The sequence below is a fragment of the Cohnella xylanilytica genome (assembly GCF_014212175.1).
Lineage (GTDB): Bacteria > Bacillota > Bacilli > Paenibacillales > Paenibacillaceae > Cohnella > Cohnella xylanilytica.
Genome location: NZ_JACJVR010000059.1, coordinates 1 through 107,953 on the forward strand (window position 1 = coordinate 1; position 107,953 = coordinate 107,953).

At 59.7% G+C, this 107,953-nt stretch carries 91 protein-coding genes and 2 riboswitches; of the genes, 73 read left to right on the plus strand and 18 right to left on the minus strand.

Annotation, left to right across the window (positions count from 1 at the left end; all coding sequences use genetic code 11):
* Positions 1-201 precede the first annotated feature (201 nt).
* Complete coding sequence (gene guaD / locus H7B90_RS15130; protein ID WP_185136730.1) at positions 202-1,569, minus strand: guanine deaminase; 1,368 nt, start codon at positions 1,567-1,569, stop codon at positions 202-204.
* A 372-nt stretch (positions 1,570-1,941) separates the two neighbouring features.
* Here guaD and H7B90_RS15135 point away from each other — a divergent pair, with 372 nt between their 5' ends.
* Together H7B90_RS15135 and H7B90_RS15140 are read left to right on the plus strand one after the other, a co-directional pair.
* Positions 1,942-3,420: an Lsa family ABC-F type ribosomal protection protein gene (locus tag H7B90_RS15135; RefSeq protein ID WP_185136731.1), complete on the plus strand. Its 1,479-nt coding sequence runs from the start codon at positions 1,942-1,944 to the stop codon at positions 3,418-3,420.
* An 84-nt stretch (positions 3,421-3,504) separates the two neighbouring features.
* The gene (locus H7B90_RS15140; protein WP_185136732.1) at positions 3,505-4,083 is read left to right on the plus strand and encodes a spore coat protein; all 579 of its coding nucleotides are present in this window, start codon (positions 3,505-3,507) and stop codon (positions 4,081-4,083) included.
* Between the two features lie 198 nt (positions 4,084-4,281).
* On the opposite strand, the gene H7B90_RS15145 is transcribed toward H7B90_RS15140, so the two are convergent.
* The gene (locus H7B90_RS15145; protein ID WP_185136733.1) at positions 4,282-6,531 is read right to left on the minus strand and encodes an FAD-dependent oxidoreductase; all 2,250 of its coding nucleotides are present in this window, start codon (positions 6,529-6,531) and stop codon (positions 4,282-4,284) included.
* A 125-nt stretch (positions 6,532-6,656) separates the two neighbouring features.
* Here H7B90_RS15145 and H7B90_RS15150 point away from each other — a divergent pair, with 125 nt between their 5' ends.
* The 8 genes from H7B90_RS15150 to H7B90_RS15185 all read left to right on the plus strand — a co-directional run bounded on the left by H7B90_RS15150 (position 6,657) and on the right by H7B90_RS15185 (position 11,716).
* Positions 6,657-7,475 carry a helix-turn-helix domain-containing protein gene (locus H7B90_RS15150; protein WP_185136734.1) on the plus strand — a complete coding sequence of 273 codons (819 nt, stop codon included), beginning with the start codon at positions 6,657-6,659 and terminating at the stop codon, positions 7,473-7,475.
* 118 nt (positions 7,476-7,593) lie between these two features.
* Complete coding sequence (locus H7B90_RS15155) at positions 7,594-7,845, plus strand: spore gernimation protein GerQ (RefSeq protein ID WP_185136735.1); 252 nt, start codon at positions 7,594-7,596, stop codon at positions 7,843-7,845.
* A 10-nt stretch (positions 7,846-7,855) separates the two neighbouring features.
* A complete protein-coding gene (locus tag H7B90_RS15160) occupies positions 7,856-8,266 on the plus strand; it encodes a spore coat protein (protein WP_185136736.1) in 411 nt (136 codons plus the stop codon).
* Positions 8,263-9,399: a zinc-dependent alcohol dehydrogenase gene (locus tag H7B90_RS15165; protein WP_185136737.1), complete on the plus strand. Its 1,137-nt coding sequence runs from the start codon at positions 8,263-8,265 to the stop codon at positions 9,397-9,399. Before H7B90_RS15160 ends, H7B90_RS15165 begins: the two co-directional genes overlap by 4 nt.
* 27 nt (positions 9,400-9,426) lie before the next feature.
* On the plus strand, positions 9,427-9,636 hold the full coding sequence (locus tag H7B90_RS15170; protein WP_185136738.1) for a hypothetical protein: 210 nt from the start codon (positions 9,427-9,429) through the stop codon (positions 9,634-9,636).
* Positions 9,633-9,932, plus strand: a complete 300-nt coding sequence (locus tag H7B90_RS15175) for a spore coat protein (RefSeq protein ID WP_185136739.1) — start codon at positions 9,633-9,635, stop codon at positions 9,930-9,932. The genes H7B90_RS15170 and H7B90_RS15175 overlap by 4 nt, the downstream gene beginning before the upstream one ends.
* 207 nt (positions 9,933-10,139) lie before the next feature.
* Positions 10,140-11,003: a cation diffusion facilitator family transporter gene (locus H7B90_RS15180; protein ID WP_246578558.1), complete on the plus strand. Its 864-nt coding sequence runs from the start codon at positions 10,140-10,142 to the stop codon at positions 11,001-11,003.
* An 83-nt stretch (positions 11,004-11,086) separates the two neighbouring features.
* A complete protein-coding gene (locus H7B90_RS15185; protein ID WP_185136741.1) occupies positions 11,087-11,716 on the plus strand; it encodes a copper resistance CopC family protein in 630 nt (209 codons plus the stop codon).
* 90 nt (positions 11,717-11,806) lie between these two features.
* On the opposite strand, the gene H7B90_RS15190 is transcribed toward H7B90_RS15185, so the two are convergent.
* Together H7B90_RS15190 and H7B90_RS15195 are read right to left on the minus strand one after the other, a co-directional pair.
* The gene (locus H7B90_RS15190) at positions 11,807-12,517 is read right to left on the minus strand and encodes a response regulator (RefSeq protein WP_185136742.1); all 711 of its coding nucleotides are present in this window, start codon (positions 12,515-12,517) and stop codon (positions 11,807-11,809) included.
* On the minus strand, positions 12,504-14,084 hold the full coding sequence (locus H7B90_RS15195) for an ATP-binding protein (protein WP_185136743.1): 1,581 nt from the start codon (positions 14,082-14,084) through the stop codon (positions 12,504-12,506). Before H7B90_RS15195 ends, H7B90_RS15190 begins: the two co-directional genes overlap by 14 nt.
* 463 nt (positions 14,085-14,547) lie before the next feature.
* A riboswitch (cyclic di-AMP (ydaO/yuaA leader) is annotated at positions 14,548-14,713 on the plus strand.
* Between the two features lie 343 nt (positions 14,714-15,056).
* Between H7B90_RS15195 and kdpA the strand changes: the two genes are divergently transcribed.
* The 5 genes from kdpA to kimA all read left to right on the plus strand — a co-directional run bounded on the left by kdpA (position 15,057) and on the right by kimA (position 24,147).
* On the plus strand, positions 15,057-16,736 hold the full coding sequence (gene kdpA / locus H7B90_RS15205) for a potassium-transporting ATPase subunit KdpA (protein ID WP_221482057.1): 1,680 nt from the start codon (positions 15,057-15,059) through the stop codon (positions 16,734-16,736).
* A gap of 31 nt (positions 16,737-16,767) precedes the next feature.
* On the plus strand, positions 16,768-18,798 hold the full coding sequence (gene kdpB, locus H7B90_RS15210) for a potassium-transporting ATPase subunit KdpB (protein ID WP_185136745.1): 2,031 nt from the start codon (positions 16,768-16,770) through the stop codon (positions 18,796-18,798).
* 43 nt (positions 18,799-18,841) lie between these two features.
* On the plus strand, positions 18,842-19,450 hold the full coding sequence (kdpC, locus tag H7B90_RS15215) for a potassium-transporting ATPase subunit KdpC (RefSeq protein ID WP_185136746.1): 609 nt from the start codon (positions 18,842-18,844) through the stop codon (positions 19,448-19,450).
* Between the two features lie 81 nt (positions 19,451-19,531).
* Positions 19,532-21,853, plus strand: coding sequence for a universal stress protein (locus tag H7B90_RS15220; RefSeq protein ID WP_185136747.1), 2,322 nt, complete (start codon positions 19,532-19,534; stop codon positions 21,851-21,853).
* A gap of 151 nt (positions 21,854-22,004) precedes the next feature.
* Positions 22,005-22,167, plus strand: a riboswitch (cyclic di-AMP (ydaO/yuaA leader).
* Between the two features lie 153 nt (positions 22,168-22,320).
* The gene (kimA, locus tag H7B90_RS15225; RefSeq protein WP_185136748.1) at positions 22,321-24,147 is read left to right on the plus strand and encodes a potassium transporter KimA; all 1,827 of its coding nucleotides are present in this window, start codon (positions 22,321-22,323) and stop codon (positions 24,145-24,147) included.
* Between the two features lie 80 nt (positions 24,148-24,227).
* Here the strand turns inward: kimA and H7B90_RS15230 are convergent, their stop codons facing one another.
* Positions 24,228-26,165, minus strand: coding sequence for a copper amine oxidase N-terminal domain-containing protein (locus H7B90_RS15230; protein WP_260411059.1), 1,938 nt, complete (start codon positions 26,163-26,165; stop codon positions 24,228-24,230).
* A 274-nt stretch (positions 26,166-26,439) separates the two neighbouring features.
* Here H7B90_RS15230 and H7B90_RS15235 point away from each other — a divergent pair, with 274 nt between their 5' ends.
* From H7B90_RS15235 to H7B90_RS15275, 9 genes are all read left to right on the plus strand, one after another.
* Positions 26,440-27,573, plus strand: coding sequence for a serine hydrolase domain-containing protein (locus H7B90_RS15235; protein ID WP_185136750.1), 1,134 nt, complete (start codon positions 26,440-26,442; stop codon positions 27,571-27,573).
* A gap of 154 nt (positions 27,574-27,727) precedes the next feature.
* The gene (locus H7B90_RS15240) at positions 27,728-28,381 is read left to right on the plus strand and encodes an ATP-binding cassette domain-containing protein (protein ID WP_185136751.1); all 654 of its coding nucleotides are present in this window, start codon (positions 27,728-27,730) and stop codon (positions 28,379-28,381) included.
* Positions 28,382-28,445: 64 nt separating this feature from the next.
* Positions 28,446-29,573: an AAA family ATPase gene (locus H7B90_RS15245; RefSeq protein WP_185136752.1), complete on the plus strand. Its 1,128-nt coding sequence runs from the start codon at positions 28,446-28,448 to the stop codon at positions 29,571-29,573.
* Entirely contained in the window at positions 29,566-30,603 is a 1,038-nt protein-coding gene (locus tag H7B90_RS15250) for a hypothetical protein (RefSeq protein ID WP_185136753.1), read from the plus strand. Before H7B90_RS15245 ends, H7B90_RS15250 begins: the two co-directional genes overlap by 8 nt.
* Positions 30,604-30,669: 66 nt before the next feature.
* Positions 30,670-30,972, plus strand: coding sequence for an ArsR/SmtB family transcription factor (locus tag H7B90_RS15255; RefSeq protein ID WP_185136754.1), 303 nt, complete (start codon positions 30,670-30,672; stop codon positions 30,970-30,972).
* A gap of 183 nt (positions 30,973-31,155) precedes the next feature.
* Positions 31,156-32,328, plus strand: a complete 1,173-nt coding sequence (locus H7B90_RS15260) for an MFS transporter (RefSeq protein ID WP_185136755.1) — start codon at positions 31,156-31,158, stop codon at positions 32,326-32,328.
* A gap of 126 nt (positions 32,329-32,454) precedes the next feature.
* On the plus strand, positions 32,455-32,823 hold the full coding sequence (locus H7B90_RS15265; protein ID WP_185136756.1) for a hypothetical protein: 369 nt from the start codon (positions 32,455-32,457) through the stop codon (positions 32,821-32,823).
* An 8-nt stretch (positions 32,824-32,831) separates the two neighbouring features.
* Positions 32,832-33,536, plus strand: a complete 705-nt coding sequence (locus H7B90_RS15270; RefSeq protein ID WP_260411056.1) for a 1-acyl-sn-glycerol-3-phosphate acyltransferase — start codon at positions 32,832-32,834, stop codon at positions 33,534-33,536.
* Entirely contained in the window at positions 33,529-34,236 is a 708-nt protein-coding gene (locus H7B90_RS15275) for an HAD family hydrolase (protein ID WP_185136758.1), read from the plus strand. The genes H7B90_RS15270 and H7B90_RS15275 overlap by 8 nt, the downstream gene beginning before the upstream one ends.
* A gap of 92 nt (positions 34,237-34,328) precedes the next feature.
* Here the strand turns inward: H7B90_RS15275 and H7B90_RS15280 are convergent, their stop codons facing one another.
* Positions 34,329-35,033: a FadR/GntR family transcriptional regulator gene (locus H7B90_RS15280; RefSeq protein WP_185136759.1), complete on the minus strand. Its 705-nt coding sequence runs from the start codon at positions 35,031-35,033 to the stop codon at positions 34,329-34,331.
* Between the two features lie 129 nt (positions 35,034-35,162).
* On the opposite strand from H7B90_RS15280, the gene H7B90_RS15285 reads away from it, so the two are divergent.
* The 14 genes from H7B90_RS15285 (at position 35,163) to H7B90_RS15350 (ending at position 52,144) form a co-directional block, all read left to right on the plus strand.
* Positions 35,163-36,578, plus strand: coding sequence for an FAD-binding oxidoreductase (locus tag H7B90_RS15285; RefSeq protein ID WP_185136812.1), 1,416 nt, complete (start codon positions 35,163-35,165; stop codon positions 36,576-36,578).
* Positions 36,579-36,696: 118 nt separating this feature from the next.
* Positions 36,697-38,013: a (Fe-S)-binding protein gene (locus H7B90_RS15290; RefSeq protein WP_260411060.1), complete on the plus strand. Its 1,317-nt coding sequence runs from the start codon at positions 36,697-36,699 to the stop codon at positions 38,011-38,013.
* A gap of 177 nt (positions 38,014-38,190) precedes the next feature.
* Positions 38,191-39,855 carry a glycerol-3-phosphate dehydrogenase/oxidase gene (locus tag H7B90_RS15295; protein WP_185136814.1) on the plus strand — a complete coding sequence of 555 codons (1,665 nt, stop codon included), beginning with the start codon at positions 38,191-38,193 and terminating at the stop codon, positions 39,853-39,855.
* A 178-nt stretch (positions 39,856-40,033) separates the two neighbouring features.
* The gene (locus tag H7B90_RS15300) at positions 40,034-40,177 is read left to right on the plus strand and encodes a DOMON domain-containing protein (protein WP_185136760.1); all 144 of its coding nucleotides are present in this window, start codon (positions 40,034-40,036) and stop codon (positions 40,175-40,177) included.
* A gap of 747 nt (positions 40,178-40,924) precedes the next feature.
* On the plus strand, positions 40,925-41,818 hold the full coding sequence (locus H7B90_RS15305; RefSeq protein ID WP_185136761.1) for an ABC transporter permease: 894 nt from the start codon (positions 40,925-40,927) through the stop codon (positions 41,816-41,818).
* 4 nt (positions 41,819-41,822) lie between these two features.
* Positions 41,823-42,716 (plus strand): carbohydrate ABC transporter permease, encoded by an 894-nt coding sequence (locus H7B90_RS15310; protein WP_185136762.1) that lies wholly within the window; start codon positions 41,823-41,825, stop codon positions 42,714-42,716.
* Positions 42,717-42,814: 98 nt separating this feature from the next.
* Complete coding sequence (locus tag H7B90_RS15315) at positions 42,815-44,539, plus strand: type 2 periplasmic-binding domain-containing protein (RefSeq protein ID WP_185136763.1); 1,725 nt, start codon at positions 42,815-42,817, stop codon at positions 44,537-44,539.
* A gap of 84 nt (positions 44,540-44,623) precedes the next feature.
* Positions 44,624-46,417 (plus strand): cache domain-containing sensor histidine kinase, encoded by a 1,794-nt coding sequence (locus tag H7B90_RS15320; protein ID WP_185136764.1) that lies wholly within the window; start codon positions 44,624-44,626, stop codon positions 46,415-46,417.
* Positions 46,414-48,027 (plus strand): response regulator, encoded by a 1,614-nt coding sequence (locus tag H7B90_RS15325; protein WP_246578560.1) that lies wholly within the window; start codon positions 46,414-46,416, stop codon positions 48,025-48,027. Before H7B90_RS15320 ends, H7B90_RS15325 begins: the two co-directional genes overlap by 4 nt.
* 161 nt (positions 48,028-48,188) lie before the next feature.
* Positions 48,189-48,572: an ArsR/SmtB family transcription factor gene (locus tag H7B90_RS15330; RefSeq protein WP_246578571.1), complete on the plus strand. Its 384-nt coding sequence runs from the start codon at positions 48,189-48,191 to the stop codon at positions 48,570-48,572.
* A 1-nt stretch (position 48,573) separates the two neighbouring features.
* Positions 48,574-49,089 (plus strand): SRPBCC domain-containing protein, encoded by a 516-nt coding sequence (locus H7B90_RS15335; RefSeq protein WP_185136765.1) that lies wholly within the window; start codon positions 48,574-48,576, stop codon positions 49,087-49,089.
* Between the two features lie 152 nt (positions 49,090-49,241).
* Positions 49,242-50,003: an SDR family oxidoreductase gene (locus tag H7B90_RS15340; protein ID WP_185136766.1), complete on the plus strand. Its 762-nt coding sequence runs from the start codon at positions 49,242-49,244 to the stop codon at positions 50,001-50,003.
* A 163-nt stretch (positions 50,004-50,166) separates the two neighbouring features.
* Entirely contained in the window at positions 50,167-50,739 is a 573-nt protein-coding gene (locus tag H7B90_RS15345) for a TetR/AcrR family transcriptional regulator (RefSeq protein WP_185136767.1), read from the plus strand.
* Positions 50,740-50,878: 139 nt separating this feature from the next.
* Complete coding sequence (locus H7B90_RS15350; protein WP_185136768.1) at positions 50,879-52,144, plus strand: copper amine oxidase N-terminal domain-containing protein; 1,266 nt, start codon at positions 50,879-50,881, stop codon at positions 52,142-52,144.
* A gap of 69 nt (positions 52,145-52,213) precedes the next feature.
* Here H7B90_RS15350 and H7B90_RS15355 read toward each other — a convergent pair whose 3' ends face one another.
* Positions 52,214-52,708 (minus strand): spore coat protein, encoded by a 495-nt coding sequence (locus tag H7B90_RS15355; protein WP_246578561.1) that lies wholly within the window; start codon positions 52,706-52,708, stop codon positions 52,214-52,216.
* A 75-nt stretch (positions 52,709-52,783) separates the two neighbouring features.
* Complete coding sequence (locus tag H7B90_RS15360; protein WP_185136769.1) at positions 52,784-53,455, minus strand: nitroreductase family protein; 672 nt, start codon at positions 53,453-53,455, stop codon at positions 52,784-52,786.
* Between the two features lie 149 nt (positions 53,456-53,604).
* On the opposite strand from H7B90_RS15360, the gene H7B90_RS15365 reads away from it, so the two are divergent.
* The 6 genes from H7B90_RS15365 (at position 53,605) to H7B90_RS15390 (ending at position 61,781) form a co-directional block, all read left to right on the plus strand.
* Entirely contained in the window at positions 53,605-54,957 is a 1,353-nt protein-coding gene (locus tag H7B90_RS15365; RefSeq protein WP_185136770.1) for an aminotransferase-like domain-containing protein, read from the plus strand.
* A gap of 290 nt (positions 54,958-55,247) precedes the next feature.
* Positions 55,248-56,153, plus strand: coding sequence for an NAD(P)/FAD-dependent oxidoreductase (locus H7B90_RS15370; RefSeq protein WP_185136771.1), 906 nt, complete (start codon positions 55,248-55,250; stop codon positions 56,151-56,153).
* 170 nt (positions 56,154-56,323) lie between these two features.
* The gene (locus tag H7B90_RS15375) at positions 56,324-58,483 is read left to right on the plus strand and encodes a GMC family oxidoreductase (RefSeq protein WP_185136772.1); all 2,160 of its coding nucleotides are present in this window, start codon (positions 56,324-56,326) and stop codon (positions 58,481-58,483) included.
* Positions 58,484-58,701: 218 nt separating this feature from the next.
* Positions 58,702-60,222 (plus strand): malate:quinone oxidoreductase, encoded by a 1,521-nt coding sequence (locus H7B90_RS15380; protein ID WP_185136773.1) that lies wholly within the window; start codon positions 58,702-58,704, stop codon positions 60,220-60,222.
* A gap of 172 nt (positions 60,223-60,394) precedes the next feature.
* Positions 60,395-61,162 (plus strand): alpha/beta fold hydrolase, encoded by a 768-nt coding sequence (locus H7B90_RS15385; protein ID WP_185136774.1) that lies wholly within the window; start codon positions 60,395-60,397, stop codon positions 61,160-61,162.
* 25 nt (positions 61,163-61,187) lie between these two features.
* On the plus strand, positions 61,188-61,781 hold the full coding sequence (locus H7B90_RS15390) for a TetR/AcrR family transcriptional regulator (RefSeq protein WP_185136775.1): 594 nt from the start codon (positions 61,188-61,190) through the stop codon (positions 61,779-61,781).
* A 305-nt stretch (positions 61,782-62,086) separates the two neighbouring features.
* Here the strand turns inward: H7B90_RS15390 and H7B90_RS15395 are convergent, their stop codons facing one another.
* A complete protein-coding gene (locus tag H7B90_RS15395; protein WP_185136776.1) occupies positions 62,087-63,001 on the minus strand; it encodes an AraC family transcriptional regulator in 915 nt (304 codons plus the stop codon).
* A 167-nt stretch (positions 63,002-63,168) separates the two neighbouring features.
* On the opposite strand from H7B90_RS15395, the gene H7B90_RS15400 reads away from it, so the two are divergent.
* The 4 genes from H7B90_RS15400 to H7B90_RS15415 all read left to right on the plus strand — a co-directional run bounded on the left by H7B90_RS15400 (position 63,169) and on the right by H7B90_RS15415 (position 67,785).
* Positions 63,169-63,906 (plus strand): SDR family oxidoreductase, encoded by a 738-nt coding sequence (locus H7B90_RS15400; RefSeq protein WP_185136777.1) that lies wholly within the window; start codon positions 63,169-63,171, stop codon positions 63,904-63,906.
* A 319-nt stretch (positions 63,907-64,225) separates the two neighbouring features.
* Positions 64,226-65,572 (plus strand): arsenic transporter, encoded by a 1,347-nt coding sequence (locus H7B90_RS15405; RefSeq protein WP_185136778.1) that lies wholly within the window; start codon positions 64,226-64,228, stop codon positions 65,570-65,572.
* A gap of 299 nt (positions 65,573-65,871) precedes the next feature.
* Entirely contained in the window at positions 65,872-66,810 is a 939-nt protein-coding gene (locus H7B90_RS15410; RefSeq protein ID WP_185136779.1) for an MBL fold metallo-hydrolase, read from the plus strand.
* A gap of 471 nt (positions 66,811-67,281) precedes the next feature.
* Entirely contained in the window at positions 67,282-67,785 is a 504-nt protein-coding gene (locus tag H7B90_RS15415; protein ID WP_185136780.1) for a M48 family metalloprotease, read from the plus strand.
* Between the two features lie 68 nt (positions 67,786-67,853).
* On the opposite strand, the gene H7B90_RS15420 is transcribed toward H7B90_RS15415, so the two are convergent.
* On the minus strand, positions 67,854-68,516 hold the full coding sequence (locus tag H7B90_RS15420) for a type 1 glutamine amidotransferase domain-containing protein (protein ID WP_185136781.1): 663 nt from the start codon (positions 68,514-68,516) through the stop codon (positions 67,854-67,856).
* Positions 68,517-68,689: 173 nt separating this feature from the next.
* Here H7B90_RS15420 and H7B90_RS15425 point away from each other — a divergent pair, with 173 nt between their 5' ends.
* The 5 genes from H7B90_RS15425 to H7B90_RS15445 all read left to right on the plus strand — a co-directional run bounded on the left by H7B90_RS15425 (position 68,690) and on the right by H7B90_RS15445 (position 73,412).
* Complete coding sequence (locus H7B90_RS15425; RefSeq protein ID WP_185136782.1) at positions 68,690-69,559, plus strand: LysR family transcriptional regulator; 870 nt, start codon at positions 68,690-68,692, stop codon at positions 69,557-69,559.
* Positions 69,560-69,664: 105 nt separating this feature from the next.
* Positions 69,665-70,936, plus strand: a complete 1,272-nt coding sequence (locus H7B90_RS15430; protein WP_185136783.1) for a prolyl oligopeptidase family serine peptidase — start codon at positions 69,665-69,667, stop codon at positions 70,934-70,936.
* Positions 70,937-71,254: 318 nt separating this feature from the next.
* A complete protein-coding gene (locus tag H7B90_RS15435; RefSeq protein ID WP_185136784.1) occupies positions 71,255-71,800 on the plus strand; it encodes a DUF3888 domain-containing protein in 546 nt (181 codons plus the stop codon).
* A gap of 211 nt (positions 71,801-72,011) precedes the next feature.
* Positions 72,012-72,395: a MerR family transcriptional regulator gene (locus H7B90_RS15440; RefSeq protein WP_185136818.1), complete on the plus strand. Its 384-nt coding sequence runs from the start codon at positions 72,012-72,014 to the stop codon at positions 72,393-72,395.
* A gap of 36 nt (positions 72,396-72,431) precedes the next feature.
* A complete protein-coding gene (locus H7B90_RS15445) occupies positions 72,432-73,412 on the plus strand; it encodes an aldo/keto reductase (RefSeq protein ID WP_185136785.1) in 981 nt (326 codons plus the stop codon).
* Here the strand turns inward: H7B90_RS15445 and H7B90_RS15450 are convergent.
* The 3 genes from H7B90_RS15450 to H7B90_RS15460 all read right to left on the minus strand — a co-directional run bounded on the left by H7B90_RS15450 (position 73,388) and on the right by H7B90_RS15460 (position 77,261).
* A complete protein-coding gene (locus tag H7B90_RS15450; protein WP_185136786.1) occupies positions 73,388-74,575 on the minus strand; it encodes an MFS transporter in 1,188 nt (395 codons plus the stop codon). The genes H7B90_RS15445 and H7B90_RS15450 overlap by 25 nt on opposite strands.
* Before the next feature lie 82 nt (positions 74,576-74,657).
* Positions 74,658-75,467: a MerR family transcriptional regulator gene (locus H7B90_RS15455; protein WP_185136787.1), complete on the minus strand. Its 810-nt coding sequence runs from the start codon at positions 75,465-75,467 to the stop codon at positions 74,658-74,660.
* A gap of 957 nt (positions 75,468-76,424) precedes the next feature.
* Positions 76,425-77,261, minus strand: a complete 837-nt coding sequence (locus H7B90_RS15460) for a DUF92 domain-containing protein (protein WP_185136788.1) — start codon at positions 77,259-77,261, stop codon at positions 76,425-76,427.
* Between the two features lie 143 nt (positions 77,262-77,404).
* Here H7B90_RS15460 and H7B90_RS15465 point away from each other — a divergent pair, with 143 nt between their 5' ends.
* From H7B90_RS15465 to H7B90_RS33425, 12 genes are all read left to right on the plus strand, one after another.
* Positions 77,405-78,295, plus strand: a complete 891-nt coding sequence (locus tag H7B90_RS15465) for a hypothetical protein (protein WP_185136789.1) — start codon at positions 77,405-77,407, stop codon at positions 78,293-78,295.
* A gap of 100 nt (positions 78,296-78,395) precedes the next feature.
* Positions 78,396-79,679 carry a hemolysin family protein gene (locus H7B90_RS15470; RefSeq protein ID WP_185136790.1) on the plus strand — a complete coding sequence of 428 codons (1,284 nt, stop codon included), beginning with the start codon at positions 78,396-78,398 and terminating at the stop codon, positions 79,677-79,679.
* A gap of 13 nt (positions 79,680-79,692) precedes the next feature.
* Positions 79,693-80,736 (plus strand): AraC family transcriptional regulator, encoded by a 1,044-nt coding sequence (locus H7B90_RS15475; RefSeq protein WP_185136791.1) that lies wholly within the window; start codon positions 79,693-79,695, stop codon positions 80,734-80,736.
* A gap of 70 nt (positions 80,737-80,806) precedes the next feature.
* Entirely contained in the window at positions 80,807-81,601 is a 795-nt protein-coding gene (locus H7B90_RS15480; RefSeq protein WP_185136792.1) for an SDR family NAD(P)-dependent oxidoreductase, read from the plus strand.
* Positions 81,602-81,751: 150 nt separating this feature from the next.
* Positions 81,752-83,134, plus strand: coding sequence for a sensor histidine kinase (locus tag H7B90_RS15485; protein ID WP_185136793.1), 1,383 nt, complete (start codon positions 81,752-81,754; stop codon positions 83,132-83,134).
* Entirely contained in the window at positions 83,094-83,738 is a 645-nt protein-coding gene (locus H7B90_RS15490; RefSeq protein WP_185136794.1) for a response regulator transcription factor, read from the plus strand. The genes H7B90_RS15485 and H7B90_RS15490 overlap by 41 nt, the downstream gene beginning before the upstream one ends.
* 126 nt (positions 83,739-83,864) lie before the next feature.
* Positions 83,865-84,320, plus strand: coding sequence for a thiol-disulfide oxidoreductase DCC family protein (locus H7B90_RS15495; RefSeq protein WP_185136795.1), 456 nt, complete (start codon positions 83,865-83,867; stop codon positions 84,318-84,320).
* Entirely contained in the window at positions 84,317-85,285 is a 969-nt protein-coding gene (locus H7B90_RS15500; RefSeq protein ID WP_185136796.1) for a DoxX-like family protein, read from the plus strand. The genes H7B90_RS15495 and H7B90_RS15500 overlap by 4 nt, the downstream gene beginning before the upstream one ends.
* On the plus strand, positions 85,251-85,928 hold the full coding sequence (locus H7B90_RS15505) for a DUF4166 domain-containing protein (RefSeq protein WP_185136797.1): 678 nt from the start codon (positions 85,251-85,253) through the stop codon (positions 85,926-85,928). Before H7B90_RS15500 ends, H7B90_RS15505 begins: the two co-directional genes overlap by 35 nt.
* Before the next feature lie 96 nt (positions 85,929-86,024).
* Positions 86,025-88,217, plus strand: a complete 2,193-nt coding sequence (nirB, locus tag H7B90_RS15510) for a nitrite reductase large subunit NirB (RefSeq protein ID WP_185136798.1) — start codon at positions 86,025-86,027, stop codon at positions 88,215-88,217.
* Positions 88,135-88,365, plus strand: a complete 231-nt coding sequence (locus H7B90_RS32980) for a hypothetical protein (protein ID WP_376701735.1) — start codon at positions 88,135-88,137, stop codon at positions 88,363-88,365. Before nirB ends, H7B90_RS32980 begins: the two co-directional genes overlap by 83 nt.
* Before the next feature lie 25 nt (positions 88,366-88,390).
* Positions 88,391-90,157, plus strand: coding sequence for an asparaginase domain-containing protein (locus tag H7B90_RS33425; RefSeq protein ID WP_185136800.1), 1,767 nt, complete (start codon positions 88,391-88,393; stop codon positions 90,155-90,157).
* Positions 90,158-90,223: 66 nt separating this feature from the next.
* On the opposite strand, the gene H7B90_RS15525 is transcribed toward H7B90_RS33425, so the two are convergent.
* Positions 90,224-90,538: a carbohydrate-binding protein gene (locus tag H7B90_RS15525; protein ID WP_185136801.1), complete on the minus strand. Its 315-nt coding sequence runs from the start codon at positions 90,536-90,538 to the stop codon at positions 90,224-90,226.
* A gap of 207 nt (positions 90,539-90,745) precedes the next feature.
* Here H7B90_RS15525 and H7B90_RS15530 point away from each other — a divergent pair, with 207 nt between their 5' ends.
* The 7 genes from H7B90_RS15530 to H7B90_RS15560 all read left to right on the plus strand — a co-directional run bounded on the left by H7B90_RS15530 (position 90,746) and on the right by H7B90_RS15560 (position 99,731).
* Positions 90,746-91,336 carry a TetR/AcrR family transcriptional regulator gene (locus tag H7B90_RS15530; protein ID WP_185136802.1) on the plus strand — a complete coding sequence of 197 codons (591 nt, stop codon included), beginning with the start codon at positions 90,746-90,748 and terminating at the stop codon, positions 91,334-91,336.
* A gap of 717 nt (positions 91,337-92,053) precedes the next feature.
* The gene (locus tag H7B90_RS15535) at positions 92,054-93,094 is read left to right on the plus strand and encodes an NADH:flavin oxidoreductase (RefSeq protein ID WP_185136803.1); all 1,041 of its coding nucleotides are present in this window, start codon (positions 92,054-92,056) and stop codon (positions 93,092-93,094) included.
* Positions 93,095-93,563: 469 nt separating this feature from the next.
* A complete protein-coding gene (locus H7B90_RS15540) occupies positions 93,564-95,669 on the plus strand; it encodes a serine hydrolase domain-containing protein (protein WP_185136804.1) in 2,106 nt (701 codons plus the stop codon).
* Positions 95,670-95,923: 254 nt separating this feature from the next.
* Complete coding sequence (locus H7B90_RS15545) at positions 95,924-96,388, plus strand: EVE domain-containing protein (protein ID WP_185136805.1); 465 nt, start codon at positions 95,924-95,926, stop codon at positions 96,386-96,388.
* A gap of 125 nt (positions 96,389-96,513) precedes the next feature.
* The gene (locus tag H7B90_RS15550; protein WP_185136819.1) at positions 96,514-98,148 is read left to right on the plus strand and encodes a GMC family oxidoreductase; all 1,635 of its coding nucleotides are present in this window, start codon (positions 96,514-96,516) and stop codon (positions 98,146-98,148) included.
* Positions 98,149-98,210: 62 nt separating this feature from the next.
* Positions 98,211-99,248 (plus strand): DUF3231 family protein, encoded by a 1,038-nt coding sequence (locus H7B90_RS15555; protein ID WP_185136806.1) that lies wholly within the window; start codon positions 98,211-98,213, stop codon positions 99,246-99,248.
* An 18-nt stretch (positions 99,249-99,266) separates the two neighbouring features.
* Positions 99,267-99,731 (plus strand): hypothetical protein, encoded by a 465-nt coding sequence (locus tag H7B90_RS15560; protein WP_185136807.1) that lies wholly within the window; start codon positions 99,267-99,269, stop codon positions 99,729-99,731.
* Positions 99,732-99,765: 34 nt separating this feature from the next.
* On the opposite strand, the gene H7B90_RS15565 is transcribed toward H7B90_RS15560, so the two are convergent.
* The 4 genes from H7B90_RS15565 to H7B90_RS15580 all read right to left on the minus strand — a co-directional run bounded on the left by H7B90_RS15565 (position 99,766) and on the right by H7B90_RS15580 (position 104,821).
* Positions 99,766-100,875: a GerAB/ArcD/ProY family transporter gene (locus H7B90_RS15565; RefSeq protein WP_260411057.1), complete on the minus strand. Its 1,110-nt coding sequence runs from the start codon at positions 100,873-100,875 to the stop codon at positions 99,766-99,768.
* 34 nt (positions 100,876-100,909) lie between these two features.
* Positions 100,910-102,142 carry a Ger(x)C family spore germination protein gene (locus tag H7B90_RS15570; protein WP_185136808.1) on the minus strand — a complete coding sequence of 411 codons (1,233 nt, stop codon included), beginning with the start codon at positions 102,140-102,142 and terminating at the stop codon, positions 100,910-100,912.
* Between the two features lie 3 nt (positions 102,143-102,145).
* Complete coding sequence (locus H7B90_RS15575; protein WP_311772734.1) at positions 102,146-103,642, minus strand: spore germination protein; 1,497 nt, start codon at positions 103,640-103,642, stop codon at positions 102,146-102,148.
* 105 nt (positions 103,643-103,747) lie between these two features.
* Positions 103,748-104,821 (minus strand): LacI family DNA-binding transcriptional regulator, encoded by a 1,074-nt coding sequence (locus H7B90_RS15580; RefSeq protein ID WP_185136809.1) that lies wholly within the window; start codon positions 104,819-104,821, stop codon positions 103,748-103,750.
* Between the two features lie 235 nt (positions 104,822-105,056).
* Here H7B90_RS15580 and H7B90_RS15585 point away from each other — a divergent pair, with 235 nt between their 5' ends.
* Entirely contained in the window at positions 105,057-107,693 is a 2,637-nt protein-coding gene (locus H7B90_RS15585) for a glycoside hydrolase family 78 protein (protein ID WP_185136810.1), read from the plus strand.
* Positions 107,694-107,953 lie beyond the last annotated feature (260 nt).

The window sequence follows — 107,953 nt, forward strand, 5'->3', positions numbered from 1 at the left end:
ATCGAGTATCTCGGCCGGAAGAGGGGGGATCGAAGGCGAGTTGTTCTAGAAAATCGAGTATCTCGGCCGGAAGAAGGGGGTACGAAGGCGGGATGTACGAAGAAATCGATGATCTCGCTCTGAAGAGGGCAGTCAGCGCGCCAAAAAGGCCAAGCCGGCGAAATCGGCTTGGCCCGCAATAACGTCATCCCAATCCCGCCGCTACGAGCGGGAGTGGACTTTCTCGCCTTGAACCCAGACTTCGCGGATGTTTTCCGGGCGGCTCAAATACAGGATTTTCTGGAACACGTCATGAAGCGGCTCTTCCTCGCCGAAGATCGGAAGCTTCGCTCCCGGTACGGTCACGTCGACGATCTGCGCGTCCCAGGCGTAGCCTTCGGCCAGCCTGCCAACCGGCAAGCTCAGGCTCTCGCCGCCGCCGGCCGTCGCCAGATAGAACGCCTCGTCGATCGTAAGCCGCGACTCCGGCACGCCGCGCTCCGAAGCGGGCAGCGCCGGATTGACGCCGTCCTCCAGCATCCTCGACGACATGACGGCTTGGCGGGCGTTGTCGAACAGGCTGGGGGAGAAGCCGCCCGACAGATCGGAGCCGAGGCCGACTTCCACGCCTCGGTCCAGCCATCGCGCGATCGGAATGACGCTGTTCGCGAAGTACGCGTTCGAGATCGGGCAATGGCCGATCGCCGTCCCCGTGCGGGCGAAGAGGGCCGCGTCGTCTTCGTCCAGGAAGTTGCAGTGGGCCATGACGGACTTGTCCGTCAGCAGGCCGAAGTCGTGCAGGGCGAAGGCGTCGTGCTTGCCGAACCGGTCCTTCACATAGCCGTGCGCCCAATCGCTCTCGCTGCAATGGGATTGGATATGCGTATCGTGCTTGGCCGCCAATTCGCCCAACCCCTTGAGCGCTTCGTCCGTGCAGCTCGGAATGAACCGAGGCGTGACGACGGGGTAGACGCCCTGCTTGGCCGATTCCGCGAGACGCTTGACGGCGAGAATGAACGCTTCGGTATCCTCGAGCGCGGTCTTCGTATCGGCATCCCGGTAATAGTCGGGGTTCTGCTCGGGATCGTCCATGACGACCTTGCCGATGAGGCCGCGCTGCCCCTTGGCCGCGCAGATCTCGGCGAGCAGCAGGCTGGATTCCTTGTGGATCGTCGCGAAGTAGAGAGCGGTGGTCGTCCCGTTGGCGAGCAGGGCGCTCACCAGATCCTCGTAGACGGTCCGGGCGAAGCCGAGGTCCGCGAAGCGCGCTTCGAGCGGGAACGTGTACGTATTCAGCCAGTCGTACAACGGAATATCGAGAGCGGTGCCGGACTGGGCCCATTGCGGCGCGTGAACGTGCAGGTCGACGAAGCCCGGGAGCAGGTATTGTCCCGGAGCCAGCCGCCGGAAGCGCCCGCTCGCCTCCTGCTCGGCGCGAATCCGCTCGTAATCGGCCGCGCCGGGAGCGATGACTCGCTCGATGACTCCGGCGTCGTTCACGCAGAACAGATGATCCCGGAGAATATCGATCTCCCGACGCGACTTGCTCGTGAAGGCCGTACCTTGGAAAACGCTAGCGTATTTGTCCATTCGTCTCACCGTGCCGTTTCGTGGGAATAAATAATGACTCATTATAGGGAATCCGCGGCGGGAAGTCCACGAGAAGCCTGTCAGGGTTGTTGAAATGAACAAAAGGGCATGATATGATCGTACTAATCTGACGATGGGGGTTGAAAAGGATAATGGACATTTCTTGCTAATGCCTAAGGTAGAACAGGATACGCGGAGCCTGGCTTCGCCTGTTTTATTGCGGTTAAGCAAGAAAGTTACTTATTCTTTTCGACTCGAATAACGGAATCCTCCTCTAACCCCTGCGGGTTGGATTCGACGTCTTTATTTGAGCTGCGAGAGAGGTAACTTTCTTGCGGCTCTTTTAATTTTCTCGAACGGGAGGATTGCTTTATGTCATTAATTAACGTGACGAACCTGACGTTTGCCTACGAGGGCAGCTACGATAACATCTTCGAGAACGTCAGCTTCCAGATCGACACCGATTGGAAGTTGGGCTTCACCGGGCGGAACGGAAGAGGGAAGACCACCTTCCTGCGGCTGCTGCTCGGCGAATTCGAATACAGCGGCAAAATAGCCGCAAGCGTCGACTTCGAATATTTCCCTTACCGCGTGAAGGACAAAGACATCAACACGATCGATGTCATTAACGACATTAACTATGACTACGAGTATTGGGAGCTGCTGCGGGAGCTGTCCTTGCTCAAGGTGTCGGAGGACGTGCTGTACCGGCCGTTCGGTACGCTGTCCAACGGAGAGCAGACGAAGGTGCTGTTGGCGACGCTGTTCCTGAAAGAAAACAGCTTCCTGCTCATCGACGAACCGACCAACCATCTGGATAGGCAAGCGCGGCGGCTGGTCAGCGAGTATTTGAAGTCGAAGCGCGGGTTCATTCTCGTGTCCCACGATCGGGCGTTCCTCGACAACTGCATCGATCACGTGCTGTCCATCAACAAGACGAATATCGAGATCCAGAAGGGGAACTTCTCCGATTGGCGGGAGAACAAGGAACGGCAGGACCGCTTCGAGCTGGCCGAGAACGAGAAGCTGCGCAAGGACATCAAGCGCTTGTCGGAGTCCGCGAGGCGCACGAGCGATTGGTCGGACGCCGTCGAGAAGACGAAGAACGGCACGAGGAACGGCGGGCTCCGGCCCGACAAGGGGTATATCGGCCACAAGGCCGCCAAGATGATGAAGCGGTCCAAATCGCTGGAGAACCGGCAGGAAGCCGCGATCGAGGAGAAGTCCAAGCTGCTCAAAAACATCGAGAGCGCGGAGAGCTTGAAGATCTCTCAGCTCAACTACCACAAGAGTCTCCTCGCCGAGCTGGAGGACGTCTCGATCTTCTACGGCGAGAAGAAGGTATGCGAAGGCGTCGCCTTCTCGATCGGGCAAGGGGAGAGGATCGCGCTGCAGGGGCGCAACGGCTCGGGCAAATCGAGCCTGATCAAGCTCCTCTGCGGGGAGGACATCGCCTACACCGGAACGTTCCGGAAGGGCAGTCAGCTCAAGATCTCCTACGTATCCCAGGATACGTCGCATCTGCAGGGCAGCTTGACGGAGTATGCCCGCGAGCACGAGATCGACGAGAGCCTGTTCAAAGCGATCCTGCGCAAGCTCGACTTCGCGCGGGTTCAATTCGAGAAGGACATCTCGTCCTACAGCGGCGGCCAGAAGAAGAAGGTGCTGATCGCCCGGAGCCTCTGCGAGCGCGCACATCTGCACGTCTGGGACGAACCGCTCAACTTCATCGACGTGCTCTCCCGGATGCAGATCGAGGAGCTGATTCTCGAGCACTCGCCGACCCTGCTGTTCGTCGAGCACGACAGCGAATTCTGCGACAACATCGCGACGAAAATCGTGGAGCTGTAATCGTTAACGGCATTAACGAATAGGAGGGCGGGCGAAAGGCAACCGTAATCGGGATCACTTCAATTTTCCGGAAGGAGATTCACGATGCCCCTCGGTTCCCACGAAGCCCACGAGCTTAACGAGCTGCTGATGAGCTGCACGAACAGCATTCAGTCGATGGCGCTGTTCCTGGAACAAGCTCAAGATCCGGAGCTTCGCGACATGATCGCCCGCCACTATTCGGTGCACGTACAGGACTACAACATGAAGGTAGAATTCGCCCGACAATCCATCTCCCGCGACCAGCTGAACGTTCCTTCGCTGACGATGACGGCGACGATGCCGCTCCCTTCGTCGCAAGCGTTCGTTCAGCCGGTTCAGCCCCAGGTGAAGCTCGCGAGATTGGACGACCGCGCCATCGCGACCTCGTACCTGCTCACCCTGAAGCGGTCGGGCAGGGAATACGCCTGGTCGGCGTTCGAAACTTCCACTCCCCAACTGCGCGTGTTCCTCGAGGACGCGTTCCGCATGTGCTCGCACCAGTCGTTCGAGGTGTGGCAGTACATGGCTCGCAGAGGCTGGTACGGAGTCAGCTACGCGACGCAAGGCGAGATGCAGACGATGCAGAGCATGTACAAGGAAGTGCCGTACCAGCAGCCGATGAACGCCTATCCTTCGCAATAATTCCGGAGCGAAGCCGTTGGCAAAATATAATGGGAGAGCAGGCAGACTGTCGGAATATCCGGCAGTCTTTCTTTTTGCTTTTTTCGCAGCCATGGTTGCGGATCTCCCTAGATTCGCTGCTCGGCTAAAGGCGTCATTGGACAGGCTCCCTTTCCTGCAGCAGGTTTGATCTGCCGAAAAGGGAGCCTGGCACGCTAGCTAGCCGTAGACGCGAACTTCCACGATCTCGGCGCGAGGGCAGCCGTTCGTCGCCTCGACGACGATGCGCAGACGCTTCGTCTCGATCCGCGCGTCCAAGACATGAACGAGCTTGCGCTTGCGATTGTCCCGGCGCTCGGCCACGGTCGTCCATCCGCCGTCCTGCCAGGCCTCGACGCGGTAATCCTTGACGAGCTCCGGAATCGCTTCGAACGGCGTCCGGTGGTGGTGAAGATTGATCAGGTCCTCGTTGACGTCGTCGTTAAACGTCACGTGGACGGAACCGACCGGGACCGGCTCCGGCCAGATCAATTCCAGCCATTGCGGCGCCGCGGCCGGGTCGGCCTCCGACGCCCACAGATGCGGCCCGCCGTACGGGCGATGGTAGCCGTCCGTCGCCTTCGACGGCAGGAAGGCGTCCGTCTCGCCGGCGAGCCGGAAACAGACGGTCTTCCGCTCGAACGGATGAGCGCGCCAGCGGACGAGCGGCTGATCGACCCGCTTCTCCTCGAGCGAAGCGGGAACCGAAGGTTCGCCGCCGTCCTTGAACGTCAGGACGCCCGTGAGCGGACGATGGGACAGATGGACGGACAGGCGGTCGTTCGCTTTGACGACGATAAACGCGTTCTGCGCATCGTCCGGGGTCCAGACGAGCGGGAGCGCGATCCACTGGCGCAGACCTCCTTGCACGAACGCGCTTGCGGAGTGGACCAGCCGGGCGGGGACATAGTTTTCCATACGTCCGGTGCTCCACGCCTCGACTTGCAGCTCGGCATCCTCCGCCGCGTCGACGAGCAGCTCGACGCCGTCCAGCTTCGGGTCGACCGGGACGATGAAGCCGATGTTCGAAGATAGCGGATAGACCTCGTCGGACGACTCGGCGGCGAGTCGGCGAAGCGTGCCGGAGGCGGAGACGCTCGCGCGGCGCGCCTGGTCGTCGGGGTCGTCGCCGCGGATGCCGATGATCGACGCGTCCTGGCGCAGCAGCGTCTGCTGCAGCTCCCGGAGATGCTCGCGATGCAGCTCGCGCGGCGTCACGCCCTTGATCGCGCAGAGCGCCGCGCCCGTGCCGGCCGCTTCGCCCATGACGGCGCAGGTCGCCATGACCCGGGTCGTCCCGAAGGCGACGTGGGTGGCGCTAATATCCCGGCCGGCCATGAGCAGGTTGTTGACGTTGACCGAGTAGAGGGACCGGAACGGGATGTGGTAGACGCCGTCCGAGTACAGATGCTTCGAGCCGCTCTCCGTCGCGTAGACGCCTTGCGGCGGATGAAGGTCGATCGACCAGCCGCCGAAGGCGACGCGGTCGTCGAAGGGCCGCTGCTCCAGAATGTCGTTCTGGTTCAGCACGTAATCCCCGACGAAGCGGCGGTATTCCCGCTTGCCGGGAATCGAGCCGACCCACTCGAGCGTCATGCGGTCCGCGTCGAATTTGCCGGAGTTTTTGATATAATCCCAAATTCCGTAGATGACCGCCCACAGCTCGTCGCGGATGCGCTCGTTGTCGTGGACGGTGTCGAGCTCGCCGCCCCATTCGATCCACCAGTAGGCGCACCCGTTGTCGCCGCTGCGGATGATCCGGCGCTCCGGAATCGTCGTCTTCGCGACGTCGATCGCGAAGGAGGGAGGAACGAACCGGACGGGCCGGCCCGCGTCCTTCGTATAGAACAGCAGCGTGCTGCCGAGCGTGATGTCGTCGGGCACCTCCGGCGCCCAGCTCTCGCCGAATTCGGAACGCGCCTCGCGTCCGATCCGGTGCTTCGCCCCGGCGAGGAAGCCGATCAAGCCGTCTCCGGTGCAGTCGAGATAGATGAGGCTCTCGAACCGGATTCGCCTCTCCGAGCCCATCATCCATCCCGTCGCCGATCGGATCGTGCGGTCTTGTTCGTCTCCGTCGGCCTCCGCTTCGTGAACGTCGGTGTTCAGGAACAATCGGATGTTCGGCTCCGCCCGCACCGCTTCGAGCAGCGTCAGATCCCACAGGTACGGGTTGCCGTCGATGTTGCGGAATTGATTCTCCAGGAACAGCTCGCCCATGATGCCGGTCTCCCGGGCGTATCGCTGCGTGCCGTGCGCCGTCGCGCCGCACACCCAGACCCGGACTTCGCTGCTGGAGTTCCCCCCGAGCACGGGGCGGTTCTGCACCAGGGCCACTGTCCGCCCGAGCCGGGCCGCCGCGATCGCGGCGCAGACGCCCGCGAGTCCGCCTCCGACGACGGTCAAATCCGTTTGCACGATTTCCTGCCTCATTTTTCGACACCTCGTTTGAACAATAATATCTTTGATTTCATCATAAGATATCGTAATATCGAAGAACATGCACCTCGTTTCATGAATTCATATCCAACATTTCATCTCGCCAAGGAGGAAGCGCCATGCTCGGAGATTCGGAGGCGAGACTGGAATCCCACGTCTACTGGCATCGCAAGGAGCGATTCGCCTTGGATCGCGACCTGTATGCGAGCTGGACGATGTTCGCGGTCGAGACGGGGAGGTTCCGCTACAAGATCGGCCGCTCCGAAGGAGAGGCGGGTCCGGGAGAGCTCGTCTTATGCCCGCCGGGGACTTGGTTCCATCGAGAGACATTGGCTCCTTTGTCGTTCCATTTTTTCAAGTTCCGGACGGAAGAAGAGGAGGGAGCGGCTTCCGAGACCGACGAGGATAAGGCGGATGCCGATGGCAACGGGGAAGAGCGGGCCGGCAAATTCTCGCCCTCCGATAAGGAGCGCCTGGCGTCGACTTACCGCTACTTGCGCAGGCTGGGGGCCGAATCGGACGCGACCGGCATGCGGCTTAAGCAGCACCTGCTCAACGATCTGCTCCGGATGCTCGAGCTGGATCGCGCCCAATCGACGCAATCGCAGGATACCGACGACGAGCTGATGCGGGAGGCGAAGCGCCTCTTGATCGAGGCCGGCTTGGAGCCGTTCCCCATGTCCCTCGCGGCCAAGCGATTGGGCTTGACTCCGGTGCAGCTGACGCGGAGATTCCGCGCCGCGTTCGGGACGACCCCGTCCTCCTTCGTCACGGAGCGACGCCTGTCTCAGGCATGCCGGCTGCTGGAGGAGACGGACCTCGGGCTGGACGAGATCGCCCGGCAATGCGGCTACGAGAACGGCTTCTATCTAAGCCGCGTGTTCCTGAAGAACCGGGGGGTTCGCCCGTCCGTATATCGCCGGACGCACCGGGTCTAACGCGGGAGCCTTCCGGCCCGTTCTCCGAATCCGCCATGCTCCCGGCCAGGTCGAATAAGTTCCCATCGCGGGGACAAGATAACGAAGCTTATACCGAGGAGATAAAAAGGAGACTGCCATGCTTGCGCAAAAGCCGACGTTAGCCGCTCACGAGTCTCTGGAAATCCACGAGGCGATCAACTTCAAAACGCTGTGCTTGGCCAAGTCCAAGCTGATGCAGGGGCTTGTTTTCGACCAGGAGCTGAAGGACTTGATGCAGAAGGACGTGCGGCAGTACATGCAAGCGATCGCCGACCTGCAAGCGTTGTACGGCAAAGCCGAGTTCGAAGCGCCCGTGCCGGAATTCCGGCCGACTCCCATCCTGAATTGAGGCGAGGACGATGACAATACGGCAAGAGGATCCCGTCAAGATGGATGCGCTCGACCCCGCCAACGGACTGAACATGCCCGAGATGGCGGATATGACGTTCGCCGCCGACTTCCTGATTCGCGTCAAGGAAGGGGTTCGCAGCACGGCCGCGGCGCTGACCGAAGCGGCATCGCCGGACGTTCGGGCCCTTCTGCGCGCGCAGCTTCATCAAGGGCTGGCGCTGCATCAGGAGCTGACGGAGCTCATGATGCGCAAGAAGTGGTTCCATCCTTACGAGCTGTCCGAACAATATCAGCTGGACCGGCTCTCGGCGGACCATACGGTAGCGATCGCGAAGCAGAAGCTGTTCCCGGACGACACGAGACGCCAAGGCTTGTTCGATCGAACGCCGGACGAAGGCTTGGAGGGCTCCCGGGCATGAAGGCGGTCACTTATCAAGGCATCAAGAACGTGGCGGTCAAGGAGGTTCCGGACCCGAGGATCGAGAAGCCGGACGACGCGATCGTCAGGCTGACGACGACCGCGATCTGCGGGTCGGACCTGCATCTTCTCCACGGGATGATTCCGAACCTGGGAGAAGACTACGTCATCGGCCACGAGCCGATGGGCATCGTCGAGGAGGTCGGTCCCGGCGTCGAGGGTCTGAAGAAGGGCGACCGCGTCATCCTTCCCTTCAATATCGCCTGCGGGGAATGCTTCTATTGCAAGAACCATCTGGAGAGCCAATGCGACCGTTCCAACGAGAACGGGGAGATGGGAGCCTTCTTCGGCTATTCCGGAACGACGGGCGGGTACCCCGGCGGACAAGCCGAGTATTTGCGCGTGCCGTTCGCGAACTTCACTCGCTTCAAGATCCCGGAGGACAGCGAGATTCCCGACGAGAAGCTGATCCTGATCGCCGACGCGATGACGACGGCGTTCTGGAGCGTCGATAACGCCGGCGTGAAGGACGGGGACACGGTTGTCGTCGTCGGCTGCGGGCCCGTGGGGCTGCTGGCGCAGAAGTTCGCTTGGTTCAAGGGCGCGAAGAGAGTGATCGCGGTCGACGTGCTCGATTACCGGCTGGACCATGCCAAGAAGACGAACAACGTGGAGATCGTCAACGCCGAATCGGACGAGAACATAGGCAACAACCTGAAGGAGATGATGCAAGGCGGGGCGGACGTCGTCATCGATTGCACGGGTATGAGCGGCAAGATGTCCCCCCTCGAATCTCTGGCATCGGGGCTGAAGCTGCACGGCGGCGCCCTCGGCGGGTTCGTGATCGCTTCGCAAGCCGTGCGCAAGGGCGGGACGATCCAGGTGACGGGCGTCTACGGAGGAAAATACAACGGGTTTCCCCTCGGGGACCTCTTCCAGCGGAACGTAAACCTGCGAACGGGACAAGCGCCGGTCATCCACTACATGCCTTACATGTACGAGTTGATCGCTACAGGGCAGATAGATCCCGGCGACGTCGTGACCCACGTTCTGCCGCTTAGCGACGCCAAGCGCGGCTACGAGATCTTCGACGCCCGGCAAGACAACTGCATCAAGGTCGTGCTTAAGCCTTAACAGGAGACGAAGGAGGAGTACGAGGCGATGGCCTACGCGCTGCACGAGACGCTGGAAGTGCACGAATTGGCGGCGTTCAAAACGGTCTGCATGACCAAATCGAAGACGATGCGGGCGCTCGTGTCGGATCCGGCGTTAAAAGCGATCATGCTGCTGGACGTCGAGACTTCGGCCCGTCAGCTTCAAGAGCTCTGCTCGATTCTGGAGCGAGCCGCCGGAGAGGAGGTCCGCCTATGAATTCGCTTATCGAACGATTGACCGGCATGCATACGCTGACCGACCAGGTCGTCGCGACGGATCTGCTCATCGCCGCCAAAAGCGGCGTGCGCAACTACGCGATGGCGGCTACGGAAGTCGCGACGCCGGAGATCAAGGCGATTCTGGCGAAGCAGCTGGACGAAGCGATCGACCTGCACGAGAGAATCGCGGATTATATGATACAGAAGGGATGGTACCATCCCTGGGACGTGAAGGAGCAGCTGCGGCTGGACCTTCAGAACGCCCGGACGGCTCTGAACGCGCCGACGCTGTAGTTCGCGGAAGGCGGCGCCAGCCCCGTAAACCTTGTTTACCGGGCTGGTCTTTTGTCGTTGTTGCGCGGGCGCCAACTCGTTGGTACGGGCCAATTCTATTGGACGCCCGGAAGACTCGTTCGATCGCGCAAGACTGTTTCTCTAGACCCACTCGGAATCGCTTCGGTATAATGACACGGAATCGAATCGAGGATGGGAGTCATTCATTTGAGCGAAGCGAAGAAGCTGCCCGCGGCCGATATCGGCGCGTGGCTGAGCATCGGGGTTTATCTCGTCTTATCGGCCGTCAAGCTCGCGGCGGGCTACGGATTCGAATCCAAGGCGCTGCAGGCGGACGGGTTCAACAATACGACCGACATTCTGGCCTCTCTGGCCGTGCTGATCGGGCTGCGGATCGCGAGGAAGCCGCCGGATTCGGATCATCGCTACGGCCACACGCGCGCCGAGACCGTCGCTTCGATGGTAGCGTCGTTCATCATGGCGGCCGTCGGCCTCGAAGTGCTGATCGACGGCATCAAGAAGCTGTGGAACGGCGAGACGACGTCGCCCGATCTCGCGGCGGCCGTCGTGGCCGCTATCGCCGCCGCCGTCATGTTCCTCCTCGCCCGATATAACCGGCGACTCGCCGACCGAACCGGCAGCCATGCGATGAAGGCCGTGGCCGCCGACAATCGGTCCGACGCTCTCGTCAGCATCGGAACGGTGGCGGGAATCCTGCTCAGCGTCCTGGGCCTCTCGTGGCTCGATGCCGCAACGGCGGTTCTCGTGGCCGTTCTTATCTGCAAGACGGCCTGGGATATCTTCGCCGAGGCGACGCACATGCTGACGGACGGCTTCGACAAGAGCGACTTGGATCGTTACAAGGTCGCGGTCTCGGCCGTGGAAGGCGTCGAGAGGGTGAAGGATATCAAGGGCCGGAACCACGGCCAACGCGTCTTCGTCGACCTGACGATCGAAGTCGATCAAGAGATGAGCGTGCTCGACAGCCATGCCATCGCCGAATCGATCGAGCGACAATTGCGCGAGAAGTATCGCGTCGATCAAGTCCACGTGCACATCGAACCTCATTGAGAGGGAGAGCGGATAGCCCGAACGAGTCATCTCCGGCTGCGGCGATTATGGTAAGCTAAGGGGATGAGAGGAGAGAGTCGCAAGTGAGAGACCGTATCGGCTTATTATCGTGTTTAGCCATTATTCTAGGCTTGTTCGTCTTCCCGGGCGGGCTGTCCGCCCATTCGACCATCGTCTCCACCGAACCGGCGCAATCGGAAGTCGTAGAGAAGCCTCTCGAGCAGGTTCGCGTCCAATTCAACGAGACGGTCGAGCCGGTTCGCTTCGAGGTCGAGAATTCGTCGGGAGAGGCGGTGGCGGCGAAGGCCGAGGCGAACGGGAAAACGCTGACGGCCGCGTTCGACGAGCCCTTGTCGGAGAACGGCTCCTACACGGCGACCTGGCACGTCATCGGTGCCGACGGCCACGCGATCAAAGGGAGCCTCTCGTTCGAGGTTCGGATTCCCGAGGCGCCGGCATCGCCGGCAGCGACCGCATCCGCATCGGCATCGTCGCCGGAGTCGACGAGCGTCGAGGGAGCGGCCTCGTCTCCGGCCGCGACGCCGGAGGCATCGCCGTCCGCATCGGCCGAACGGACGCCGCAGACGGAGGGAAGCTCGGAAGAGGATAACAAGTCTTCTTCGAGTCCGGATTTGTCGACGTGGCTGCTGGGAGCCGCGGCCGTCATTCTCGTCGGCGCCGTCGGATATACGGTTCTGAGGAAAAAGAAATAGGCTCGAAGCTTTCGGAGCCCCGCGACGTCGCGGGACTCCGAAAGCTTCTTTTTTTATCGCCGTTCACCGGGAGAATCCAAGACGATAAGCCTATTCCTCGGGCTCCGCCGCCAGAAGACGGTATCCGATTCCCGGCTCGGTCACGATGAACTTCGGCTGCGTCGTGTCTTCCTCCAGCTTCTTGCGCAGGTGACCGATATAGATCCGCAAATAATGGCTGTCGGATTCGTTGTGATGGCCGCCCCACACCTGCTGAAGCAGCTGCCTCTGGGTGACGACCTTGCCCGCGTTGGAAGCGAGAATCTTCAGCAGGTCGTATTCGGTCGGCGTCAGCTTGACCCGTTCCCCGCGCAGCTCCACGATTCGCCGGGCCAGGTCGAGGGTCAGCTCGCCGATCCGGAGGACGGGCTCGTTCGCCGACTTGGCCGCATGCCGGAGCGCGACCCGGATGCGGGCGACCAGCTCCCTCATGCCGAACGGCTTCGTCACGTAATCGTCGGCGCCGCCTTCCAGCGCCGTTATTTTGTCGTCTTCGCCGTCCTTGGCCGTGAGCACGACGATCGGCGCTTCGGACCATTCCCGGATGCGGGCGAGCACTTCCATGCCGGTCATATCCGGCAGCCCGAGGTCGAGCACGATCAGGTCCGGACGCACGAGAGAAGCTTGCTGCACGCCTTCCAACCCCGTCGACGCCTCGTGAACGGCGAATTGATGAGCCTGCAGGGACACCTTCAGCAGCTTCCGGATCTGGGGCTCGTCGTCGACGACCAGGATGCGGGCTCCCGTCTCATTGTTGTTCATGTTCGTTCGTTCCTTTGCCAGAGGGAATAGGGACTGGTTCGTTCCGACGATCCAGAGGAAGGACGACGGTCACGACGGTTCCATGGGGCACGTTCGGCTTCGCCGAGATCGTTCCCCCGTGAAGCTCCGCGATTCCTTTGCAGATGGCGAGGCCCAGTCCGGTTCCGGTCGCTTGCCCCGAGGACTCGGCCCGATAAAATTTATCGAAGATCCGAGCGTACTCCTGTTCGGGGAGTCCGGATCCTCGATCGGCGACCGAGAGGGAGACCGCGTCCTCTTCGGCCCGCACGGTCAAGACGATCTCGCTTCGGTCCGGACTGTATTTGATCGCGTTGCTCAGGACGTTAACCAGCATCTGTTCCAGCAATACCTCGTCTCCGAGCACCATCGGGACGTCTTCCGGAACATGGACGCGGATCGTTCGCTGCTGCCGGAAGTCCTGGACTTGGGCTAACGCGACCCCGATGAGGTCCTCCGCGTCGCACCAATCCTTCCTCAGCTTCAGCATTCCGCTCTCAAGCCTCGCCATGCTCAGAAGGTTGTCGGCCAGCCGGTTCATCCGCAGAGCCCCGTCCCGGATCGTCGCGAGCAATTCCATCCGATCCTCCGAAGAGAATAGACGGTCGCCCTCGATCAGGCTGGTCGCCGAACCGATCATGGCGGCGAGCGGGGTGCGCAGCTCGTGCGAGACGGAGTCGAGAATCGCCGTGCGCAGCTTCTCCGACTCCGCCGACAGCTGCGCGATCTTCGCTTCTTCCGCGAGCTTGACGCGGGCGAGAGCGCCTGCCGTCAAGTCGCGCAGGGCTTCGATCAGCCGCAGCTGCTCGGCGGGGATGGCGGATCTCCGCTCGCCGAGCCGAAGCGCCATGACCCCGAACGCGCGATCCTCGGATCGCAGCGGCATGTAATAGCCTTGGGACTCTCCCAAGACCGCGGTTCCGATGCCGGCCGGTTCTCCGTTCTCGTAGACCCGCTTCGCGATGACCCGCTCCGCGTCGCCTCGCCCCCAATCTGCGGCAGCCGAAGAGCCGGAGGCGGGGGAGGCATGAGCGAATGCCAGAACGCCGCGCTCGTCCGGGAGGAAGAAGGCCGCTTCGGCGCCGACGATTCGCGAGATATGCTTGGCGACATTGTCCAGCAGCGTCTTGACGTCCGAGATGGCGCTCATCTGCCGGCTCAGCTCGTAGAGCGCGGCCGTGTGCGCCTCTCTCTGTCTCGAGAGTAGAAGCTGCCGCTTCAATCGGGCCGCCAGGCTGGCCGTTAGCGCGGCGACGGACAGATAGACCCCGAACGAGACGAGGTACCGCAAGTCCGAGATGGTGAAGCTGACGACCGGGGGAACGAAGAAGAAGTCGAACGCCAGGACGCCCAGCACAGCCGCGTAGAAGGCGGGGCGAAGTCCCCAATAGACGGCGCTCAGAAGAACCGGGAACAGATAAATCAACGCGATATTGACCAGATCGAACGCGAGACCGAACGGATGCAAGAGCGCCGTCAACAGGGCGACCAACAGCGTGATAACGACGTAAGATGTCCAGACCGGCCATCCCGCCAAAATTCCGCGCACTCCCCGCACCCCCGTCTGTCCGCTTTTCCAATCCTCCCTATTATAGGCCACGCGAGCCGGATCGTGTAAAACCGTCGCTCGATATCCCGTAAAAAAGAGATAAAACCGTCCGTGCCAGGGCGTAAAAATACCGTAAAAATCGGAGAAAACGTTAGATATCCAGAGTATTCGCGAGTATAAGACACGTACGCACTCTTGTAAGCGCTGCACCCGAACCGGTTATCCGCAATCCGGGTCGCAGGCTTCCCGCGACGTTTTACAGCGGCTGCGGCAAGGATTAAGATACGGTCGTCAAGCCGAATCGCCTTCTCGGGTCCGATCGGCGACGACGAGTCGTCCGGAACCATGAAGGCGGCGCTCCGCGCCGGAGCTTGGGTGAGAGCAGGCTGCCGGCTCGGGGCCAGGCGGAAGGAAGGCGTCTCTCACCGCCCGAATGACGCCATTCGTATGAAGCAGCAAACCGTATTCGCAATCGCTGAATCCTTGAGCTCAAGGAACGGGGGAACCAACGGAAGCCGGCGGACGGCTTCCCGGGGTGAATCGCCGGACATGCCCGTCATGCCCGGCGTAGGGCGACTCTTACGCCCGAATCCGTCAGCTAACCTCGTAAGCGTGTCAAGAGAGGCAACCATTGTCGGGATCGGCGCGGCACTCTTTCCCGTGCCCGGTTCGCGGACGAAGAGGCCCTCTTCGTCCGCTTTTTGTCGTTGCCGGAAGTTATCGAATCGACTTAGGAGGGAAGCCCAGTCATGCTCGATCTGTATATGGTATTGCTGCTGGCCGTCACTTTCGCGTTATTTTACGGCTTTCTCGTTTGGTGCGACCGAACGATCGAGGAGCCGGCTGGAGGCGATCGTCCATGATCGTCGTCGGTATTTTTATTCTGTTCGTCTTTTTATATCTGGTTTATGCGCTGATCCGTCCCGATAAATTTTGAATCGCCGCCGTTAACCGCCAGAAGGAGGAAGCCCGATGGGGATTTTGCAAATCTTCGTGGTCCTAACGATCTTGATGTTGCTGGTCAAGCCGGTAGGGACCTATGTCTATCACGTTTATTCCAACGAACCGAACCGGACGGACCGGATCTTCGGATGGCTGGAGCGTCTGATTTACCTCCTCATCGGATTGAAGAACCGGGCCGGGATGACTTGGCGCAGGTATGCGCTGAGCTTCCTGCTGACGAATATCGTACTCGTCGCGATCGGCTATCTGCTGCTGAGGATCCAGAGCGCGCTGCCGATGAATCCGAACGGGATCGGCGATATGGAAGAGACGCTGTCGTTCAATACGATCGCGAGCTTCATGACAAATACGAACCTGCAGCATTACAGCGGCGAGACGGGGCTCAGCTACTTCGCCCAGATGGCGGTCATCATGATGATGATGTTCACGTCGGCGGCCACCGGCTTCTCCGTGGCGATCGCCTTCGTCCGCGGCCTCACGAGCAAAGGGAAGACGATAGGCAACTTCTTCGAGGACTTCGTCAAGAGCCATACGCGTATCTTCTTCCCGGCGGCGATCGTCGTGACGCTGCTGCTGGTGGCTCTGCAAGTGCCCCAGACGCTCGACCCGACGCTGACCGTTACGTCGCTGGAAGGCGCGGCGCAGCGGATCGCCATCGGGCCGGTCGCTTCGCTTGAAGCGATCAAGCACTTGGGCACGAATGGCGGCGGCTTCTTCGGAGCCAACTCGGCGCATCCGTTCGAGAACCCGAACGGGCTGACGAACGTCATCGAGATTTTGTCCATGTGGGTGCTGCCCGCCTCGCTGCCTTACGTCTATGGACGGTTCGCGAAAAACCGCAAGCAGGGCTGGGTCGTCTTCGGCGCGATGTTGACGCTGTTCCTCGCGTTCCTCACCATCGCTTATACCTCGGAATTGCGCGGCAATCCGGCTATCAACGCGATGGGCATCGATGCTTCTCAGGGCAGCATGGAGGGCAAGGAGGTCCGCTTCGGAATCGCCCAGTCGGCCTTGTTCACGACGGTCACCGCGGCGGCGACGACGGGAACGGTCAACAACATGCACGATACGCTGACGCCTCTCGGAGGGCTAGTCCCCTTGGCCGAGATGATGCTGAACGTCGTGTTCGGGGGCAAGGGCGTCGGGCTCGTCAACATGCTGATGTACGCCATTCTGGGCGTGTTCTTGTGCGGACTGATGGTCGGGCGCACGCCGGAATTCCTCGGCCGCAAGATCGAGCCGAAGGAGATGAAGCTGATCGCGGCGGCGATTCTCATGCACCCGCTGATTATTCTGGCGCCGACGGCGATCGCCTTCATGACCGATCTCGGCAAGGGGGCCATCAGCAATCCCGGTTATCACGGCATTACCCAGGTGCTGTACGAATATACGTCGTCCGCCGCCAACAACGGTTCCGGATTCGAGGGATTGGCCGACAATACGCCGTTCTGGAACGTCACGACGGGGCTGGTCATGCTGCTCGGACGGTACGTCTCGATGATCGCGATGCTCGCCGTCGCCGGCTCGCTCGTCCGCAAGCAATGGGTGCCCGAGACGATCGGCACGTTCCGGACGGACAACAAGCTGTTCTACGCGATTCTGATCGGAACGGTGCTGATTATCGGAGCGCTGACGTTCCTTCCGGCTATCGTTCTGGGACCGATCGCCGAGCATTTGACTCTCGGATGACGTTACGAATAACACTTGAGGTGAGATGGCCATGGGTACGCAACGCAAATCGATGCTGACCTCCGGGATCGTCCGAAGCGCGATCCGGGACAGCTTCGTCAAATTGAATCCGGCGACAATGATGAAAAATCCGGTTCTGTTCGTCGTCGAGGTCGGAACCTTCATCGTGCTGCTGATGACGATTTTCCCCGTCTACTTCGATACGAAGGACGACATCGGCTTTAACGCGACGGTGTTCCTGATTCTGCTGTTCACGTTGCTGTTCGCGAACTTCGCGGAAGCGCTGGCCGAAGGCCGAGGCAAGGCGCAGGCAAATACGCTGAAAAAGACGAAGAAAGAGGTTCTGGCGAACAAGGTCGTCGGTAACGGGACGAAGACCGTCCCGTCCGTCGAGCTTCGCAAGGGCGACATCGTCGTCGTCTCCCAGGGCGAGATGATTCCCGGGGACGGCGAAGTCGTCGAAGGGATCGCATCGGTGGACGAATCGGCGATCACCGGCGAGTCGGCGCCCGTCATTAAGGAATCGGGCGGGGACTTCAGCTCCGTCACCGGCGGGACGCGCGTCGTCAGCGACCGCATTCTCGTTCGCATCACGGCCGATCCCGGCGAATCGTTCATCGACCGGATGATCTCGCTCGTGGAGGGGGCGAAGCGCCAGAAGACGCCGAACGAACTGGCGCTGAACACGCTGCTAGCCAGCTTGACGCTTATTTTCCTTATCGTCGTCGTGACGCTCGCTCCGATCGCCGATTATTTGAATATCGAGCTTCAAGTGCCGGTGCTGATCTCCTTGCTTGTCTGTCTGATTCCGACGACGATCGGGGGCCTCTTGTCCGCCATCGGCATCGCCGGAATGGATCGGGTCACCCAATTCAACGTGCTGGCGATGTCCGGCAAGGCGGTCGAAGCGGCGGGCGACATCAATACGATGATTCTCGACAAGACCGGCACGATCACGTACGGGAACCGGATGGCCAGCGAGTTCATTCCCGTCGGCGGGGCGACCCGCGAGCGGGTCGCCGAATGGGCGGCCGTCGGGTCCGTCAAGGACGATACGCCGGAAGGCCGATCGGTGCTGGAGTTGATGCGAACGGGCTCGTTCCGTTACGACGATATGGTCGCCGAAGGCGGAGAATTCATCGAATTCAAGGCGGAGACGCGCATGAGCGGCATCGACCTGAAGGACGGGCGGAAGGTGCGCAAGGGCGCGGTCGACGCGGTGAAGAGATGGGTCGCTTCGCAAGGAGGCTCGATTCCAGCCGATCTGGACGCCCGCGGAGAGAGCATCGCCCGCGAAGGAGGAACGCCTCTCGCGGTCGCCGTCGACGCCCGGATCCTTGGGCTGATCTATCTGAAGGATACCGTCAAGCCCGGCATGCGAGAGCGGTTCGAGCAATTGCGCCGGATGGGGATCAAGACGATCATGTGCACCGGCGACAACCCGCTCACCGCGGCCACGATCGCTCTCGAGGCGGGCGTCGACGACTTCATCGCGGAGAGCAAGCCGGAGGACAAGATCGCGGTCATTCGCCGCGAGCAAGCCGAAGGGAAGCTCGTCGCCATGACCGGCGACGGCACGAACGACGCGCCGGCGCTCGCCCAAGCCGACGTCGGGCTGGCGATGAACAGCGGCACGGCCGCCGCGAAGGAAGCGGCCAACATGGTCGATCTGGACTCCGATCCGTCCAAGATCATCGAAGTCGTCGCCATCGGCAAGCAGCTGCTCATGACGAGAGGAGCGCTGACCACGTTCAGCATCGCCAACGACGTCGCCAAGTATTTCGCCATCATCCCGGCGATGTTCACTCTTGCCATCCCCGAGATGCGCGTTCTGAACGTGATGGGGCTCGGAACGCCGATGTCGGCGATCCTGTCGGCGTTGATCTTCAACGCCATCATCATCCCGCTGCTCATCCCGCTCGCGATGAAGGGCGTATCCTACAAGCCGCTCCGCGCATCGAAGCTGCTCGGGCGCAATATCGCCATCTACGGGCTCGGCGGAATGATCGTCCCGTTCGTCGGCATCAAGCTGATCGATCTGGTCGTTCATTTGTGGGTATAACGAACCCGACCTAACTTTAATCCGAAGAAAGAAGGCTATCGCAATGAATCAGACCACCGAACATCCGGGTCCGTCGGCCGGTTCTTCCGCCTGGATCGCCTTGCGGGCCGGCTTCGTCTTCATCGTGCTGTGCGGCATCGCTTACCCGCTGCTGTGTACCGGCCTGGCGCAATGGTTCATGCCCGGCCAAGCGAACGGCAGCTTGATCCGGGACGCGTCCGGCCAGACGGTCGGCTCGGAGCTGATCGGCCAGTCGTTCGCGGACCCTCGCTACTTCCAGGGCCGCGTATCCAGCATCGATTACAAAGCGGAAGCGTCGGGCTCGAACAACTACGGGCCGTCCAATCCGGACCTGCTGAAGCGGACGCAAGACTCGATCGAAGCCTGGAAGCAGGCGAACCCCGGCGTCCCCATCTCCGAACTGCCGATCGACCTCATCACCAACTCCGGCTCCGGTCTGGATCCGCATATTTCGCCGGAATCGGCCGCCGTGCAAGTGCCGCGGATCGCCAGGCTGACGGGCATCGCCGAGGACGATCTGCGGAAGCTGGTCGACAAGCATACGGAAGGGCGGGACCTCGGGCTCTTCGGCGAGCCGAGGGTCAACGTGCTGAAGCTGAACCTGGACTTGAAGTCGCTCCTGACGGAATAGAACTTGCGAACATGCACGGACCCAATCTTGCCTCGCTCGCGGGATGGGGTTCCGCGCGCGCCAGGGAGGAGGGTCGACGCGATGACGGAATTCCGCCGCAAGACGCCGGAAGAGCTGCTGTACTCGATAAGGAAGGCGAGAATGGGAAGGTTGAAAATCGTGATCGGCTCCGCAAGCGGCGCGGGGAAGACGTACCATATGCTGCAGGAAGGCCATACGTTGAAGGCGAAAGGCATCGACGTCGTCGTCTGCGCCGCGTCCGCCGCGCTGCGGCCGGAGACGGATCGACAGATCGGCGATCTGGAACGGATGGCGGGCATTCCCTGGACGCGGGACGGCGTTCCGCAGGAGGATCTGGACCTCGAAGCGTTGGTCGCCCGCGACCCGGAAGTCGCGCTCGTGGACGGATTAGCCCACCGCAATCGGGAAGGGGCCCGGTTCCCCGCGCGGCTGGACGACATTCAATATTTGCTCAGCCGCGGAATAAGCGTTATTACGACGATCAACGTCTACGAGCTGGACGGGGTCGACGACGTTGCGTATAAACTGACGGGCATCAAAGTCCGGGATACGGCGCCTTCCCACACGCTGGAGCTGGCGGACGAAGTTCGCCTCATCGACGTGACGCCAGAGACGATTCTGGAACGGCTGTCCGGCGAACCGATCGAACGGGGGAAATCCAGGCTGCTGATGCGCGGCAATCTCGCCAAGCTGCGGGAGCTGTCGCTTCGCCTCGTCGCGAGCGGAGTCAACGACTCGCTCGAGAAGCATCGCGAGGAGCTCGGCCTGCAGGGGCCTTCGGGCGCGTCGGAGCGCATTCTCGTCGCGACGCAATACCACTGGAACGGGTCCATCTACGTCCGACGCGGGCAGCAGATCGCCAAGCGGCTGGGCGGCGATCTGCGCATCGTCTCGTTCGTCCGGCCGAAGAGCCCGTTGACGAAGGAAGCCGCGGCGTTCAAGCGTTCGATCCTGCAGCTGGCAGACAAGGTGGAAGGAACGTTCGAGGAAGTGGGCGTTCCTTCCCGTAGAGCGATTCCTCGAGCGTTAGCGAACTACGCGGTCGAACACAAGATTACGAGGATCGTCCTGGGGCATTCCAGGGAGAGCCGCTGGCAGGAGCTGCGGAAGGGCTCCGTCGCAGGCGGACTCGTCAAGCGCATCCGCAATACGGACCTCTTCTTCGTGGCCGACCGCGCGCGGACGGAGGGCGAGCGGATTCTTCCGACCCGGACCCGAAGCGGGGACAGACCCGAGCCGTACAGGAGACTTAGCGAGACCGAGCTGGAAGCTGCGATCGAACGAATCCGGCGGGGCAAATTCAAGCTGTACGTCGGGGCGGCTCCGGGCGTCGGCAAGACGTACGCGATGCTTCGGGAAGGCAACGAACTGCTGAAGCGAGGCATCGACGTCATGATCGGCTTGCTGGAGACGCATGGCCGGGCAGAGACGCTCGCTCAGGCTGGCGAGCTGCGGACGATCCCCCGTCTCCAGACCGTCTACATGGGAAGCAAGCTCGAAGAGATGGATACCGATGCGATTATCAAGCGCAACCCGGAAGTCGTGCTGATCGACGAACTGGCACACGCGAACGTCCCGGGAAGCTCTCGCCGGAAGCGGTACGAAGACGTGCTGGCCATCCTGAACGCCGGCATCTCCGTCATCTCGACGTTGAACGTGCAGCATCTGGAGAGCCTCAACGACTCCGTCGAACAGATCACCGGCATCCGCGTCCGGGAGACGGTCCCGGACAGCCTGATCCGCTTGGCCGACGAGGTGCAGCTGATCGACGTCGCGCCGGAAGCCCTCCAGCAGCGAATGAAGGAGGGCAAAATCTACGACCGAAGCAAGATCGACCAAGCGCTGAGCCGCTTCTTCAAGCTGGGGAACCTGATCGCGCTGCGGGAGCTGGCGCTTCGGGAGATCGCCGACGACGTCGACGAACGTCTGGAAGCGTGGGATCGAAGCGAATCCCTTCGCGGACCTTGGAGGAGGGAAGAGGTCATCTTCGTGGCGGTGACGACAAGCGGCAATGCGGAGCGTCTCATCCGCCGCGGCTTCCGGATCGCGAACCGGCTGAAGGCGGCTTGGCGCGTCTCATACGTGCACGCGGAGCGGTCGCTTCCGGAAGCTCTGGCAGGGCGCCTGGAGAAGCTGAAGGAACTGACCGTTCGACTTGGCGGCGCGTTCGAGGTCGAATGCGCCGGGCATCGGAGGCAGATCGCTGTCCGGTTGATCCGCCAAGCCGACGAAGCGAAGGCGACCCAGATGATCGTCGGCCAATCGGCCCGCGGATGGCTATCTACGCTATGGAGAGGATCTGTCGTAGGCGGAATATTGCGCCATGCCCGACACATGGACGTTCTGATCGTCGCGGATTTCGATTCCATTGTCAGACAATAAGGCTAAGCGAGAGATTGCTTATAATAGTCGAATCCACGGGCAAGAAAACGCCCCTGTATTCGCTTACACTCATTCAAAACTTCTCAGGCGAGGCGAAATCGGCGGAAATGCGGTTTTACAGGAACGGCACGGCGGCGTTATGATCGTCTCATCCCATCCATCGCTTAATTTTCCATAGGAAAAACGGGGGAACCAACGGAACGCCAAGACCGGCGTTCAGGGGTGAATCGGCGTTAGAACCATCTGTCGCCGTAGGGCTACTCGCGCGGCCCGAATCCGTCAGCTAACCTCGTAAGCGTCGCATGAGAGGTGAGATCGCTTGGGTTGATTTTCGGACCGCAAGGGTTTCCTTGCGGTTTTTTGCTGCGCGAAGATAAGGGCGGGGGAGGCGTAGAACCTGCATAGATCGCGTATGGAAGGGTAAAGGATATGCATAATCGAATTTTGACGAAAAGCGGTGAAGGCCCTTGTTCTCCAATCTTAAACGGTTATTGATCGGCCGGCCGCTGAAGTCCGCGGAGCTCGGCGAGCAGAAGCTCACCAAGACCAAGGCGCTCGCCATTCTCTCTTCGGACGCCTTGTCCTCCGTCGCTTACGGCCCGGAACAAATTCTGATCGTGCTGATTACGGTCGGCATCGCGGCGTTCTGGTACTCGATTCCGATCGGCATCGGCGTCTTGGTTCTCTTGATCGCCCTTATTCTGTCCTACCGGCAGATCATCTACGCCTACCCGCACGGCGGAGGGGCCTACGTCGTATCCAAGGAGAACCTCGGGAAGATTCCGGGACTCGTGGCCGGCGGCTCGCTGCTGGTCGATTACATTCTGACGGTCGCCGTCAGCGTGTCGGCGGGCACGGACGCGATAACATCTGCGTTCCCAAGCTTGCACGCGTATACGGTGCCGATCGCGGTCGTCTTCGTCGTTCTGATTACGCTTCTGAATCTGCGCGGCGTAACGGAATCGGCATCCATCCTGGCTTACCCGGTCTATTTGTTCGTCCTGGCGTTGTTTATTCTGATCGGCGCCGGCCTGTACAAGATCGCGACCGGCGGAATTCCCGCCGACATGCATGCGCCGGTCGGCACGCCGGTAGCGGGCATTAGCCTGTTCCTTCTGCTGCGGGCGTTCGCTTCGGGAAGCTCGGCGCTGACCGGCGTAGAGGCCATCTCCAACGCGATCCCGAACTTCAAGGAGCCGGCGCCGCGCAACGCGGCGAAGACGCTGCTCGCGATGGGAGGCCTGCTGGCCGTTCTGTTCTCCGGAATCGTGTATCTGGCCTATTATTACGGGGTTACGCCCAAGGAAGAGGTCACCGTCGTCTCCCAAATCGCCGAGACGACGTTCGGCCGGAACTTCCTGTACTTCTTCATCCAAGGAACGACGGCGCTCATCCTGATTCTCGCCGCGAATACCGGGTATTCGGCGTTCCCTCTGCTTGCGGTCAATCTCGCCAAGGACCGGTTCATCCCGCGCATGTTCATGGTTCGCGGCGACCGGCTCGGCTATTCGAACGGAATCATCATGCTGGGCGTGCTGTCGATCGTCCTGATCGTCGCCTTCAAGGGGAAGACCGAGCATCTCATTCCGCTGTACGCCGTCGGCGTGTTCATTCCGTTCACGCTGTCGCAGACGGGCATGATTCTGAAGTGGCTGCGCGAGAAGCCGGCCGGTTGGGCCGGGAAGCTGGCGGCGAACGCGCTGGGCGCGTTGATCAGCTTGACGGTCACCGTCATGTTCTTCCTGACCAAGTTCGCCCAGGTTTGGCCGGTGCTCGTATTCCTGCCGCTCATTCTCTACCTGTTCCACCGGATCAACAAGCACTTCGTCGCGGTCGGGGAACAGCTTCGCCTGACCACCTGCGAACCGCCGGTTCCGATCGAGGGCAACGTCATCGTCCTGCCCGTGGCGGGCATCACGCACGTAGTCGAGCATTCCGTCAACTACGCCAAGTCGCTGAAGGCGGACCAGATTATCGCGGTGTACATTCCGTTCGAGAGGGAAGAGGAGGCGGTCTTCGAGGAGAAGTGGAAGAGGTGGATGCCGGACGTTCGGCTCGTCACTCTGCATTCCCCGTACCGCAGCATCATTCAGCCGCTGATGAAGTTCATCGACACGGTGGAGCGCAAGGCGCGGGAGAACCATTACCAGGTGACGGTCATTATCCCGCAGTTCATCCCGAAGAAGGGGTGGCACAACTTCCTGCACAACCAGACGAGCTTCGTCATTCGGGCCACGCTGCTGTACCGGAAGGACGTGATCGTGACGACGGTTCCGTATCATTTGAAGAAGTAGCGAATGAGGCAGAGGAAAAAGAAGAGGCGGATCCAACGTCATTCGTCTGACGCCGGATCCGCCTCTTCGATCTCGCTTCGTTAGCTGCTCGATTCCTCCGTCTCCGGAAGCCGGACCTCGAGCTCGGCCAAGTAATTGGACGTGACCGTCGTCCTCGGCTTGTTGAACTCGAATTCGGCCGATTCTCCCCAAGTGCCGACGAAGTTCAGCCGGATCTCCATCTCGTACGGATCGTGTCCTTCCGGCAGCCATCTCGCGGTCGCTTTGTACTTGCCGAGCGGAATGTCGCCGATGCCGAGACCGCCGTCGACGGGACCGATTTTCTTGACGATCGTCTCTCCGTCGCTGCCGTCCATCAGCTTGCCGATCGGAGTCAGCGTCAATTCCAGATCCTCGATCTTGAAGTCCGGACGGCCGAGCTCCCAGGTAACCCAAGAGTACACGAAGATTTGACCGGTCAAGCCTTTCATCGTGAAATTGCGGACGGCTCCGTCCTTCCCCGAGAACGCCTTGTTCGGGTTGGACTCGAGATGGAACGTGAACGTCTGGCCGTTAAAGGTGGCGGTGACGTCCGCGGTCATGTTGTAGGTCGCTCCCTCGCGCGGAAGCTCGATCCGGTAGAAGCCGTTCGCGTCGGTCACGCCGATCGTATTGCTGTCGTAATACTGCGTGTTGTCGGCGAACACTTCGGCGCCTGGCACCGGCTTGCCGTCCTTCGTGCGCACATAGCCTTTGACGACGTAGGGCTCGGCTATGTCGTTGGCGGGATTGGTCGTTCCCGAATTCGAATTGCCCGAATTGGAATTGCCGGCATTCGAGTTCCCGGAATTCGAATTGCCGGAGTTCGAGCTGCCCGGGTTGGCCGTACCCGAGCCCTCTTCGATCTTGATCGTCGTGATGCCGCCGGAAGAGGAGAACGAGACGCCGTATCCGCTGTTCTCCGCGAGGAAGCGCAGCGGAATAAGCGTGTTCCCGTTCACGATCTGGGCCGGGGTATCCAGGGCGACGTTCTGCCCGTTCACCTTCGCGGTGTTGCTATTTATGGTCAGTTCGATCGTCAAGCCTTCCTTGGTGCCGATGGCTTGCTGCTTAGCGCCGACCCACTTCACCGTGAACCCGAGCGTCTCGAAGATTTTACGGAAGGGGACCAGCGTCGTGCCGTTCTTGATAATCGGCTTGCCGCCGGAGAACGCGATTTCATTCCCCTTGAACAGAACATGGATGTTGGATTGGGTATTGCCTCCAGGAGCGGGCTTCGGATCCGTCGTCGCGACGGGGCCGTTCGATCCGGTATTCGTGCCGGAACCCGAAGATCCGTTGGAACCGTTCGACGGCGAAGGCGAAGGAGACGGTTGCGGTTCTTGAGCAGGCTGAGGCGAAGGAGTCGGCTCCGGTGTCGGGCTAGGCGTCGGCGAAGGAGTCGGCGTCGGCGAAGGAGCGGGAGATGGGGTGCCGGCGGTTCCGGACGGTTCTGTCGATCCTTCCGCCGTCCAAGGGCTCTTGTACTTGATCGGCTTGGAGACGATCGTGCCTTGCGGCGTCTCGATCTCGAGCACGTAGTACTGCGTTTCCTTGATCGTGCCGTTATTGCTGGCGTAAAGATCGAACGTGAGGTTGCCCTGGAATTCGCCGACCGGCGTGTTCAGATCCTTGGTGAATCCGGGGTTGACGACGTTCTGATCCTGTTTGATCCCGAGCAGCCAACCGGTCGTGACGCGATTCGTTCTCCAGACGCCTTGGCTGTTGTCCTTCCCGTACGAATCCGTGGAACGAAGAACGACGGATTTGATGACGGTCTTCTGCTTCAGCTGGAGCTCCAGCTTGAAATGGCCGTCCTTGTTGCCTTCCGGCGTGAAGTCGGCGGCTCCGACGACGTCGGACGCCGTATCCAGCAGGCTGAACGAGCGAATGGAGACGCCCTCGGGTTCGGTCTCGCCGAACGCCGCCGCGATGCTGCCGGCGGCCAGGCTTCCGGCCAATACCGAGCTCAAGACGGCAAATTTGATCGATTTGTGCATGTTGGACACAGGAAGAATCCTCCTCGACGCGATTGAATGTTTGACATTTTCTATGTAATCATCCGCAAGGTCATTTTAATAGTGACCTCGGTCAATGACCGGTCACCGTTCTGGTCATGAGGCGGACCCCCGATCGATAGGACTCGGTAACCCGGGGCATCCTTCCGCGGAACCGGATCGAGCAGGCGAATTTTGCCTTGTTGGCTATCCCCTCCGCGAGTAAAATGAGGTTGAACGATCGCAGGCGAACAACACTACATAAGGATGTGGAATCATGGATTTCAAGCCGTTATCCGGATTGATCGACCGCCTTACCTCGTGGCGCATTCCATGGGCGGAGGTCGTCGTCGTTCACCGCAACGAGACGGTGTTCCGCTATCGAAGCGGCTATGTCGATCTGGAGGAGAAGATTCCGATCGACGACGGGCGGATCCTCAACATTTACTCGATGACGAAGATTTTGACTTGTACGGCCGCGCTGCGGCTGGTCGAGCAGGGCAAGATGCTTCTGAACGATCCGCTCTCGGCATATCTTCCCGAATTTGCCGAGATGACGGTGCGGAAGACGCTTCCGGACGGAGGCGTCGAGATCGACCGGGCGAAGAGGGCGATCCGGGTGCGGGACCTGTTCGCGATGACGGCGGGATTCTCGTACGATATAGGTTCGCCTTCCCTGCGCGAAGCGGTCGAACGAACGCAGGGCAAGGTGCCGACCCGAGAGTTCGCCAAGGCTCTGGCGAAGGAGCCGCTGCTGTTCGAGCCGGGTACCCGTTGGGCCTACAGCTTGTGCCATGACGTGCTCGGGGCGCTCGTGGAGGCGGTGGACGGCCGGAAGTTCGGCGATTACGTGAGAGAGGAGATTACCGGGCCGCTCGGGATGAACGACACGGGCTTCGATCTGACGGACGAGCAGCGCGGCCGGCTGGCCCCTCAATACGAATACGACGACGTCCTGGGCAAGCCCGTTCGCAAGGACGTGAACGGCTTCCGGCTCGGCTCGGAATTCGAGAGCGGCGGGGCGGGACTTCTGTCGACCGTAAGCGATTACGTCCGATTCCTGAATACGCTTACGAATCGGGGGACGAGTCCGGACGGCGTCCGCATTCTGTCTCCGGCTTCCGTCGATCTGATGAGGACCGACCATCTGACCGAAGCCATGCGCGCCGATTACGGCTGGGAACAGCTGGCCGGGTACGGCTACGGGCTCGGCGTCCGGACGCACGTCTCGAAGGCGGCCAGCGGTTCGCTGAGTCCGCTCGGCGAATTCGGCTGGAGCGGCGCGGCCGGCTGTCTCGCGATTATCGATCCCGAGTCGCAGCTTACGGTTATGTACGCCCAGCACATGCTGAACAACCAGGAGCCCTACGTTCATCCGCGGGTGAGGAATACCGTCTACGGCTGCCTGTAAAATTCTCTAGTTCGTTAAGCCCTTGGACTGCCGTCCAAGGGCTATTGCTATTCAATCCATAACCGTGGAGGATTATTGACATAGTAGATCGAAAGACTAGGTAACACGAACTAGTTACTTTTAACCGTTTATGAATAGTTGGAGGGAATGAGTTTTGGAATTTTTATTTATATGGTTCAAAGAACACTTCTTGTTCGACCGGCAAGGCTTTCAGTTAAGCGGCGAATTCCGATTTGACTACGATATGGAGAATGGCACGCTTGCGGTATCGAGAAATCCGCTTTATGTCGACGGGTTCTATCGACTTGGCAACGACTCCCGTCAAGCCGTCATAACCAACATAACGGCGGTGATTGGACGCAACGGAGCCGGAAAGTCAACATTTCTCAACTTCATTAAGAAATATCTGGTTCCTGCGCAAGGGCTCGATTTTAAGGATGCACTCGTTGTATACCGGCATGGCGAAGAGCACGTCGTATTGTATGACGGCAAAGACTTAGAGGTTAACGTGGTTAAAGAAGATGCCGCGATTCCGGATTTTATGATTCGCAAAAACTCCGAACCGAAGCCTTACCGGTCCGACACATCCTTTATTTTTTTCTCTAATATCCTGGACCTTAGCGCAGAGGAGAACCTGAACGATTATTACAACCTGTCGACCAATTATCTTATCAAGGGCGACAAGAGGAATCGGGTCGAAAGGCATTTCGATCATGGGGATCAGAGCGAGATCGACGTGCATCGAATCGAAGAGATCAACCGCCAGGTCATCTTCGTCCATGATTACGAAACGAAGTTCAAAGAATAAGCTATCCATTCGTATCCCTAGCGAGCTTCAGATCGTTCCTATCGAATCGGACGATCCCAAGAATATGATGCTGGGTCCGTATGAAGAGATCTATCGTCAAATCATGTACAGGCTGATCGACAGCAAAACAAGAACTCGTCAACGACTGGATAAATCCAATGCAACGGACAACTATATTTTGAACACAATGCGTAAAAATCTGTTTTATGACCGCGTTTATACTGCCGTTGTTCAAAGCTTCTTCAAAGACTTGGCCCTTTATACGAATCATCCTGTTGTGGATCCTAAAGAACTGGCAGACGCATTCAATCAACATCCGGATGCTGACGTACTGGATTCAATCGATCATATGTTCAATATGCTTAGGCGGCGCAGCCAACGATACGAAAATGATCGTATTTATAGATGGGTATCGGCCATCCTCGACGTGTTGGAACTCATTCATAAATACGTGGAGAGTCGACCGAGTTGGACCGATCCCGTCGTAAGCATCCCGGTCCAATCGGATTCGCTCGAGAACAGCGATTCCTACGTCTTCGTTCAAAAATACAGGGATTCTTTTCACGCATATCCTTATCTCGACTTCGATTGGAACGGGTTAAGCACCGGAGAGAAATCGTTCCTGAATATGTTCTCGAGATTGTACACGAGATCGGACAGTCAAGTGTTCGGTTCCAACGAGAAGCTAGCCGATCATGTCGTTCTACTGATCGACGAAGGCGAATTGTATTTTCACCCGGAGTGGCAAAGACAGTTCGTCTATAACTTGATCCGCTTTCTCGGCGTCGCATACGGGCGGCAGCGCGGTCCGCAAAGAAAGATTCAGGTTATTCTGACGTCGCATTCCCCGTTTATCTTATCCGATATGCCAAACTATAACGTCAATTACGTCAGCGGAGGGGATGGAGGCTCGATCGTCACGACGGGGCTGGAGGAAGATCGGCAGACGTTCGCGGCGAACATTCATACGCTGTTTATGGATTCCTTCTATATGGAGAACGGAACGATAGGCGAAGTCGCTCGAATCAAAATCGACCATTTGCTTCGCGATTTATTCAAATCCAAAAATGTGAAGCCCGAGGACAGAAAGCGGATGAAAAAAACAATCGATCTGATCGGCGAAGTCGTCATCCGCCGCAAACTAATCGAAATCTACGAAGAGAAGTTCGGGAGAGAAGACGGTCATGATTAAAATTACGGTTGCGAAGAGCGCGCTTCGGAATCTCGAACGGCGACATTATGATTATTTTCGTACGCAAGGTCCTAAAGTTGTCCGTGGAGCTCCCTTTATCACTTACGAACAGCTGCTTGAAGATACGTATAACTCCTTACAGGCAGGCCATGCCTGGAAGCCCTTGTTTAAAATTCTGTACGACGAAAGAGAGACGATTTTAAAAGGAGAACCCGATCTTTTGGAAGCGGTCGTGAAGCGAATTGAGTCTTTGCCCGCTTCGGTCGTCCAGGATCTTAAGAATAGCAAACACCTGTTGCACAAGTTGGTTAACAAGATCTTTAATTATGATTCCTTCATAGGACGTTCCCCCAATGGATGGGGAGCCTACACCTTGACGCAGGAACTCAAGGTTGATGTATGCCCTTATTGCAACCGTCAGTTCATTTCGACTTACTATTCGAAAGGCGGAAAGACGAGAGCGGCGCTCGATCATTTCTGGGACAAGACAACCCACCCTTATCTGGCCATTTCGTTCTATAACCTGATTCCAAGCTGTACCGTCTGCAATTCCTCGTTCAAGGGCAAGAAGCCGTTCTCCTTAAGCGACAATATTCACCCTTATCTCGAGGGATTCGGACAAGACGTGAAGTTCAAAACCGGACTTAAACTGAATAAGGACAAATCCGGAAAGCTCATTGTTACGGATGCTCGAACTTTGATGGGTAAAAACAAACACTTCAAAATCGAGTTGGTAACATGCGGAACGCCCGACTTCAATCGGCGGGCAAAGGCCAACATCAAGGCATTTAAACTGGAGGAGCTTTACGAACTGCACAAGGATTACGTATGCGAGATGCTGACCAAAGCGCAAGCTTACCCGGACAGCCGGTTAAAAGAACTATCCTCCAAACCTTATCAAAGATTGTTTCCCAAAAAGGAAGACGTTAAAAAAATGGTGATCGGCAATTATTTAGAAGATGCGGAATTGGGGAAAAGGGTTATGGCGAAGTTCATGAGAGATCTGGCGGAAGAATACGGCATGCTCTAAGCGATACGAATTGGATTGGGAATACATCATTGACATATCGAGAATCGTCGATATATAATCGGAACCATGGAACCCATCGAAGTGTTCAAAGCGCTGTCCAACGAGTCGCGAGTCCAGATTCTGCAATGGCTGAAGGAGCCGACTCTTCATTTTAAGCCCCATGAAGGGATTGATATGACGGAAGTCGGGGTGTGCGTGAGCCAGGTGACCGACAAGCTGAACATGACGCAGTCCACGGCGTCGCAATATTTATCGTTGCTTCAGCGGGCGGGGCTGATCACGACGAAGAGGATCGGCAAGTTTACGTATTACCGGCGCGACGAAGAAGCGATCCGCAAGCTCGCGGACTTCATCAAGCTGGAGCTGTAAGGGGGCAACTGAGTTCTCGGTCACCCGGAATTCAGGTTGCTTTTCGACTCAATATATCGACAATTCTCAATATGTAAATATAAAATCGAGGCGCGGTGCGTTTCCGATGTCGAATTGCGCCCCAACATATCGTCATATTGTGAAATGTCTTTATATAAGATTATCCAAACAGGAGTGAAATTCATGTTCGCAAGTTGGAAAGTGTACGTCCTCGCAATCGTTACCTTCCTGGTGGGCACGTCGGAATATATCGTGTCCGGCATTCTCGACCGCTTGTCCGAATCGTTCGGCGTCACGTTGGCGACGGCGGGACAGCTGATCACGATCTTCTCGCTCGTCTACGGCATCTGCACCCCGGTTCTGATGGCCTTGACCGCGCGCGTCGACAGACGCCGGCTCATGGTCGGCGCGCTCGGCGTGTTCGTCCTCTCCAATCTTATGGCCTTCGTCCTGCCCGGATACGGACTCTTCGTCGTTGCCCGGGTCTTCATGGCTCTCGGGGCCGGCACCGTCGTCGTTACCGCCTTGAACATCGCCGCCAAGATCGCCCCCGAAGGGAGAAGGGCGGGAGCCATCGCGACCGTGGTCATGGGCTTCACGGCTTCGCTCATCGTCGGCGTTCCGCTGGGACGAATCATGGCCGACGCGTTCGGCTGGAAGTCCGTCTTCATCGGCATCGCGGCTCTCGGGTTGGTCGCGATGGCCGTCATCCAACGCTCCGTTCCGAAGCTGGAAGGGGATGCTCCCATTCCTCTGGCCAAGCAGCTCGCCTTGCTGCGCAAGCCGAAGGTCGCTCTGGGCTTATCGATTACGTTCTTCTGGCTCGGAGGCTATTCGATCGCCTACACGTACTTGTCGCCCTACCTGGTGAGCGTGTCGGGAATCCAGGATGCCCATGTCAGCGGCGTGCTTCTCGCATTCGGTCTAGCCAGCCTCGTCGGTTCGAAAACAGGGGGCTTCGTCACGGATCGATGGGGCGTCCGTCCGACTCTGCTGGGCGGCATGGTTCTCCATGCCGTCATGCTGCTCGCGCTGACCCTGATGACGAATTCCGTCGTCGGCGTCATCTTGGCGCTGGTTCTGTGGTCGATCTCGGCATGGTCTACCGGGCCGACCCAGCAATATCACCTGACGACGATCGAACCGGAGGCTTCCGGCGTCATGCTCGGGCTCAACCAATCGATGATGCAGCTGTCCATGGCGGCGGGAGCCGCGATCGGCGGAGCGGCCGTCGATCGAATCTCGCTGGAATCGATCACTTGGCTGGGAGCGGGGGGCGTAGCCGTCGCGATCGCAGCGGCCCTGTTGCTTTTCCGTTATGGAAGGATGCGCAGCGTATCGAACAAAGCTATGTGAGAGTCTGATCAGACGCTTAATCGGGTTTTTTGGGAGTAATTTGAGAGAACCGTTTAATAGACTCCTCTTGCAGGCCGGTTCGACCGCAATCGACCGGCACTATGGAATGCGGGGGAGAAGCCGACAGTGCATACGCAAGAGACAGGAAGATCGACGCCGAGGGCGAACGCGGAGGTCGCGCTCGGGGATCCGAGCTCGGCAGGCGCCGGGTGGGAGCGGGTCGAGAACCATTGGAGAGAGCTCGCGGGAGAGCCTTGGTTCATCGGCGATCTGTACGCCGCGCTGGCCAAGCGGTTCGTCCGAAGCGTCCGCATCGAAGACCCGGACTCCTTCTACCGGGCGACCGGCCAGGGCGGGGTTCTGTACTTGGCGAACCATCAGAATCTGTTGGAGTCGCTGTTCTTCACGACGGTGATGACGGCGCTGACGAACAACCGGATCGGCACGATGATCAAGATCTGGATCGCGAGGAGCATTGGATCGGCCGGCTTCTGACGGACGCGATGCGATATCCCGATTTTCGACCCGATGCCTTGTTCCCTTATCGATTGTTCTTCTTTAACGACGCCGAACCTCGTTCCCTCTTCCGGCTGCTCGAAGAGATGAAGGGCTTCCTGCGGGAAGGAGCCAGCTGCATGGTCCATGTGGAGGGAACGCGGGCGTTCTCGAGCAGGCATCGCGTGACCAAGATCAGCGACGGCGTCATCCGCCTGGCGATCGAAGCCGGCGTGGCCATCGTGCCGGTCCGGTTCTCGGGAGGGCTGCCGGAGAACGACGTGGAGGAGAAGCCGATCTATCCGTATCGGCTGGTCGCCCAGGATATTCACCTCGGACAAGCGATTCCGCCGGAAGCTCTGGCCGGACTGTCCATGAAGGAACGCAAGCAGGTGGTACTTAACGCCATTAACGGTACGGGTCCGGACCCGGACGACGAGCGCATGAGCCCCGTCGACTTCGAATTCGAACGGGCCGTGCGGGACTGGACGGAAGCGGCCGGCTGCGTCAAGGAGTCCGCCGTCCTGTATCAAGCGTTGAAGGCTGCCGACGATACCCGATTCGGTTCGGATACGCGAGACCTGCTGGCGGGACGGGGCGCGGCGGCTTGGCCGGACACGCCCAAGGGCAGATGGATGGCCCGGTGGGCGGAGCTGCTGCTCGGAGCAAGAGGAGAGCGACTTCTAGCGAGAGAGGAAGCTGCGAATGTCTAAGTGGAGAGCCGTTATTTTCGATCTGGGGGACACCTTGGTGTCGCATATGGGCTCCAAGACGGAGCTGTTCCGCCGGATATGCCAAGAGGCCAACGTCCCGCTGCCCGAGGATCGGCGGTTGTTGCATGCCGCGGCGGCGGCCGGCTGGCGCGACGGAATGAATCGGGTGAATCCTCTCGATTGGAAGGATCTCGGCTGGAGGGAGCACGTCTTCCGCACGGGGCTGACGGCGGCGGGAATCGAGGAGGAGAGGGAGCGGTACGTCGAGACGTTGATGCGCATGAAGCTTCCCAAGCCTGCGAACGAGGTGATGCCGCACGCGTTCGAACTGTTGCGGGACTTGCGGGAGAATGGGTACAAGCTCGCGATCGTCAGCAACTACTACGGCAACCTGACCGAAGTGCTGGAGCGGACGAAGCTGGCGCCCCTGTTCGACGCGGCGTTCGATTCGGACGTCGTCGGGCTGGCGAAGCCGGAGCCGCGAATCTTCCATCTGGCTTGCGAAGCGCTCGGCGTTACGCCCGAAGAAGCGGTGTACGTCGGCGACATGCCGCCATACGACGCGGAGGGGGCGAGCCGCGCCGGACTGCACCCGGTTCTGCTGGACCCGTGCGGAATCTGGAACGAGCATGGCGATTACACGCACGTCCGGAACATTCGTTCCCTGGAGGAGCTGCCCGGCGTTCTGCTCGAAGCCTGACGGGCGGACATGCGAGCGTAAGGCGAACGAACGAGACGACGAGACACCCTGCCTAGTCCGCAAGACGCGGATCGGACGGGGTGTCTTCGTCGTTAAGGCAAGGCGGTCCGGAGCACGTCGATTACCTTGTCCAAGTGAACGCCGACGAGCTCGGACGCCTGGCGGCCGTCTCGCTTCTCGATGGCATCGAAGATGCTTCGATGCTCCTGCAAGAGGCGGCCCGCGGTCGCGTTCTCGCGATAGAACCAGAGCTCCCGCGTCTGCTTGATCGTCGCTTCGAACCGGTCGTACAAGGAATCGATCAATTGGAGGAAAAGAGGGTTGCCCGAAGCCTCCACGATGGCCCGGTGGAAGGCGACGTCCGCCATCTCGCCGCCGGTCGTGTCGCCATGGGCGAGGCTCGTCTCCATCGACTCCAGAAGCTGCCGCAATCGGCGCAGGTGTTCGTCCGATCGATGCTGCGCGGCAAGCGAAGCGGAGCCGATCTCGAGCGCTCTCCGGACCTGCAGCAATTCGATCAAGGAGCCCGCGTTCCGGAACAGCCGGTCGGCCGCGCTCTTCGATTCGTTCGGCAGCTCCTTGCGGATGAACGTGCCGCCCCCATGGCGGACGTCCAGCCAGCCCGTCGCCTTCAGCGCGCTCACCGCTTCGCGGATCGTGGAGCGGCCGACCCCGTACGCTTCCGCGAGCTCGACGACGGAAGGGAGCCGGTCGCCGGGCCGCCATTCTCCGCTTCGGATCCGCTCGAGCAGATGTTCCGCCACCAGTTCGTGGCTCTTCGCCGTTCCGATCTTCATCTGGGCCAATCCTCCATGAATACGAGGTAAGGATACGATTTTTGGGAGCTGTACACGAACCCTAGTATAGCATATAATGGGTTCCAAAGTCATCTGATGACATGATGAGATGATGAGGAGGGGCTTCCCATTTTGGACCAATCTCTAACCGAGCGGCTTCGCCGGATCGTCGGCGAACGCCACTTCCGGGACGACCAGGAAGCGCGGGTCGCCCATTCGTACGACGGAACGCCGATGCTCCAGAGCTTGCCCGACGGCGTGATCTATCCCGAGAACACGGCGCAAGTGTCCGAGATCATGAGAGCGCTGTCCGAGTACCGGGTTCCGGTCGTCTCCCGGGGCTCCGGCTCCAACTTGAGCGGCGGCACGGTCCCCTTGCAGGGAGGCGTCGTCATGGTCATGCACCGGATGAACCGGATCTTGGAGGTCGATGCCGAGAACTTGACGGCGACCGTGCAGCCGGGCTTGATCACGGCGGAGTTCATTACGCACGTCGAGGCTATGGGCCTGTTCTATCCGCCGGATCCGAGCAGCATGCGGATCTCCACGATCGGAGGCAACATCGCGGAATGCTCCGGCGGCCTTCGGGGGCTCAAGTACGGAACGACCAAGGATTACGTGATCGGCCTGGAGGCGGTTCTGCCCGGCGGGGACGTCATCCGGACCGGAGGCAAGCTGATGAAGGACGTGGCCGGCTACGACTTGACGAAGCTGCTCGTCGGCTCGGAAGGGACTCTCGCGATTATTACGGAAGCGACGCTGAAGCTCATTCCTCCTCCGGCCGCCAAGAAGACGATGCTGGCGATGTTCAAGGACATCTACGCCGCGGCGCGGACCGTCTCCCGGATCATCGAAGCGAAGATCATCCCGGCGACGCTCGAATTCATGGACAACCCGACGATCCGCGTCGTGGACGACTTCGCGAAGCTCGGGCTGCCCCGGGATATGGAAGCGATCCTCCTCATCGAGCAGGACGGCTCTCCCGAGACGGTCGAACGGGATATCGAGCGGATCCGGAGCATCTGCGAGCTGGAGAAGGCGGACCGGGTCGAAGTCGCCGAGACGAGGGAGCACGCCGACAAGCTGCTGACGGCCCGCCGCAGCGCGTTCACGGCGCTGGCCCGCCTGCGCCCGACGACGATTCTCGAAGACGCGACCGTCCCGCGTTCGCGCATCGCCGACATGGTGCTGCGCATCAACGAGATCGCGCGCAAGCACGGGGTCACCATCGCGACGTTCGGCCACGCGGGAGACGGCAACCTGCACCCGACGGCGACGACGGACGCGAGGGACAAGGAGGAGGTGCACCGGGTCGAGCTGGCGTTCGAGGAGATCTTCGAAGCGGCCATCGAGCTCGGAGGGACGATCACCGGCGAGCACGGCGTCGGCATGGTCAAGGCTCCGTTCCTGGAATGGAAGGTGGGCCGGGCGGGCATCGACGTCATGAAGGGGATCAAGGCGGCGTTCGACCCGCACAACCTGCTCAACCCCGGGAAGCTGTTCGCCAAGGAGACGCGGAGAAGGGTGGTGATCGAGCGTGGCTAAGACGATGGAAGGCGCTTTGACGAGTGTGGCTAAGACGGCCGACAGCGCTTCGACGAACGAAGGGCTTCCGAACGGCGGCAAGCCCGACGTCGATCATTCCAACCCGTTGGCCCGGACGATGCTGGCCAAGCTGGATTACGACCAGCTGACGAATTGCATGCGCTGCGGCTTCTGCCTGCCCGCCTGCCCGACGTTCCGGGAGACGGGACTCGAGCCGGAATCGCCGCGCGGCCGCATCGCCCTCATGAAGGCGGTCGTCGACGGCGTCATGGAGCCGGACCTCTCGTTCCAGGAGCAGATGAATCACTGCCTCGGCTGCCGCGCCTGCGAGCCGGCCTGTCCGGCGGACGTCAAGTACGGGCAGCTCATCGAACAGACGCGCGACGCCATCGAGGAACACGCGACGACGCATCGCCGGTGGGTCCGCGGCTTGCGTTCGGTCGCGTTCAAAGGCCTCTTCCCGCATCAGAACCGGATGAAGAGACTCGGCGCGCTGCTGAAGGTCTACCAGAAGACGGGGTTGAACCGCGCCGTTCGTTCCGCCGGAATCATGAAGCTGTTCCCGGCCCATCTGAGGGACATGGAACGGATTCTGCCCGAGGCGTCCTCCAAGGGGGTTCGGGAGCTCATCGGGGAGAGGCATCCGGCTCGCGGCGAGAGGCGGGGGAAGGTCGCGCTGTTCCGAGGCTGCATCATGGACGCCCTGTTCGCGCAGACGAACGTGAATACGGTTCTCCTGCTGACGGAGGCCGGCTTCGAGGTCGTCATTCCGCAGACCCAGAACTGCTGCGGCGCGCTTCATGCCCATAGCGGCGAGACGGACCAGGCACGGGAGCTCGCCCGCTCCAACGTCCGCGCGTTCCTCGGGGAGGACGTCGACTTCGTCGTCACGAACGCGGGCGGCTGCGGGGCGATCCTACTGGAATACGATCATTTGCTCCAGGATGACGAAGAGTGGGCCGAGCCGGCAGCCCGGTTCTCGAAGCGGGTGATCGACGTCTCCGAGCTGCTGCTGCGCCACGGCAACCCGCTCAAGTTCGAGCCTGCCGATGCGGAGGAGCCGCTGCCGATCGTGACGTATCAGGACTCCTGCCATCTGCGCAACGTCATGAGGTCGTCGGACGCTCCCCGCCAATTGATCCGCCAGGCGGCGGGCGCGTCGTTCGTCGAGATGAAGGAAGCGGACCGCTGCTGCGGATCGGCCGGCATCTACAACCTGACGCAGCCCGAGATGGCCGGCTCCATATTGGAGAAGAAAATGGAGCACGCCAACCGCACCGATGCGAGGACGATCCTGACGAGCAACCCCGGATGCCTGCTGCAGATGAAGGCCGGCGTCGCGAAGCACGGAACGTCGCCGGAGACGACCGAGTCCGTTCACATAGTCGATTATTTATACAAGCGATTGCGCCCGTCGCCGTCCGCCCGATCCTGAATCTTCTCGGGCTGCGCGTTCTCTATTTTGCGTAACCGTTCGACGTGCTATAATCTTCACGAGTTCGACCCATGGATGCTGTTGAAGAAGAACCGCGATTTTCTACCGCAACGTTATAGGCGCAGCGGGACGATCGCGGTTCTTTTTATCGATTCGAAGGGAAGAAGGGTGGCCGACATGTCGAGAGGCTTCTCCGGAACGGATCGCCGCCGCAGGCTTGAGGAGATGGAGACGGAAAATTACGACGTTCTGATCGTCGGAGGAGGCATTACCGGAGCGGGAATCGCGCTGGACGCGCGGACGCGGGGGATGAAGACGGCTCTGATCGAGATGCAGGACTTCGCGGCGGGAACGTCCAGCCGGTCGACGAAGCTCGTTCATGGCGGTCTGCGATACTTGAAGCAGCTCGAGGTGAAGATGGTCGCGGAGGTCGGCAAGGAGCGCGCGGTAGTCTACGAGAACGGCCCCCACGTGACGACTCCGGAATGGATGCTGCTCCCTTTCTACGAGGGAGGCACGTTCGGTGCATTCACTACGTCGATCGGACTCCGGCTCTACGACTTCCTGGCCGGGGTCAAGCGGGAAGAACGGCGCCGAATGCTGAGCCGGGAAGCCGCGCTTCGGAAGGAGCCGCTGCTCAGGAAGCAAGGGCTGAAGGGCGGCGGCTACTACGTGGAGTACCGGACCGACGACGCGCGCCTCACGATCGAAGTGGCGAAGCGAGCCGCGGAAGCCGGAGCGAATGCCGTCAACTACGCTATGGCGGAGGAGCTTCTGTACGAGAACGGCAAGCTGATCGGCGCCGTCGCCAGAGACCGGATCGGCGGAGGCGCGTACCGGATTCGGGCCCGCCGAATCGTCAACGCGACGGGCCCTTGGGTCGACGGGCTTCGGGAGCTGGACCGCTCCCGGCACGGGAAGACGCTGCGCCTGACGAAGGGAGTGCACCTCGTCTTCGACGGCGCGCGCTTCCCGCTTCGGCAGGCGATCTACTTCGACACGCCCGACGGCAGGATGGTGTTCGCGATTCCCCGCGACGGCAAGACGTACGTCGGCACGACCGACACCGATTACGCGGGGGATCCGGCGCATCCGCGCATCGAGGCGGAGGACCGGGATTACATGCTGGCGGCTTGCAACGGCATGTTCCCGGAGCTGAAGCTGGCCGGGGAGGACGTCGAATCCGGCTGGGCGGGCCTCAGACCGCTCGTCTACGAGGAAGGCAAGGCCCCCTCGGAAGTGTCGAGGCGCGACGAGATCTTCGTCTCCCCGTCCGGGATGATCACGATAGCCGGAGGCAAGCTGACCGGCTACCGGAAGATGGCCGAGACCGTCGTTGACTTGCTCGATCGGGAGCTGCGGAAGGAAGGCGCCGGTCCGTTCGCTCCATGCGCGACGAGAACGCTGTCCATCTCCGGAGGCGACGTAGGCGGCTCCGCGCGGTTCTCTACGTACGCGTTCCGGAAGGCGGAGAAGGGCGTACGGCTCGGACTCGAGCCGGAGACGGCGATTCGGCTCGCGAAGCGGTACGGATCGAACGTCGAAGCGGTCTACGGCCGCCTGGAGCCGTCGGCGCGGCTCGGCAAGAAGCACGGGCTGCCCGCGGACGTCGGCGCGATGCTGCTGTACGCCATCGAGGAGGAGATGGCGGTCCACCCCGCCGATTTCCTCATTCGGCGGACGGGGGCCTTGTTTTTCGATATCGCTTGGGTTCGGAGATTCAAAGAGGGAGCGCTCGGGTTTATGGCGGAATACATGGGCTATGGCGAAGAGCGGATCCAGGAGTATGCGGCTCGGCTGGACGCGGAGCTCGAAGCGGCTTCCGGCCGCAAGATCCCGTAGGAATGCTCCTCATCCTCGATGAACGGTGCCTTATCGAGCGCCGCGCCTCCAAGGTAATATGAGGGGGACCCGATCCGAATCCGGATGGGGTCGACTTCTGGTACTGGAGGCGCGAAGAGACTAAACCGTCTACGAACTCGCGGTTCCTTGGGAGGAATTAACCGGAGATCCCGACCTCGTGCGTCAGGGCTTGAAGCTGAAGTTCTCGCTGCTCGTCAACGACAACGACGGCCGCGGCCGCGAGGGCTGGGCGGAATACAACGGAGGCATCGGAACGTCGAAGGACGTCCATGCGTTCGGCGACGTTTTCTTGCTGCCGTGAAGCTTGCGGATGCGGCAGGCCAAGACGACGCGCCGTATCGAGTCGAGCCGAACCGAGCAAAACTTGTAAGGAGAGAAGCGGGCGATCCCCGCTTCTTTTTGCTTTTTGACGCTAACAAAGTCCGACGTCGCTATTCAGCGCCCAAAATCCGATTTAGCGGGCTTCACCGCAGGCAGGCGGATTCCCTTGTGCCGATTTTTCGATTAGAGCATCGCCGGAAATAACAAGGCAGTTGAATTTTGTATGATTTTTCATACAACATCCAAGCCAGACGCCTGCTTGGAGCAGAATTTGTACGATTTTTCGTACAACATTCAAGCCAGGCGCCTACACGGAGCAGGATTTGTACGATTTTTCGTACAACATCCAAGCCAGGCGTCAACTTGGAGCAGGATTTGTACGATTTTTCGTACAACATCCAAGCCAGGCGCCTGCTTGGAGCAGAATTTGTACGATTTTTCATACAACATCCAAGCCAGGCGTCAACTTGGAGCAGGATTTGTACGATTTTTCGTACACCATTCAACAAAGACGCACAAAGACCCACAAAGACGCCTTCTTGAGGTGTCTTTACGAGGCAGAAATTAGCCCGAATCCAAATATTCCAGGACAAGCTCCGTTAGCGAATGGGTTATCCGAAGTTTTTTTGGGCCTCACCTAACGATATCGATAGAAATCCAATCGCCGTTGTATGTTCGCCGGCGCCGATCCCCGTTACGATAGAGGAACAAGAGGGGGAGGCACAGCATGTTCGCGAAACTTTACAAGCATCGTTGGCAGTATCTGATGATTTTCCCGGGTGTCCTGCTTCTGCTCCTATTCAGCTACATTCCGATGGCGGGCATCCAAGTGGCGTTCCGGGACTTCCAGATCGGCTCTTCCATCTGGAGCAGTCCGTGGGTCGGAATGGACAACTTCGCGTTCCTGGACGAGCCGCAGTTCTGGACGGTCGTGAAGAATACGCTGTATATCTCGGTGCTGAAATTCGTCTTCGGCTTCCCGGCGCCGATCCTGCTCGCCTTGATGATCAACGAAGTCGCGCATTCGGCGTTCAAGCGCTTCGTTCAATCGGTGAGCTATTTGCCCCACTTTTTCTCCTGGATCGTGGTCGCCTACATTCTGCAATCGGTCCTGACGATCGACGGCGGCCTCGTGAACGACTGGATCGCCAAGGCGGGCGGAGAGCCGATCTTCTTCCTCGGCTCCACGGAATGGTTCCGGCCGATCGTCGTCGGCAGCGGCCTGTGGAAGGAGACGGGATGGAATACGATTCTCTACCTGGCGGCCTTCACGACCATCGACCCTCAGCTGTACGAAGCGGCGAAGGTCGAAGGGGCGGGCCGGTTCGCCCGAATCCGGCACATTACGCTTCCTGGCATCGTGCCGACGATCTCGATCGTTCTGATCCTCAGCATCCCGAGCCTGATCGCGGTCGGCATGGACCAGATCTATCCGCTGATGAACTCGGCGAACATGGCCGTCGCGGACGTGCTCGACACGTACGTTCTCCGGAGCGGCCTCCAGCAGGGGTACTTCGGAATGGCGACCGCCGTCGGCCTGCTGTCCTCCGTCATCAGCCTGGCGCTGGTCTTGACGACCAACCAGCTCTCCCGAAAAATAAACGGCGAAGGATTATGGTGACCTCATGAGACAGAAAGCCGGAGAGAAACTGTTCCAAGTCGTCCTTGTCGTTCTGCTCTCGCTGCTCTGCTTGACCGTTCTGTATCCGTTCGTCTATATGCTGGCCATCTCGCTCAACGAGGGAGCGGACGCGGCCAAAGGCGGCGTCTACCTGATCCCGCGGACGTTCACGCTCATCAATTACGAGATCGTCTTAGGCAACGAAGTGATCCGGCACGCCTATCTCGTCACGATCGCCCGAACGATCGTCGGCACGGTCGCCGGACTGTCCGTCACGCTGCTCGTCGCCTTCGGCTTGTCGTACAAGGGCTTGCCGATGCGGCGGACGATTCTCGGCTACATCCTGATCACGATGCTGTTCAGCGGCGGGCTCGTCCCGTTCTACATCCAACTGAACAACCTGGGACTGCTGAACACGTTCTGGGTGTATATTCTGCCGGGCATGTTCTCGGTCTGGAACATGTTCGTCATGCTGAAATTCATCCAGGGCATTCCGGAGGCGTTGATCGAATCGGCGGAGCTGGACGGCGCGAGCCCGCCGCGCGTGCTGTGGCAGATCGTCGTCCCGCTGTCGAAGCCGATGCTGGCCGCCCTCGGGCTGTTCACGGCCGTCGGGCATTGGAACGACTGGTTCGCCGGCGCCTTCTTCGTGTCCGACCAGTCGCTCATCCCGGTGCAGACGTTCCTTCAGCAGCTGCTGTCGGCTTCGGATATCTCCGCCGTGCTCGGCTCCAACACGAACCAAGAAGCGCTCGCCCGTTCGCAGATGCAGAACATCACGCTCATGTCGATCAAGATGGCCGTCGTCATGGCGAGCGCGCTGCCGATTCTGTGCGTGTACCCGTTCCTGCAGAAGTACTTCGTCAAGGGCGTGCTCGTCGGATCGGTCAAGGGGTAACAGTAAGGAACCCGGCCGGTCCCATCCATTCAACCTTCGGGTATAAGGCATTATCCATATACCAAACGCAAAATCGACAAAGACAGGGGAGTAGAGCGATGAACGCAACAAGAAAAGGCAAGCGATGGGCCGCCTTGTCGCTGGCCGTCATGCTGGCCGTGCTGGCCGGATGTTCGAAGTCGAACGACGGGGCCGATCCGGGCGGCGGCGCCGCCGGTACGGCCGGCGGGGAGTCCGCGGCCGGAAGTCCGTCCGCCGGAGCGTCGGAGGGCGGCTCGAAGGCGTTCGAGCTGTGGCTCGGATGGTCGGCGACGATCAACAACGACAGCCTGGTGCAGAAGTATTGGCGCGAGAAGGAGCCGGGCATCGACGTGAAGCTCGAAGCGACCCAAGGGGATGCGGCCACCGCTCTCAACCTGAAGCTGAACACGGGAGGCTTCAAGGACGCCGCGATCTTCAACCGGAGCGAGACGGTGAAGAGCGCGATGAACCGCTCGAATCTGCTTCAGCCGCTGGAGTCCTACTTCGATATGCCGGACAAATACCCGGGGCTGGCTTCCATCCCGAAGACGTATCTGGAGCGAATGAAGGACAAGGACGGCCATATCTGGTCCATCCCGACCTGGTTCGATCAGAATCCGGACGATCCGTGGCCGGGCTGGGCTTCGAACGGCTGGTTCGTGCGGACGGACGTCCTCGAGAAGACCGGCATGAAGAAGGAAGACTTGACGACGCTGGAAGGGATCGAGACGTTCCTGAAGAAAGCCGGCGAAGTGAAGGACGAATCCGGCAAGTCCGTCATTCCGATGTCGCTCTTGATGGACCCGAACGATACGATCAGCTGGAACGACGAGAACGCGGTTCTGAGCGCATTCGGGGTGACGACCGGCGGGGCGGCGATCGAGAAGAAGGACGGCGGGTTCGTCTTCGCCTTCGACGATCCGAATTACAAAGCCGCCTATCAATGGCTGAACAAGCTGTATCGCGAGAAGCTGATCGACCCGGAGGTCGTCACGAACAAGAAGGAGCAGTACCAAGAGAAGAACAAGGCCGGCCGCGTCGCGATGAACGTGGGCAGCTTCTGGAACATCCCCACCTCCGTCTGGGAGACGCTGGACGGACCGACCGAACCGGGCTGGTATTACGATGTCATCCCGTTCCCGAAGGTGGCCGGCGTGGAGCAGATCGGCTCGAATACCGTCATCAATCCGAATCCGGGCTTCGACGTCTACGTCAGCAAGAACACGAAAAATCTGGAAGCGATTCTGAAGTTCTTCGACTATACGCTGCAGCCGAAGCCGGAGCAGCAGCAGGTCGTCAACGAAGGACCCGCCGGCTTGTACTGGGATTGGGCCGATCAGCCTCTAGGCAAATGGCGGTTCATCGACGAGAATTATAAGAAGGACCGCAACTCCGGAGACGCGGCGCAGAAGTCCAAGGTCACGCCCGAGCTGTACATGGCGTCCTCGTACAGCAAGGAATGGTATCCTTGGTGGAACGTCGCGGACGTGGACAAGGCAGGCGCGGCCAAGACGACGCAACTGACGGAGACGATCGGGAAGATGGGAGGCGTGAGAACCGCCCACTCCTACGATCTGGTGCCGACGAAGCAAGGCGGACTGTGGGAGAAGTATGCGCCGGAGCTCGAGAACATCCGCAAGGAGTATCGGGCGAAGCTGCTGATGGCGAAGAACGAGTCGGAATTCGAATCCGCCTGGAAGTCGTTCCGGGACGCGCTGGAGAAGCGCGCTCACTGGTCCGAGCTGAAGCAGGAGTGGCAAGAGTCCTATCAAGCGGACATTCAGGCGCACGGCGAGTTCTAACGGGAGACAGGAGCAGCCCCTCGGGAGGGGTTGCTCCCTTTGCCTTTCCCGATGCTTCGCGGCCGTACGGAACGGGAGGAACGAATGAGCCTAAGACAGCTGTTGGAAAAATCGATTATCCGCATGACCCGATTCATGAACCTGAGGGGCAAAATCGTCCTTTTCTACGGCTTGATCGTGTTCATTCCGACCGCGCTGCTGGCCGTCGGAGCCGGGTATCTGGCGCTGCATCAAGTGCGGGCGAACTATATGCTGACGATCAAGGAAGCGGTTCGCCAGAGCGCGCAGAGCATCGAATTCAGGAAGCAGAGCTACGACCTGCTCGCCATCCGGACGGCCACCGACGGGGAATTGGTATCCCGGCTGTCGCGCGATTACGCGGACATGTACGAACAGTTGGAGACGGTTCAATACGTGGACCGGTCGTTCCTCGGCACTTCGAAGTATTTGCCGGGGATCGAGGATTTCCGGATCTATCACACGAACGCCACCCTGGTTCAGGACGGCGGGCTGCTGTGGAAGCCCGAGAACCGGATGCTGTCGGGAATCGGCGAGAAGGCGTGGTACGATCGGACGGCAGGCTCGGCGGACATGCTGAGCTGGTCGAACGCCGAGAGCGACAAGCGGAAGCTGGTCGTGACCCGGAAAATCATGAGCAATTACGGCGACGTCTACGGCGTCGTCTATATGCTACTGGACTATAACGCCGTATTCGCGGAGCCGTTCGAGCATCCGTTCGAAGGGGAGGGGGCCCTGTACATCGTCGACGCGAACGAACGCATCATCGCTTCCTCGGATTCCGGAGAGATCGGGCTGCGGCTGTCCGACTCTTCCCTTCGGCACTACTGGAACCTGGGGAACGCCGATGCTTCCCCGGTGGACGGCAAGCTGCTGATCGCAAGCAAGCTCGGCTCCGGCTGGACGGTCGCGGCGCTCGTTCATCTGGACCGCATGGAGGAGCAGTCGAAGCGGATCTTCGTCGCGGTCGGAATCGGAATCGCTTTCTTCCTGCTGCTGTCCGCCTTCCTGATCATGACGGTCCTCAAGAACGTCGTCTGGCGCATTCGCAAGCTGGGGACGCGGATGACCGACATCTCGGAAGGGGTGTTCGACGTGACGGTGCGCAACCGGGACCGCGACGAGCTCGGCGAGCTCGAAGTGCTGTTCAACCGGATGTCCGGCCGCCTCGGCAAGCTGGTGGAGGAGAACACGCAAGCGAGCCTGAAGGAGCGCGAGCAGTCGTTCAAGGCGCTGCAGGCCCAGATCAATCCGCACTTCATCTACAATTCGCTCAGCCTGATCCGTTGGCGCGCGATGGATCTGGGGGACGAGACGCAGATTCGCATCATCGACGCGATGACGACGTTCTACCGGCTCGCCTTGAACAACAAGGACAACGTGACGAGAATCCGCGACGAGCTCGAGCATCTGAAGGCGTACGCGGAGATCCAGCAGCACCGTTATCCGGACCGGGTCGCGGTGGAATGGCGGGTCGACCCGGAGACGCTCGATCTGTACACGATCAAGATGGTGCTCCAGCCGATCGTCGAGAATTGTTACCTTCACGGACAAATTACGAAAACGAAGAATGCGTATATCCGGATCTCGATCTCCCTGACGGAAGACTCCGTTTATCTCCGCGTGGAGGATAACGGGAAGGGCATCCCGCGGGAAGCGCTGGACAGCATTCGCGAAGGACGATATACCGGCTCGGGCAACGGCTTCGGCATGAACGGCATTCGGGACCGGCTGCGCCTCTACTTCGGTTCGGAAGCGCGCTTCGACATCGACAGCGCCGAGAACGAAGGAACGCGCGTCACGATCCGGATTCCGATCTGTCGGGAACGCCCCGAGCTCATTCGAGGAGAGAGAGCATGATCCGAGCTTTGATCGTCGACGACGAACCGATGCAAATTCAAGGGCTTCTCCGCCACATCGCTTGGGAGAAGCTGGGCTACGAGAGTCCGCTGACGGCCGAGTCCGGGGAGGAAGCGCTGGCGCTGCTGGAGACGACGCCGGTGGACGTCCTTATTACGGACGTGTCGATGCCCGGGATGACGGGAATCGAGCTGCTGGCCAAGTGCAGGTCGGACTATCCGCATCTCCAGTCTCTTCAGACCGTCATCGTCAGCGGCTTCGACGAGTTCGAATTCGTGCAGGAAGCCATTCATCTCGGAGCGAAGGCTTACGTGCTGAAGCCGGTCAAGACGGAGGAGCTGGAACAGAAGCTCGCCTCCTTCCGCTCGTCGATCGAGCAGAAGGACCGGATCGAGCGGGAGATGGAATCGCTGAAGGAGAAAATGACCGAGAGCCTGGACATGCTGCAGGACCGCTTCGCGAACGACCTGATCGAGGGGCGCGCCCAGAGCGGGGAGATGATCGATTCGTGGCGCCGCTTGCTGGAGCTTCCGGGAGGCGACTGGCGAATCCGTCTTTACGTGTTCGCCTACGACAGGCTGCAAGATTCGGCCCGCCACGACGCCGCGCGGCGCATCTGGCTGAGCGACGCGCTGCTGCGGGCGGTCAAGACCGGGCTGTCGGGCTTCGAGCATGCGTATGTCGGAAGAACGGGGGCCGACGAAGCGGCCGTTCTGCATCTGAACGCTCCGCCGAGCGAACGGGCCCGGATCGAGAAGCAGTTCCCGTTCGTCCAAGAGGTCGTTCGGGAATCGTCGGGGGAGTCCGTGACGGTCGGGGTGAGCCGGGAATGCGGAGGTCCCGGCGAGGTGCCGACTCTGTATAAGGAAGTCAAGCACATGATGACCCGCGGGAGGATGGCCGGCGCCGGGCACATCCATTACTTCGACCGGGCCGAAGCGTCCGATTACCGGGAGTTCGCCCTGAAAGAAGAGGAGATTCCGGAGATCGTCCGCTTGTTCGAGGAAGGGGACGCCGACCGGGCGAAGGCCCGCGTACATCTAGCGTTCGATTCGCTTGAGACGCGTCCCGAACTCTCCTTCTCGTACGTTCAGGCATTCGCCATGGGACTCATCAGCGAGCTGGCGCGCCGCATTCCGCGTACCGCGGACAAGGGCGGCGAGTTCAACGTCCGGAGCTGGCAGCGGCTCCTCGACTGCGCGAATCTTCGGGAAGTCCGGGAGACGACGCTCGAAGCCTTGTCCCGTTACCGCCAACTGGAAGATAAGGAGCAAGACCAACAGAGGCACCACCTTATTCATCAAGTCGCGAGCTTCCTGGAAGAGCGGCTGCGGGAACCGGTGACGGTCAAGCAGCTCGCCGAACGCTTCCAATTGAATCCGAGCTACCTGAGCGTTCTGTTCAAGAAGGAGACGGGGAAGACGATCTCGGAATTCGTTCAGGAAGCGCGGCTCGGCAAGGCGAAGCGGCTGCTGCAAGATCCGAACGTCAAGGTGTATGAAGTGGCGGAGCAGGTCGGATTCCAGACGACGGCTTACTTCTCGTTCCTGTTCAAGAAGGCGACGGGGGTGACGCCGCAGGAATTCCGGGACTACCATTACGGGGAATAAGGAAGCCGGTCACCGCTGCGAAGAGGCGGTGATCTTCTTTTGTCAAAAATATTCCTTGACGGGAATATTCCTTGTTAGATATATTAAAACCAAGGAAGAACGACAAGGCGGCGAGGGGGATGAGCGGAGACGAGAGATCGATCGATAACGAGGTGAGCGGCATGCAGGGGTACGGGCACGGCATGGACTTGGCGACGCTAAGCGCCCTCTCCGAGCCGAATCGGCTGCTGATCGTGGAACTGCTGCGGGAAGGCCCCTTAACCGTGGGGGAGATCGCGGACCGGCTGGGGCTGCGCCAGCCCCAGACCTCGAAGCATTTGAAGGTACTTAGCGACAACGGGTTCGTGGAGGCCAAAGTGGACGCCAATCGCCGGATCTATCGGCTTCGGCCGGAACCCTTCCGGGCGATGGAATCCTGGGCGAAGTCGATCCGAAGCGTCATGCAGGACCGATTCGATCAGTTGGACGCGTACTTGCGGGAACTGCAGAGCAATTCGAATTCAGACAATAATCTTAATAATCGAGATAATCGAGGAGGAAGTTGAAATGGCGAATCAAGCGATGGAGTCGAGAGTGGAGAACGAGAAGGTGTTGGTGCTGGAGCGCGTGTTCGACGCGCCGCGCGAGCTCGTGTTCAAGATGTTCAAGGAGCCGGAGCATCTGAAGCACTGGTGGGGGCCGAGAGGCTGGGAGATTCCGGTGTGCACCGTGGACTTCCGTCCGGGCGGCGTCTGGCACTACTGCATGAAGTGCGCCGATCGGAATCAGGGCGACTTCTACGGCATGGAATCTTGGGGCAAGGGCGTCTACCAGGAGATCGTCGAGCCGGAGAAGATCGTCTACGTCGACTACTTCTCGGACGCCGAAGGCAACTCCAACGAAGAGATGCCGTCCACCCTGGTCACGCTGGAGTTCATCGACCTGGGCGGCAAGACGAAGCTGGTGAACCGGGGCGAATACGCCACCGCGGAAGCGCTCAAGACCGTTATGGACATGGGCATGCTGCAAGGGATCACCGAGACTTGGGATCGCCTGGAAGAGCGCCTCAACGCAGTCCAATAAGGGAACGAACAGACAAGCCGCCGGCCAAGGGCCGGCGGCTTTTGTGCGTGCTCATCGATATTCGGGGCTCGTCCATTGACAAGCTCTCGTTATTTTCCTTATACTTTTAATGAACAACTGTACAATATCTAATCGATTCGGAGGGAATTGTCATGCGGTTGAATGGCAAAGTGGCGGTCGTAACCGGCGCGGCATCGGGGATGGGGAAGGCGATCGCGGAGCTCTACGCGAAGGAAGGGGCCAAGGTCGTCGTCTCCGACTTGAACGAGGAAGGCGCGAAGGCGGTCGCGGAGGGCATTCGGGCGAGCGGCGGACAGGCTGTCGCTATCAAGACGAACGTAGCCGAGCTTGGCGACATCAACGCAATGATCGATACGGCCGTAAGCGAGTTCGGAACTCTCGATATTCTGGTCAACAATGCCGGCATTATGGATAACATGGCCGCGGTCGGCGACGTCGAGGACGCTCGCTGGGACCTGATCTTCGACGTCAACACGAAAGCCGTCATGCGCGCGATCCGCAAGGCGCTGCCGATCTTCCTCGAGAAGGGCAAGGGCGTCATCGTCAACACCGCCTCGACGGGCGGCTTCAGCGGCGCTCACGCGGGCGCGGCTTACGTCGCTTCGAAGCATGCCGTCGTCGGCCTCACCAAGAACACGGCGTTCATGTACGCCCAGAAGGGGATTCGCTGCAATGCCATCGCTCCCGGCGGCACGGCGACGAACATTACGTCTTCGGTGACGAACTTCAACGAATTCGGCGCTTCCCGGACGGCTCTGACTCAAGCCGTCATCCCGCGCATCGGCCAACCTGATGAGATCGCGCAGGTGGCCCTGTTCCTCGCGTCCGACGAATCGAGCTTCGTGAACGGCGCGATTGTCGCGGCGGACGCGGGCTGGACCGCGGCGTTCTAATCCGAATCGATCGAGGACCGAACCCTCCCAGGCTGCAAGCAGATCGTGTGCTTGCAGTCTTTTTTCTATACTTTTCGCCATGAACTGTACTATAATACTGTCCGTATTCGAATTTATTGAACAATTCCGCGAGGAATCGTTCATTAAGGGAATGAACCGACCGATGAATGAGAACGACCAGAGGGTTATTCAGACGAAGAGATCGCTGCACGGCGCGCTCCTCGCGTTGCTCAAGAACAAACCGCTCGAATCGATCTCCGTCTCCGAGCTGTGCCGCGAGGCCGGAATCAACCGGGGCACTTTCTACTTGCACTATAAGGACGTCGGCGCCTTGTTCGACGAGCATCTTCGTTCGCTGCTTCAGGACTTGGAGGAGTCTTACTACGAACCGTATCGGCACGTATCCCGCCTGGAGCCGCAGCATCTCGACCCCACGACGATCCGGATCTTCCACCACGTGAAGAAGTACCGGCAGTTCTATGAGATCGTATTCGACCGACAATCGTCCTTGTCGTATTATTACTCCTTATTCGACAAGATCAAGAGCCTGATCCGGGAGAGCACCAAGGACTATCCTCATGGCGATAGGGACTTAGGTCTCATGATCGCATATCAGGCGAATGCCATCATGGGCATGCTCATCCAGTGGAGCGAGGAAGGCTTCGGCCGCAGTCCCGAATCGATGAATGAGTTTCTTGCGTCGATTTTTCAGCCTCCTCCAGAAGCGTCTTCTTAGGCGGAACGTCATAAAATTTTCCAACCACATTCCTATTCTTTCCATATAACATTTGCTGTAGCATAACCAATTAGTGGTTCATGTCACGTGCATATACCACATAATGGAATCTACAGCTAGGTTGATAGGGAGGAGTAAGATGGTTCGCGCCACGAACAGGACCGGCAAGCTGCTGATCGGAACTCTCGCCTTGGTTATCGGTTGGGGAACGGCCGCTTCGTACGCTTCGGCGGCGGACAGCGGCTTTATCGGCCGCATGACGAAGCAATATACGGAGTTCGAGGCCAAGCATCAGCAAGCGTACAACCGCTACTATCGAACGGAGAAAGGTCTATATGACACCTACCACAGGCAGATGACGGCGGTCTACGACAAGATGCTGAAGCAAGCCCGCGACGACCTGAACGCCATGACGGCGACGTTCCAGAGCGATATCGCGAGCCTGAAGCGAAGCTATGACGAGAACTCGGACGCCTTCCGCGAATACGAGAGGGCGACGGATAAGGACCGCGCCGGGGATCCGATGAATCTGTACGAAGACGCGATGGACCCGGACAATGCCGGCGGGCCGATGGACCGGTTCGAGGACAGCCTGGATCCCGATTCGGCGGGGGGCGCGACGGACGAGTACGCCGACGAGCTGGACCCGGATTCGGCCGGAAGCGCCATGGACGAATACGCAGACGAAGTCGATCCCGATTCGGCGGGCAGCGTCATGGACGAATTCGCGGACGAATCGTCCGTTCGCTCCTCGGGCAGCGTGATGGATCGCTACGAGGACGGCGAGCTGACCTTGAAGGAAGCGGAGAAGTTGATGGCGCAGGCGCTGGCCAAGGCGGAAGCCGGCATGGACAAGCGGATCGAAGAGACGAAGCGGGCGGTGCAGAATCGGAAGAACCAGTCGCTGAAGGACATTCGGGACGCCTGGCTGAACGCGAGGAATTCGATTCTGTCGCAGCGGGAAGCGGCGATCGCGGCTGCGTCCTCGGCTCGCGAGAAGCTGACCGGCACCGGCATCTCGTTCCCGCCCCTTGTGCTGGACGATTGGATGACGGTCGTCGTGAACGGGGATTATATGATCTTCGAACAGCCGCCGACGGTCGTCGACGGGACGACGCTGGTGCCGATGCGCGCGATCTTCGAGAAGCTCGGAGCGAGCGTCGTCTGGCGCGCGTCCGACCGGACGATTACGGCGAAGAAGGGCAAGACGGCGATCTGGCTGCAGCTCGGCAACGCGAACGCGAAGGTCGGAACGGTCGCGCGGAAGCTGGAGGCGGCTCCGCGAACGGTGAACGGCAGCACGATGGTGCCCCTGCGCTTCGTCAGCGAAGCGCTCGGAGCCGGCGTGAAGTGGGACGACCAACTTCTGACAATCACGATAACATCTTCCGCTTCCGCATCCTAGACCCAATCTAGGGCAAGACAAACTCCCGTCATGGCTCATGACGGGAGTTTGCGTTGGATAGGCGGAAGGCTACATATTCAGCGCTTCCGCGGCCGCCTTCTGGTCGTTGGCCAGCAGCCGGTTGAGGTCGTAGGCCGGATAGATCCCCTTGTTCAGCATGAACTCGAACACCTTGGAATGCAGCTGAATCGCTTGATTGAGCTGCTTCTTGAACGTCTCGCACAGGGACGGCGTCGCCGTCTCGGTAATGGCGATCGCGTAGTTGCGAACGGCCGTCTTGGAGAAGATCAGCAGATGTCCGGCATAATACGCCGTCAGGTCCTTGGGGGCGTTGTTCCTCATATCGACGGCCGGGGCGGACTTATAGTACGGCAGAAGCTCCTTCAGATTGCGTTCCAGCGATTGAATGGCTTCGGCGTACAGCTTCTTCAATTCGGGATCTTGGACTTGCGGGTAATGCATCTTGAACCCCATCAGACTGTTCGATTGGAAAATGACCGTCTCGTGCAATTCCAACGTCTCGTGCCACGCGAGATGCGAGGCCTTCTTCGATTCAGCGGACAATTCGATTCCCTCCTCGATCGGATAGGATACCTTATGCCCAGACTTATGGGTAAGCAAGTTGTCTTGGAGCGATTCTCAAGTCATCGAGCTATCCGGCTCGAAGCCGTTCCATACGATCGTCCGCTCGGCCGGGAAGCGGGAGGTCGGGCGGGCGGGTCGAGCCGCCTTGCCGATGGCGACGAGCAGGACCGGAACGTAACGGGGAGGGACATGGAACGCGCGGACGAAGGCTTCGGCGTCGAACCCGACCATCGGGCCGGAAGCCAATCCTTTGGCTTGGGCGGCGAGCATGAGCTGCATGGCGGCCAGAGAAGCGTTGCGAATCGCTTCGTCGCGCCTGTAGGTTCCGCCATCGCGCGCATAAGCTTCTTCGATCTGGGCGAACAGCGCCGCATGGGAGGAGTAGCCGGCATACGCGTCTTCGGCGCCGGCTTGGATGACGGGCCGGTACGCCGCTTCCGCGTTCCGGTTGGCCTCGAGGTCGCCGAGGACGGCGATCGTGACGGAAGCTTCGACGACCTGCCGCTGGCCGTTCGCGATGGGAAGAAGCTTCTCCTTCGCCGACGCGTCGGAGAAGACGAGGAATTTCCAATGCTGAAGATTCCAGGACGACGGGGCGCTGCCCGCGAGTTCCGCCAGTTCCGCGATCTCGGCCTCGCCGAGCCGGAACGAGGGGTCGAAGTGCCGGACGGAATGACGTTCGCGGAGAATGGTGGTAAAATCGGGTTGGGCTTGAGCGGTCGACATGGATAGATCGACTCCTTCCTAAGGCTGATTCGGGGATCGCGTTATCGAGACGGGATCCGATATAGGTCATCATAGGCCGATCCGCCGCCGGGAGCCATCGCTATTTTCAACAACTGTATCAATACAGTCGGCCGAGGGGAACGAATCCGATGCGCAGAAGATATTCCGACATTCTCTCCGATATGGAGCGCCAGATCGAAGAAGGGCGGTTCGCCGCCGGACAGAAGCTGCCCTCCGTCAGGCAGGCCGCGGAGCTGTACGGCTGCAGCGCCGGCACGATCGCGCGGGCTTACGCCGAATTGGAGAAGCGGCACGCCGTTTACTCGATTGCCCAGAGCGGCTATTACGTGGTAGAGAATCCGGAGAACCGCCGCGTCGGCCCGGAGAGCATGACGATCGATTTTGCCTCCTCGTCCCCGGACCCCGGCGCGTTCCCGTATATGGACTTCCGCCACTGCTTGAACAAGGCTCTGGATACGTATCAAGCCGAGCTGTTCACCTGCGGAGAACCGCTGGGGCTGCCGACGCTGCGCCGCGCGCTCGTCTCCCATCTGGCCGACGGCCAGGTGTTCGCTCCGGCGGATCGGATCGTCGTTACGTCCGGGGCCAATCAGGCGCTCGAGATTCTGGCGAGAATGCCGTTCCCGAACCGGAAGACGGCGATCCTGGTCGAACAGCCCAGCTACGATCTTTATCTGCGATACTTGGAAGCGGAGGGGATACCGGTCTGCGGAATCGCCCGTACCGTGTCCGGCATCGACCTGAAGGAATTGGAGGAGAGGTTCCGGAGCGGCGGAATCAAGTTCTTCTATACGATCCCGAGATACCATTGTCCGCTGGGAACCTCGTACGGCGCGGAGGAGAGGAAGGCGATCGCCCGGCTCGCGAGCAAGTACGACGTCTACGTCGTGGAAGACGATTATATGGCCGATCTGGGGGAAGAGCCGGGACGCGACCCTATCTTCGCGTATAATGAGACTTCCCATGCGATTTACGTGAAGAGCTTCTCGAAAATCGTGTTCCCGGGACTCCGGCTCGGAGTCGCCGTATTGCCGGAGAAACTGATGAAGACGTTCGCGGCATTCAAGAGGTATTCGGATACGTCGCAGTTGTCCCAGGCCGCTCTCGAATTGTATATCCAGAACGGCATGTACGAGCGGCACAAGCGCCATATCCGCGATCAATACGCGTCTCGGATCCGCGCGGTGAACGAAGCGCTGCGGCGTCACAACGACGAGGGATGGATCGAAGCGCCGGAGCTTCGCTACGGCGTGTACGTTCCGTTCAAGCTGCCGCGGACGGTCCGTCTGGAGCGGCTGATCCGGCGGCTGGCGGAGAAGAAGATCGACGTCGTCTCGGGCAAGCGTTATTATCTGGCGGAATTCCGGGACTGGGAGAAGCTGCTGCGGATCAGCGTCGCGCGGGCGAGGCCGGAGCGAATCGAAGACGGCGTGAGGGAGATCGTCGAAGAGGTGAGAAGAGAAGCGGTATCCTTCGTCTAAGCGGTTTCGCGAGAATCGCTCTTGACGGGGCGCTTCTTTTGTGGTTATTATGGATTCACGAAGTCCGCGATTCAATCGATCGCATGGCAGGATCTGCAGGCGGCGAACCGCGCGCTCCGTGCGCGTCGGCCGGGCAGGAATGAGCGCCGGGTCCGGAACGTCAAGAGGATCGATGTCGCGGATCGAGCTGCATTGTCCTGGTTGCCGCAGGGCAATGCCGAGCTGCGATTATATTATGGATATTAGAAATCCATAATATCACCAATAACGAACGAAGGGATGGGAAAACCATGAACTACGATTGCGCGATCGTCGGAGGAGGCCCGGCGGGATTAAATGCGGCGCTTGTGCTCGGAAGAGCGAGGCGGAACGTCGCGATCTTCGACGATAACCGGCCGAGAAATGCCGTGACGCACGCCTCGCACGGATTTATTACGCGCGACGGGATCAAGCCGTCCGAATTCCGCCGCATCGCCTACGAGGAGATTCTAAGCTATCCGTCCGTCCGGCATTGGCAGACCGAGGTGACCGATATTCGCCGGACGGACGAAGGGTTCGTCCTTCGTACCTCTTCAGGCGAGGAAGTGCGGGCGCGGAAAATCATTCTGTCCGCGGGGCTTCGGGACATGTTCCCGGAGATCGAAGGGTTCCGCGACTTCTACGGTCGAAGCCTGTTCGTCTGTCCGTTCTGCGACGGATGGGAGATGCGGGATCGTCCTCTGGCGATCGTCACGCATAATCCGGCCATATACCGCAAGGCGAAGATGTTCTTCAACTGGAGCCGGGATCTCGTCATCTGCACCAACGGAAGCGAATTGCTGTCCGCCGAACAGCGGCAGCGGCTAAGCGCCGAGGGCGTGCGGGTCGTGACGGCGCCGATCGCGTCCTTCTCCGGTCGCGACGGCAAGCTGGAGCGGGTGAACTTCGCCGACGGCACCTACGTGGAGCGATCCGGAGGCTTCGTCGAGCCGGAGCAGGTTCCCAGCGTCCAGTTCGAACAAGCGCTGGGCTATCGGACGTCGGAGAACGGGGGCATCGCGACCGACGCGATGGGCAAGACGACCGCACCGGGCGTCTTCGCGGCTGGGGATGGCGCCTACGTCATGCCGTCCCAGCTGATCTATGCCGCAGCCGCGGGGAGCAAGGCGGGCGCGGCCGTCTTGGCCGAGCTTACGGAAGAAGATTGGGATTGGTAAGGGAGGCGGGCCGTCCGGGTCTGATCTCGAGAGGCATTTCCTTTCCGAGACGAAGAACGGGAGCCGCGGGGCTCCCTTCTTTTTTTACGGATATGGCCTTATCGGATGGAGTCGAGTCTGTTAGGATAGGGGGAGGAACGAAATTCGGGGGATGGATGGTGACATGATCGATGAAGACTGGCGATGAGGCAAAGGCGCGCGGCGAGCTGCGCCGATTGTTGGAAGCGGTTGCGAACCGGCTGATTCCGGGGGACGACTGGCCGTCGGCATCCGAGGGGGGCGTCCTCGAGTATCTGGAACGGCGCGCGTCCGAGGATCCGGACACGTGGGCGGGTCTAATCGTCCCGGGATTGCGCGAGCTGGACGCGCGGGCCGTCGCCAGTCATGGCCGTCCATTCCCGGAATTGCCGGAGGACGAGCAGGACGAACTGCTGCGAGACTTCGAACGCGGCCGGGACGGGATCGGGAACGGAGACGAGAATGGGGGCGGGAACGGGCAAGTCTCGCCGGAACGCTTCTTCGAAGTCTTCTTGAGCCTGGTTGCCGAAGGCTATTACGGCAGCCCCGAAGCGGGAGGCAATCCCGGCGCCAAGTCGTGGGACATGCTCGGCTTCCGTCCGGGTCCGCTGGCCGGCCACCCGGCTTCCGTCCCGGAGGCGGAATGGCCGCTGCGAACGTTCGACGAGCTTCGCGATCGTTACGACGCCGTCGTCGTGGGAGCCGGAGCCGGGGGTTCGGTCGCGGCGGCCGTGTTGGCCGAGGCGGGAATGAGCGTGCTCGTCGTCGAACGCGGCAGCTGGCTCCGGTACGCGGACGTCGGCCGCGACCATCTTCGCAATCATCGTCTTAGCAAGTACGGGCACAACACGGGGCCGGAATCGGAAGGTCACCCCCGAACGATCTTGACGCCGGGCGGAGCGGAACGTATCACGCTCCCCCATGAAGGCGATTATCATAATAATGCCATGACGCTGGGCGGTGGAACGAGGGTCTACGGCGCGCAGGCGTGGCGATTCCATCCGGACGACTTCCGAATGGCGACCCGCTACGGGATTCCCGACGGAAGTTCGCTCAGCGACTGGCCGATCCGCTACGAAGACCTTGAGCCGTATTACGAGCGGGCCGAATGGGAAGTCGGCGTCTCGGGCGACGGAGGCGCGCACCCGGACGGCGGGAAGAGGGGGCGCCCGTATCCGATGCCGCCGCTGTCCGGCACGCGGGAAGCGCGGCGATTGGCCGAGGGGGCGGCGAGGTTGGGATGGCCCTTCGGCCCGGTGCCTCTGCTGATCAACTCCGTCGAACGGGACGGCCGTCCGGCTTGCGGCAGGTGCGGCCAATGCGTCGGCTTCGCTTGTCCGACGGACAGCAAGAACGGCGGCCACAATACGATGCTGCGCCGAGCTCTCGCCACCGGGAACTGCGACCTGATCTGCGACACGATCGCGGACCGGATCCTGACGGAAGGGGGGCGGCATGCGACCGGCGTTCAGCTGGCCCAATCGTTCGGCGGTACGATCCGGCGCAAGCGGATTCGGGCCGGCCATGTGGTGGTGGCCGCCGGAGCCATCGAGAGCGCCCGGCTGCTGCTGCATTCGGCGACGGACGCGGAACCGGACGGCATCGGGAATCGGTACGGGCAAGTCGGAAGGAACTTGCAGGGACACGTCTATGCGGGGGCTTACGGCTTGTTCGACGAGCCCGTGCAGGACGGTCTGGGGCCGGGAGTCGCCATCGCTACCCTTCGATTCGCCCATGGCAACGCCGGCATCGTCGGAGGAGGGCTGCTCGCCAACGAATTCACCCGGCTCCCGCTCATTCACTGGTATCGGGCGCTTGCGCCGGATGCGGCCCGGTGGGGGAGCGCGGGCAAGGAGACGATGCGCGTCAGCTATTCGCGCACGAGCCAAATCCAGGGGCCGATTCAAGAGATTCCGACGCCTGAATCCCGGGTTCGGCTCTCGCCGACGGTCAAGGACCGGTTCGGCATTCCCGCGGCTATGCTGTCCGGCAGCGTTCATCCCGAATCGGTACGGGCCGCGCGCATGCTGGCCGAGCAGGCGGAGAGATGGCTATGGGCTTCCGGAGCGGTCCAGGTATGGCGAACGTCGCCGGGAGACGGACTGAGCGCCGGACAGCATCAGGCGGGCACGCTGCGTATGGGGGAAGATCCCGCTTCGTCGGTGACGGACCCGCTGGGGCGCGTCCACGGATACGACAATCTCTGGGTAAGCGACGGTTCGGTGCATGTGACGAACGGGGGCGTCAACCCGGTGCTGACGATTCTGGCGCTAGCCTTCCGAACGGCGGAAAATCTCATCAAACAGGCTTGACGGAAGGGAGAATCGGGCGCGGTATACCTATAAATCGTGAGCCTATAACGATCCTTTATCTATCGGATAAATATTATTGTTTATCATTAGTAGCGATATACTATGCTATAATTGATCCAGATAGGTTGCGCGAATAGGTTGCTCCCTCGGTTGGACGAAGCGACTGGGCGGGAGCGCCTGCTTCTTTTTGCAAATAATAGGTTATAAGGACGGTAACTATGAGCAACGGACAAACGAAAACAGACGTGATCCTGATCGGCGCCGGCATCATGAGCGCGACTCTCGGAGCGCTGCTGAAGGAATTGGCGCCGAACTGGGAAATAACCGTATTCGAGAGACGCGCGGTCGCGGGGGAAGAGAGCTCCAACGAATGGAACAACGCGGGAACGGGCCATTCTTCCCTGTGCGAGCTCAATTATACCGTCGAGAAGCCGGACGGCTCGATCGATATCAACAAGGCGATCAAGGTCAACGAAGAGTTTCAGGTCTCGAAGCAGTTCTGGTCCTATCTGGTCGACAGCAAGCTGATTCGCAATCCGAAGGACTTCATCGTGCCGGTTCCGCACATGAGCTTCGTGCAAGGGGACAAGGACGTCAACTTCTTAAGGAAGCGGTTCGAGGCGTTGTCGCGCAATCCCCTGTTCGAAGGGATGGAATTCTCCGACGATCCGGCCAAGCTGGCGGAGTGGATTCCGCTGATGATGAAGGACCGGAGACTGAACGGACCGATCGCGGCCACGAGAAGCGAAGCCGGAACGGACGTCAACTTCGGCTCTTTGACGCGCATCTTGATCGACCACCTGAAGAGCAAGAACGTCGATATCAACTACGGGCATCAAGTGGACGATATCAAGCGCTCGGGCGACGGCTTGTGGGAATTGAAGGTGCGCAACGTGGGCAGCGGCGCCGTCGAACGCATCAAGTCCAAATTCGTCTTCATCGGCGGCGGCGGCGGAAGCCTCCATCTGCTCCAGAAGTCCGGCATCCCGGAAGGGAAGGGGATCGGCGGCTTCCCGGTCAGCGGCTTGTTCATGGTGTGCCGGAATCCGGACGTCGTCGCGCAGCATCGCGCCAAAGTGTACGGCCAGGCGCCGGTCGGCGCCCCGCCGATGTCGGTTCCGCACCTCGACACCCGATTCATCGACAATAAGGAATCGCTGCTGTTCGGACCGTTCGCCGGCTTCTCGCCGAAGTTCCTGAAGTTCGGCTCCATGTTCGATCTGATCACGTCCGTCAAGCCGCACAACCTCTTCACGATGCTGGCGGCCGGCGTCAAGAACGCTTCGTTGACGACCTACCTGATCAAGCAAGTGATGCTGTCGAAGGAGAAGCGAATGGAGGCGCTGCGCGAATTCGTTCCGAACGCCAGAAGCGAGGATTGGGATCTGCTCGTCGCCGGCCAACGCGTCCAGATCATCAAGGACACGGCTGCCGGGGGCAAAGGCACGCTTCAGTTCGGCACGGAAGTCATCAGCGCCGCCGACGGTTCGATCGCCGCTCTTCTCGGCGCTTCTCCGGGCGCGTCCACGGCCGTATCGGTCATGCTGGAGGTCATCCAGCGCTGCTTCCCGCAGCACCTCAAGACGTGGGAGCCGAAGATTCGCGAGATGATCCCGTCTTACGGATTATCCTTGATGAAGAACCCCGAGCTTATTCGCGACATCCACGCGGCGACCGCCCGGACGCTAGGGCTCGGCGGGACCAAGCCGGCAGAAGCCGTGCATCAAACCGTATCGTAATCTCGAATAAACCGTTTGGCCATCCGGAATTCAGTCTCGTTCCGGATGGCCGTTTTTTTTATTAGGATGAAACGTTGTGCCGAATTTTATGATTGACCGAACGTTCAGTCATCGAATATGATGAGGTGGAGAGTATGCACCCCGACTTCGAGAATGGGAAGGGAGACTACACATGGATTTAAATTATTCGACGTACGGAAGCGGTCCCGCGATCGTCCTGATTCACTCCGGCGGCGTGGATTCCCGGGTCTGGCTTGAGCTCGTGCCGCTGCTGGCCCGAACCCGCAAGGTCGTCCTCTACGACGTCCGCGGCATCGGCCGTTCGCCCGCGCCGCAGGTGCCGTTCGACCTGGTCGACGATTTGCTCGGGCTGCTGAACTTCTTGAAGCTGGACCGCGTCGCCCTGGTCGGACATTCCATCGGCGGGGAGACGGCGGTCAACTTCGCGCTGACCTATCCGGAGCGGGTCGATCGTCTGACCGTCATCGCGCCGTCGCTGACGGGATTCGCCTATTCCGATACTTTCATCGGTTGGATGAGCGAGGTGAATTCGCTGGCTCCCGATATCGGCAAGATGGTTCGGTTCTCCCTGGACGGTCCTATCTACCGAACCGTCATGGCGAGCGAATATAAGGATTTTCTGACGGAGATGCACACGCTATACTTCACGCGCGTCTTCACGGAGTGGCGGAGCTTCGACGTCATCTGGCCGCAGCCTCCGGCGATCGAACGGCTGGAGACGATCGCCGCGCCGACGTTGTTCGTCTACGGAACGGTCGAATGGGACGATATGGCGGCCATCGCCGACGAGTTCAAGCGAGTTCCGTCGATCGCCTTCGCCAAGCTGGACGGCGCGGATCACATGATTCCGTTGACCCATGCCAAGGAACTGGCCGGACATATCCTTTCTTTTCTTCAAGATAAAAATACAGCACAGTAAAAGCACGTACGGGAGTGAACGCGACATGCCGCGCAGCCGGGAAGAGAACGAACGTATCCGCCAATCGGCCATGGCCAATATCGGGTCGGCAGCCATGGAAGTGTTCCTCGAACGGGGCTATCATGCCGCTTCGATCGAGGACATCGCCAAGAGGGCGGGAGTGGCCAAAGGGCTGATCTACAACTATTATCGGGGCAAAGAAGGCCTGTTGGCCGAGATCGTTCGCGCTCGAACGGACGAGATCGCCGGCGTGATCGAAGAGGCCGCGGCTTCGCCCGAGCCAAGCGAGCAGTTGAGGCGGATCGTCGAAGGGGCGCTCGGCCATATCGACCGGAATCCGAAGGCGTACCGGTTCTTCCTTCATCTGCAGACCCAGCCGGAAGAAGACAAGATCCTGTCCAAGTACAGCGAGATGTTGAACAAGGAGATGTCGAGGCAATTCGAGACGCAGTGCGACATCTTCAGACGAATGGGAGCCGAGGAGCCCGTGCTTCGCTCCTTGTACTTCTCCTCCACGCTGCATGGCGTTATGCTGATGAAGTCGGTCTATCCCGGTTATCCGGTCGAGGAGATCCAAGCGCTCATCATCCGGGAGTTCTGCCCGGACCGTCCGCGATAATCGCGGGCTTTTTTCTTCGATGACCCATTTACATACAAGCTCCGTTACCCATGATGGGGTCCATACCTTCGAATGGAACCTGCCGAGAAGTAGCGCCGTGCGTAATGACCGGGCCGGTGAGCTCAATCTCGCCGACATAACGGTCTACGCCGCAAGCAATCGGATCAACTTGTGCGATTTTTCGAATAGCACCGCGGGAAAAACAAGGTAGATGATTAAGCAAGACGCCGTCTAGAAGCAGAATTTGTATGATTTTTCAACCACACCGAGGAAGAATCAGTCTAAGTCCAGAATCCCGCGACAGCTTAAGAAGAACCGAGCAGCTCCTGAACGTCCCGCATCGGCGGCCGGCCGTACATGCGGGCATATTCCCGGCTGAATTGGGACGGGCTCTCGTAGCCGACGCGGAAGGCCGCGTCGGAGGCATGCGCCGATTCCGTCAGCATCAGGCGCCGCGCCTGCTGCAGGCGAACCGTCTTCTGGTACTGCAGCGGGCTCATCGCGGTGACGCGCTTGAAGTGCTTATGGAACGCCGAAGCGCTCATGTTCACGGACCTCGCCAGCTGCTCGACCTCGATCGGACGGTCGTACTGCCGGTTAATCGTCTGGATGGCTTGGGCGATGTTATGCGCGTGGCTGCCGATGATCGCGAACGAATGGAGCAGGGAGCTTTGTTCGCCTTGAAGCACGCGATACAAAATTTCGCGGACGGCGAGCGGCGCCAGCACGGGAATGTCCTCGGGCGAATCGAGCAATCGCAAGAGCCGCACGATGGCTTCGAGCAAGGCGGGAGACGTGCGATTGACGGCGATGCCGCGGGCGGCTTCTTCGGGTACGGCGATCGGGCGGTTCGTCTCCTTGAGGATGTCCAAGATGACGTCGACTTCGAAGCTGAGCTTCAAGGCCAAATAAGGTGTCTCGGGCGAAGCTTCGACGATTCGGCCGAGGATCGGCAGTTCGACGGAAGTGACCAAGTAGGTGGAAGGATCGTACCGGTACGTATCGTCGGCCAGCGTGGCCGTCTTCGCCCCCTGCGCCACGACGCAGATGGAGGGCTTGTAGACGGACTCAAGCGGCTCCGACACCCGAACGGCATGCATCAGGGATAACGAAGGAACGGCCGTCCGATGCGTGCCGTTCGAAGGGGCATGGCGCCGAATGAGTTGCTTCATAAGTCCCAAGGCTTGTTCGGCGCGAGCCGATTCCAAGATTGCGTCCATGTTCATGGTTCCTCTCCGGATTGGGGATCGATATCTTCATCATAACGAGTCGGAAGAGGATTAGGCAAGGATCGTATAGGTATGATCTAACGGGTAAGGCCGATCCTTATCTATAATGAGATTGCAAGGTCGATCCGATAGAGAACAAGTCAAAGGAGAGAATGAACATGAGCTTAAACGGAAAAGTCGCGATCGTTACGGGGGCGTCGAGGGGCATCGGCCGGCAGACGGCCATCCATCTGGCGATGTCCGGAGCGAAAGTCGTCGTCAATTATGCTTCGAACCGGGGAAGCGCGGACGAGGTCGTCCAGGCGATCGAGCAAGCCGGCGGCGAGGCGGCCGCCATCCGGGCCGACGTGAGCAAGGTTAGCGAAGTGGAAGCTCTGTTCGCGGAGACGCTCGAGCGGTTCGGGCGCGTGGACATCCTGATCAATAACGCCGGCGTCATGGAGACGACGCTGCTCCCGGACGTCACCGAGGAGATCTTCGACCGGCAGTTCGCGATCAACGTGAAGGGGACTTACTTCGCTAGCCAGCAAGCGATGAAGCATATGGCGCCGGGCGGTACGATCGTCAACTTCTCGACCTCCGTGTCCGGAGCGATGCTCCCGGGGTACAGCGTCTATGCCGCGACGAAGGGCGCGGTCGAGCAGCTGACTCGCCAACTGGCGAAGGAATTCGGTCCGAAGGACATCGTCATCAACTGCATCGCGCCGGGGCAGGTGGCGACCGAGCTGTTCTTGAACGGCAAGTCCGAGGAGCAGGTCGATTATTACCGCCGAATGAACGCGTTCGGGCGGCTCGGCGAACCCGAGGATATCGCGAACGCGATCGATCTGCTCGTCAGCGACAAAGCCCGTTGGATGACGGGACAGACGATTCGCGTCAACGGCGGGTTCAACTAAGGTTCTTCCGAACGGGAATCCGGACACCCGGAGCGCAGGCAGCCGAGCTATCGGCTGCCTTTTTTTGGGGCGTAATAGGCCTTCGACCTCCTAAGGCGTTCAACATGCAGCGGTAATCGTATGGAATATCGATTCGTTGGATTGTGGCGCAGTAGGGAGATTGTATCGTACAGGCTATGCTCGCCTTACATACAATGCAACTGTAAGTACAAGACACTTCAAGAGGGAGGGGAAGTCGAGCAGAGGGACCTGTCACGGACAAGGAGCCGGCCGGGCTCCGAATCGAGAGAGAACGGATAGGGAAAAGAGGTTTGGCGAGATGCACGACATCACGATTTTGACAACGGTAGCCGCCTTTATTTGCACGATTGCTTTTATTTTCTGGAGACCCCAAGTCAACGAAGCGATTCCCGCGACGATCGGCGCCATCGTCGTCCTGCTCAGCGGCAGCGTGACGTTGAACGATCTCGGAACGATCGCGGAGACGATAGGAGGCGCGGCCGTCACCATCATGGCGACGATCGTCATGGCCATCGTCCTGGAGAGCTTCGGATTCTTCCACTGGGCCGCCGAGAAGGTCATGGAACGGGCGAAGGGCTCGGGGATCAAGCTGTTCTGGTATACGAATCTGCTGTGCTTCCTGATGACCCTCTTCGTGAACAATGACGGAAGCATACTCATTACGACGCCGATTCTGTTGATACTGCTCTCGAGGTTAAAGCTCAAGAACCATCAGAAAATTCCGTACCTGCTGTCGGGAGCGTTGATCGCGACGGCGTCCAGCGCCCCCATCGGAGTGAGCAATATCGTCAATCTGATCGCTCTCAAGATCGTTCATATGGATCTATACATGCATACGGCGATGATGTTCGTTCCGGCCAGCTTGGGGCTTGTCGTTCTGGCGCTTCTGCTGTTCGTCCACTTCTACCGCGTCCTTCCGCGCAGGCTGCCTACGCTGAATGCGGGCCAATGGCCCTTATCGGATCGCGATCACCCGCTGCAAGAAGAGCGTTCGCCGATCCCCAAGGAGAAGAGACCCCGCTTGATGCTGGGCATCTTGATCTTCGTGCTTGGCGTCCGCATCAGCCTGTTCGTCGCTTCGTTCCTGCACTTACCGGTATCGGCCATGGCGGTGATCGGGTCGGTGTCCTTGCTGCTATGGCGCTGGTACTACCTGAAGATCTCTCCGCGGGACATGATCAAGAAGACGCCATGGTATATTCTCGTGTTCGCCTTCTCCATGTATGTCATCGTATATGGCTTGAACCATATCGGATTGACCGATTGGCTGATCCGAACCTTCGAACCGATCGTATCCGGAGGGTTGCTCCAGGCCAGCGTCGGAATGGGAGCGCTGCTCTCCGTCTTGTCGAATCTATTCAACAATCACCCTGCGCTCATGGTCGGCACGCTGACATTGACCCAGATGGACCTGAGCCCCCTGACCGTCAAGATCTCGTACTTGGCCAGCGTCATCGGAAGCGATATCGGTTCCCTTCTTCTCCCCATCGGAACGTTGGCGACCCTGATGTGGATGCACATCGTGAAGAGAGGCCGCGTGAAAATCACTTGGAGCGAATATTTGAACGTCACGATTCGCGTCATTCCCGTTGCCTCATGCCTGACTTTGGTCATTCTCGCTTACTGGGTTCAATGGCTTTTCTAAATAGAAAAATCCAGAAAAAAAGACCTTCGGGAGGAAGGCCGATAAGGAAAAGAGGTGCGCTGAGCACACAATCAATGTATGTCGGCTTGACGGGAAAAGCGTGTGCGCCTGTACGGCATCCGATTCGGACGGTGTGCGGAAGCCGTCGCCGCGGCAGGTCGGTCGCCTTTATAGGCGATTTTTTTTGTCTTCGGGAATCTCGCGGGGAAGTCGTTCGGACCGTTATCGCATTGGGAATCCCTTCTATTGTAGAATGGAGCTATAGCTTCTACGACTTCGGAAGGGGAACAGGGTCTGATATGGGGAAGAGGTATGTCAACGCGGACGGCTCGTCCAATCTCAAATCGTTCTCGGATTTGCGCAAATGGCAGAAGGAGCGGCGCGGGAAAAAGAAGGATTTATCTTATCGCGTCGCTCGCGTCGAACCGGACGCGGAGCTGCTCGCCGCCAACCGGGAGAAGCCGACGGTGACGTTCGTCGGGCACTCGACGTTCCTCGTTCAGCTCGGCGGCCTGAACATCGTGACGGATCCGGTCTGGGCGTCGAGAATGGGATTCTCCCCGCGACTGTCGCCCCCGGGAGTCCCGATCGGCTCGCTGCCGCCGATCGACGTCGTCGTGTTATCGCATGCCCATTACGACCATCTTCACTTGGGCAGCCTGCGCCGCTTGCCGGGCGACTTCGTCGCGCTCGTCCCCGAAGGGCTCGGCCCGTGGTTCCGGCGCAAGGGGTTCCGGCAAGTCCGGGAGCTGACCTGGTGGTCCGAGACGAGGATCGGCGACGTGACGTTCGGCTTCGTGCCGGCCAAGCACTGGACGCGGCGAACGCCTTGGGACACGAACGCGTCGCATTGGGGCGGCTGGGTGATGCGGCACGGCGAGGACTGCCTGTACTTCGCCGGCGACAGCGGCTATGCCGGCGTCTTCCGCGAGATCGGCGCCAGATACGGCGATATCCGCGTGGCCTTGATCCCGATCGGGGCCTACGAGCCGGAGTGGTTCATGCGCGACTCGCACATGTCGCCGGAGGAAGCGGTGCAGACGTTCGCGGACGTCGGCGCGGACATCTTCGTGCCGATGCATTACGACGCCTTCCGTCTCGCGGACGACACGCCGAAGGAGGCGCTGGACCGGCTGCTGGCCGAGTGGGAACGCCGAGGGCTTCCGCCCGAGCGGCTGTGGGCGATGGAGCTCGGCCGGACGAAGACTTGGTCCGCGGACGAGGCGCGCTTCGAGTAATCAGGCCATCGAGAAGCGGGCCGGCTCTTCGGAACGGAAGGGTTGGCCCGTGCGGGCTTCAGCTTTTATTAACGAGATCCGTTCGATTGCAATGTCCATCTTCGCCCTGTATGATACATTATGTATCAATGAAGCTGACAGAAAGGAAAAGATGAACCCATGAATAGATGGAATCGCGTGAACCTCGCTTTAGCGGCGCTGATCCTCCTGTCGACGGCGATTTGGCTGAAGGTCGTCTTATACGTGCTGCACGACTATTTCGATTTTACGATCCTCTCGAGAATTACTCATTATTGTCCCGAGTTTCTTCATCTCTTTCGAGGCTCCAGACCTCTATTTCGCACGGGAATCAATGTCCTCCTCCTGTCTTGTTCGCTGTGGACCTTATGGCGCTTGACGCTGGAGATACGGAAATCCAACGAGTATCGTCAGATATTGAGAGCAAATTCGGACAAGCTATGGAGCTCTTACATGAAGTCGCGGTACAAGGATTGGAAGTGGGAGATCCGCGTGATCGACAGCCCGGAGCGATTCGCGTTCACTGCGGGATATCTGCGCCCCAAGACGGTCGTCTCCAAGTCGCTTCTGCTTCAGTTGGAAGAGAAGGAAGTCGACGCCGTCATGCTGAGGCAGCAGTATCAATGTTCCCGCTACAACCCGCTGCGCTCCTTGGTCGGTTGGCTGATTCAGGAGAGTTTATCCTTCATTCCCATCCATCGATCGATGTTTCGATACGCCAGGATATGGATGGAGCTGCAGGCGGATCAATATGCTTTATCCCATTCAAGGTCCAAGGATGAGAGAATCAAGATGGCTCTTCTGAAATGCGAGAGCCCCCGGGAAGCCATGGTTTACCGTCTGCGGCAATTCAGCCATCCGCATGCGTCGACCCGGGTTCCGCTGTTGACCGTAGGTTCGGGTCTGCACTCCGTGCTGATGGCCTTGTTGTTCATGCTGGGAGCGACCGCCTGCTGATCAAAAAGCCAACTCCGCTATAGACGGAGCTGGCTTTTTTTATTCCCGAAGGACGATTTAGTCCGGACTTATCGGCCCAGCCGTTCGATGACCGCTTCGGCGACGGCGACGGTCGATTGAGGATTCTGACCCGTAATCAAGTTGCCGTCGATCTCCACGTGACTCGTCCAATTCGGTGCCGCCACGTAGATCGCTCCGAGCTCCCGGATCTTGCTCTCGAGCAGGAACGGCAGGTCGGGACCGAGCGTCGTCGCTTCTTCTTCGAGATTCGTAAAGGCGTTCACCCGTCTGCCGGCGATCAGAGGTTGACCGTTCGACAGTGTCGCCCCGACGAGTCCGGCAGGGCCGTGGCAGACGGCGGCTACCGTTTTGCCGTTCTCATAGAATTGCCGAAGAAGCAGTCCGAGCTTCTCGCTGTTCGGCAGATCGTACATCGTTCCGTGCCCGCCAGGGAGGAAAATGGCGTCGAATCGGCTCTCGGATATGGCGTCAAGCGCCGCCGTGTTCTCCAGGTGCTCACGCGAATCCAAAATGCCTTGCGGCGTATTCGCGCCGACGCTGCCGGGGTCAATCGGGGCCTTGCCTCCAAGAGGACTCGCGACCGCGATTTCGTAACCATGTTTTGCAAAAGCCTCGTAAGCTTCCGCGAACTCCGACAGCCAAATTCCCGTCGCATGTCCAGGTTTAATCTCCGCGTGATTCGTTACCACCATCAAGATTTTTGCCATCATGCCGGCCTCCTTAAAATTCGAATTCGGCTTGATTGTAATCCGATCAGGTCGAAAAGAAAAATTCGAAAATAAAGGTGTATCCATAAATAAATTTATGGTTATTGACATGGCTTGCGGCATGATGTGTGCTAAAGTAAGAGGAAGAGCCGGGAGAGAGGGAAGGATGGGGTTCCATGATCGATTTTGAATGGTATCGGAGTTTTCTGGCGATCTACAAGCACAATTCGGTCACCGAAGCGGCGAAGAGCCGGATTATGACCCAGCCGGCGTTGAGCCAGCACTTGGCTTCCCTGGAAGCGGAAGTGGGGGAGCCGCTCTTCACGCGGGCCGTCCGCAAGATGATCCCGACCGAACGAGGGAAGGAGCTGTATTCGCGGCTCGCTCCCCTTATCGAAGCGTTGGAAGAGACGACCGTCGGATTGAGAACGGCTTCAATGCCCGCTCCGAAGGTTATCCGGATCGGATCGCCTTCTGAACTGTACGGGGAGATGCTGCTTCCGAACTTGAAGAAGTTCGGCTTAGGCACCGTGACCTACTTCGGCCACGCCGACCAGTGCCTGGAGGATCTCAAGGAGGATCGGGTCGATCTGATTCTGACATCCAAAAAATATCTCGAGCCCGGAATCGAGTACGTCCGGTACATGGTGGAGAACTTCGTCGCGGTCGCTCCCCGGGAGGCGGACGTTCCGAACGTTCGGACGTTGAAGGAGAGAGAGAGCTGGCTCTCCGGGCAAGATTGGATTAGCTACGGTCTCGAGCTTCCGATTATTCGCCGATATTGGAGAGAGCACTTCAAGAAGCGCCCCCAGATCCAACCCGTTCATATGATTCCCAATCTGAATTTGATTCTGAAGGCGATCGAACGAGGCTTCGGCTTAAGCCTGCTTCCGACCTATCTGCTGCAACGGAGTCCGTCATCCGCATGGAAGACGGTATTCGAAGACTTGACGGTCAGCAACGAAATCCTGATCGGCTACAAGACGATCCGCAAGCACGTCGTCCAGGAGTTCGTTAACGATCTGCTCGCGATTAGCGAGGAATGAAGTCGTAAAAACGTAAATAAACGGTCGTCATAATGAAAGCGAGCCTCCGGAAACGTTCGTTACAATGAGGGAAGGAGATGGTAATGAGAAGAGGAGGATCGATCGATGGCCAGAACTTATTACTCGATTATCGAGATTACGGATCATGGTCCTTATGTCTCGAAGCTGGTGCTGCCGATGCCGGCAACGGTGACAGCGTCTGCGGTGAAGCCCGAATGCTTCAACGTCTATGTAGAACGGAAGGACGCGAAGGGCGAGATCCTGATGCTTCCGAAGAATTGGCTGGATCGTTCCGATAAGGAACCGAGCAAGGGCTACTGCACGGTCAAGGACGCTTATCCATCCTGCCGCCAAGGCGGGCGGAGGGAGAGCGGAGAATTCGTCGCTCTGGAGCTGAAGATCGGACCGCTCGACTCCTTGACCGCCGCGATCGCCTATTGGAACGTATTCAACGAGTACGTTATTAGCGATTACCGAATTACTCAAGTTGCGGACATCCCGACGGAGGGAGAGAAGCTAACGGGAATGGCGTTCGACTTGTGCGCCGGCCGCACCATGAAGCAGGCGGAGAATTTCCTTCAGGGCATCTCATCCTACGAAGAGGAGCCGCTTCGTTACGGGTACTTCGTCCCGCAGACCGGACAAGGCAAGCGGCCTCTCATCATCTGGCTTCACGGAGCGGGAGAAGGCGGGCAGGATCCGGCCATCGCTTATACGGGCAACAAAGTGGTGAACCTGGCCGGCGATTCGATCCAGGCCAAGTTCGGCGGCGCTTACTTGTTGGTGCCGCAGACGCCGACCTTCTGGATGGACGATGGAAGCGGACAATACGGAAGGTCGGGCCGTTCAAAATACGGGAAGGCGCTGAAGGCGCTGATCGACGAGTTCATCGCCCGGAACGAGGCGGCCATCGATACGAGCCGAATCTATATCGGCGGCTGCTCCAACGGCGGGTTTATGACGATGCGGATGGTGCTGGATTATCCGGACTTCTTCGCGGCGGCGTTCCCGGTCTGCGAAGCGCTGTACGACGAAGTCGTCCGCGATGCGGATATCGAAGCGATCAAGCAGGTGCCGATTTGGTTTACTCATGCCAAGGACGACGAGGTCGTCAAGCCGGAAGAGACGGCCATCCCGACCTTCGAGCGCTTAAGGAGAGCCGGGGCGAGGAACGTGCATTTCTCTCTCTTCGACAAGGTCGTGGATATTCATGGCCTCTTCACCGACGAGCGCGAAGAGCCGTATACGTATAACGGTCATTTCTCGTGGATATACGCGCTGAACGACGACTGCCGCCTGGATTACGACGGGAAGCCGGTAGTAGCGGACGGCAAGGAAGTCTCCTTGATGGAATGGCTCTCGTTGCAGCGCATATAACGCTCCGTCTGATCTATTCGCTTTCATTGCGATGGGGGAGGCGGCGGCTAACGAATCGAGGACTGTTTTTATCCGGTCTGGAGCCGAATAAGATCGCTGGAGTTCGTTTGAGTTTCCAAACGGGCTTCTGACGCTAAATAGCGACTTCGGAGTGCGTTGGAGAACGAGGCCCATGCAGCGGAGCCATGCGATTCGGGTTGAATCTCCATAGGCTAAAAGGATTGTTAACCTCATTATTGATATGTCCATTTCACGGCTTGCGCCAAAGACGCTCGGTCCCGAGTGTCTTTCTTTTTGGCTCGGAAAAGGAGATGATCTGTGAATTTGGATAACTTTGCCTTAAAGGGGCTACCCTATTCCTCGAATGCCGACACCGTTTCGGACACGGAAAAACGTGGGAGGGGGCACGAAGCAGTGGTCAATCCAGCCTTATCACTCTTTATATCGATGGCCTTAATTTCGCCTTTTTCCTTGTCCGGCAATGCCGAACGCACTTGCGAACGCCCGCTACAAGCCGAAGACTCCAGGGAGCTGCAGGTTCATGACATGCTGATGCTATTCTTAAGCCCAGCCATTGACAAGGCCGTAGAGCAATATTACTTGCAAAATCTGAAGTACAAGCCTCTGGTGTACCCATATGAAATTAGGATCGTGCATGTCGAGCGTATAAACGGATTTCGCGGCTTTATGTTTTCGGTAACGTTGGAAGTGTCGCCCGTCGTGGGGCCTCACTTGTCCGTTGGGAAGGATCTGATCACTTTCTATGTCTCCGTAGGGCCGAAGCTGCAACTGATCCGTTATCGGCACCTTGAAGATCATAAGTTGCCGCCAAATTACGAACATCTATTACGGAGGAAGGGTTAAACAGCAATTCATATGAACTCGAGATCGATACGGGTTGATAAAATGATTTAAATCGCGCGCTCAAGCAGCCGTCTCCCATGATGTCCATGGCGGGACGATTTGGACTTGACTTGGAGTTCGCTCCAGAGAGTACACTTCAGAAGGAGCATCTTCCGGGCATCGCGAACGTTGGAGAATGGATCGCTTGGCAAGAGGAGGAAGAACCGTGGCCATGACCATTGCGGAAGTAAGCGAGAGGTTCGAATTATCTCAGGATACTCTCCGCTATTATGAACGGATCGGCTTGATTCCTCGAGTGAATCGCACGAAGAGCGGGATCCGCAGCTATACGGAGGAAGACTGCAAGTGGGTGGAATTCGTCAAGTGCATGCGAGGCGCGGGGCTGTCGATCGAAGTGCTCGTGGAATATGTGGAGTTATTCCTGAGAGGGGACGAGACGGCCGAGTCGAGGAAGGAGCTGTTGATCGAACAGCGCGATCTTCTTCAATCGAGAACGGAAGAAATGCTGCGAACGCTGCAACGGCTGAATGATAAAATTGACAGGTACGAACAAACGATCGGCCGCAAAGAAAAAACGTTGAAGCGATTGGACTGAAGATTGCCATTCGACTATCGAAAGGAAGATTCGCGCATGGAATACGTGAAGCTTGGAAATACCGGACTGGACGTCTCGCGGCTCTGTCTGGGATGCATGGGATTCGGAGTGGCCGAGAGATGGATGCACCCGTGGGTCATCGACGAAGAGCGCAGCAGGCCGATTATCAAGAAGGCTCTGGAGCTGGGGATCAACTTCTTCGATACGGCCAACGTATACTCCGACGGGACGAGCGAAGAGATCGTCGGACGAGCCTTGAAGGACTTCGCCAACCGGGACGAGGTCGTCATCGCGACCAAGGTCTACTTCCCCATGAGCCAAGGACCGAACGGAGCGGGACTGTCCCGCAAGGCGATCCTGAGCGAGATCGACAAGAGTCTGAAGCGACTGGGCACCGATTACGTGGACCTATATCAAATCCATCGATGGGATTATCGCACGCCGATCGAAGAGACGATGGAAGCTCTCCATGACGTCGTCAAAGCGGGGAAGGCGCGGTACATCGGCGCATCCGCCATGTACGCCTGGCAATTCATGAAGGCGCTGCACGTCGCGGAAAAGAACGGGTGGACCCGATTCGTATCGATGCAGAACCATCTCAACCTGATCTATCGCGAAGAGGAGCGGGAGATGCTGCCTCTGTGCAAGGAAGAGAAGATCGCCGTCATTCCCTATAGTCCGTTGGCATCCGGGAGGTTGACGCGCGATGCGTCGGAGTCCACGCATCGGTCGGAGACCGATCGGGTCCAGAAGTCGAAGTACGACGCGATGGCCGACAAGGACAGGCTGATCGTCGAGCGCGTGGCCGCCATCGCGGAGCGGCGGGGCGTTCCCCGGTCCCAGGTTGCCCTTGCCTGGGTCCTGCAAAAAGAACCGGTAACGGCCCCGATCGTCGGCGCCACGAAGCTGTCCCATCTCGAAGACTCCGCAGCCGCCCTGGAGTTGAAGCTGACGCCGGAAGAGATCGAGTCGCTGGAAGAACCGTACATCCCTCATCCGGTCGTCGGAGCCCTCTGATCCGCCCTGGCGCTGAAGATCGCAAGGCCGAGGCCGACAAGCGTGATCAGAGCGGCGCACCAGGGGACGGCCGAGAGGCCGAGCGGGCTGTCGATGACGGCCCCGCCCGCGAAGGAGCCTAACGCATTGCCCAAGTTAAACGCGGAGATGTTGAGCGTGGACGCGAGCTCTTGCGCGGACTTCGCCCGCCGCAGCACTTGGATGTTGAGCGGAGTCATGATGCTGTACGCGGCGGCGCCCCATAAGAGAGCCGTCAGGAACGCCGCGACCGTATCGCGGCTCGCCCATGCAAACAGCGCCATCGAAGCGCTTAGCGACAACAAGCCTCCCAACAAGGCGGGGTAGAGCCGCCGGTCGGCCATCCGGCCTCCGAACCAATTCCCCGCTACGGAGCCGACGCCGAATACGAGAAGAACGGCGGACACCGTCCCGCCCGATACTCCCGCATTGCGTTCCAGGATCGGCGCGATGTAAGTGAGGGCGGCGAAGGTCCCGCCGGTACCGAACACCGTCACGAGCAGCGCCAATAGGAAGGAGCGGCCGGATACGATTCGGAGTTGATCCGCCATCGGAACCGGCTCGCTTATTCGCACGGCGGGAACGCTCCTAAGGCCAAGCAACACTCCAAGCGCGAGCAGGCCCACGGCCATGAACGGGACGCGCCAGCCGAACTGTTCGCCCGCCAGCGTGCCAAGAGGCGAGCCGAGAACGACCGCTACGGTCAACCCCGAACCGACCAGGGCGATATTGCGGCCTTCCTTCCCGGGAGCCGCCAAATCCTTCGCCATCACGACGATCGCTCCGAACAGGACGCCTTGCGCGAGTGCGCTGGCGACCCGCCCGACCAGCAACCACTCGTACGATAACGCGAAGGCGCTGAGCGCGCTTCCGGCTGCGAAGACCGAGACGAAGATCGCGAGCGTCGTCTTGCGGCTCAGCGAACCGAAGACGGCGGTGAGCACGGGGCCGCCGACGACAACGGCCAGCGCGTAAGCGGTCACGAGCATGCCCGCCCTTGCGATCGATACTCCCGTATCTTCGGCGATCGGAAGCAGAAGCCCCATCGGCAGCAGCTCGGCCGAGCCGATCGCGAATATCGCAACGGTTAACAGCCACAACGTCATGTCGTTCTTCTTGTCGTTTTTAGTCTTAGTCTTGGTCATTCTGATGATCCCCTTGTCAAAGAGTGGAGACGATCCTGTCTCTTCGGAGAACCACCATTCATATATTTAATTGCATTAACAATCAATAAATTAATGGCATTAAACTCTCGGTCACGTACTGGCCTTCGCCGTCTTCGCGCGGTGATAAATACACTTCCCGGCTGGGAGTGTCCGGCCGGATCTCGTAGCCGTTCCGTTCGATCCATCGGCCCAGATCGAGGCTGACCGGAGAGTCCAGATCCGGCCTGCTGATATGGGTTACCGACGCGGCGACCATCTCCGGCAGCCGCTTGACCCGGAAGCGGCCGGTCTCGGGCATGTCTCCGTTGATCGGGCAAGCGATCTCCAGTTGGATGTTGCTCTCGCACTCCGGACAGCCGTGCCAGACGACAATGCGAGGGAACGTTCCGGACGCGCCGTTCCGCCGCATATAGGCGTCGACTTCGTCCAATAGATCCGGGATGTCGGATCGGGCCGTGACGGCTTCCAGCGTGATCGCCTTCATCGGTTCGACGCGTTTGACGACGACGTCGTACGGCGAATCGTCGGCTTCCCCGCGCTCGATCTGTTCAAGCCGCGCTTCGATGCGCCGAAGCCGTTCGAGTTCGGTTCGGATCATCGTCTGCGTCTCGGCTTGCTTCATTCGGAACATGCCTCGCACTTCAGCCGAAGAGATCCGTTCGCGGAGAAGACCTTTGATCTGATCCAGCGAGAACCCGAGATCCTTGAACGCCAGAATTCGGTGAAGGACGAGAAGCTGTTCGCTCGTATAATAGCGGTAGCCGGTCTGCGGATCGATATGCGCCGGTCTCAGCAGCCCCAGTTGATCGTAGAATCGAAGCGTCTTCGGCGGAACCTGGCTCAGCTTGGCGAATTCGCTGATTTTGAACATGTACTCATCCTCCTTCTTGGGATCAGGATCGTCTCGGGCTCACTATACACCTTCCAGAGCAGGGGAAAGTCAAGCGATTACCAAAGGAACGATGTCGGCAGCTCGAAAGGTTTTTTCTAATTATTCTAGCACAGGCAAACGTTAGGCGTAGGAGAAGGGTGAGGGAGGCTTTCCAGCGCTCTATCCGACATGCCGAGAAAATAAAAGGCGAATTGGATTACGGCTCGATGTATTTCCTCAATGTCGAAGATGGGATACGGAAGAAATTCGTGCAACTTGGCGGAGGAAGCGGGGAGAACGGCCTTGCTTGTGGATACGGCCCATCCATCGCAAGGCTATTCGATACCGAGCAAGTGTACGGATCTATTAAGGGAAGTGATTTATGGGGGAAAAGAAGCTTGACACCGCAAGGTCCATGAGATCGATCTCGGCGGCTCAGAGAGGGACCCCCGCGGTGCAAGGTCCTCCCCGAACGGCACATTCCCGCCTTGCGAGCTGCAGCGGCGAACATGAGTAACCGCTGCCGGCGCCGACCGTTAATCGGATGGAGGATCGACGCGAATCGGCGATCGAAGCTAGGGTGGTACCACGACGCATTCGTCCCTGACGAGCGCGTCTTTTAGTTTCTACGGATGACCCTTTCACTAACGGAACTGTCCTAATCGATTTTGATTTGGACCCGTCTGCGTCGAGAAGGCGCTTTGCCTGAATTTGTACGAAAAAACATACAAAACACTTCTCGAAATGGCATTTAACCCGAATGTTGTGTGAAAAATCATACAAATTCTTCTCTAATAAGGCATCTTGTTCGAAGGTTGTATGAAAAATCATACAAAAGCTCATCTGCATGGATGATTTCGGTGATTCTATTCGAAAAATCACACAAGTTAACCGCCTGCTTGCGGCTTAACCTCCAGCTTCGGCGAAATCCGTCATGCGCCAGTCTCAACTTTTCCGTCAGGCCAATCCGAAGGCCAGCGCCAGAAGGGCGGATGCCGCGCCGCCCGCGACGGAGCCGGCGACGTTGACGGCGTCGTTGTTCCAGCCGGCGCGGCCGCGGATCCGCATGGCGGGGCGGCCGCAATGGCGGGCCGCTTCGATCTCGCGTCCGCAGACTTCGCAGCGGTACATGGGCTGCCACGTCGCGCCGATCCACGAATCGGCGAGCGAACCGATAAGGCCGGCCACGCCGGCGACGGCGACCCAGACGGCCGGCCTGGCGGCCGCCGCGATCGAATCCGGCGCGGCTTGTCCGGGTACCGCGGCCAGCAGCGTCCACGCCGCGGCGCCGATGAACAGGCCGCCCGCCAGCGAAGCGCCGAGGCCGAGGCGGGAGACGCCGCCGGACGTCCCGGGAGGAACGCGCCGCCCCGTCTTGATCGATCTCGGCGGCGTCCGGCTCAGCCCGCCGATCTCGGTCGCCCACGTATCGGCGGCGACCGCCGCCATGACGCCGAGGAAGCCGTACCACCAGAGCGGATGCGGCCATACCCCATACGCCGCGCAGAGCAGAAGCCCCAGTCCTCCGTTGGCGAACACCTGACCGGCATCGCGTCTCCCGCTTTTCTCATAGCCGCTCTCGGCCGCCGTCTTCGCGCGCTTCTTCCACTTGGACCACAACGTCGACGATAGGAAGAAGGCGATGAGGGAACCGAACCAAATCGCGCTCCCGATCGCGTACATCGTCGTGCCGAGCGCCACCGCGGCCGCCAAGCCGGAACCGGACAAAGAGCGCTTGGCGTAGGCCGCCCCCGCGATCGCCGAGCTGCCGGCGAGGCCGATCAACCACTCCATCGCATGCCACCTCCTGATACTTCCCCTTATTATACCATCGCCAACTAAATATACATATTCGTTGACAAAGTAAATAAACGCATGGGAAGATAAACGGGTTCGCAAGATGATCGTCTATCCGCGAGAGGGGGCTGTTGGCGGCGATGAATCGCGAGACTTACAAGCATTGGGCATGCCAGAAAATGATCGAAGCCTCCCGGAGCAACATCTGGGACGGCCATTGGGCTTGCGCCGCATTGGCTCTCATTCGCCTTCTGGAAGACCGACTGGTTCCCGGCGAATTGGAGAGCGGAATCCGGCGCAATCTGGAGAAGATCTTGGAGGACCATCCCAACGCGGAGACGTATCGGATCGATCGGGAATATGGCGAATTCCGGCCAAGCTTGCTGGCTCGGCTGATTCGGAACGGAAGGGCCAATAACTCGCTCGGTCATGACGTCATCTACTCCTCTTACATCTTGGATCTGCTAGGCGGCCCGGGCGGCATTCCCGGTTCCGCCGAATTGTATCGGGCCATGTCGACGATAGCGGAAGGCTTCGCGGCATCCGGGCCGGGGTACGTGACCGTCAACGGGGAACCTAAGGTCGTTCATCCGGACGGCATCGAACGGACGGCGGAGCGATTCCGGCTGTCTTCCTCGTCCTTGCTGGACTTGTTCCACGGCTTCGACCGGCCGAGCCGAATGGAGAAGGGCGATATGCAGCTCGGCCATCTCCTGACCCACGGCCACGCCATCGTGGAATTGAAGCTCGCGAATCCCGGATTCGGCCTGGATATTTTGGATGAAGCTTTTTTCACAAGAGTAGACATCCTGAACCATGCGAATCGGATCGAACGCGAGACTTCCGAGCCTCCGCAAGACGCGCCGTCCAAGGAAGCGGAATGGAATCCGCTGGAGCCTTCCTATTGGGAACACGCGTTATCGGATAACCGCCACGGCCATTTTTACAAATACGCCTACAGCTATCTGAAGCTGAATCGGCTGGCCGAACGCCGCCTGGCCGATTTCCGGTCGTTCAGCCGGATCCTGTAGATGACGGACGCCGCACGAATCCGAACCGGACGGGAACCAATCGATAGGCTGGAACGTAAAAACAGATTAAACAAATGCCAATTCGAAAAGGAAGATCCAATTGACGTTAAATCTGTTTTTGGTTGCGCTTCTCATCTTATTGACGGCCTTCTTCGTCGCGACGGAATTCGCCATCGTCAAGCTTCGGTCCAGCCGGGTCGATCAGTTGGTTCTGGAAGGGAAGAAGAACGCGCTGGCGGTGCGGAAAGTCACCTCGAACCTGGACGCTTACCTATCGGCCTGCCAGCTTGGCATTACGATAACGGCGCTTGGACTCGGTTGGCTCGGAGAGCCCACGATCGAGAAGCTGCTCTATCCGGCGTTCCAGTATTTCTCCATAAGCGAGAGCGTCAGCCACATGATCTCCTTCGTGATCGCCTTCGTTATCATGACGTATTTGCACGTGGTGCTCGGAGAGCTGGCGCCGAAGACCGCGGCTATACTCAAGGCCGAGCAGGTCGCTCTGTTCACCGCGCCGATTATCATTTACATTTACAGAATCATGTATCCTTTCATCTGGGCGTTGAACGGCTCTGCCCGCTCGTTCGTCCGGTTGTTCGGCATGAAGCCGGTCAAGGAACACGAAGAAGCCCATTCGGAAGACGAGATCCGGATCATCCTGTCCGAGAGCTATCATAGCGGGAAAATCAACAAGACCGAATTCGGCTACGTAAACCGCATTTTTACCTTCGACGAGCTGCTCGCCCGCGAGATTATGGTCCCCCGTACGGATATGGTCTGTCTGTACGCGGATAAATCGTTGGAAGAGAACCTGAGCATAATCAAAAAAGAGCAATACACGCGGTTCCCCGTCGCGAAGGGGGACAAAGACAATATTATCGGGGTCGTGAATACGAAGCAGTTCTTCCTCAGCTACGACAACAATCCCGGCTTCGACTACCAATCGCTCGTTCAACCGGTTATGGCCGTGCCGGAGGTGATGCCGGTCAAGACGCTGCTCCGCAAGATGCAGCAGGAGAACGTTCATCTGGCGCTGCTTCTGGACGAATACGGCGGAACCTCCGGCATGATCACGATCGAGGATATTCTGGAGGAGATCGTCGGCGAGATTCGCGACGAATTCGATAAGGACGAAGGCCGCGAGATCGAATCGATCGGCCTTAACCGATACCTGGTGGAAGGAACGGCCCTGATCGAGGAAGTGAACCAGGTCGTCGGCTCGAGCATCGAAGACGAGGACGTGGATTCCATCGGCGGATGGCTATACAACCGCCAACCCGAATTGCAAGTCGGAGGCGAGTGGCGCTATGACGGCCTCGTCTTCACGATCCGCGAGAAAGACAAGCACCGCATTCGTAAAATCGAGATCGTCAAGAAAGCTTAAAGGAATGACCTGCATGACGCTTAAACCTTCCGAACGCATACCGATCCCGCCCGGGTTCTGGGCGAGCTTGCGGGGGCTAGGAATCGCCGCCGGCGACGTCCTTCGCCAAGCGAGTCTCCCGATCGACCCGGCTTCCGGGTCGGATGCAGCGATTGAAGTTACCGTCGACCAATATTACGCGGTCTGGCAAGCGTATTCCGATCTCGTCGGCGACGCCGCCCAGGCCGTCATTCAGCTTGCGACCGTCTTCGAGACCGCGCAATATCCGCCGACCGTCTTGGCGTCCTATCATGCCCGCGACTTCCGCGACGCTCTTCGCCGAATGGCGCGGTACAAGCAGCTGTGTCCGCCGGAGAGCTTGCGCGTCGCGGAAGAGGGCGAGACCTGCGCGCTCGAACTGGAGTGGGGGAATGCCGAGCGGCCCGGTCCCCCGATCTTGGTCGGGACTACGCTGGCCGCTCTTCTGGAGTTCGGCCGCCGGGGAACAGGTCGCCCGTTGACGGCGAAGCTCGTCGAAGTGACGCACTCCGCGAACCTGGGCGACGTACGGGCGCTGGAAGCCTACTTCGGGTGCCGGGTCCGGACGGGAGCCGAAGCCAACCGGTTGACGCTGCTTCGACGCGACTTGGACCGCCCGTTCGTCTCGCACAACGCGGAGCTGCTCGAGATTCTGACTCCCGCGTTGGACCGAATGCTGGACGAGCGGCGGCGAAGCCGGTCGTTGCCCGAGACGGTCAAAGGGCTCTTGAAGCGCAAGCTTAGCGGAAGGAAGCCCGACGTTCAATCCGTCGCCGAAGAGATGGGGATGAGCGATCGGACCTTGCAGCGCCGGCTCGCGGAAGAAGGATCGAGCTTCAAGAGCCTATTGGCGTCGGCCCGTCACGAGAAGGCTCGGGAGTACTTGGCCGACCCTTCGGTCGATATCAAAGAAGTCGCCTATCGGGTCGGCTATGAAGACCTGAATTCGTTCTACCGCGCCTTCCGTCAATGGGAAGGAGATACCCCCGCGAACTGGCGCCTCGAACATGGCGGGACGAGCAATCCTTTTGGCGCCTGAAGCCAAATACGGAACCGTCCGAATCCGGTAACATAATGCCTATCCGAAGGACATAAAGGAGACATGCATCATGGATATGGGATTATCGAATCGGACGGCGCTCGTGACGGGATCGTCGAAGGGGATCGGCAAAGCGATCGCCCTTGAACTTGCCAGAGAAGGGGTTCATGTGCTCGTGAACGGCCGTCATGCCGACGAGGTTGAACATACGGTACGAGAAATCAAAACCGCGTTCCCGGAGACTTCTCCGCAAAACGCAGCCGCCGATATCGCGGATATCCGGGAACGAGAAGCGCTGCTCGATAAATTCCCTCATATCGATATTCTCATTAACAATATGGGGATCTATGAGATGATGAAATACGAGGACGCGGACGATGAAGTATGGGAAGCGTACTTCCGTACGAACGTTCTGGCGGCGAACGCCCTGGTCAGAGCTTTTTTGCCGGGAATGCTCGATCGGAATGAAGGCCGAATTCTTTTTATCGCGAGCGAAGAAGCCGTTATGCCCTCGGGTCACATGCCCCAGTATGCGATGACCAAAACCATGCTGTTATCGTTGTCCAGAAGCTTGTCCAAACTAACGGCAGGCACGGAAGTGACCGTCAATTCGATCTTGCCGGGGCCGACTCTCTCCGAGAAGGTGCATGGAATCGTCGACGGGATGTACCCGGACGAAGCTATGGCGTTCGAGGATAAAGAGAGGCGGTTCATGGCCGCGACGCTGCCTCAGTCGGAGCTCCGCAGATTTATCAGGCCGATGGAGATCGGCCGGTTGGCCGCGTTCGTAAGCAGTCCTTACGCGTCCGCGTTCAGAGGGTCTCCGATCCGCATGGACGGGGGACTCGTTCCGACTATTTATTGAAGGGCGCCGCATCGAATACGCGATCTCCGAATCTCCGAAATCCGCGCACAACGCGCGGATTTTTATTTAGTTCCGGCAATCTTTCTTTGACAATTGCCGCAGGCTCGCGGACAATAAATTCGAGACTCTTAGGATGCGGGACGGTATTCCATGCTCTATTATTTCTTCGCCTTGCTCGCCGCCGCGATCGTCCTGCTGGCGGTCAACGCGCGGAGCCCCGCCAACCGATGGGCGGCGTTCTTCCTCGGATTCGCCTCGATCGGGGGACTCTCCGATACGATGAAGCAAGCGGGGCTGACAACCGCTGCGCAGGCGGTCGAATTTCTGAATTTGACGGCGACTCCCTGCGGCGTGCTCGTATTCGCGATCGTGTATTCCGGCCTTCTTGATCGGCGGAGGAAGCTTGTCGCGCTGCTGCAATGGCTGCTATTCCTGCCGATTCCCGTCATGGCGGCCGTCGGGTTGACCGGGCCGGAGTTCCATCTGGATGACTGGCTTCTACTGGCCTGGTGCGGGCCTTATCTTCTACTGTCTTGTTTGCTTCTGCTGGCGTCCCTGTGGCGGGAGAAGAACGCTGCCCGAAGGCGAAGCCGATTCGTCACGACCGTTATCTTCGTGCCGACGCTGCTCGCGGTGCTCGTCTTGATCTACGCGGCCCAAGCCGTCGCGCCCGACTTCCCTTTTTTTAAATACGTGTCCGTGTTCATCTTCTACTCCCTGGCGGCGGGTTTGTTGTTCGCGTTCGTCTACGGGGTGCTCGGGGTGAAGCTGCGCATCGAGCGGGATCCGTTGGAGAGCGCCATGAAGACGGCTCGTTCGGGAACGAATCTATTGAATCACACGATCAAAAACGAAATCGGAAAAATCGCCATCAGCGCGGAAAATTTACGGAAGACGCTGGCGGAAGACGGCGGCGAAGAAGCGCTCCAGCATGTGAGGATGATCGAGCGCGCTTCCGATCATATGCACGCGATGGTAAGCCGAATCCATAGCCGGACGAAGGATATCGTCCTTCGCGAGACTCCCGTGCGGCTGGACGAGCTGGCCGCGAACGTCGTTCTGGAATATCGCGAGAGGCTGCAGGGCCGAACGATAAAGATCGGCTATCATGCCGGCTGCCGGCCGACCGTCATGGCCGATCCCGTCCATCTTCGGGAAGCGCTCGGCAATGTGCTCGCCAACGCGATCGAAGCGGCGCCCGAAGGCGAAGGTCGAATCGAAGTGCGATTGGAAGCTGGGAGGCGCGGCGTCCGGCTAACGGTCGCCGACAATGGGCCGGGCATCCCGCCGGATGAGGCGGCGCAGGCGTTCGAGCCGTTCTACAGCACGAAAAACCGAGAAGGCAACTTCGGGCTCGGCCTCTCGTACGTTTATCGAGTCATGCGGGAGCTCGGAGGGTCGGCGGAGCTGGCGAGCCGGGAAGGAGCGGGGACGACGGCGGCGCTCGTATTCCCGCGCAAGAAGGTGATCCGGCTGGACAGGGGGGAGAACGATGGAGGCGGAACCGATCCGGGTGTTGATCGTGGAGGATGATCCGGACTGGATCAAAGCGATGACGTCCTATCTGAATAGCGAACCCGACATCCTCGTCGTCGGAGCCGCGACCGCGGCGGACGAAGCGCTTCGGCTGGCGGGCACGCTCGCGTTCGACGTCGCGCTCATGGATATTCAACTGACCGGGGGCGGCCGCGAAGGCATCTATGCCGCGCTCGAGCTTCACGAGAGGCATCCCGCCAAAATCATCATGCTGACGTCGGTGACCGACGAACGGGTTATGACGCAGGCCTTCACGGCCGGGGCGGTCAATTATATCGAGAAGGCTCGGTTCAAGGATCTGCCCCATGCCATTCGCACCGCCCATCGGCATCCTGCCGCGATGGACGCGCTGCTAAGAGAGTTCGCCAGGCTGAAGAGAGAGGAACAGCTTAAAGCGCTGACCCCCGCGGAACGCGAGGTGTACGAGCTGATCGAGGAAGGGTACACCCAATCCGAGATCGAGAGGAAGCTGTACAAGGCGGAGAGCACGCTCAAGAACCAGGTCAACAAGATCTTGAAGAAGCTCGGCGCGAAGAGCAGCAAGGAAGCCGTGGAGCTGGTGAGGCGCAAGGGCTTGTTCCGCAAGCGGGACAATCGATAACCTCAGGAAGAGGACGAAGGGGTACTACGCGGCGTAGTACCTCTATTCGTCGCGGACCTATGAAAGTTGGAACTGATGCTAGCCGGGAGGACCGGCTACAATGGGGGTGTGAAAGGGGGAAGCGCCATGGGAAAACGGCGGCTTGAATTGAGGCTTGAATCGAGGCTTGAACCGATCGTTCTGCTCATGGACGGCTCCTGCCTCTTATGCCGCCGAATCACGCGATTCGTGGCGGCGCGGGACAGCCGGGGCGTCTTCCGGTTCGCCTCCATCCAGTCGCCGGCCGGAACCCGGCTGCTTGAGCGGGGAGGGCTGCCGACGCGGGAACCGGATACGTTCGTCATGATCGAGAACGGCCGGTATTATACCAAATCCGAAGCGGCGCTCCGGGTGTTCCGAAGACTGGGCGGGCCGTGGCCGCTGCTGTTCGCCGGCATCGCGATCCCGGCCGCGCTGCGCGATTGGGCATACGATTATTTGGCAAGGCGCAGGTATCGCTGGTTCGGACGAAGCGAGTCCTGCTTGATGCCGACGGAAGGGTTGAAGGACCAATTGCTGAAGGACGGGGAGGCCGACGGATGAGAGCGAAGCCGATCTACGTGGAGCTGGAGATCGCAACGGATATGGAGAGTTTATGGAAGCATACGCAGGAGCCGGAGTTGCACCGCCAATGGGACCTGCGGTTCAGCGATATCGACTATCTTCCGAGGGAGCGGCCGGAACACCCGCAGCGGTTCCTGTACCGGACGAGAATCGGCTTCGGGCTCGACATCGCGGGAACCGGGGAGACTCGGTCCCGGATCTCTTCGGGTTCGGGGGAGCGGCTGTCCGCGCTTGTCTTCGGTTCCGATCAGGCGATATCGCTCATTCGCCGAGGAGGCGGCTATTGGCGCTACCGGCCGAACGGGAACGGCGTGACGTTCAGCACGAAGTTCGATTACGAGGTGCGCTTCGGCCGCATCGGCCGCCTGTTCGACCGGCTGCTGTTCCGCCCGCTGTTCGGGTTCGCCACGGCATGGAGCTTCGACGCGCTGCGGATCTGGCTGGAGCGGGGCATCGCGCCGGCCGTCAGCATTCAGCGCGCAGTCGTTCATTATATTAGCGCGTGGGCGCTCGTTCTGTTATGGCTGTACGAGGGACTGGTGCCGAAGCTGCTGTTCCCCGAAGCCGGAGAGCTTCAGCTGTTCCGCGCCGCCGGCCTGATGCCGGGAGCCGAAGACGCGGCGTTGCCCGCGTTGGGGGCGGCCGAGATCGCGCTTGGCATCGCGGCCGTCGTCGGGCACCGCCGAAGGGGAATCTATCGGCTGCAGGGCGCGTCGCTCGCAGCGCTTGCCGCCGCGGCGATTGTCGGCTCCCCGAAGCTTCTGGCCGCGCCGTTCAATCCGCTCACGCTGAGCTTGCCGATGTTGGCGATGTGTCTGGTCGCAGCCATAACGGCGACCGATGTTCCGCGCGCGGGCCGCTGCTTGAGAAGGATGCCGGCGGGCCGATCGGGGAGAGGGGGCGACAGCCGTGGCATCCATATACGAACGGGCGCTGGGGGCTGACTTCCGCAAGCTTCACCCCCGCATTCAAGAACGGTTCGGCTTCGGCAGCGACGATCGCATCGCTTCCGTCGGCTGCGGGGTCATGGAACGGATCCGCTTCTCCAGGCTGGTCTCGATTCCGCTCTATGTCGGAGCCAAGCGTCACATCATGTTCCCGCAGGGCGGCGAGAACATTCCCTTCACGGTCGAGAACTACGCGTACGTCGACCGATTCGGAAGAGAGACGGTCACCTGGGTCCGCAAGTTCAAGTTCCCGAACGCCATTCGGCGGTTCGACGCTACCATGATCTACAGCAAGCGGCGCGAGAGGATCGTCGATTACTTGGGCAACAAGCAGCATCTGGCGGTCGACCTGCAGGTATCGGCGGCACCGAACGGCGGCATCCGGATTCGCTCGGGAGAGCAGCGGTTTTACGAGGGGCTGCTGCAATTCCGATGTCCCATGAAGCTGTCCGGAATCGCCGACGTCGTCGAATGGTTCGACGACGAAGCGGATCGCTACCGGATTACGGTCGAGGTGAACAATCCGATTGTGGGGACCGTTTTTCAATATAAGGGGTCCTTTCAGGCGCGGCTTGTCGAGACGCCTCCCGGGTTTATCCCGATGGACGTCCTGCCGCTTCGGGAGGAGAAGCGCGAGTAGGGGCGGATTTATCGGCCCGTGATCGAGGTCACAGGCATGCCGCGGAGCCTCCGTTATAATGAGTCCACACGATACAAGCAAGGGGTGGAGCCTCATATGACGGATCAAGCGAACCATCGGCGCAAGCTGGCTCTGATCGGCAACGGCATGGCCGGGATCAACGCGTTGGAGCAATTGCTCAAATTAACGAATTCCTTCGACATCGCCGTCTACGGCGAGGAGCCGTACCCGAATTATAACCGGATTCAGTTGTCCTACGTACTGGAAGGCAGCAAGACGATCGACGAGATCGTCCTGAACGACCGGAAGTGGTACGAAGACAACGGCATCGAGCTTCATACGGGAACCAAGGTCGTCCGGATCGATACGGAAGCGAAACGGCTCTATACGAGCGACGGAGACAGCGCCGCGTACGACGTGCTGATCATCGCCACCGGTTCGAGGCCGTTCGTTCTTCCGGTGCCGGGAGCGCACCTTGCGGGCGTCGTCGGCTTCCGCGATATCGCGGACTGCAGCGCCATGATCGAAGCGTCGAAGCGGGCGAGGCAGGCCGCCGTCATCGGCGGCGGGCTGCTCGGACTGGAGGCGGCGAAGGGTCTCGTTCAGCTCGGGATGGAGACCACGGTCGTGCATCTGATGGACACGCTGATGGAGCGTCAGCTCGACCGCGCCGCCGCCGGTATGCTGAAGGCGGAGCTGGAGCGGCAAGGGATCCGGTTCCGGATGGAGACGAAGACGACGGAGCTGTTCGGAGACGGAGAGGTCGCCGGCTTGCGATTCGAAGACGGAACCGAGCTCGCGGCGCAATTGGTCGTGATGGCCGCCGGCATCGTGCCGAACGCCGAATGGGCCAGAGCGAGCGGAATCGAAGTCGGACGGGGCATCGTCGTAGACGATTACATGCGCACGAGCGCGCCGGACGTGTACGCGGTCGGAGAATGCTGCGAGCATCGGGGCGTCTGCTACGGCCTGGTCGCCCCCTTGTTCGAACAAGGGGCCGTCCTGGCCAAGCATTTGGCCGGAGCGCCGACGGAGCCGTACGCGGGATCGTCGGTATCGACCAAGCTCAAGATCTCCGGCGTGGACGTGTTCTCGGCGGGCGAATACGAGGAGACCGCCGATCATCGGGTGCTTCGCCGGCAGGACGAATGGCGAGGCGTATACAAGAAGGTGCTGCTGCGCGGCAACCGGATCGTCGGCGCCGTCCTGTACGGGGACGCGACGGATGCGCCGCAGTTGACCAAGCTCATTCGCGAAGGGGCGGAGATGACCGAAGAGCGGTACGGTCAGCTGTTCGGCGAAGGCGAAGGCTGCCGCGGAGGAACGGACAAGGGAATCGCCGCCGTTCAAGGCATGGCCGACGACGAGATCGTCTGCGGCTGCAACGGCGTAACGAAGGGAGCCATCATACGGGTCATCCGGGAGGACGGCCTGACGACGGTGGACGCGATCAAGGCGCGCACCGGCGCGACGAGATCTTGCGGCGGCTGCAAGCCGGTCGTGGAGCAGCTGCTGCAGCTCGTTCTCGGCGACGGCTTCCGGGAGCAGGACGCGCCGAAGCAAGGGATATGCGGCTGCACGAGCCACGACCGGGAAGAGATCGTCGCCGCGATCCGGGAGAAGCGCCTGACGAGCGTTCGCGAAGTAATGGCGGTCATGGACTGGCGGAATCCCGAAGGCTGCTCGAAATGCCGGCCCGCGGTCAACTACTATCTCGGCCTGATATGGCCGGCCGAGCATGAGGACGAGCGCGATTCGCGGTTCGTCAACGAACGCCTCCACGCCAATATCCAGAAGGACGGCACGTTCAGCGTCATTCCCCGCATGTACGGCGGGGTGACTTCGCCGGAACAGCTCCGTACGATCGCCGACGTCGCCGACAAATACAGCGTGAAGATGGTGAAGGTGACCGGCGGCCAGCGTATCGACCTGCTCGGCGTGGAGAAGAAGGACCTTCCGGCGATCTGGGAAGAGCTCGGCCTGCCCTCGGGTTACGGCTACGCCAAGGCGCTGCGCACGGTGAAGACGTGCGTCGGCTCTCGCTTCTGCCGCTTCGGCACCCAGGATTCGATCGAGATGGGAATCCGGCTCGAGAAGAAGTTCGAGAGGCTGTGGATGCCCGCGAAGTTCAAGATGGCGGTGAACGGCTGCCCCCGCAACTGCGCCGAGTCGGGAACGAAGGACCGCGGGCGGCATCTCTTCGAAGATGGCCGCGGCGCGGACGGAAGCGATCAAGCAAGGCGTCCTGTTCGTCACGACGACAAGAACGGGCTCCGGCACGATGTATGAGGGCGGCGAAGGCATCATCGCCGGCGACAGCCTTAATCCGCAGCACGCCCGCATCATGTTGCTGCTATCGCTCGCCTTCTCCGACGATCAAGCCGTCATTCAATCCTGGTTCGCCAAATACGCCGCGCAGAACGTCGCCGTCCAATGATCGAGGAGACAGGAGGCAAGAGCCCATGACATCGATAGCCACCAACAAGTTCAGCAAGAAAGTTCTTCTCTCGGCGTTAAGCGCCGCTCTGCTCGCCGTGCCTCTATCCGGCGTAGCCGTCGCGTCGGCAGCCGGAGCCCAGCCGTTCCCGATCCCGGACGTCGCGGCGATCGACAAAACCGCGAAGCCCAACGTCCTCGTCATCGCGACGGGAGGAACGATCTCCGGGCACGTGAACGACGGAGATCCTACCAACTTCCAGTCCTACAAGGCCGGTTCTTTTCTGATGAAAGACATGCTGTCCCAACTGCCGGGCAAAGAGAAGATCGCGGACGTCGCGGACTACCAATTCGGCAACAAGGGCTCCGGCGGCTACGCGATCGCGGATCTGTACGATCTGTCGCTGGCCGTCGACCAGGCGCTGAAGACGTACGACGGCGTCGTTGTAACCACGGGGACGGACACGATGGAGGAGATCGGCTACTTCCTCGACCTGACGGTGCGAAGCGAGAAGCCGGTCGTGATCACCGGCTCCATGCGCCCGTGGGACTCCGTCGGCACGGACGCGCCGGCCAATCTGTACAACGCGATCAAGCTGTCCGCCAGCGGCAAAACGAAGTGGTACGGAACGGTGCTCATGCTGAACGACGAAATTCAGGCGGCCCGCGACGTCACCAAGTCGAACGCCCACCGGCTCGATACGTTCCATTCGCCGCTGCTCGGCGATCTCGGATACATCGACCAGGATAACATTTCGATCTACCGCTTGAACGGTCGCGCCCTGAAGGCGAATACGGCAGAGTGGGCCACGCCGTTCGATCTGACCAAGATTCAGAAGGAGGACTTGCCGCTCGTCGAGATCGCGTATTCCTACCAAGAGGCGGGAGGAGGCGGGATCGAAGGCCTGGTCTCGGAAGGCGCCAAGGGAATCGTCACCGCGGGAACGGGCGCCGGCGGCATCTCTTCGAAGATGGCCGCGGCGCGGGCGGAAGCGATCAAGCAAGGCGTCGTATTCGTTACGACGACCCGAACCGGGTCCGGCACGATGTACGGAGGCGGCGAAGGCATTATCGCGGGAGACAGCCTTAATCCGCAGCACGCGCGCATCATGCTGCTTCTCTCGCTCGCCTTCTCCGACGATTTCGAGACGATCCAGGATTGGTTCGCGGAGTATGCCAGACAAGACGTCGACCAGGCGGATATCGGGAATGCGGACGCTTCCGAAGGCGTTCCGGGCGAAGGGGGCGTTCACCCGGCCGCGCTTAGCGACATTGGCGGGCACTGGGCGCAGGCTTCGATCGAGAAAGCCGTGGCTGCCGGCATCGCCGCCGGGTACGCCGACGGCACGTTTAAGCCGAATCAAAATTTGACCCGGGCGGAGTTCACGGTTATGCTCGTCAATACGCTGAAGGCGCCAAGCGCGGGCGGGGAGCTGACGTTTACCGACAGCGCGCGAATCGGCAAGTGGGCTGCCGCTCAAGTGTCTCAAGCCGTGAAGGCCGGAATCGTGGCCGGTTATGCGGACGGAACGTTCCGGCCGGACGCGCCGATCACTCGCGCGGAGCTCGCCGTCATGATCGCGAAGGCGAAGAAGTACGAGCTGTCGGCCGACGCTTCGTCCGGAGCCGGGTTCTCCGACGACGCGGACATTCCGAAGTGGGCCGCGGCCGGCATTAAAGCGGCGAAGGAGCACGGGCTTCTAGCGGGACGCAGCGACGGCCGGTTCGATTCGAACGCCCCGGCTAGCCGCTCCGAAGCGGTCGCGATTCTTGTGAAGCTGTTGCAAGACTAAAGAGCAGAAGAGGGCCATGATCTTGCGATCATGGCCCTTGCTCGTTCCCGGTACGCCGCGCGAGGATTAAGCGGCTCCGATGACGATATCGTCGATGAACGCCGTATTGTCGCCGGTCGTCGTCGTCGCCGCGAACTTGATCGTATGGCTTCCGGCCGTCGCCGCGGAGCTGTTGGTCGTATACGTCGCGAAGGTGCCGGAAGCCGGCGTGAAGGTTCCGATCGCCGCGTTGTCGAACAGGACGTTGAACGATTGGACTCCCCCGAAGCTTGCGCGCTGCGCCGCCTTGAAGCTCAATTTATACGTGCCCGCGGCAAGCGTCAGACTCTGGCTGAACTCTCCGGATACGCCGCCGTCCGTCTTCAAGTAGGCCGTCTGCAATCCTTCAGGGGCATAGTCGGAAGCGCAGAAGACGCTGCCGTTGCGCTGGATGCCCGCCCTGGAATTAAACGTCCATCCGGCGGTCGTCAGGCCGACGATCGTATTGGTTTTTTAGAAAGGGATGATAATTTTACAGATCGTGCCCGCGAACGAACGAGCCGAAAATCCATTCTTGACTTCGCGTTCAAGAACGATTATGATGCCCATATGAGCAGACCAAGAGAATTCGACGTGGACCGTGCGCTGTGCCAGGCTATGGAAGTCTTCTGGGCGAAGGGCTTCAAATCGACTTCCTACGAGGATTTGACGCGCACGACGAAGGTGAAGAAGCAGAGCTTGTACGGCGTATTCAAGGATAAGCGCGACTTGTTCTTGAAGGCGTTGGCCTTGTATCGCGAACAAAGCGTAGAGTTGCTGAACGAATTGGCCTCCCGGGAGGCGCACCCGATCCGGAAGCTCGAGGCCATTTGCGAAGCCGCGCTTTTTCCGAACGAAGAAGCCATGCGCCGAGGCTGTCTAATGGTCAATTCCGTTCTGGAATTCGGAGCCGAAGACCCGGAAGTGAACCGCGAAGCCGATCTGATGTCCGGGCACGTCCATCGGCTCCTCGAGGAGGTCATCCGCAGCGGCCAGGATCAGAGGCTCATTACGAACCGCCTGACCAGTCAAGAGCTGGCCTCGTTCCTGAACAACGCGATTAGCGGCGCGAAGATCATGGAGAAGTCGGGGGCTTCGAAGGAGCATATCGATGCGGTAATGCGCACGACCATTGCGTTGATGGCTCCGGAGAAGACTTGATGCCGGGAGAGCGACGGCCGGATTGCCGGCCTTTCGCTTCCTTGGGTTGGGGGACGATGAGAGACGAGCCCGAGCAAGGCGTCTTCTCGAGGCAGACGGGTCCAAGACAGAATCGAATAGAGCATTTTCGTTAGGGAGATAATCATCCGTCGTTTTTTTCTTGGGATGACCATTTGACTAACGGAACTTGTCCCGGAATCGTTGGATTCGGATGCCAATATCGACGTTACTATCGGAATCCATCCCACGGGTTCATCGGTACGAGCTCTAACGGATTCGGGAGTCGCTATTTAGCGCCAAAAGCCCATTTTGAAAATTTAACGGACCCAGGCGTTCTTATTTCGGCCAATCGAGGGGAAATGCGGGCATCCGGAACGAAATAACGTCTGTACGATCCGTTAGAATTCAAATTCGCCCATTTCCAACGAATTACCTTCTCCAGGGTCCGTTAGCGCACGTTAGCCCCTACCGCCCGCCTTCGGAAACCGGAATAGACAGAATCCCGTTGGATCCCGCCAATCTGTATGTGAAATTGGACATTCGTCGTATTTTTTTGCCCCTTACTTGACCACGCGTTCAAGAAAGGTGGATAGAAAGGGGTGATGCTTAGAGATAGAGAATCGAACAGGTTTTTTTTGCCGAGTAATTGACCATTCAGTCAAGTAAATTCAATTCTGAAAACCAATATTATCTATGAACTACTATGGAGGTCCTTCTATGACGAACTCGAAATCCGTGCAAGCTTTATTCCAGCCCCTGACGATCGGCAAGCTGACGCTGTCCAATCGCATCGTAATGGCGCCGATGACCCGGCAATTCGCTCCGGACGGCGTGCCGGGGCCGGATGTAGCCGCTTATTACCGGCGAAGGGCGGAGAACGGCGTCGGATTGATCATAACGGAAGGCGCGGCGATCGATCATCCGGACGCGTGCAATCAAGAGAATGTTCCTCGCCTGTACGGAGAAGCGGCGCTAGCAGGCTGGGCTAACGTGGTTGCGGAGGTGCATGAGGCGGGGGGACGAATCATCCCGCAGATTTGGCACGCGGGAGCGAGAGGGCACGTCGGCGATTATACGGAAGCGGAGATCGCGTCGATCGTCCAAGCGTTTGCGCAGGCCGCGTCCGAGGCCAAGCGAATCGGCTTCGACGGGATTGAATTGCATGGCGCACACGGCTTCTTGATCGATCAGTTCCTGTGGGAGAAAACGAATCCGCGCTCGGATCGCTACGGAGGCGATATGGAGGCGCGCACCCGCTTCGCCGCGGAAGTCATCGAAGCGTCCCGCCGCGCCGTCGGACCGGAGTTCCCTATCGTGCTGCGCTTCTCGCAATGGAAGATGGGCGACTTCGCGGCCCGATTAGCGCCAACGCCGGAATTGTTGGAACGACTCTTGGCCCCGCTGGCCGATGCGGGAGTGGACTTGTTCCACTTATCGACCCGCCGGTTCTGGGAGCCCGAATTCGAAGGCTCCGAGCTGAATTTGGCCGGATGGGCCAAGAAGCTGACGGGCAAACCGACGATCGCGGTCGGTTCGGTCGGATTGGACGGCGAAGTAATGAATCTCTTCCTGGAAGGGAAGGGAGCCGGCATTACGAAGCTCGACGGGCTGATCGACAGGCTGGAGCGCCAAGAATTCGATCTGGTGGCGGTAGGCAGGGCGTTATTGGCCGATCCCGCTTGGGCGAGCAAGATACGCGACGGCCGGTTCGACGAATTGATTCCTTTTCGACCCGAGGCCGTCCAAACGCTCTATTAAATTCCTCATGCCGGCGTTCCTGGTCTGCGATCAGGCTTACATTAACCTGATACGAAAGGGGTATCGAGAATATTCGCTTGACCTTGACACCGATGTCAGGGTTTAGAATAGAAGCAGGGTTGCCTAACCGTTAGGTTTCTATTCGACAAGGAGTTGAAGGCTCATGGAGATTACCCCGCAAGAGCAAGCCATGCTTCAGGCTCTGCGCGAGACGAACTTGCCGCCGTTATTCGTGCTCATTCGCTTGAGGAACGAGATTTCGAACGATACCGCGAATATCTCGGAGAGCCAAAGGGAGGCTATCGTCGACAGATTGGAACAATCCATCCGCCCCTTGTGGGACGACTATCACGGACGAACGGCCCCTTCGCCAACCTAAACTTTCGCTAAAGGCCTGAAAATCTTGGAATCTACTTGCACGCTCATGCGTATCTATTAGGGAACTAATAGAATGCCCAAGGAGGTTCCAATGAGGACACGATTCGCAATTCCGGCGGCGACGCTTGCCTTGACGCTGCTCGCGCCGACGGCGGCAACCGCAACGGGAACGGCTGCGGCTACGGCTACGACTCCGAACGGAAGTTCGGCCGCCTATGACGCGACGCGGAAGGCCGCGGCGGAGAAGGCCGACCTGCTCACCAAATCCTACGGCACGACCAGCGTGCAGTACGCCCTTATCGACGATGGCGACATCGTCGTCTCCGGCCAATCCGGCTTGAACGACGAGAAGGGGCAGAAGCCGCTCACGGCGGACACGCTGTACGGCATCGGCTCGACGAGCAAGATGTTTACGACGGTGGCCGTCATGCAGCTGGTCGACCAAGGGAAGATCGACCTGGACACGCCGGTCGTGCAGTACATTCCCGAATTCACGATGAAGGACGAGCGCTACAAGAAGATTACGCCGCGCATGCTGCTCAACCATTCGTCGGGACTGAACGGCTCGTCGCTGACGAACGCCTTCCTATTCGAAGACAAGGACACGTTCGCCCACGACACGCTTCTGAAGCAGCTGGCGAACCAGACTTTGAAGGCCGATCCGGGCGCCTATTCGGTCTATTGCAACGACGGCTTCACGTTGGCCGAGATTCTGGTAGAGAGAGTCAGCGGCATGGACTTCACCTCTTACATCCATCGGTTCATAACGGAGCCGCTTGGAATGTCCGATACGAAGACGCCGCTGGATTCGCCGAACGCGGCGAAGATGGCGGGACTCTACTATCCCTCCTACCAAGGCCAACTGCCGAACGAGACGGTCAACGTGATCGGGACGGGCGGCATTTATTCCACGGCGGAGGACTTGGTCCGCTTCTCGCGGATATTCACGGGGCAAGCCGAAGAGGTCCTGTCCGACAACTCGGTCGAAGCCATGGAGCAGGACGAGTATAAGACGCCTCTATGGCCGGACGAAGCGGACAACTCGATCGAGTACGGTCTCGGTTGGGACAGCGTCGATCTGTACCCGTTCGGCGAATACGGGATTCAGGCGCTGACCAAGGGCGGGGATACGATTCTGTATCACGCCTCGCTCGTCGTGCTGCCCGATCAGGACATGGCGGCCGCGGTCGTCTCCTCCGGAGGGTCCAGCGCGACCGATCAGCTTTTGGCGAACGAGATGCTGCTTCAGGCTCTGAAGGAGAAGGGGAAGATCGCCGAGTTCAAGCCCGAGAAGTCGTACGGCAAGCCGGTGAAGGCGGATATGCCGGAATCCGTCCTGCAGTACGCGGGAATCTATGGGGCGAGCAATCAGACGATGAAAGTCGAGATTAGCCCGAGCGGCGAGCTCTCCTTGTCTACGGAACAAGCTCCCGATTATCCGGCCGAGAAATACGAGTATTCGGCGGACGGCAACTTCCGCAGCGCGGACGGGAACACGATGATCCGCTTCGTGACGGAGGAGAACGGCCGTACCTACCTGTGGACTCGCCAGTACGCTTCGTTGCCGGGGCTGGGGCAGACGGCTCTCTCCCTGTACTCCGCCGAGAAGCTTCAGCCCCGCGAGCTGTCCGCGGAGACGGCCGCGGCTTGGGCGAAGCGCGAAGGCAAGAAGTACTACCTGCTGAACGAGAAGCATACGTCCCTCGCGTATCTGCTGATGCCGACGCTGCAATTGAATCTGTCGAAGCAGTTGCCGGGTTACGTGCTCGATAAGCCGATCACGGGTCCGAATACGGCCTCCTCCGAATTGCAAATTCCGGGCTTATACGGCCGGGATCTCTCGGGGTATACGTTCTATGCCGAGGACGGGGTCGAATACCTGGACGCATCGGGAAGCCTATTCGTAGCGGAAGACGCCGTGAAGCCGATTTACGTCGCGAAGAAGTCGGCCGCCACGATCCCGTCGAGCGGTTACGCCAAGTGGTACACGGTCAGCGACAAAGACGCCGGCAAGACGGTGAAGGTGAATGCGCCGGCGAACGGCTCCTTCGCCGTATACGACGAGAAGGGGACGTGCGTATACTTCAGCGTCATCGGCGGCGACTCCAAAGTCGCGCTGCCTGCGAAAGGAACCGTCGTATTCGCCGGAGAAGCCGGTTCGAGGTTCGAGATCTCGCTGCAGGAACGTTCCGCATAACCGATTGAAGGCTGGAAGGCTCCGGGCGACCGGGTCTTTTCCAGCCTTCATTCTTTTAGAAGAAGGAGCCTTCGAGAGAACGGGATCGGATAGGGAGCATTCGATTCGGTACCGGGTTCATCGGAGTTCCGGAATGGATGTGCTTCGAAAAAAAAAGATTGGCAGTGCGGTATCTTCGATCGCTACTGACAGACAGGTGTCAACAGCATTGTCGTATGCTGGAACCAACTTCATCGAAGGGGTTGGATTCGGCTATGAATACGATAGCAGCATCGCGCAAGCCGCGTTATTGGATCGGCGTCGTCTCGGCGTCGCACGTGCAACGGGGAGTTCGGGGCGGCTTCGCCCAGCTGTGCCATGGCAAAGCCGCGCCGCTGCGCAGAATGCGGCCGGGCGATTGGCTCATTTACTATTCCCCGCGCACCGACATGGGAAGCGGGGAGCCGCTGCAGGCGTTCACCGCCATCGGACGGGTAGCGGACGACCGGGTGTACGAATACGCGATGTCTTCGACGTTCGTCCCCTATCGTCGGAACATCGACTACGCTGCCTGCCGGAGTGCGAGGATCGCGGACCTGCTCGATCGGCTTCGCTTCACCCGCGGCGTGAAGAATTGGGGCTACTCGTTTCGCACGGGTCATTTCGAGATCGACCGCGAAGACTTCCTGACGATCGCGGAAGCGATGCAAGCTGACGTTTCCCAATACGGAAGTCGTTGATGAATCCCATACGGCCCCTTGACCGCGATTTACGCGGTTTTTTTATAACCGGGAGAATGCCTGCCTCATATATTGGGTTTATGCCCGGCGATCGAACGGGTTAATCTGAGGAACAAGGGGAACGCATCGTGAAGAAAACCGGTCGAAAGCTAACGTACGATTATATTGTCGTCGGAACGGGGCCAGCCGGGGCCGTCATCGCCAAGACGCTGTCCGACTCCAAGTCGGCTTCCGTATTGGTGTTGGAAGCCGGGGAGAATGAAGATCAAGACCGTCCGATTACGGATTCCACGTTCGCCCCCGAGCTCGAAGAGAGGTTCTTCCCGCAATACTTCTGGCAAGGAGAAGGCGTTCCCCAGAAGGGAGTCGACGATCGATCGTTCGAGTGGACGACGGGCCGGCTCTCCGGAGGCGGCTCTTCGATCAACGGGGAGCAGTATGTGAGGCCCACTTCAGCCGTATTCGAGGAGTGGGAAGCCCTTCTCGGCCCCCTCTGGTCGCCGGAACAAGCCATTCGAGGATTCAAGTGGTTGGAGAAATACAACGGCGCGACCGACGATCCTTCCGTGCACGGCTACAAAGGCCGGGTCGATATCCGGCAGGCTCCCGCGAATCCGACCTCGATGGCTCATAAACTCGTCGCGGCGATCGAGTCCGCTACCGGATTCGGGGAGATTCTGGATTACAACGATCCGGCGACGCCGCTCGGCCCGTTTACCAGGTGGCAATTGTACCAGCAGCCGGACGGACGAAGGGAGAGCTCGTCGACGGCGTTCCTGTCCGCCGACATCGCGGGTCCCGACGGGCGCGGGTTGAACGGAAGGAAGCTGCGCGTGTTCTACAAGTCGACCGCGCTTCGCGTTCTGTTCGAGAACAAGCGCGCGATCGGCGTCGAATTTCTGAGAGAAGGGAAATGCTTGCGCGCATTCGCGCGGAAGAAAGTCATTCTGTCCGCGGGAATTAACAGCGCCCAGCTGCTGATGCTCTCCGGAATCGGTCCGTCCAGAGAACTGCGGACCGCCGGCATCCCCGTTATTTTCCATAATCCGAACGTAGGCAAGAGATTGCGGAATCATACGCTGAACTTCGCCGTGTTCTCGACGAATCCCGACGATTCCCCGTTGCCTCGGCAGGATCCGAGCGCGCTGTACACGGGCGGAGCCTTCTTGCCCGACCCGTCGCCCGGCGCGAATCCGAACAGAAGGGGAGTCCAGCTGGTCGGGATCGGCGGTGAGGATCATACGCTGACGATTGCGATCTTATATTTGCGCCCCAAGAGCAGGGGAAGCATTCGCCTTCAAAGCGACGATCCGCTTCAGATCGTGCTGGCGGACGAAGGGTTCCTGGACAATCCCGAGGACCTCGAGGCGGTGAAGCGAATATACCGGGTCTATATCAAGAATATCGCTTCGGAGTTGGCGGCCATCGATCCGTCTTACACGTTGATCTCGCCGTCGCCGGACGTCATCGATAACGATAGCGAATTGGAGAGCTTTATCAAGGACAACTTCGACCATAATCATCACCAGCAGGGCTCTCTTCGCATGGCGCCTCTGCGAAGGGGCGGCGTCGTCGATTCGAGAGGACGGGTGCACGGCGTCAGAGACTTGATCGTCGCCGACGATTCCATTATTCCGTTCACCGTCGACGGCAACACTTCCGCGCCGGCCTTCCTGATCGGATGGACGATCGCGCAGCAATTGCGGACACGCGGGAGAAGATTAAGGCGCGCGTCGGGTCCGGCCGGCTTCGAGGAGTAACTTGGAATAAAAAATCGGCAAAGTCAAAAAGCTATGATCAACCATCAGGAGGTGCAGCTTCGATGATCAAGCTTGAGACCTTGCGCGATAACCATCCCCAAGAAGCCATGACCCAGAAATTAACCTCGGCCGAGATAGGGAAATTATGGGCGACTTATATGGGGAACAGCATGGCTACCCGCGTCTTGGCTTATTTCATTCGCAACGTAGACGACAGCGAGATCAAGGCTGCCCTGGAAGAGGGCCTTCGATTAGCCGAACGATTCGTGCGAACCGTCACCGACATGTTCAACCGCGAAGGCCATCCGCTTCCGCTCGGCTTCACCGATCAAGACGTGAATCTCGGAGCGCCCCGGCTGTACGACGACGAGTTTTATCTTCACTACTTGAAATATACCAGCAAAGCGGGGATCAGCATCTACGGAATCGCCGTTCCGTTGGTGACGCGCCCCGATGTTCGCGAATTTTTTACCGATTGCCTCGTATCGACGATCAATTTGGTTAACATCGTTAATAATTTGTTGGATGCGAAAGGATTTCTGATTAAGCCGCCCGTCATCCCGACGCCTCAAAAAATCGAATTCATCAAAAAGCAGTCGTTCCTGAACGGATTCTTCGGGGACGTCCGGCCGCTGCAGGCCCTGGAGATCACCCATCTATACGACAACGTCGAAAACAACGCGATCAGCAGCGCCGTACTGACCGGCTTCTGCCAATCCGCCTCAACCGAACAGGTCCGCAACTACTTCCTTAGGGGGAAGGGGATTGCCTCCAAGCACATCGAGATCTTAAACAAGCTGCTGCAGAAGGAAGACCTGCCCACGCATCCGCGCCTGGATCACCTGGTCACGGATTCCAACTTCTCCCCGTTCTCCGATAAAATCATGTTATTCCACAAAGTGGACATGTTCGCGGTGCGCATCCGAACGTACGGCAACGCGTTGGCGTCCAGCACCCGGCACGACTTGGCGATGACGTTCGCGCGGTTTATCGCGGAGGTCGGGAATTACGTCGAAGACGGCGGGAACATCTTGATCGATATGGGCTGGCTGGAGCAACCCCCGCTGGCGGCGGATCGCGATGCCTTGGCTTCCAAGTAACCCTTCCGAAGGTATCCCATGGACAAACCTTCCCGCGTCGCCGATGCCTTGTTGTGGAGCATTGCTCTCCCCGGATTCGGCCAATTCCGCAACGGCAAATACCTCAAGGGGATCGTGCTTATCCTCTTGGAATTCGTCATCAACGTTCAATCTCATTTGAACCAGATCCTGATCTCCAGCTTCCACGGCGACATCCGGCTCACGATCGCCCAGACGGATTATCAGTGGCTCATGTTCTATCCCTGCGTCTATATGTTCGGGATCTGGGACGCTTATAAGGACGCAGGAGGCGGCGCGAAGCCTTATGCCGTATTTCCGTTCGCGTTCGGGGCCTTCTTCGCGACGATCGGGGTTATTTATTCGCGGGACTTTCTCGGGGCGATGTGGATGGGGCTGGCCGGTTTGGCCGTCGGGATCGCGGTCGGACTCGGGCTTCAGCGCTCGTTCCGAGCTCGCGCGGCAGCCAGACAGGATACGGATTGAACGAGCAGCCGCGATTCGGACGCGCGCTGCTTTTTTATTCGCTTTTTTTAAGAACGGATGCCTTCTTAGAATGTCGGGCCCATATAACGATAAGCAGTATCGCCGGCAACGCGATCTGGAAGAGGGGATCCCAATACGTCACGACTTTCCCCAGCCATATATGGTGGACGTAATTGGGGGAAGAGAACGATAAGGCGTAAACGGCGCCCCCGATCAAGGGAACGCACTTCTTGTAACCGATCCCCGTAACCTTGTGCAGGCCCGTCGTCGCCCCGATCAAGAAGGCGGCCATCTTGATTCCCAGTCCGAGGAAGAGCACGAGGACGAAAAAGATATCCATTCGCTCGAAAACGTTGGCGAACTCGATTAACTGAACGCTCTCCAGCAGCGGAACCATGCTATTCTTGGCGATCCCCGTACCGAGAACCAGAATGTTCACTTGGTTGAGGAAGATCAACACGACGGCGATCACGGCATAGGAGACGTAGACGGCGCTGCGAAGCCGGCTGAACGAGGCCTTCGCAAGCGGGAAGAAGACGAGGAAGAGCACCGATTGTCCGAACGGGAAGGAGACGATGCGGGGGACGGCGGCCTGCCAGATCGGACCCCATCCATTCTCGAGCACGGGCAGCATGTTCTGGAACCGGATGAGATTCATGCTGACGAACATGATGTTCAGGAACAGATAACTGACCGCCATCATCGGAAGCAGCACCAAGCAGGTATAAAACAGCACTTTGGCTCCATAGCGCGCGGTGTTCGCGACGACGAGAACGGTTATGGTCAACAGGACGAATAGCGGAGTCCGGTTCAGCAGGATAAGCATCGTGAGCTCGGCCAGATCGCGCAGGTTTCGGGACGCCTCGTAGGCGAAATAGGCGGCGAACGAGAACCCGAACGCGTTCCCGAGCCAACGCCCCAGATAGAATCTGCATAAGGCGAATAGATCGCGGTGGGGGTCCGCGCGATAGATGGCCATATACAGCATAAGCAAGACAAAGCCGATCGCGGCGGCCAAGGACATCGCGATCCAGGCATCCTGATTGGCTTCCGCTCCGATGAGGAACAGCGTCGTGCTGCCGACTTCGAACAGGGCAAACGCGATCGCGAGCGAGGACACGGTAACGGTCTGGCGCTCCATCATCTCCGTCCTTTCCGGCTATTCAAGTCTGACCGGCTTAGGGATGCCGGCCGTCGCTCCTTATCGGCTGTTGCGACAGGCCGATATTGCGAATCGAGGCGTACGCCTTAACGTCCAGCTGAATTCGCCGCAGCCGTTCATCCCAATCGTTCTTCCACCTTCTCCAATCCTTCGGATACTTGCGGTGAACCCGGTCGGCGAATCCGGGGAGATCGATTCCCAATCGAAGAGACGCTTGCCAGCCGGCCTCGATAGCCTTCAGAATCTCCTGTTCGATCGGCCGCTCCAGCGATTCGATTAACGAAGGACTCGCGAAGTCGCCTCTGCAGGAAGATTCCACCAGATCCCCTCTGACTTTGACCCGGATCCGCATGACGAGACGATCTCCTTGTTTGCTCGGCGCGATTCGCGTTCTGGCGCTCCGGATTTGGATGGTCGACTGCTCGGCTTCCGACTTCGCTCCCGGGCAGGGGAAGGGAATGAAGGTGTTCTTGATGTCGTTCCTCATCCAGGACAAGCCGTAGCCTTCCCGTTCGTCCAGCCAGCCGACCAGCCGGTCCCCCTTGAAGGCGGCTATTCGCTTCAGCATCAATCTCGCCGGCTTGGAAGACGGTTTGAATGCGTCCATCGACGACATCGTATCGCGGCCCTTGTCGCCTGCCGCGTTCTGAAGAACGATCTCCGGCACGCCGATCGCTTTGGCGTCCGAATATAGACTTTGGGCCACATCGAACACCCTGACGGACGGGATCATACCGGATTGGTTCGTCTCTTGCATGAGGATCTTGCCCAGAGCGTCGCCCGGCAGCCGTTCGGGGGGCACGAATTGCCGGAGGATATCGCTCGCCAGGCCGTCGGTCACCGTGACGAGCCCCGTCTCCCGGGCATCGAAGTTGCGCAGGTAGAGATCCATGATCTCCGAGACCCCGTATTCGGCCGCTTCTTTGCCGACGACGAGCACATCCGTATGAGGGAAGTAGAGCCGGCGGGTGAACTTGCGGTAAGAGTTGCCTACCGCGTCCCGAATCGTCTTCCCTTCGGCGGAGAAGACATGGATCGTCGATTGGGAAGTGGTCGATGCCCCTCCGCCGGAGCCGGACCACATGGCGGAAGGCACGACGACTTGATAGGTGACGATCCACTTGCCGTTCTTGCGGTCCATTCCCGTCGCGGACGTGATCCCCAGCTCGTTCAATTCCGTGCGATTCCAGCAGCCCGCCAGCGGCCAGGTCAAGAGGACGGCGGCCAAGAGCACGATCGGCTTGCGCATCGTTCAGCGGCCCCCCGTCTTGTCCCGGTAATCGGCTTGGCGCGTCGGATTCCGCGAGCCGATGACGGCCGGCCGGCTCTTCATCAACCGCCAGGGGACCCGGATGACGAGATCCTTGAAGTTGCGGAACCGGAGCGGGGCGACCGGCATGAGGTAGGGGACCCCGAAGGATTCGAGAGAAGCCATATGTACGAGAAGAGGCACGAGTCCGGCCAGAATGCCGAAGAGGCCGAACGTGCCGGCCAGGAACATAAGACCGAACCGGACGAGACGGATGGCGGCGGACATGGCGATGGAAGGGATGACGAAGCTGGCGATCGCCGTGAAGGAGACGATGATGACCATGGCGCCCGATACCAGCCCCGCTTGGACCGCGGCTTGTCCGAGAACCAAGGCGCCGACGATGGAGATCGCGGGACCGATGACGCGAGGCATCCGGATGCCGGCTTCGCGGATGACTTCGAACGTTAGTTCCATGAGCAGGGCTTCCATCAAGGCCGGCAGCGGCACGCCTTCCCGCTGGGCGGCGAGACTGATAAGCATCGTGGTCGGCAGCATCTCCTGCTGGAACGTCGTGATCGCGACGTATAGGGAAGGCAGCAGGAGGCTGACGAAGAAGGAGATGAAGCGGATGATTCGGACGAGCGAGACGATATCGTAACGCTGATAATAGTCTTCGCTGGACAGGAAAAATTTAAAAAAAGTGACGGGCAGAACGAGAGCGAACGGCGTTCCGTCGACGAGCACCGCAACGTGCCCTTCCAGCAGATGGGCGGCTATCGTATCCGGACGTTCGGTGTTCTGGATCGTCGGAAACGGCGTGAAGGATTTGTCTTGAATGAATTCCTCGATATAGCCGCTCTCCAGAACGCTGTCTATGTCAATGGCATCGAGCCTGCGGCGCAGTTCTTCGACGACTTCGGGTCTGGCGATCCCTTCGATATAAACGGCGGAGACCCGGGTCTGCGTATACCGGCCGACGAGCCGTTCCTCGACCCTGAGATCGGGCGAGCGGATGCGACGCCGGATCTGCGCCAGATTCACGTTCAGATCTTCCGTGAAGCCTTCCTTCGGCCCCCGGACCACCGTCTGGGAGGACGGCTCCTCGATCGATCGCTTGGGAGCCCCTTGGACGGAAGCGGCGATCGCTCCGGCGACGCCGTCCGACAGAATGGCGGCCTCGCCGGCCAGAACGGCCGCGAGAATCTCGTCGGACGAATGGACCCGGCGCACGTTGCCCACCCGGATCCGCGTCCGCAGATCCGCCTCGATCCGCTCGGCGTCGTCATCGTCCGACCGGGTCTCGGCGACCAGCGAATCGAGCAGCAGGCTTAACTGCTCCTGATCGACCAGCTCCGTCAGGTAACAGACGGCCATACGCGGCGGCGCCGAAGGACCGTCCGCGAACTCCCGAACGATAAAGTCGGAGCTGTTCCCCATTCTCTCGCGAAGTTGGTTCAGCGCGGAGGCGAGGGAAGAAGGCGATAGGGCTTCCTGCACGGAGGGCACATCCTTCAGTCGATGGGACAGGAAGATAAATGCAGGTTATCCCGATTTCCATTCGGATAAACCGGCCTTGCCCGAACGGGACGGTCGTCTCCGCCGCTATTCCGTTGGAAGAGGGGCGGGAGAGCTCGACAGCCGTTCGACCAGCACGGTATCGACCGCGACCTTCACGCTCAGGCCGGAAGGCGAATCGCCCGCGGCGCTCGCCAGCCGGACGGCGGCGCGAACCATCTTCTCCTTGTCCACGCGAACGGTCGTCAGCTCGGGGGAGACGATCACCGCTTCGGCGATATCGTCGAAGCCGACGACGGATACTTGCTCCGGAACGCGAATTCCCAGCTCCGCCAGCGACTTCATCGCGCCGATCGCCATGAAGTCGCTCTCGCAGAAGAGGGCGGTCGGCAGCGGGCTCCCCTCGTTCAGCAGCCTGCGGAACCGGCTCTTGAACGCTTCCTGGGCGGTCGGAACCATCGGATCGACGGAGAACTCGTGCTCCGGGAGCACCTTCGCGCCCCATTCGCGCATGGCTTCGTCAAAGCCCCTCCGGCGGTTGTCGAAGTTGGGAATCCGTACGTTGGAGGCCACATATCCGATCGTTCGGTGTCCGGACCGGCAGAGCGACGCTCCGGCTTGATAGCCGCCGAGAGCGTTGTTCGTATACACGAAAGGAACGGGGAGCGTCTCGAAGCAGGTGTCCAGGACGACGAGCTTCGGCAGCCGCTCCGCGACGCGGGAGATGACCTCCTTATTCAAGTTGGTTCCGAGCAGAATCGCGCCCCGGTCCGAATGAGCCTCCGCGACGGCCCGAAGGTCATCTTCGAATCGCTCCATATCGATGGCCGAGATCAGCAGGGACAAGCCGCCGGATTCGGTGCTCTTCTCCAGATAATGAATCAATTCGCGGAAGAACGGCTGCCGATCGTAATGAGTCGTTACGATCCCGGAATTGGCGACGACCAGGAACGGGAGAACGGCCGGCTCCCGTCCTCTCGGCGAATCCTCCGACGGGCGGACGGGCGGACGGACTCTCGATCTCGGCGTATAGCCGGCCTGCCGGGCGATGCTCAAGATGCGTTCCCGGGTCTCGTCTCCGATGCCCGGCTTGCCGCTGAAGGCGAGGGACACAGCGCCTTTGGATACGCCGGCCAATCTTGCGATATCTTCCATATTCATCGCATATTTCTCCTTGATTTTATATGATGTTTAGTTTAGTTTGTTTAGCGAAGATGCGCAAGTGCGTTGAATATGTTTAGTGTTGTTAAGTTGATAGATCCCTAGGATTTCGTTCTGATCCGAGTATTGACGCAAGCGATTTGCGGTGATAGGATGTGTTTGGAACTAAATGACGATAGTCTTTTAACTAAACATACTAAACAAAATTCGATTTCAGCCATGGGAGGATGCCGATATGGGATGGCAAGTTACGGACGGCAAAGTCGAGTACATGACCAATCCGCTTGGACTGGACGAGAAGTCTCCCCGCTTCTTCTGGCGGATCCGGTCGGATGAACGGAACGCCGTTCAATCCGCTTACCGCATTCTGGTCGCTTCGACGGCCGAAGCGCTCGGAAGGGACGAAGCGGATATGTGGGACAGCGGGAAGGTCGCGTCCGACCGGACGACCCACGTCGTCTACGAAGGCAAGCCGCTCCAATCGGAGGGCCGATCCTATTGGAAGGTCCGCTCCTGGAACGGCGAAGGAGCCGCATCGGATTGGAGCGAAGCGTACTTCTGGACGATGGGGCTTCTCGCCCGAAGCGAGTGGAAGGGAGCCTGGATCGGCCGCCGGGCGGAGCCGAACGTCGAGCTGCAGCCTTCCCCCTATGTCCGGAAGGAGTTCGAAGTCAAGGGGACGATCCGGCGGGCGACGGCGTACGCGACCGCGCTCGGCCTGTACGAGCTGCACGTCAACGGCAGACGGATCGGCGACCGGTTCGCGCCGGGCTTCACCGACTACGACAAACGCGTGCAGACGCAAGCCTACGACCTGACGCCGTGGCTGACGGAAGGGGCCAACGCGGTCGGAGCCGTTCTCGGCGACGGGTGGTATTCGGGCACGGTCGGTTTTCTCGGCAATCACTTGTACGGGGAACGTCCTTTTTTCCTCCTTCAACTGAACATCGAATACGCCGACGGCCTGCGCGAGTCCGTCGTCACCGATGCCGGCTGGCGAGCCGCCAAGGGTCCGATCGTCTACTCCGACATGATCAAGGGGGAGACCTTCGACGCGCGGCTTGAGCTGACCGGGTGGGACCGGCCCGGCTACGACGACGGAGGCTGGGAACGGCCGGACGTTCGGGCGGGCTACAACGGCCTGCTGACCGCGACGATCGAGCCTCCGATCCGCGTCGCCGAGACGATGAAGCCGATCTCGATCCGCAGGACGGAGCAAGGGACTTATATATACGATATGGGTCAAAATATGGTCGGCTGGACGGAGCTTCGCGTACGCGGAGCGAGAGGAACGAAGGTGACGCTCAGCCACGCCGAGATGCTGAATCCGGACGGTTCGCTGTATCTGGACAACCTGCGCGTCGCCGTTCAGCAGGACCATTACATTCTGAAGGGCGAAGGCGAGGAGCGGTACGAGCCGAGCTTCACGTTCCACGGCTTCCGCTACGTCGAGCTGATCGGCTTCCCGGGAGAGCCGGATCTGGAGACGATCGTCGGCAAGGTCGTTCACTCCGACACGCCGAAGACGGGAAGCTTGCGCACGTCCGACGCCATGGTCAACCAACTGATCTCGAACATCTCCTGGGGGCAGCGAGGCAACTTCCTCTCGGTGCCGACCGACTGCCCTCAGCGGGACGAACGGCTCGGCTGGACGGGGGACGCCCAGATCTTTGCGCGGACGGCTTCCTATAACATGGACGTGTCGCGGTTCTTCGCGAAGTACATGCTGGATATGATCGACTGCCAGCAGCCGTCGGGCGCGTTCACCGACGTGGCTCCGGACGCGGGCTGGATCCGGCATAAGATGTGGAACACGAGGCTGAACTGGTTCGCGCCGGACAACGCCGGCTGGGGCGACGCCGGCGTCGTCATCCCGTGGACGCTGTACCTGATGTACGGGGATACGCGCATTCTAGCGACGCACTACGAGGCGATGGTTCGATGGGTCGACTATTTGCGCACGAACAGCGCGGAACTGATCCGTCCCGATTACGCCAATTACGGCGACTGGCTGTCCATCGAAGCGGATACGCCGAACGAGGTGCTGGCGACGGCTTACTTCGCTTACAGCGCCAAGCTGCTGAGCCGGATCGCCGGCGCGATCGGCCGGAAGGAAGACGAAGAGAAGTATGCATGCCTGCACGGAGACATCGCGGACGCCTTCCGCCGGGAATTCGTCTCGGAGGACGGACGCATTCGCGGCGGGACGCAGACGGTGTACGTGCTCGCCCTGCAATTCGAGCTGCTGACCGAAGAGCTAAGGAAGCTGGCGATCCGCCATCTCGCGGACGACATCGCCTCCCGCGGAGATCGGCTGTCCACCGGCTTCCTGGGAGTCGGCTACCTGCTGCCCGCCCTGACGGACGGCGGGCGGCTGGACGTCGCCTACGATCTTCTGACGCAGGAAGAATTCCCTTCCTGGATGTACTCGATCAAGCACGGAGCGACGACGATCTGGGAGCGCTGGGACGGCTGGACCGAGCACAACGGCTTCCAGACGCCGTCGATGAACTCCTTCAACCACTATTCGCTCGGCTCGGTAGGAGAGTGGATGTACCGCTACATGGCCGGCATCGAAGCCGATCCCGCGGCTCCGGGGTTCCGCCGGGCGATCATCCAGCCCCGTCCGGGCGGCCGGCTCTCGTCGGTCGACGCTTCCTTCGATTCGCTGCACGGAACGTACGAATCGTCCTGGACGCTGGAGCCGGACGGCGCGTTCAAGCTCCGCGTCCGCATTCCGGCGAACGCTTCGGCGACCGTCCGCGTTCCGGGCAGCCGGATTGTCGCCGACGGGCAGGCGGCGGAAGAAGGCGTCGCGAGCTTCGAACTCGGGTCGGGCACGTACTTGTTCGAGAGCCGGCTGGATGGTTAGGGCAAATAGGCGAACAAGGCCAACAGGGCCAGCAGGGTGAACAAGGCGAACAGAGCGAACAGAGCGGAGAGAAGCAGCTAGCAACGAATAGCGGCGAATAGGAACAGAGGAGCTGCCCGGGGCCGCGCGTCGGCTTTGGGCGGCTCATTTATCTATTTGGGATAGGGGGACATGGAAGTCTCGGACATGGTTGCAGTCGGAATCGGAACCGGAATCCCATGGTTCCGGCTCAAAGACCTCGTTCTCTAAACATTCCTGTA

Bases quoted from the DNA above. Each gene is read 5' to 3' on its own strand.
- guaD (WP_185136730.1), bottom strand. From the start codon at position 1,569: ATGGACAAATACGCTAGCGTTTTCCAAGGTACGGCCTTCACGAGCAAG.
- H7B90_RS15135 (WP_185136731.1), top strand. From the start codon at position 1,942: ATGTCATTAATTAACGTGACGAACCTGACGTTTGCCTACGAGGGCAGC.
- H7B90_RS15140 (WP_185136732.1), top strand. From the start codon at position 3,505: ATGCCCCTCGGTTCCCACGAAGCCCACGAGCTTAACGAGCTGCTGATG.
- H7B90_RS15145 (WP_185136733.1), bottom strand. From the start codon at position 6,531: ATGAGGCAGGAAATCGTGCAAACGGATTTGACCGTCGTCGGAGGCGGA.
- H7B90_RS15150 (WP_185136734.1), top strand. From the start codon at position 6,657: ATGCTCGGAGATTCGGAGGCGAGACTGGAATCCCACGTCTACTGGCAT.
- H7B90_RS15155 (WP_185136735.1), top strand. From the start codon at position 7,594: ATGCTTGCGCAAAAGCCGACGTTAGCCGCTCACGAGTCTCTGGAAATC.
- H7B90_RS15160 (WP_185136736.1), top strand. From the start codon at position 7,856: ATGACAATACGGCAAGAGGATCCCGTCAAGATGGATGCGCTCGACCCC.
- H7B90_RS15165 (WP_185136737.1), top strand. From the start codon at position 8,263: ATGAAGGCGGTCACTTATCAAGGCATCAAGAACGTGGCGGTCAAGGAG.
- H7B90_RS15170 (WP_185136738.1), top strand. From the start codon at position 9,427: ATGGCCTACGCGCTGCACGAGACGCTGGAAGTGCACGAATTGGCGGCG.
- H7B90_RS15175 (WP_185136739.1), top strand. From the start codon at position 9,633: ATGAATTCGCTTATCGAACGATTGACCGGCATGCATACGCTGACCGAC.
- H7B90_RS15190 (WP_185136742.1), bottom strand. From the start codon at position 12,517: ATGAACAACAATGAGACGGGAGCCCGCATCCTGGTCGTCGACGACGAG.
- kdpA (WP_221482057.1), top strand. From the start codon at position 15,057: ATGGGGATTTTGCAAATCTTCGTGGTCCTAACGATCTTGATGTTGCTG.
- kdpB (WP_185136745.1), top strand. From the start codon at position 16,768: ATGGGTACGCAACGCAAATCGATGCTGACCTCCGGGATCGTCCGAAGC.
- kdpC (WP_185136746.1), top strand. From the start codon at position 18,842: ATGAATCAGACCACCGAACATCCGGGTCCGTCGGCCGGTTCTTCCGCC.
- H7B90_RS15220 (WP_185136747.1), top strand. From the start codon at position 19,532: ATGACGGAATTCCGCCGCAAGACGCCGGAAGAGCTGCTGTACTCGATA.
- H7B90_RS15230 (WP_260411059.1), bottom strand. From the start codon at position 26,165: ATGCACAAATCGATCAAATTTGCCGTCTTGAGCTCGGTATTGGCCGGA.
- H7B90_RS15235 (WP_185136750.1), top strand. From the start codon at position 26,440: ATGGATTTCAAGCCGTTATCCGGATTGATCGACCGCCTTACCTCGTGG.
- H7B90_RS15245 (WP_185136752.1), top strand. From the start codon at position 28,446: ATGATGCTGGGTCCGTATGAAGAGATCTATCGTCAAATCATGTACAGG.
- H7B90_RS15250 (WP_185136753.1), top strand. From the start codon at position 29,566: ATGATTAAAATTACGGTTGCGAAGAGCGCGCTTCGGAATCTCGAACGG.
- H7B90_RS15255 (WP_185136754.1), top strand. From the start codon at position 30,670: ATGGAACCCATCGAAGTGTTCAAAGCGCTGTCCAACGAGTCGCGAGTC.
- H7B90_RS15260 (WP_185136755.1), top strand. From the start codon at position 31,156: ATGTTCGCAAGTTGGAAAGTGTACGTCCTCGCAATCGTTACCTTCCTG.
- H7B90_RS15270 (WP_260411056.1), top strand. From the start codon at position 32,832: ATGCGATATCCCGATTTTCGACCCGATGCCTTGTTCCCTTATCGATTG.
- H7B90_RS15275 (WP_185136758.1), top strand. From the start codon at position 33,529: ATGTCTAAGTGGAGAGCCGTTATTTTCGATCTGGGGGACACCTTGGTG.
- H7B90_RS15280 (WP_185136759.1), bottom strand. From the start codon at position 35,033: ATGAAGATCGGAACGGCGAAGAGCCACGAACTGGTGGCGGAACATCTG.
- H7B90_RS15290 (WP_260411060.1), top strand. From the start codon at position 36,697: ATGCTGGCCAAGCTGGATTACGACCAGCTGACGAATTGCATGCGCTGC.
- H7B90_RS15295 (WP_185136814.1), top strand. From the start codon at position 38,191: ATGTCGAGAGGCTTCTCCGGAACGGATCGCCGCCGCAGGCTTGAGGAG.
- H7B90_RS15305 (WP_185136761.1), top strand. From the start codon at position 40,925: ATGTTCGCGAAACTTTACAAGCATCGTTGGCAGTATCTGATGATTTTC.
- H7B90_RS15310 (WP_185136762.1), top strand. From the start codon at position 41,823: ATGAGACAGAAAGCCGGAGAGAAACTGTTCCAAGTCGTCCTTGTCGTT.
- H7B90_RS15315 (WP_185136763.1), top strand. From the start codon at position 42,815: ATGAACGCAACAAGAAAAGGCAAGCGATGGGCCGCCTTGTCGCTGGCC.
- H7B90_RS15320 (WP_185136764.1), top strand. From the start codon at position 44,624: ATGAGCCTAAGACAGCTGTTGGAAAAATCGATTATCCGCATGACCCGA.
- H7B90_RS15325 (WP_246578560.1), top strand. From the start codon at position 46,414: ATGATCCGAGCTTTGATCGTCGACGACGAACCGATGCAAATTCAAGGG.
- H7B90_RS15330 (WP_246578571.1), top strand. From the start codon at position 48,189: ATGCAGGGGTACGGGCACGGCATGGACTTGGCGACGCTAAGCGCCCTC.
- H7B90_RS15335 (WP_185136765.1), top strand. From the start codon at position 48,574: ATGGCGAATCAAGCGATGGAGTCGAGAGTGGAGAACGAGAAGGTGTTG.
- H7B90_RS15340 (WP_185136766.1), top strand. From the start codon at position 49,242: ATGCGGTTGAATGGCAAAGTGGCGGTCGTAACCGGCGCGGCATCGGGG.
- H7B90_RS15345 (WP_185136767.1), top strand. From the start codon at position 50,167: ATGAATGAGAACGACCAGAGGGTTATTCAGACGAAGAGATCGCTGCAC.
- H7B90_RS15350 (WP_185136768.1), top strand. From the start codon at position 50,879: ATGGTTCGCGCCACGAACAGGACCGGCAAGCTGCTGATCGGAACTCTC.
- H7B90_RS15360 (WP_185136769.1), bottom strand. From the start codon at position 53,455: ATGTCGACCGCTCAAGCCCAACCCGATTTTACCACCATTCTCCGCGAA.
- H7B90_RS15365 (WP_185136770.1), top strand. From the start codon at position 53,605: ATGCGCAGAAGATATTCCGACATTCTCTCCGATATGGAGCGCCAGATC.
- H7B90_RS15370 (WP_185136771.1), top strand. From the start codon at position 55,248: ATGAACTACGATTGCGCGATCGTCGGAGGAGGCCCGGCGGGATTAAAT.
- H7B90_RS15375 (WP_185136772.1), top strand. From the start codon at position 56,324: ATGAAGACTGGCGATGAGGCAAAGGCGCGCGGCGAGCTGCGCCGATTG.
- H7B90_RS15380 (WP_185136773.1), top strand. From the start codon at position 58,702: ATGAGCAACGGACAAACGAAAACAGACGTGATCCTGATCGGCGCCGGC.
- H7B90_RS15385 (WP_185136774.1), top strand. From the start codon at position 60,395: ATGGATTTAAATTATTCGACGTACGGAAGCGGTCCCGCGATCGTCCTG.
- H7B90_RS15390 (WP_185136775.1), top strand. From the start codon at position 61,188: ATGCCGCGCAGCCGGGAAGAGAACGAACGTATCCGCCAATCGGCCATG.
- H7B90_RS15395 (WP_185136776.1), bottom strand. From the start codon at position 63,001: ATGGACGCAATCTTGGAATCGGCTCGCGCCGAACAAGCCTTGGGACTT.
- H7B90_RS15400 (WP_185136777.1), top strand. From the start codon at position 63,169: ATGAGCTTAAACGGAAAAGTCGCGATCGTTACGGGGGCGTCGAGGGGC.
- H7B90_RS15405 (WP_185136778.1), top strand. From the start codon at position 64,226: ATGCACGACATCACGATTTTGACAACGGTAGCCGCCTTTATTTGCACG.
- H7B90_RS15410 (WP_185136779.1), top strand. From the start codon at position 65,872: ATGGGGAAGAGGTATGTCAACGCGGACGGCTCGTCCAATCTCAAATCG.
- H7B90_RS15415 (WP_185136780.1), top strand. From the start codon at position 67,282: ATGAAGTCGCGGTACAAGGATTGGAAGTGGGAGATCCGCGTGATCGAC.
- H7B90_RS15420 (WP_185136781.1), bottom strand. From the start codon at position 68,516: ATGATGGCAAAAATCTTGATGGTGGTAACGAATCACGCGGAGATTAAA.
- H7B90_RS15425 (WP_185136782.1), top strand. From the start codon at position 68,690: ATGATCGATTTTGAATGGTATCGGAGTTTTCTGGCGATCTACAAGCAC.
- H7B90_RS15430 (WP_185136783.1), top strand. From the start codon at position 69,665: ATGGCCAGAACTTATTACTCGATTATCGAGATTACGGATCATGGTCCT.
- H7B90_RS15440 (WP_185136818.1), top strand. From the start codon at position 72,012: ATGACCATTGCGGAAGTAAGCGAGAGGTTCGAATTATCTCAGGATACT.
- H7B90_RS15445 (WP_185136785.1), top strand. From the start codon at position 72,432: ATGGAATACGTGAAGCTTGGAAATACCGGACTGGACGTCTCGCGGCTC.
- H7B90_RS15450 (WP_185136786.1), bottom strand. From the start codon at position 74,575: ATGACCAAGACTAAGACTAAAAACGACAAGAAGAACGACATGACGTTG.
- H7B90_RS15455 (WP_185136787.1), bottom strand. From the start codon at position 75,467: ATGTTCAAAATCAGCGAATTCGCCAAGCTGAGCCAGGTTCCGCCGAAG.
- H7B90_RS15460 (WP_185136788.1), bottom strand. From the start codon at position 77,261: ATGGAGTGGTTGATCGGCCTCGCCGGCAGCTCGGCGATCGCGGGGGCG.
- H7B90_RS15465 (WP_185136789.1), top strand. From the start codon at position 77,405: ATGAATCGCGAGACTTACAAGCATTGGGCATGCCAGAAAATGATCGAA.
- H7B90_RS15475 (WP_185136791.1), top strand. From the start codon at position 79,693: ATGACGCTTAAACCTTCCGAACGCATACCGATCCCGCCCGGGTTCTGG.
- H7B90_RS15480 (WP_185136792.1), top strand. From the start codon at position 80,807: ATGGATATGGGATTATCGAATCGGACGGCGCTCGTGACGGGATCGTCG.
- H7B90_RS15485 (WP_185136793.1), top strand. From the start codon at position 81,752: ATGCTCTATTATTTCTTCGCCTTGCTCGCCGCCGCGATCGTCCTGCTG.
- H7B90_RS15490 (WP_185136794.1), top strand. From the start codon at position 83,094: ATGGAGGCGGAACCGATCCGGGTGTTGATCGTGGAGGATGATCCGGAC.
- H7B90_RS15495 (WP_185136795.1), top strand. From the start codon at position 83,865: ATGGGAAAACGGCGGCTTGAATTGAGGCTTGAATCGAGGCTTGAACCG.
- H7B90_RS15500 (WP_185136796.1), top strand. From the start codon at position 84,317: ATGAGAGCGAAGCCGATCTACGTGGAGCTGGAGATCGCAACGGATATG.
- nirB (WP_185136798.1), top strand. From the start codon at position 86,025: ATGACGGATCAAGCGAACCATCGGCGCAAGCTGGCTCTGATCGGCAAC.
- H7B90_RS32980 (WP_376701735.1), top strand. From the start codon at position 88,135: ATGGCCGCGGCGCGGACGGAAGCGATCAAGCAAGGCGTCCTGTTCGTC.
- H7B90_RS33425 (WP_185136800.1), top strand. From the start codon at position 88,391: ATGACATCGATAGCCACCAACAAGTTCAGCAAGAAAGTTCTTCTCTCG.
- H7B90_RS15530 (WP_185136802.1), top strand. From the start codon at position 90,746: ATGAGCAGACCAAGAGAATTCGACGTGGACCGTGCGCTGTGCCAGGCT.
- H7B90_RS15535 (WP_185136803.1), top strand. From the start codon at position 92,054: ATGACGAACTCGAAATCCGTGCAAGCTTTATTCCAGCCCCTGACGATC.
- H7B90_RS15540 (WP_185136804.1), top strand. From the start codon at position 93,564: ATGAGGACACGATTCGCAATTCCGGCGGCGACGCTTGCCTTGACGCTG.
- H7B90_RS15545 (WP_185136805.1), top strand. From the start codon at position 95,924: ATGAATACGATAGCAGCATCGCGCAAGCCGCGTTATTGGATCGGCGTC.
- H7B90_RS15555 (WP_185136806.1), top strand. From the start codon at position 98,211: ATGATCAAGCTTGAGACCTTGCGCGATAACCATCCCCAAGAAGCCATG.
- H7B90_RS15560 (WP_185136807.1), top strand. From the start codon at position 99,267: ATGGACAAACCTTCCCGCGTCGCCGATGCCTTGTTGTGGAGCATTGCT.
- H7B90_RS15565 (WP_260411057.1), bottom strand. From the start codon at position 100,875: ATGATGGAGCGCCAGACCGTTACCGTGTCCTCGCTCGCGATCGCGTTT.
- H7B90_RS15570 (WP_185136808.1), bottom strand. From the start codon at position 102,142: ATGCGCAAGCCGATCGTGCTCTTGGCCGCCGTCCTCTTGACCTGGCCG.
- H7B90_RS15580 (WP_185136809.1), bottom strand. From the start codon at position 104,821: ATGAATATGGAAGATATCGCAAGATTGGCCGGCGTATCCAAAGGCGCT.
- H7B90_RS15585 (WP_185136810.1), top strand. From the start codon at position 105,057: ATGGGATGGCAAGTTACGGACGGCAAAGTCGAGTACATGACCAATCCG.